The sequence below is a fragment of the Shinella sp. NM-101 genome (assembly GCF_021401195.1).
Lineage (GTDB): Bacteria > Pseudomonadota > Alphaproteobacteria > Rhizobiales > Rhizobiaceae > Shinella.
In genome coordinates this window covers 110,890-222,767 of the sequence record NZ_JACBFT010000009.1, presented here as the reverse complement: position 1 = coordinate 222,767, position 111,878 = coordinate 110,890, and the positions used below count along the sequence as shown (strand labels likewise).

Below are 111,878 nucleotides of genomic sequence, written 5' to 3'. Positions count from 1 at the left end.
CATTTCGAGGTGGTCAAGCCCGTCGGCACGCTGGAGAAGAAGATCCGCGCCGTGACGGTCATTCCCGGCGCGACGGAGCATGGCTACGATCCGCAGCTCGTCACCGAGCGCTTCGCCGCCGGCTCAGCCCGCCACCTCAACCGCAACATGGTGCTCGCCGCGACCGACTGGCACGCGGCGATCAACGACCTGCAGAGCCTCTGCCCGAACCTCGAACGCGTCGCGCTCGTCGTCTCCTGGTTCGGCACCGACCTTCGGGCAGGCCAGTGCAAGATGGTGCCGGGCGTCGAGGTGCGCACGCGCGGCACGGAGACGCGGGCCTGGCGCGTGGCGGGCGTTTCGCGCGCGGGCGCCTATCTCGTCAGCCGCAACGGCGGTTCGGCGGCCTATGGAGGCACGCCCTCGGATGCGAGCGTCATCGCGGCGATCCGCGACCTCAAGGCGCGCGGGCTGGAGGTCTATCTCTATCCCTTCCTGATGATGGACATACCGGAGGGTAACGCCCTGCCGGACCCCTATGGCGGAACCGGGCAGGCGGCCTATCCCTGGCGCGGGCGCATCACCTGCCATCCGCCCTCGGCCGACCGCACGGGCGCGGCGCGCACGCAGGTCGCCGCCTTCCTCGGCAATGCCCAGCGGGCGCATTTCTCCGTCTCGGGCGGAAACATCGTCGCGCCTTCCGCCGACCAGGGCTTCCGGCGGATGATCCTGCATCATGCGCTGCTGGCGGAAGCGGCGGGCGGCGTCGATGGCTTTCTGATCGGCACGGAGATGCGCGGCCTCACCTGCCTGCGCGACGGGGACGGACGCTTTCCCTTCGTCGAGGGGCTCTGCACCCTTGCGGCCGACGTGCGCACGATCGTGCGCGCCGGCACGAAGATCACCTATGCGGCGGACTGGAGCGAATATTTCGGCTACCAGCCGGCCGATGGCAGCGGCGAGGTGCGCTATCATCTCGACACGCTCTGGGCGCATCCGGCGATCGACGCCGTGGGCATCGACAACTACATGCCGCTGGCCGACTGGCAGGACGGCGACACGCTCGCCGGCAACCCGGACGGTTTCCGCCATGGCGAGGACATGGCTGGCATGGCCGGCATGATCGCCGGCGGCGAGGGCTTCGACTGGTATTATGCCGATGATGCCGACCGCAAGGCGCGCATCCGCCGGCCGATCAGCGACGGGGCGGCGGGAAAGCCCTGGACCTTCCGCTACAAGGACATCGCGGGCTGGTGGGCGAACCCGCACTACGAGCGCGGGCCGGGCGGGGCGGAACTGCCGACGCCGACCGCCTGGGTGCCGCGCGGCAAGCCCGTCTGGTTCACCGAGCTCGGCTGCCCGGCCATCGACAAGGGCGCCAACCAGCCGCAGACCTTCCTCGACCCTAAGAGCGTCGAGAACACGCTGCCGCACCATTCGGGCGGGGCGCGCAGCGATTCCATGCAGCGCCGCTTCCTCGACGCCCATCACGACTGGTGGCAGGGCGCGGGGCCGGAAGCGGGCATGGTCGATCCCGGCCGCATGTTCCTGTGGACCTGGGACGCGCGACCCTATCCGGCCTTTCCGGAAAACACCGCGCTCTGGACCGACGGCATTAACTGGCAGCGCGGGCACTGGCTGAACGGCCGGCTCGGCGCGGGCACCGTCGCCGACGTCATCGCCGCCATCCTGACCGACAACGGCTTTGCCGATTTCGACGTTTCGGGCGTGGTGGGCGACCTGCCGGGCCTCGTGCAGGGCGAGCAGGCCTCGGCGCGCGGGCTGATCGAGCCGCTGATGGAAGCCTTCCAGATCGACGCGCTGGAGGCGAACGGCAGGCTCACCTTCCGCTCGCGGCTGAAATCCGCCCTGCCGGCGACCCGGCTTAACGTGCTGGCCGAACGGCCGGACGAGGCGCTTTTCGAGGAGACGCGCGGCCATATCAGCGATCTGGCCGGCGAGGCGATCCTCGACCATTTCGACGAGACGAGCGCCCATCCGCGCGTCACCACGCGCTCTCGGCGCATGGCGGGCGATACGGACCGGGTGCTGCGCATCTCGCTGCCGGCCGTGCTGCATGCGGGGGCGGCGACGACGAGCGTGGAAACCGCGCTGCGCGACCATCGCTCCGGCCAGCGCCGCGTCACCTTCCGCCTGCCGCCCACGGCGCTCGGCTTCACGCCCGGCGACGTGGTGCGGCTCGCCGAGGGGCCTTCCGGGCGCTTCCTCATCACCGGCATCACCGACGGCCTCGTGCGCGAGGTGGAGGCGCGGGGGCTGGCGGCGGGGGAGAGCGCGGCGCCGCTGGTGGTCGGCGGCGGCAGCAAGCCGGTCAACGGGGCGGGACCGGCGGATGCCTTCTCGCCCGTCATCGCCTTTCTCGACCTGCCGGTCCTCGGCTCGGGCGAGGCGCAGGATTTCGCCTCCATCGCCGCCTATGCGCGGCCGTGGCGCTCCATGGTCGTCTCCAGCTCGGAAACCAGCGAGGGCTACCGCATCCGCGTCCGCCTCGACCGGCCGGCGCGGATCGGCGAGCTGGCCGAGCCGCTGGCGGCGGGCGTCGTTGGGCGTTTCGACCCGGACCGGGCGATCCTTCTCGACCTGCCCACGGGCGGGCTCTCCTCCGTGGACACGGTGAGCGTGCTGAACGGCGGCAACCGCCTCGCCGTCGAGGGCGCAAACGGCGCGTGGGAGATCGTCGCCTTCCGCACGGCGAGCGAGATCGCGCCGGGCCGCTGGCGGCTGACGGGGCTGCTGCGCGCGCTTTGCGGCACGGAGGACGCCATGGTGTCCGGCCATGCCGAAGGGGCGCAGGTCGTTGTGCTCGACGATGCCGTGCGCCCGCTCGGCCTCGACGTGGAGGAGATCGGGCGGCTCTCGAACTGGATCGTCGATGCTGTCGGCGTTTCCGAAGGGCAGGTCGGGCCGTTCGCCTTTGCCGGTGGACAGCGGGCCTTGACGCCGCTTTCGCCCGTGCACCTTCGCGGCCGGCGCGGGCTCGACGGGGTGGCGCGCTTCTCATGGATACGGCGCGGGCGGATCGATTCGGATAGCTGGCTCGCCGCCGAAATCCCGCTCGACGAGCCGGCCGAGGCCTACCGGCTCGACATTCTCTCGGGCGGAACGGTGCTGCGCAGCGTCGAGACCCCGGTCCCCGCCTACACCTATCCGGCCGCCGACGAACTGGCCGATTTCGGCGCGCCGCAGGGCGCGCTCACCATCCGCGTGCGCCAGCTCGGCCGCGCGGTGCCGCTCGGCCTGCCGGCCGCGGCGACCTTGACCCTCTAGCGAAGGAGAACACCATGAACGACGTGAAAGCCTGGTATCAGTCCCGCACCGTGTGGGGCGCCCTGATCGCGATCCTCGCCTCGCTGGCCCATGCGATCGGCGTCGAGGTGACGGCCGGCGACCAGGCCGAGCTCGCCGATCTCCTCGTCGCGGCGGTGGGCGCGGCCGGCGGCCTCATGGCCCTGGTCGGCCGCATTTCGGCGAGCCGGCGCGTGAAGTAAGACGGCGCTGCGTGCCGTCCGGCATTCATTTGCCATTCAGCGTGGATCGTTTATTGCTTGCATCACAATGATCCGCATCTGAAAGTATGTTCATGGCTTCGCCACTTCTCATATCCGCGCTTGCGGCCAGCCTGATGCTCCCGGCGCCCGTCGAAACGGGCGGGGTGCGGGGCCTCGTCGAGGTGGGCGGCGACTGCAGCAATGCGGCCGCGCAGGTGGTGGCCCAGACCGGCGGCGAGCTTCTGTCCGCCAAGCCGGATGGCGATAGCTGCGTGGTGACCGTGCTGGTGCCCGGCAATGGCAATGCCCGCCCGCGCAAGGTGACGGTGCGCGTGCCGATGTAAGGGCCGCCGGGCCGCCCGGCCCGGCGATGGAATGGAGACGGGGACGACGCGATGCGCATTCTGGTGGTCGAGGACGACGTCAACCTGAGCCGGCAGCTCAGCGAGGCGCTGAAGGAATCGGGCTACGTGGTGGACCAGGCCTTCGACGGCGAGGAAGGCCACTATCTCGGCGATACCGAGCCCTATGACGCCATCATCCTCGACATCGGCCTGCCGGAGATGGACGGCATCACCGTCCTCGAAAAATGGCGTGCGGACGGCAAGTCCATGCCCGTCCTCCTCCTGACGGCCCGCGACCGCTGGAGCGACAAGGTCGCCGGCATCGACGCCGGGGCCGACGACTACGTGGCAAAACCCTTCCATGTCGAGGAGGTGCTGGCGCGCATCCGCGCCCTCATCCGCCGCGCGGCCGGCCACGCCAGCCCCGACATCGTCTGCGGCCCCGTCCGTCTCGATACCAAGGGCTCCAAGGCGACCGTCAACGGCGAGACGCTCAAGCTCACCTCGCACGAATATCGCCTGCTCTCCTACCTCATGCATCACATGGGCGAGGTCGTCTCGCGCACCGAGCTGGTCGAACACATGTACGATCAGGATTTCGACCGCGATTCCAACACGATCGAAGTGTTCGTCGGGCGCCTGCGCAAGAAGATCGGCGTCGACCTGATCGAGACCGTGCGCGGCCTCGGCTACCGGATGCAAGCCCCCGCCAATGGCAAATAACGCCAGGCGCTCCCGCTCGCTCACCTTCCGCGTCCTCTTCCTCGCCTCCCTCTGGGCCGCGGTGGCGCTCGTCGTCATCGCCGTCGTCATCTCCACGCTCTACAGGCAGAGCGCGGAGAAGAGTTTTCGCGATCTCCTGCGCGCCCAGCTCTACAACGTCATCAATTCGGTTTCGGCGAGCGAGAACACCCGGCTTGCCGGCACGCCGCAGCTCGGGGACCTGCGCTTCTTCCAGCCGAAGTCCGGCTGGTACTGGATCGTCGAGCCGATCGGCGGCTCGCTGGAGGGCGAGGCGCTGACCTCTTCCTCGCTCGGCACCGGCAGCATTCCGATTCCCGATACGGACAGCATTCCCTTCGATACGCGCTACGAGCGCTTCTACACCACGGTCGATTCCTTCGGGAACGAGGTGGAGGTGGGCGAGACGGAGGTGGTGCTCGACGACGAGGGGCGGACGGCCCGCTTCCGCGTGGTGGGCAACCGCGACGTGCTGGAAGACGACATCACCGAATTCTCCTCCAGCCTCTACCTGGCGCTCGCCGGCTTCGGCGTCGGCAGCCTCCTGCTCAACGCGGCGGCGATCCTGATCGGCCTCAAGCCGCTCGACCGGGCGCGCAAGGCGCTGGAAAAGATCCGCGCCGGCGAAAGCGAACAGCTCGACGGCGAATTTCCCCGGGAGATCCTGCCTTTGGCGAGCGAGGTGAATGCGCTGATCGACAGCAACCGGCGCATCGTCGAGCGCGCCCGCATGCAGGTCGGCAACCTTGCGCATTCGCTGAAGACGCCGATCGCCGTGCTGCTCAACGAGGCCCGCCTGCTCGCCGCCCCCCAGGGCGACCTCGTGCGCACCCAGGCCGAGGCCATGCAGGACCAGGTGCAATCCTACCTCAACCGCGCCCGCATCGCCGCCCAGCGCGAATCGGTGCTGGCGCGCACCGAGACGCAGCCCGTCATGGAACGGCTGGTGCGCGTGATGCGGCGGCTGAACGCCGACATGCAGTTTCCGCTGACGGTCGATCCGCCGGGGCTCGTCCTGGCGATGGAACAGCAGGACGTCGAGGAAACCGTCGGCAACCTCTTGGAAAACGCCGCGCGGTACGCCCGCACGTCGGTCGCCGTTCGCGTCACCCCGGCGCCGCCCGACATGCGCGGCACCGACGACGCGCGCAAGAGCTGGATCCTGATCGAGGTCGAGGACGACGGGCCGGGCCTCGAGCCGGATCAGATCCGCGAGGCGATGAAGCGGGGAAAGCGTCTCGACGAAAGCAAGCCGGGCACCGGCCTCGGCCTTTCCATCGTCAGCGAGATCACCTCGGAATACCAGGGGACCTTCGGGCTTTCGCGCGGGCCGGGCGGCGGGCTTCTGGCACGTCTCGTCCTGCCGGCGGTCACAAAGGATGTTGCCTGAGGCGGCGGACAATGCAACAAGGGAAGGGCTCGCGATAATGAGGATCGCGGATGCGGATGGTTATGGCGCGGCTTGCCGCCCCTTGCGTTTAGAGAGACGGTCCCAGCGGATGAAGACGGGTTTGCGCGGCGCCTTTTTCCCCCTGCTTCTGGCAACAGCGACGGTTTCGGGATGCACGACCACATCGGGCGGCAAGGGCATGGCCGGCGGCGTGCTGCCGTCCGGCTCGCGTGCGGCCGTCTACATAACGGCGCTGCAGGGCGGCCTCGTGAGCCGCAATACGGCGGCGCAGCTTTCCAGGGCGGACATGCAGCGGGCGCTGGAAGCCGAATATCGCGCGCTGGAAGCCGCGCCCGGCGGCCAGCCGGTCGTCTGGCAGGGCAAGGGCGTCACCGGATCGGTCGTCGCGGCCGCGCCCTACCAGGTCGGCTCGCAGAATTGCCGGCAGTACAGCCACACGCTGACGGTCGAGGGACGCGACACCACGACCCGCGGTGCCGCCTGCCGCAACGCGGACGGCGCCTGGGCGCCGCTTTCCTGACGAAACAGCCCACACTTGCGGCGAAACGCCTCAATTTTGCGTCATCGCGCCAAGGGGAATTGGAAACGGCGGGACGTTCCAGTATTTGAACGGTCATGTTCTTCTGGATTCTCGTCGCCATACTGACGGCCGCCGTCGCCGTCGTCCTGCTCCTTCCGCTGCTGCGGCGCCCTCCTGCGGCCGCGGGCGACACCGGCCACGATGTGGAGGTCTACCGCGACCAGCTCGAGGAGCTGAAGCGCGACGAGGCGTCGGGCCTCATCGGCACCAATGAGGCCGAGCTTGCCCGCGCGGAAGTCGCGCGCCGGCTGATCGCCGCCAGCAATGCCGAAAAGAACGAGCGCGCAAGCCCGGCGAGCCGTCGCAACCGGCTGGCGCAGGCCTTCGTGATCGTGCTCCCGCCCGCCATCGGGCTCTGTCTTTATCTTGCGACCGGCCGGCCGGATCTTCCGGCCCAGCCGCTCGCCGAGCGCCTTGCCAATCCCGGAACCGACATCAGCATCCTCATCGCGCGGGCGGAGAACCACCTGGCGCAGAATCCGGACGACGGGGAGGGCTGGGATCTTCTCGCGCCGATCTACTATCGCAACGGCCGGATGGAGGATGCGGCGAACGCCTACGCCCAGGCCATCCGCATTCTCGGCCCGACCACGGACCGTCTCGACGGCCAGGCGGAAACGCAGATCGCTCTGGCGAACGGCATCATCACCGCGGATGCCCGAAAGCTCCTGGAACAGTCCCTCGCACTACAGCCGGGCAATCCGCGCGCCGGCTACTATCTGGCGCTGGCTTTGGAGCAGGAAGGCAAGCCGGAGGAGGCCCGGGCAGCCTTCGAGGCGCTGGTTCAGAAAGCGCCGGCCGATGCCCCCTGGCTGCCGCTCGTCAAGGAGCACATCGCAGCCCTTTCGCAAGGGCAGGGCAGCGTTGCGCAAGGGCAGGGCAGCGTTGCGGCGGGCCAGCTCGGCAATCCGACGGCGGACGACGTGGCGGCCGCCCAGGACATGTCGGCCGGCGACCGCCGGCAGATGATCGGCGGCATGGTCGAGAGCCTTGCGGAAAAGCTTGCGGAAAATCCCGACAATTTCGAAGGGTGGATGCGCATCATCCGCTCCTATGTTGTGCTGGATCAAAGGCCGAAGGCCGAAGCGGCGCTAAAGACGGCCCTGGAAACCTTCCCGGCCGGCAGCGAGAACGGAAAGCAGCTTCTGGCGCTGGCACGGGATCTGTCGATTTCGGTTGAGGACAGCGGACAATGACACGCAAGCAGAAACGTCTGGCAGTGATCGGCGGCGGCATCGCCTTTCTCGTGGCGGCAGTGCTGCTCGTCATGTTTGCCTTCAGCCAGTCGATCGCCTATTTCTATGTGCCGACGGACCTTGCCAAGGCCAATGTCGAGCCGGGCACGCGCATCCGCCTCGGCGGACTGGTCGAGGCCGGCACCGTCAAGCGCGGCGAGGGGTCGACCGTGACCTTCACCGTGACCGACACGCTCGCCACGGTGCCGGTGACCTATACGGGCATCCTGCCTGACCTCTTCCGCGAGGGGCAGGGGGTGGTGGCCGAGGGCGCTTTCGGCTCGAATGGCCTCTTCGTCGCCGATACGGTGCTCGCCAAGCATGACGAGACCTACATGCCCAAGGACGTGGCGGACCGGCTGCAGGCGCAGGGCGTCGAACTCTCCGGCAAGGAAACGATCAAATGATCATCGAGCTTGGCCATTATGCCCTCGTCCTGGCGCTGGCGACCGTCATCGTCCAGTTCGTCCTGCCGCTGGTCGGCACGATCCGGGGCGACCGCGCGCTGATGGCCGTGGCTCCCGCCGCGGCCCTCGCCGGTTTCATGCTCGTGCTCTTCTCCTTCTCGGTGCTGACCTTCGCCTATGTCGTCTCCGACTTCTCGGTCGTCAACGTCGTGGAGAATTCGCACTCGCTGAAGCCGATGATCTACAAGATCTCGGGCGTGTGGGGGAACCACGAGGGCTCGATGATGCTCTGGCTCCTCATCCTCGTCTTCTTCAGCGCGCTCGTCGCGACCTTCGGCGTCAATCTCCCCGAGCGGCTGCGCGCGAACGTGCTGGCTGTGCAGGGCCTCATTTCGGTGGCCTTCGCGCTCTTCATCCTGCTGACATCCAATCCGTTCCTGCGCCTTTCGCCGGCGCCGGCCGAGGGGCGCGACCTCAATCCGGTGCTGCAGGACATCGGCCTCGCCATCCATCCGCCGCTGCTCTATCTCGGCTATGTCGGCTTCTCCGTCTGTTTCTCCTTTGCCATCGCGGCGCTGATCGACGGGCGGATCGACGCCGCCTGGGCGCGCTGGGTGCGGCCCTGGGCGCTCGCCGCCTGGGCCTTCCTCACCGCCGGCATCGCCATGGGCTCCTACTGGGCCTATTACGAGCTCGGCTGGGGCGGCTGGTGGTTCTGGGATCCGGTGGAGAACGCCTCCTTCATCCCGTGGCTCGCCGGCACGGCGCTGCTGCATTCCGCCATCGTCATGGAAAAGCGCGAGGCGCTGAAGATCTGGACCGTGCTGCTGGCGATCCTCACCTTCTCCATGTCGCTGCTCGGCACCTTCCTGGTGCGCTCGGGCGTGCTGACCTCGGTGCATGCCTTCGCGACCGACCCGACGCGCGGCGTCTTCATCCTCGGCATCCTCGTCTTCTTCATCGGCGGCGCGCTGTCGCTCTTCGCCTTCCGCGCCGCGACGCTCAAGGCCGGCGGCCTCTTCGCGCCGATCTCGCGCGAGGGGGCGCTCGTCCTCAACAACCTCATCCTGACGACGGCCGCCGCGACGGTGCTGACGGGCACCCTCTATCCGCTGGTGCTGGAGGCATTGACGGGCGAGAAGATCTCGGTCGGCCCTCCCTTCTTCAACCTCACCTTCGGCCTCCTGATGCTGCCGCTGCTGCTGGCCGTGCCCTTCGGGCCGCTGCTCGCCTGGAAGCGGGGCGATGTTCTCGCCGCCGGCCAGCGCCTCTTCGCGGCGGTCGGCGTCGGCCTCGTGATAGCGGCGGTCGTGGTCTACCTGCACGGCGGCGGGCCGCTGCTTGCCTATTTCGGCATCGCCATCGGCTTCTACATGATCGCCGGCGCGATCACCGATCTCTGGCTGCGCGCCGGCATCGGCAAGGTGGCGGGCAATGTCGCCTTCCGCCGCTTCGTCGGCCTGCCGGGCTCGGCCTTCGGCACGGCGCTCGCCCATATCGGCATCGGCGTCACGGTCATCGGCATCATCGCGGTCACGGCCTTCGAGACCGAGCACGTCGTGGAAATGAAGCCCGGCATGCAGGTCGAGGCGGGCGGCTACACCCTGACCTTCGACGGCATGCGCCGCGGACAGGGGCCGAACTATTCCGAGGAATCCGGCCACTTCACCGTGGCGCGGGGCGGCGTGATCGTCGACGAGGTCTGGTCGTCGAAGCGGCTCTATAGCGCGCGCCGCATGCCGACGACAGAGGCGGGCATCCGCACCTTCGGCCTCAGCCAGCTCTATGTCTCGCTCGGTGATCCGATGGCCGGCGGCGGGATCGTCGTGCGCGTCTGGTGGAAGCCGATGATCCTGTGCATCTGGATCGGCGCGCTGATCATGATGGCGGGCGGGGCCGTCTCCCTGTTCGACCGGCGCCTGCGCGTCGGGGCGCCGCAGAAGCTGCGCAGGGCAAAGCCCGTTCTGGAGGCGGCGGAATGATGCGCCGCCTGCTTCTCGCCGTCGCCTTCCTCCTGGCCGCCATCCCGGCCTTCGCCGTCAACCCGGACGAAGTGCTCTCCGATCCGGCCCTTGAAGCGCGCGCACGCGCGCTTTCGGCGCAGTTGCGCTGCATGGTCTGCCAGAATCAGTCGATCGACGATTCCAATGCCGAGCTTGCCCGCGACCTGCGCCTGCTCGTGCGCGAGCGGCTGAAGAACGGCGACAGCGACGAAGCGGTGATCGACTACGTGGTGTCCCGCTACGGCGAATTCGTGCTGCTGAACCCGCGCGTGCGCGGCGAAACGCTGCTTTTGTGGGGTGCGCCGCTGGTGCTTTTCCTCGCCGGCGCCTCGGCGATGATCCTCTTCGTGCGCAAGCGCGGCGGCAGGCCGACGGGCACGCCGCTTTCCGAGGCGGAGAAGGCGGAGCTGGAGCGCGCCCTGAAGCGCGACTAGCGCTTGCCGCCGGGAATTTTCCAACATTACGAAAAATTCATGCGGCGGATAGTGCCTTGTAATGTGCGCCGGCCTATCTCTTTCCCATCGGCTGCCGAACGCGGCCATGAGAGCAGAGAAAAAAGGTGCTAAGAATGTCCAAGATTCCCGCATTCCGTCCGGGCCTCAAGACCGTCCTGAAGACGACCACCGTCGCCGGGCTTGCGGCCGTCATGCTTGCGACCGGCATTCCCGCGCGCGTTACCGAGAGCTTTGCCGAAGCCGTTACCGTCCAGGCGCCGCAGGTTGCGAGCTTCGCCGACGTCGTCGCGGCCGTCTCCCCGGCGGTCGTTTCCGTGCGCGTCCAGTCAGATGCCAAGCCGGCGAACGACGAGAGCAACTTCAGCTTCAACTTCGGCGGCCGCGGCTTCGACGAGCTCCCCGACGATCACCCGCTGAAGCGCTTCTTCCGCGAATTCGGCGGCCAGGACCAGTTCCGCGGCGACCGCGGTCCCGAGCGCCGCTTCGGCGACCGTCGCGGCCCGAACCGCAAGCCGCATCTGCGCCCGACCGCACAGGGCTCCGGCTTCTTCATCTCCGAAGACGGCTACATCGTCACCAACAACCACGTCGTCAGCGACGGCTCGGCCTTCACGGTCGTCATGAACGACGGCACGGAGCTCAACGCGACGCTCGTCGGCAAGGACAGCCGCACGGACCTCGCCGTGCTGAAGGTCGACGAGAAGGACAAGCGCAAGTTCACCTATGTCAGCTTCGCCGATGACAACCAGATCCGCGTCGGCGACTGGGTGGTCGCCGTCGGCAACCCGTTCGGCCTCGGCGGCACGGTGACAGCCGGCATCATCTCGGCCCGCGGCCGCGACATCGGCTCCGGCCCCTACGACGACTACCTCCAGGTGGACGCCGCCGTGAACCGCGGCAATTCGGGCGGCCCGACCTTCAACCTTTCCGGTCAGGTCGTCGGCATCAACACCGCGATCTTCTCGCCCTCGGGCGGCAATGTCGGCATCGCCTTCGCCATTCCCGCCTCCGTCGCCAAGGGCGTCGTCGCCAACCTGATGAAGGACGGCAAGGTCGATCGCGGCTGGCTCGGCGTGCAGATCCAGCCGGTGAGCCGTGACATCGCCGACTCGCTCGGCCTTGCCGATGCGGCGGGCGCCCTCGTCGTCGAGCCGCAGGCCGACTCGCCCGGTGCCAAGGCCGGCATCAAGAAGGGCGACGTGATCACCGCGCTCGACGGCGAACCCGTCAAGGACCCGCGTGACCTCGCCCGCCGCGTCGCCGACATCGCGCCCGGCAAGAAGATCGACGTGACGATCTGGCGTGACGGCAAGTCGCAGACCGTCCCCGTCGAGATCGGCACGCTTGCCGGCGAGCAGATCAAGGCTTCGGCAACCCCGGACGAGGCGGCTCCGGCCGAGGAGAACAGCGCGCAGGCGCTCGCCGATCTCGGCATCTCGGTGACGCCGGGCGATGACGGCCTGACCGTCTCCGCCGTCGATCCGGACTCCGACGCCAGCGACCGCGGCCTCAAGGAAGGCGACCGCATCACTTCCGTCAACAACCAGACCGTCAAGTCGGCCGACGAAGTGATGAAGGTGATCGAGGGCGCCCGCAAGGACGGCCGCACCAAGGCGCTGTTCCAGGTCGAGACCAAGGACGGCAGCCGCTTCCTCGCGCTGCCGATCGACCAGGGCTGACCGGCTCCGTCGTTCCCTGCCCACGGCGCCGCGAGATCGAAAGGTTTCGCGGCGCTGCCGTATAAGGCAGCCCTTCATCCGGCCTGCCGGCCAGCTTCTTTCCGCAGGCCGGGAGAAGGCGGCTCGCGGCATGCGGTTCTTCTCTCTTGCGGGGCTGCGGGAAACCGGCGCGCCCAGCGCTCCTCGCCCCGTTTACGGGGAGGGGATGCCGGCAGGCAGGTGAAGGGCGTTCCACGCCGCACGAAAATCGCGAGATGACGTTCCGACTCGCGGGACCATGCGCTAGGGTTGAAGCCATGAAGATATTGATTGTTGAAGACGATCTGGAGGCGGCGGCCTATCTCTCGAAGGCCTTTCGCGAGGCGGGCATCGTGCTCGATCATGCCAGCGACGGCGAAAGCGGGCTCTTCCTTGCCACCGAGAACACCTATGACGTCCTCGTCATCGACCGCATGCTGCCGCGCCGTGACGGCCTGTCGCTGATCTCGGAACTGCGCCGCCGCAATATCCATACGCCGGTTCTCATTCTCTCGGCCCTCGGCCAGGTCGACGACCGCGTAACCGGCCTTCGCGCCGGCGGCGACGATTACCTTCCCAAGCCCTATGCTTTCAGCGAGCTTCTGGCGCGCATCGAGGTGCTCGGCCGCCGCAAGGGCACGCCCGAGCAGGACATGGTCTACCGCGTCGGCGACCTAGAGCTCGACCGGCTCTCCCACACCGTCAAGCGCGCCGGCAGGGAAATCCTCCTCCAGCCGCGCGAGTTCCGCCTGCTCGAATATCTCATGAAGAATGCCGGGCAGGTGGTGACGCGCACCATGCTGCTCGAAAACGTCTGGGACTATCATTTCGACCCGCAGACCAACGTCATCGACGTCCACGTCTCGCGGCTGCGCTCTAAGATCGAGAAGGATTTCGACCAGCCGCTGCTGCGCACGGTGCGCGGCGCCGGATACATGATGAAGGACGAGGCGGCGGGCTGACCCCATGAACCGGATGCTCGGCAGGCTGACCGCCCTCTATCGCACCACCGCCGTGCGCCTTTCGGCGGTCTATCTCCTGCTTTTCGCCGCCTGCGCGGCCTTCCTCGTCTTCTACGTCTCCTCCATGTCGGAAGGGCTGCTCCAGCAGCAGATGCGCGAAGCGGTGGCGCAGGAGGCCGACCAGATCGAACGCATCTTCGACAACAGCGGCATGAACGGCCTGTTGCGCACGCTGGAGCGCCGCTCCCGCCAGCCCGGCGCGAACCTCTACATCATCGCCAGCCCCACCGGCGAGGTGCTGGCCGGCAATGTCGCCGCCCTCCAGCCCGGCGTGCTCGACACGGAAGGCTGGACGGAGATGCCGTTCCGCTACCAGCGCTACCAGGAGGAGGCGCGCGGCAACAGCCGGCCGATGGCCTATGCGCAGGTGATCGTGCTGTCCAACGGCCTGCGCGTGCTGGTCGGCCGCGACCTCGGCGAGCCGGAGAATTTCCGCATGCTGGTGCGCCAGGCGCTGATGGTGGCGCTCGGCGTCATGGGCGTCGGCGCGCTGGCCATCTGGTATCTGATCGGCCGCAACGCACTGAGGCGCATGGACCGCATGTCGGACGCCAGCCAGCGCATCATGGCCGGAGACCTTTCGCAGCGCCTGCCGACCAGCGGCTCCGGCGACGAATTCGACCGCCTGTCGGAATCGCTGAACACCATGCTGGGACGCATCGAGAAGCTGAACGAGGGGCTGAAGCAGGTCTCCGACAACATCGCGCATGACTTGAAGACGCCGCTGACGCGCCTGCGCAACAAGGCCGAGGCGGCGCTTGCGGCGGGCGATGCGGCCGAGCACCGCACGGCGCTGGAGGAGATGATCGGCGAATCCGACCAGCTCATCCGCACCTTCAACGCGCTGCTGATGATCTCCCGCGTCGAGGCCGGGCAGGCGCCGGCGGAGATGAGCGCGCTCGACATCAGCGGGATCGCCCATGACAGCGCCGAACTCTACGAGCCTGTCGCCGAGGATTGCGGCCTGAAGCTCGTCACCGACGTCGCCGAAGGCATCGAGATCAAGGGCAACCGCGAGCTTGTCGGCCAGGCGCTCGGCAATCTCATCGACAATGCCATCAAGTATGCCGAGGGCAGCGGCGGCGAGCCGGAGATCCGCGTCTCGCTCGCGCGGCGCGACGGCGACGTGGTGCTGTCGGTCGCCGACAGCGGCCCCGGCGTGCCGGACGACAAGCGCGAGGAGGTGGTGAAACGCTTCTTCCGCCTTGACGCGAGCCGTACCAAGCCGGGCACCGGCCTCGGCCTCTCGCTCGTCGGCGCCGTCATGGAGATGCATCACGGACGGCTCGAGCTGGATGCGACCCACCCCGGGCGGGAAAACAATCGGGGGCTGACGGTGAGAATGGTTTTCCCCAACCGCCCGGACTGATACACCTCGTCAAAAAGGCGAGGAGACATCATGAGCGTGACGGAAGCGACGCGGTTTTCCGATCTTTCGGCATCCCCCATCCGGCCCCTGAGCCAGGCGGAAGTCAAATCGGTCCTGTCCGACCTCAAGGACTGGGGCAGGGAACACGCCGCCATCGCAAGGCTCCTCGGCGAGGACGGCCCGCTCAAGGACTTCGTCGTCGCCGCCTTCACGCTCTCGCCCTATCTGCGCGATACCGCCCGCATCGATCCCGGCCTGCTCGCCCGCGCGCTGGCCGAACCGATCCTGCCGGCCATCAAGGCTGCCATCGCCCGCGCCCGCGCGGCCTGGAGGCCCGATGACGGCGAAGTGACGGAGGCCGTGCTGATGACCCGGCTGCGCCTCGCCAAGCGCGAGGTCGCCTTCCTGACCGCGCTCGCCGATCTTGCCCGCATCTTCGACGCCCGCAGGACGACGGCGTTGCTTACGGCGCTCGCGGAGGCGGCGACATCCGCCGCCATCGACCACCTCCTCCTTTCGGCGCACGAGAGCGGCAAGCTGAAACTGCCCGATCCCGCCCGCCCGAGCGAAAAATCCGGCCTCATCGTGCTCGGCATGGGTAAGCTCGGTGCGGCCGAGCTCAACTATTCCTCCGACATCGACCTCGTCGTCTTCTTCGATCCCATGGCGGATGTCGCCGTCGATCCGAGCGAGGCGGTCGAGACGTTCTCGCGCCTCGTGCGCCGGCTGATCCGCATCATGCAGGAGCGCACGGCGGACGGCTACGTCTTCCGCACGGACCTGCGCCTCAGGCCCGACCCCGGCGCGACGCCGCTCGCCATCTCCTTCGATTCGGCCATGCTCTACTACGAGGGCAGGGGCCAGAACTGGGAGCGCGCCGCCTTCATCAAGGCCAGGCCCGTCGCCGGTGACCTCAAGGCCGGCGAAGCCTTCCTCAAGGGTCTCGTGCCCTTCGTCTTCCGCAAGTATCTCGACTATGCGGCGATCGCCGACATTCATTCGATCAAGCGGCAGATCCATGTGCACAAGGGCCACGGCGAGATCGCCGTTAAGGGCCACAACGTCAAGCTCGGCCGCGGCGGCATCCGCGAGATAGAGTTCTTCGTGCAGACCCAGCAGCTCATCGCGGGCGGCCGCGTGCCGGCGCTGCGCCTGCGCGCCACCGAGCCCATGCTGGCCGAGCTTGCGAAAGCCAGCTGGATCGACGAGGCGACGGCGCGGGAGCTGACGGACGCCTACTGGTTCCTGCGCGACGTCGAGCACCGGGTGCAGATGGTGTGCGACGAGCAGAGCCATACCCTGCCCGAAACCGAGGCGGAACTGAAACGCATCGCCTTCATGCTCGGTTTTGCCGACACCGCCGCCTTCTCCGCAAAGCTGGTCGAAGTGCTGAAGACCGTCGAGCGACGCTATGCGGCGCTCTTCGAGCAGGAGGCGAAGCTTTCCTCCGAGACGGGCAACCTCGTCTTCACCGGCCAGAAGGACGATCCCGACACGCTGGAGACGCTGAAGCGCCTCGGCTTCGAGCGCCCGGCCGACATTTCCCGCACCATCCGCACCTGGCACTACGGCCGCTACCGCGCCACGCAATCCGTCGAGGCGCGCGAGCGGCTGACGGAGCTGACGCCGCAGCTCCTGCGCGTCTTCGGCGAGAGCAAGCGGGCGGACGAGGCGCTGCTTCGCTTCGACAACTTCATCTCCGGCCTGCCGGCGGGCATCCAGCTTTTCTCGCTGCTCGGCAACAACCCGGCGCTGCTCTCCCTCATCGTCAACATCATGTCGTCCGCGCCGAAGCTGGCCGAGGTGATCGCGGCCAAGCCCCACGTCTTCGACGGCATGCTGGATCCCGGCCTCCTCGCCGAACTCCCGACCCGCGCCTACCTTTCCGAACGCATCGAGGGCTTCGTCTCCGGCGCACGGCACTACGAGGAAATCCTCGATCGCCTGCGCATCATCGCCGCCGAGCAGCGCTTCCTCATCGGCATCCGCCTGCTGACCGGAGCGATCACCGGCAAGCAGGCCGCCCGCGCCTTCACCCATGTCGCCGACCTCATCGTCGCGGCGGCGCTGAATGCGGTGCTCGACGAGATCGAGGCGGCGCACGGCAAGTTCCCCGGCGGGCGCGTTGCACTGGTCGGCATGGGCAAGCTCGGCAGCTTCGAGCTGACGGCCGGCTCCGACATCGACCTGATCCTGCTCTACGACCACGACGGCGACGCCTTCGAGTCGGACGGCGCCAAGCCCCTCGACAATATCAAATACTTCACCCGCATCACCCAGCGGCTGATCGCGGCGCTCTCCGCGCCCACGGCCGAAGGCGTGCTCTACGAGGTCGACATGCGCCTGCGCCCCTCCGGCAACAAGGGGCCGGTCGCGACGCGCATCACCTCGTTTGCCAAGTACCAGGCCGAGGAAGCCTGGACCTGGGAGCACATGGCGCTCACCCGCGCCCGGTTGCTCTGCGGCGACGAAAGCCTGATGGGGGAGGCGGAGGACATCTTCCGCGCCGTGCTCGCCCGCAAGCGCGACACGGCGAAGATCGCCAAGGACGTCGCGGAGATGCGCGACCTGATCGACCAGGAAAAGCCGCCGAAGGACATCTGGGACCTGAAGCTCATCGCGGGCGGGCTGATCGACATCGAGTTCATCGCCCAGTTCCTGGCGCTGGTCGCGCCGGCGCGCGGCGCCCCGCAGCCGGAAGAGGTCATGCCGACCGCCGATGCGCTGGCCGTCCTCGGCGCCGGCATGATGGACCCCAACGATCTCGACACGGTACAGAAGGCGCTGTCGCTCTATACGGAGATCTCGCAGATCGTGCGCCTCTGCGTGGATGGCGGCTTCGATCCCAAGGAAGCGCCCGCCGGCCTCGTCGACCTCGTCTGCCGGGCCGGCGACTGCCCGGACCTGCGCACGCTGGAGGCGGAGATCCGCCGCATATCGAAGGCGGTGCGGAAGATTTTCCAGGCGACGGTCAGGGCCTGAGCCGGCCCTTCATCCGCAAGCCGTCGCGCATGTTGAGCGCAAGAAGCGTGATGTTTACGGCGCCGGCCACGAGTTCCAGCGCCTGCACCCCGTAGAAGGCGGTGTCGAACTGCCCGGCTTCGGCCTTGAAGGCAAGGAAAAACGCGGCCGGCACAAGGACCACCATGCCGTTTGCGGCGATCAGCGGCATGCGCCGGATCTTGATGCCCGCCAGTCCGGTCCGGCGCCCCCTCGACAGGGCGAATCCCGATCCGCCCGCTGCCATCAAAGCTGGAATGAGAAGGAGGAATCCCCAGGGAATGGCGGTCTTGACCGCGATGACAACCGCTTGCGAGGCGAAGAACTCCGACAGAGCCGTCGCCAGCCAGAAAACGGCGATCGTGATCATCGCGACGATGCCGGCGACAGGATGAAGGATCTTGAGCAGGTGTGGCGCGTGCTTGGCGGCGGATCGCTGCCCGCGCGCGGATTTTGCCTCCGCCATATGGTGGTTCCTCCAATTTGTCTTCATGATGTCATATCGACATGAACGATACATAGTAAAATGACATCATGATGTCAATATGAATGGATTATGACGAATGAGCGAAGCCGCGACGATTTCACCGGGCGATGCCCTGACGGAGCTGATCCTGGTCATGTTCAGGGTGAACAACCTGACGCTCACCTGGGGAGACAGGCTTGTCGCTCCCTTCGGGTTGACCAGTGCACGCTGGCAGATTCTCGGAGCGATCGTCTTTTCCGAGCGCCCGCAGCCGGTCGCCTGGCTCGCGCGCGATCTCGGCGCAAACCGCCAGAACGTCCAGCGCATCGTCAACGACCTGCATGGCGATGGGCTGGTCGCTTTCGAACCCAATCCGCATCACCGCCGGGCCAATCTCGTCGTGCTGACGGAAAAGGGCCGGCAGGCCTACGACGCCGCCATCCGCGCCTATGAACCGCGGGCGAATGCGCTGGCCGAGGGGCTCGATCTCAAGGACATAAGGGCTGCATATCGTGTGATGGTCGCGCTGAGAAAAGGGCTCGAGGCCGAAGACGGCAGCCCCTGACGGGCCTGCCCCGTGTTTACGCCGCCGCCAGGTGCAGCGCCGCCAGCCGCTCCCGGTCGGGGATGCGCACGGAGATGATCGTTCCCCTGCCTTCGACCGAATGGATGCGCATGCCGCCGCCGTGGAGGTGGGCGAGGGAGCGGGAGATGGCAAGGCCGAGGCCCGAGCCGCCCTTGCTCTTGGCGTACTGGCTTTGCACCTGCTCGAAGGGCTGGCCGATCTTCTGCAGGGCGGATTTCGGGATGCCGATGCCGGTATCGGCGATGGTCAGCGTGATCGCGCCGCGGACCTTGCGCGCCCGCACCTCCACCTTGCCACCCTCGTTGGTGAACTTCATGGCGTTCGACAGCAGGTTCAGCAGGATCTGCTTCATGGCGCGGCGGTCCGCGACGGCGAGGAGATTGTCCGGGCAGGTCTGCCGCACGGCGATGTTCTTCTTTTCCGCCTGCAGCATGGTAAGCCGCATGGTCTCCTCGATCAGCGGCGCAAGATCGACCGTCTCGCAGCTGATGCGCATGTGGCCGGCCTCGATCTTCGACATGTCGAGGATGTCGCTGATGACGTTGAGCAGGTGCTTGCCGCTCTCGTGGATGTCGCGCGAATATTCGCGGTACTTGTCCGAGCCGATCGGGCCGAACATCTGGTTCTGCAGGATTTCCGAGAAGCCGAGGATGGCGTTGAGCGGCGTGCGCAGCTCGTGCGACATGTTGGCGAGGAATTCCGACTTGGCGCGGTTGGCCGCCTCGGCGCGATCCTTCTCCGCCTGGTAATTGGCATTGGCGAGCGAAAGCTCCGACTTCTGCCGCTCCAGCTTGGCGCGGGAGGCCGAGAGGTCGCCGATGGTTGCCATCAGCCGGCGCTCGGATTCGCGCAGACGCACCTGATGCCGCTTCATCATGGTGATGTCGGTGCCGACGGAGACGCAGCCGCCGTCGCGTGTGCGGCGCTCGTTGATCTGCAGCCAGCGCTCGTCGGCAAGCTGCACCTCGCTGGTCTGCGAGGCCCCCGTGCCATCGGCATCGGCGATGCGCCGCTCGATGACCGGGCGGGCCGCCGCGGCATGCACCGTCGCACGTTCCGTGCCGGGCACCAGCACGTCGTCGGGAAGGCCGTAGGCCTGCTGGTAATGCGCGTTGCACATGACGAGCCGGTCGTGCTTGTCCCACAGGACGAAGGCCTCCGAGGTGCATTCGATGGCGTCGGCAAGCCGCTGGTCGGCCTCCTGGTAGCGCTGGGCGAGCCGGTGCTGCTCGGTCACGTCCATGGCGATGCCGATCATGTGCAGGCGGCCGGAGGCCATGCGGATGAGCTGGGCGCGGGCGCGCAGCCAGACGTAGTGCCCTTCCGCATGGCGCATGCGGAACACCTGGTCCACCTGCTTGGCCTCGCTGCGGGCGACGGCGCGCGCCACCTGGTAGATGCCGTCGTCGTCGGGATGCATCAGGCGGGCCGCGTCGCCGAAGGAGAGCACGCTGTCGCGCGCCGGCATGCCGAGCATTTCGTACATGGAGCGCGACCAGAACAGCCGGCGGCTCGAAAGGTCGAAGTCCCAGAGGCCGCTGCGGCCGCGCGCAAGCGCCGTCTCCACGCGCAGGTTGGATTCCGCGAAGATCGCGTCGGCATCGCGCGCGCGCTTGGCCTGGATGTAATAGGCGTAGAGGATGACCAGCAGGATCGCCGAGATGCCGGCGAACAGCGTGACGTTCAGCGCCACCTCGTCGCGCCAGAAGAGGGCGAGATGGCCGAGCGGATTGGCGACGACGATCAGGCCGCCGTTCTTCGGCATCTGCACCAGCGAGGCGTAGTATTCCTCCCCGCCGATATGCGTGCGGAAGACGCCGCCCGTCTCGCCGAAATACTGGGTCGCGGCAAGCTCGGGCGAGAAGCGCGCGAGCGACTGGCCGACATAGCGCGCCGCCGCCAGCGACGTGCCGAACACGCGGCCGTTCTCCTCCACGAAGAGGACGAGGCCGCCGGGCTGCATACGGTCCTGTGGCAGGTTGAGCGAGAGTGCCGCCTCGGCCGCCATCCGGTCGGATTTCGCCACGCTCGCGGCCATCTGGCCGGAGAAGACGGCGCCGACGGCCAGTGCCGTCAGCGAGGTCGTGTCGCGCACGCCGGTGTCCATCCGGTCATGCTCGACGATGATGCCGACCATGCGCGAGATGCCGACCACGAACAGGAAGGCGATGATCAGGATCGGTATCGACCGCTTCAGCACGGGCTCGGCCCGTGTCAGATGCCGCGCGGCAGGCCCGGCGAAGATCTTCGCCTGTCCCGTCGCCTCGTCTTCCCAGGCCGCCATTCCCGGGAATCTGAGACGAGTCCACCCGCCGGCTGCGCGTCCTCGTTGCGCGTCCGCCATAGTCATAAAACCTTGTAACCCTCTCGTGATTCGGCGCGCCGCTCGCCCGAATCTGCCCTAATGAATCAATTGTGATTCGGCTTGTCCATAGAAAAAGGTAAAAGTTTTTTAACCATTTCTCATGGTTGGGAAATTGCATTTGCCGGGCGGCCCTTACGCCCGCCGCGGCCCCGCTTCCGTCTCCCGCCATTCCTTCAGCATCGCCGCGCGCCGGCGGGGAAAACGCTCCTCCAGAAGCGCGATCGCCGCCATGCGCTCCGTGCGGAAATGCCGGTAGCCCTGCCGCCATTCGCACCAGGCGACCAGCATGCGCGTCTCCTCGAAATAGCCCAGCGCGACCGGCCAGACCACGCGCTCGCTGCGCACGCCCGCCGCGTCGCAATAGGACAGCCGGAGCTTGCGCTCCCGGCGGATCGCCGCGCGGATAACGGCGAGATCGACGATCTCGCCGTCGACGATCCTGCGCGGTCCGACCAGCAGCGCCGTGTTCTCCAGTTCCGCCGCAAGCTCGGCCGGCAGCACGGCGGAAATCTTGGCGAGCGCATCCGTCGCCGCCTTGGTCACGGGCGCATCGGCGAATTTCTGCACCCAGCGGAAGCCGAGCACCAGCGCCTCCAGCTCGCCCTGCGAGAACATCAGCGGCGGCAGCATGAAGCCGGGGCGCAGCACATAGCCGACGCCCGGCTCGCCCTCGATATCGGCGCCCTGCGCCTGCAGCGAGGCGATGTCGCGGTAGAGCGTGCGGATGCTGACGCCGAGTTCGCCGGCAAGCGTTGCGCCGCTCACCGGATGGCGGTGGCGGCGCAGAAGCTGGAGGAGGGCGAGCAGTCGTTCGGATCGGGCCATGCGACGATACTGCCATTTTTTGGCAGTGGTGTCGCCTAGGATCGCCCCGTCAAAGCAACGAAAGGACGATCCCCATGATCTCTCCCAATCTCCTGATCCTCTATGTCGAGAACCCTGCGGCAAGCGGCCGCTTCTACGAGCAGCTTTTCGGCCGCGCGCCGGTGGCGCAGTCGCCCGGCTTCGTCGCCTTCCGGTTCGACAACGGTCTGGGTCTCGGCCTGTGGTCGACAAGCGCAAGCGACTTCGTTTCCGGCGGCTCCGGCAACCGCTCCGAAATCGCCATCGTCGTCGAGGAAGACGCCGAGATCGATGCATTGCATGACAGGTGGAAGGCGCAGGGCGTCGCCATCGAGCAGCCGCCGTTCACGGCCGTCTTCGGCCGCACCTTCGTCGCGCAGGACCCGGATGGCCACCGGATCCGCGTCTGCCCGCCGGACAAGTGAGCCGGCGGCTCAGCCCTTCAGCATGCGCTCCACGATGTCGGAAACATCGGAGGAGAGTTTTTCGCCCGCGGCGATGGTGCGCAGCGCGTTGCGGGCGTGGTCGGAGCGAACCTCCTCCAGTGCCCGCCAGGAGCGCATGGACGTGAGGATGCGCGCGGCGAGCTGCGGGTTTTTCGGGTCGATCTCCAGGATCTGCTCGGCGAGGAACCGGTAGCCCGCGCCGTCCGCCCGGTTGAAGCCGGTCGGGTTGGAGAAGGCGAAGGTGCCGACGAGCGCGCGCACGCGGTTCGGGTTCGCCTTGTTGAAAAGCGGGCTCGTCATCAGCGCCTTGACGCGTTCCAGCGCGCCGTCGCCCGGAATGGTCGACTGGATGGAGAACCACTTGTCGATGACCAGCGCGTTGTCGGCAAAGCGCGCGCGGAAGGCCTCCAGCGCTGCCGCCGTCTCCGGCGCGTCGGGGAAGCGGTGGGCGAGCACGGTGAGGGCCGCGCTGAGATCCGTCATGTTGTCCGCGCTCGCGAAGGCCTGTGCCGCGCGGGCGGGCGTGCCGTCGGAAACGGCGAGATAGGCAAGCGCCGCGTTGCGCAGCGCGCGCTGGCCGGCGCTCGCCGCGTCCGGCGTGAAGGCGCCTTCGGTGCGGTTGGCGTCGAACAGCCTTGCGAAGGCCGCGGGATCGCGCTTCGCGACGAAGGCCAGCACGGCCTCGCGTCCGGCGCGGATGGCGTCCGGGTCGTTGTTGCTGCCGAGCTCGCGGGCGATGTCGGATTCCGACGGCAGGGCCAGTGCCTGCGCGCGGAAGGCCGGCTCCAGCGCCTCGTCGCCGGCAATGGCGATCAGCGTGTCGGCGAGAACCGCATTGGTTTCCACCGGCTCGCCCGCCCGCGCCTTGCGCGCTGCTTCCACGAGGTTCGGCAGGGCAAGATCGTTCAGCGCCTGCCAGCGGGAGAAGAGGTCGCTATCGTGGCGGGCGATATGGGCGAGATCGGCCGGAGCCGGCTCGAAATGCAGGTTGATCGGCGCGGAGAAGCTGCGGTTGAGCGAGACGACCGGGCGCGAGGCGATGCCCGAGAAGGTGACGGTCTGGCGGCGCTGCTTGAGGTGCAGCACGTCGCCGGTCACATCCGCGCCGCTGACGGCGCCCGGCGTGGCTTCCGACCCGTCAGCAAGAAGCAGGCCGAAGCGCAGCGGAATATGCATCGGCTCCTTCGTCGCCTGGCCGGGCGTCGGCGGGATCATCTGCTCCAGTGACAACGTGAACTCGCCCCTGGCGAGATCGTAGCTCGACGAGACGCTGACAAGCGGCGTGCCGGCCTGGCTGTACCACAGCGAGAACTGGCCAAGATCGGCGCCGTTCGCATCCTCGAAGCACTTGACGAAATCCTCGATCGTCGCGGCATCGCCGTCATGCCGCTCGAAATAGAGGTCCATGCCCTTCTTGAAGCCGTCCCGGCCGAGGGTGGTCGCGATCATGCGCGTGACCTCGGAGCCCTTCTCGTAGACGGTCGTCGTGTAGAAGTTGTTGATCTCGCGATATGTCGTCGGGCGGACCGGATGGGCGAGGGGGCCGGCGTCCTCCGGGAACTGCTCCGACTTGAGGTGCCGCACCTCGGCGATGCGCTTGACCGCGCGCGAACGCTGGTCGGCGGAGAATTCGTGGTCGCGATAGACCGTCAGGCCTTCCTTCAGGCAGAGCTGGAACCAGTCGCGGCAGGTGACGCGGTTGCCGGTCCAGTTGTGGAAATATTCGTGGGCGATGATCGCCTCGATATTCGCATAGTCCTGGTCGGTCGCGGTTTCCGGGTCGGCCAGCACGTATTTGTCGTTGAAGACGTTGAGCCCCTTGTTCTCCATGGCACCCATGTTGAAGTCGGAGACGGCGACGATCATGAAGATGTCGAGGTCGTATTCGCAGCCGAACACCTCCTCGTCCCATTTCATCGAGCGCTTCAGCGCATCCATCGCATAGGCCGCGCGCGGCTCCTTGCCGTGCTCGACATAAATCTTCAGCGTCACCTCGCGGCCGGACATCGTCGTGAACGTGTCCTCGACCACGCCGAGGTCGCCGGCGACGAGCGCGAAGAGATAGGAGGGTTTCGGATGCGGGTCGAACCAGGCGGCGAAATGCTTGCCTTCGCCGTAGCCCGCGCCGCCCAGGAAATTGCCGTTGGACAGCAGCAGCGGGCAGCTCGCCTTGTCGGCGATGATGTTGACCGTGTAGACGGCGAGCACATCCGGCCGGTCGGGGAAATAGGTGATGCGGCGGAAGCCCTCGGCCTCGCACTGCGTGCAGTAGACGCCGTTCGTGCGGTAGAGGCCCATGAGCTGGGTATTGGCCTCGGGATTGATCATCGTGGTGATCGTGATCTCGAAGGGCTCGCTCGCCGGCAGGTCGCGGATCGTCAGGCTGTCTGGCGTCGCGTCGTAGCGGGCGGCGTCCAGTTCCGTCTGGTCGAAGAGGAGGCCGGTCATGACCAGCTCGTCGCCGTCGAGGACGAGCGGCGCGGCAGGATCGGCGCCCTCGCGGCGGTGGAAGATGAGGCGCGCCTCGACCTTGGTTTCCGTGGGATCCAGTTCGAAGGTCAGATCGACGCGCTCGAGAACGAAGTCAGTCTGGCGATAGTCTGCCAGATGGATGATCCGGCCGTTCTCTGTCCGCATGGAAATGTCCTGCCTTTTGCCGCCCGGCATCCCATGTCCCTGTGCATGGCGGATGGAGTGCGGGGCGGTCTGTCCCCAGTTCAACGAATTGATATGCGTAGTGGCTTAACATCTCATTTCCATGGAAAAGCCGAAATCACAAAATCGTGCCGTCGCGGCACAGTATTTCCGCAATGCCCGTCCGATCAAAATTATCCGGGACGCATCACGAGAATTCATCCCACCGGGCGGGCATTACGGCTAGACTTGCGGCTTCCTGAATCGGTTCGCCGATCGTCCTCAACGCCCGAGGTCATGGCCCGCCGGCCGTGACGAGTTCCCGCATGGACATGCCCGCCAATCCCATGAAGGGGATTTCCCTCAAGGTCGCCTCGGTCGTGGTCTTCCTCTGCATGTCCACCCTCATCAAGGCGGCCGGCAAGGACATTCCGGCGGGGCAGATCACGTTCCTCCGCTCCGCCTTCGCCATGGTGCCGATCCTCGCCTTCCTCGCCATGCACGGCCAGTTGCGCGATGCATTCCGCACCAACGACATCTTCGGCCATTTCAAGCGCGGCTTCGTCGGCATCCTGTCCATGGGCTTCGGCTTCTACGGCCTCGTGCACCTGCCGCTGCCGGAATCGATCGCGCTCGGCTACGCGCTGCCGCTGATGGCGGTCGTGGTCGCTGCCATCGTCCTCAAGGAGCGCGTGGGCGTCTACCGCTGGACGGCCGTCCTTGTCGGGCTCCTGGGGGTGGCGGTCATAAGCTGGCCGCGCCTCACGCTCTTCCGCAGCGGCGGCCTCGGCTCGGCGGAGGCGATGGGCGTGCTCGCCATGCTGGCCTTCGGCGTGCTCGGTTCCTGCGCCATGGTGCTGGTGCGCAAGCTGGTGCACACGGAGCGCACCTCGACCATCGTGCTCTACTTCTCCCTCTTCGCGTCGATCTTCTCGCTCGGCACGCTTCCGTTCGGCTGGGCTGCGCTGGGCTGGCAGGCGCTCTGTCTGATGGCGCTGGCCGGCTTCTGCGGCGGCGTCGCCCAGTTGCTGCTGACGTCGAGCTACCGCTATGCGGACGTCTCGACCATCGCGCCCTTCGAATACATCTCGATCGTGCTCGGCCTCATCGTCGGTTATTTCCTCTTCGGCGACATTCCGACGGGCCCCATGCTCGTCGGAACCGCCATCGTCGTCAGCGCCGGCATCTTCGTGATTTTCCGCGAGCATCGCCTCGACCTGAAACGCCGCGCCGAACTCGCGCTCCAGCCGCCTCAGGGCTGACGCCATTCCGGCGTGGTCGTGTCCTCGACGAGTTCTTCCGGCATCGCATCCGGCTGAAGTGCCGCTGCCGCCGCGTCCGCCCCGAGCGGCTGCGCGGTCATGGCCTGGAAGTCCGTCTTGCTGACGAGGCCTTCATTCTCCTCGCGGCGGCTGATGCGCCAGGCGGCATAGGTGCCGTAGAGCAGGAAGTAGACGGCGAGCACCACGAAGAGCGAACCGGGGCCGAAGCGGTCCATGATCGGGCCCACCATGATGGGGCCGGAGATCGTGCCGAAGCCGTAGACGATCATCATGCCGGAAGAGACCTCGACATACTCGTCCGGCTGCGCCCGGTCGTTGGCATGGGCGACGTTCAGCGCATAGATCGGGAAGATCACCGAGCCGACGAAGGCGGCGGCGACGTAAAGCAGCACCGGCGGGCCGCCCGCGACGAGGGCCATGGCGAGGCAGGAGAGCGTGCCGATGGCGCCGCAGGCGACCATCACGAGGCGGCGGTCCATCCGGTCGGAAGCCCGGCCGATCGGGATCTGCGAAAGGGAGCTGCCGAGCAGCACGCATGCAAGCAGCGTCGCGCCCTCGGCGGTCGTCAGCCCCGTGCGCTGGGTGAACACGCCGCCGAGATTGAGCCAGGCCCCGGAGAGGGCGCCCGCGAGGAACGCCCCGACGACGGCGACGGGCGAGCGGCGGTAGAGCTTCGGCACGTTGAAGCGTGCCTGCGTCGGCGGTGCCGGCAGCGGCGAGGAGGTGAGGGCCGTCGGCAGCAGCGCGACGGAGAAGATGATGCCGCAGAGAATGAACAGCGCGGTGCCGGAGGGATCGCCGAGCGGAACGAGATATTGCCCGCCGATCGTCCCGACCATCGTCGTGATCAGGTAGATGGAGAAGACGGAGCCGCGGTTCTCGTTCGTCACCTTCTCGTTCAGCCAGCTTTCGATGATGAGATAGCTGCCGGAAATGGCAAAGCCGGAGATGGCGCGGAACAGCATCCAGGCCCGCCAGTCGACGACGAGCGCGCAGAGCAGGATGGCGATGGCGAGCAGCGTGATGAGCGCGACGAAGACGCGCACATGGCCGACGAGCAGCACGAATTTCGGCGTGACGATGCACGAGAGCGTGAAGCCGATCGTATAGCCCGTCGCGATCATGGAGATCGTCTGCGTCGACCAGCCTTCCGCGACCGCCCGCACCGGCACGACATAACTCTGCAACCCGAAGGCCACCATCATCAGCAGCGTGGACAGCATCAGGCTGAGAATGGAGACAAGGCTCGCCAGCATGGGGGCTCCGGGAATGGCGCGAGGGCGCGTTCGTTTTGCGACTGTCGCTCTATTGCGCCGCCCGCGCGCTGTCCACTGCGACAACGACTGGCGTAAAGAGATTGCATGAAATGGAGAGGCCGCAGCTTCCCGGACGGGTTGGGCGAATGCCCGGCAAAACGGAAGAAGGCGAGACGTTTGAAAATCCGGCTTGCGCCGGCCGTCAGGTTCAGGACGGCTCGTCCTGACGGTCGGCTAAGAAACGCGGACCGGGTTTCGGCGTGGTTTCCACCGGAGGAAAGGCGTCTCGCCTCCTCACGATGGCGATGTGTCGCGGTCCGGCGTCGCTTTGGAAGGGCCTTAGTTCGGCAGGAAGGCCTTCAGCGGATCGCGGCGCTGCACGGCGTCGCGCGGCAGCGAGGCGAGCACCGAATATTCGCGGGCGGCGTTCACGGCCGTTCGAATATCGGCAATGTCGGACATCAGCTTGCGAAACGTGGCCATGGTGTGCTCCTGGATTCGTCTGGACGAGGGCCTGCCCTCGCATTTGCTCAGCGCGTGATGAATTCGCAGAAAAGCTGGCCGGGGCGGTTGATGCGGGCAAAGCCGGCGGCCGTGAGCTGCTCGTTGGCCGGGGCAGCGATGCCGCCGAAGCCGCGGCCGGCGCGAAGACCGGAATGGCGGAGCGTCTCGAAGCTCGAATGGATAGGCCGAAAACGGGCGGTCATGGGTCGATTCCTTAAATCCTGTTCCTCCCGTCTGCTCATATTGCACTGCAACATCGATTCCGCAATGCGACATTCTGCCCGGCAGATATGTGCAATTCGCATGGCTGTTGAAACAATTTGTTCATGCTTGCGGCAGATTCGTGGAGGAACCGGAATCGCCTTGGCAGGCTATCAGCCTAAGTCATTGAAAAGGCTATGTTGCCTTAGGCGCTTCAGCGCGTGAGCCCTGCGCGAAACGCGAGCAGGTCCTGCCAGGCGAGCCGCTTGCTGATCGACGCGGTCATCAGATCCTGAGGGTGCAGGGTGGCAAAGGCCGGAAAGGTCCGGCCGGAAACCTCGATTTCCCGCCATTGCCCGCGCAACTGGTGGATCGTCTCGTTGGAGCGCAGCAGGAATCGCGCGGCGAAATTGCCGAGAATCAGCAGGTGGTTCGGCTCGGCAAGCGCGATCTGCCGCTCGATGAAGGGCCGGCAGATATCGGCCTCGCGCTGCGACGGCGGGCGGTTGCCGGGCGGGCGCCACGGCACGACATTGGTCAGGAGCAGGTCGGCGCGGGCAAGCCCGATGCCGGCGAGCATGCGGTCGAGCATCGCGCCCTGCCGGCCGGAGAAGGGCTGGCCGTCGCGGTCGTCCTCGGCATTCGGCATGGCGCCGATCACCATGACGGAGGGTTTCGCATTGCCCTCGGCGAAGACGAGGCAGCGGGCGCTGGCCTTGAGGTTGCAGCCGTTGAAGGCGGTCATGGCCGCGCGCAGTTCCTCCAGCGAGCGGGCGCTGCCGGCGGCGAACTCCGCCTCCGCCACCGCCTGGCTGTCCGGGATCGAAACGTTCGGCATCGGGGCCGGGGCGGCCGGACGGGCCTGCTCCTGCCGCGCCGGGGCCGGGCGGGCCGGCGCCTGAACGGCGGGCGCGGCCTCGCGCTGGGCCGGCGCGCCGCGTGCCGCGCGCATCGCCTCGAATTCCGCGATGCGGTCGACCGCCTCTTCCTCCAGCAGCCATTCCACGCCGGCATCCGCATAGAAATGCAGGAGCGAGCGAAGCTGTTGGGGATCGAGGTCTCTGGCAGCGTTCATGCGGCGCACCTTAGCGAAGCGATGGGCGGGAGGAAAGCGCCCGCGTCACGCCGCCCACTGCGCGACGTCCTCGCTTTCGCCGATCAGCGCAAGGCCGTGGGCGATGGAGAGCAGCTCGCCGCCCGTCTCGATCTTGCCCGCATCGAAGCGGCGGGTGAAGATGCCCCGCACGGCCGGCACGAAGGATGTGCCGCCGGTGAGGAACACCTTGTCGATCTCCGCCGGCGCGGTCCCGGTCTTCTCCAGCACCTCGTCCAGCGCGCCCTCGATGCGGGCGAGGTCCGGCGCGATCCAGCTTTCGAAATCGGCGCGCTTCACCACCTTGCGGCCGGCGGCGCCGAGCGGGGCGAAATCGAATTCCGCCTCGTCGGAAGAAGAGAGCGCCATCTTGGTCGCCGAGATCGCCTGGTAGAGCGGATAGCCCTCGTCATGCTCGACGAGGTCGATGAAGAGCTCCAGCTTTTCCGGCTCCAGCGCCGAGCGCACCAGCGACCTGAGGTCGGTGAATTCCCGCGTCGTCTTGAAGATCGAAAGCTGGTTCCAGCGCGCGAAGTTGGCATAGTAGCCGCTCGGCACCTCCAGCACCTTGTCGAAGCTCTTGAAATGGCTGCCCTTGCCGATTTCCGGCGCCACGAGACGGTCGATCATGCGCGCGTCGAAATGGTCGCCCGCGATGCCGACGCCCGAATGGCCGATGGGCCTTGCCGCCAGCCGGCCCGCCTGCCGCTCGAAGCGGATCAGCGAATAGTCCGTCGTGCCCCCGCCGAAGTCGGCGACCAGCACCGTCGCGTCGCTCTTCAGCGTCTGCGCGAAGTAGTACGCCGCCGCGACGGGCTCGAAGACATAGTGGATTTCCGGAAAGCCGAGCCGCGTCAGCGCGGCGTTGTAGCGCTCCAGCGCAAGGCGCGGGTCCGGGCTCGCCCCGGCGAACTGCACCGGCCGTCCCGCGATCACCCGCGAGACATCCGCCGGCCATTCGTCGCCGGCATAGGCCTTGAGGCGGCGCAGGAAGATTTCCATCAGGTCGTCGAAGGCGTGCCGGCGGGCGAAGATCAGCGTGCCCTGGAAGAGAGAACTTGCAGCAAAGGTCTTGATCGATTGCAGGAAGCGGCAATCGCCGGGATTGTCGATGAACTGGCGGATCGCCGCCTGGCCGGCCTCGACCTTCAGCGCCTGCGCGCCGACCACCGGATCCTTCATGAAGGAAAGCGCCGTGCGCATCGTGTCGGTGACGCCGACGCTGCTTTCGAAATGCATCGACCGCGTCTCGCTGCCGCCCGTCGCAAGCGCCAGAACCGTGTTGGTCGTGCCGAAATCGAGCCCGAGTGCCCGTGCCATCGCCGTGCCCCTTTGTCCGCTGGTATGGGTTGAACCGGAGCGAAGGGCTCCGCGCGCGAAAGGGTGCGTCAGGCGCGCCCCGCAATTTGAGAGCGCGCCAGATGGCACAGGCCGCAGCGGATGGCAAGGGCGGAGGCTGCCCTCAGACCGAATGCGCCGCCCCGCCGTCGCAGCGGACGAGGCTGCCGGTCACGTAGCTCGCCGGCGTGCTGCAAAGAAAGGCGGCGGTCGCGGCGAATTCCTCGACGGTGCCGTAGCGGCGGGCGGGGATCGCCTTTTCCGAGGCCGCGCGCACGTCTTCGACGCTCCTGCCGCTGCGTTCTGCCGCGGCGGTATCGAGGCTCTTCAGCCGGTCGGTCATGATGCTTCCCGGCAGCAGCAGGTTGCTGGTGATGCCGTATTGCGCGACCTCGCCCGCCAGCGTCTTCGACCAGCCGGCCAGCGCCGGCCGCAGCGTGTTGGAGAGTGCAAGGCCGGGGATCGGCTCGATCACGCCCGAGGAGGCGACGGTGAGGATGCGGCCCCAGCCGCGCTCCTTCATGCCCGGCAGCAGGCGGTTGGTGAGCGTGATGATGCGCAGCACCATGGAATTGAAATAGGCGGCGAGCTTTTCCTCGCTCATGTCCTCGGTCGTGCCGGGCGTCGGCCCGCCGGAATTGTTGACGAGGATATCGACGCCGCCGAGCTTTTCCGAAACCGCCTGCACCAGCGTCTCGACGAAGCTTTCGTCGCCAAGGTCGGCCTGGACCCAGTCCGCCCGGCCGGGGCCTTCCGCGTTGATGGCCTTGCAATTGGCCTCCAGCACCTCTGCGCTGCGGCCGCACAGGAGCACATGCGCGCCCTCGCGGGCGAGCGCGACGGCAATCCCCTTGCCGAGGCCGCGGGAGGAGGCGAGGATGAGGGCGCGTTTGCCCGCGATGGCGAGATCCATGGTGAGGTCCTTCCTTTCGGGTTCAATCGGCGCGGTAGGGCACTTTGCCAGGATTGAACAGGGTCTTCGGGTCGAGCGTGGCCTTGATCGCCAGCGCCAGGGCGTGGCGAGCCGGATTGCGTACGTAAGGCGGGCGCGGCGCTTCTCCATGCCTGCCCGCCGACAAGGTGAAGGTCGTCGCCAAATTTGTCGAAGTCGCCTTGGAGGGAGTGGATAGTCTCGGACGTGAACGGTGGGACCTCCGCGGCGGCTGGCGAAATGCCTAGCCCGGGCGGGAACCGGAATCAAGCGGGCGCCATCCGCATGCGCCGGCAAAAGATTGACGTTTACGTGAAAGTAAATAAAATCCATGCTGACGGCATGAGATCATGCGCAAAAGCGGGGAAAGTCTGTCGCAGAACGGCTCGACAAGGTTTCCCGTATTTGTCATGACAGGCCTAACGAGGGACTTTCCGCGGCTTTTGACGGGGCGCGGGGTGGAGAGACGAATGAGCGAAGAAATGGAACTCCCCGAACGCGAAAGCATGGAATTCGACGTCGTGATCGTCGGCGCGGGACCTGCGGGCCTTTCCGCGGCGATCCGGCTGAAGCAGGTCAATCCGGATCTCACGGTCGTCGTGCTCGAAAAGGGCTCGGAAGTCGGCGCGCATATCCTCTCCGGCGCGGTCGTCGATCCCATCGGTATCGACCGCCTGTTGCCCGACTGGCGCGAGGATGCCGACCATCCCTTCAAGACCGCGGTGACGGACGACCATTTCCTCTTCCTCGGCCCGGCCGGCTCCGTTCGCCTGCCGAACGCCTTCATGCCGCCCCTGATGAACAACCACGGCAACTACATCGTCTCGCTCGGCAATGTCTGTCGCTGGCTGGCGACCAAGGCGGAAGAGCTCGGCGTCGAGATCTATCCCGGCTTTGCCGCGACCGAAGTGCTCTACAATGACGAGGGCGCGGTGATCGGCGTCGCCACCGGCGACATGGGCATTGAGCGCAACGGCGAGCCCGGCCCGAACTATACCCGCGGCATGGAGCTGCTCGGCAAGTACACGCTGATCTCGGAAGGCGTGCGCGGCTCGCTCGCCAAGCAGCTCATCCAGAAATTCGATCTGTCGAAGGATCGCGAGCCGCAAAAATTCGGCATCGGCCTCAAGGAACTCTGGCAGGTCAAGCCGGAGCACCACAAGCCCGGCCTGGTGCAGCACTCCTTCGGCTGGCCGCTCGGCATGAAGACCGGCGGCGGTTCGTTCCTCTATCACCTCGAAGACAACATGGTCGCCGTCGGCTTCGTGGTGCACCTCAACTACAAGAACCCCTATCTCTATCCCTTCGAGGAATTCCAGCGCTTCAAGACCCATCCGGCGATCCGCGGCACCTTCGAGGGCGGCAAGCGCCTCTCCTATGGCGCGCGCGCCATCACCGAGGGCGGTTACCAGTCGGTGCCGAAGCTGTCCTTCCCCGGCGGCGCGCTGATCGGCTGCTCGGCCGGTCTCGTCAACGTGCCGCGCATCAAGGGCAGTCACAATGCGGTGCTCTCGGGCATGCTCGCCGCCGAAAAGCTGGCGGATGCCATCGCCAACGGCCGCGCCAATGACGAGCCGATCGAGATCGAGCAGGGCTGGCGCGACAGCGCCATTGGCTCGGATTTGAGGAAGGTGCGCAACGTCAAGCCGCTCTGGTCGAAGTTCGGCACGGCGGTGGGCGTGGCGCTCGGCGGCCTCGACATGTGGACGAACACGCTGTTCGGCTTCTCCTTCTTCGGCACGCTGAAGCACGGCAAGACGGATGCGCAGAGCCTGGAGCCCGCGGCAAAGCACAGCCGCATCGACTATCCGAAACCCGATGGTGTCCTCACCTTCGACCGCCTCTCCTCGGTGTTCCTGTCGAACACCAACCACGAGGAGGACCAGCCGATCCACCTCCAGCTCAAGAACCCGGAACTGCAGAAGACCTCGGAGCTCGACGTCTATGCCGGCCCGTCGACGCGCTACTGTCCTGCCGGCGTCTACGAATGGGTGGAGAAGGACGGCAAGGACGTCTACGTCATCAACGCGCAGAACTGCGTGCACTGCAAGACCTGTGACATCAAGGACCCCAACCAGAACATCAACTGGGTGCCGCCGCAGGGCGGCGAGGGGCCGGTCTATCCCAACATGTAACGCCGGGCAGGCCGGTCCGCGCGCGCTCCCGTTTCCGGAAGTGGGGTGAGGACCGGTCCCATCTATGTCGCGCTAGCAGGCGATCATTACCTCGGACGTCATCCTCGGCCTTGCGCCCGAGATATGCTGAAATGAAAAAATCGCGACATGCAGAGCTGCCGGACGGCCGCGCGACGGAAGAAGCGGATCGGGCGCGGCCGGCGCTGCGGCGGCCCCTTTCCGGCCTGATTTCTTAACACGTCGTGCAACCCCCGCGCGCCGTTTAACCCTCGATTAACCATAGTTGCCTAATTTTCCGCCCTGAGGACGAGATGTTCAAGGGGTATTTACCATGTCGATTTCCCGCCGCGGCTTCCTGCTCGGCGCGTCTGCATTGCTCGCAGGCTGCGCGACGAACGGTACCGGTGACCGTGCCAACTATGGCGACCGCCTGGACGAGAAGCACCCGCTGAGGGCGATGCCGCTCGACAAGATCAAGCCGGAGCTCCGCCGCCAGGAAGTCGCCTACGACACCGGCCATGCGGCTGGCACCGTCGTCGTCGATACGCCGGCCCGCCGGCTCTACTACGTGCTCGGCAACGGCCGCGCGATGCGCTACGGCATCGGCGTCGGCCGCCAGGGCTATTCGCTGGCGGGCAACGCCTATATCGGCCGCAAGGCCGAGTGGCCGAGCTGGACGCCGACGCCCAACATGATCCGCCGCGATCCGAAGAAGAACCTCAAATATGCCGGCGGCGTGCCCGGGGGGCTCAACAACCCGCTTGGCGCCCGCGCGATCTATCTCTACCAGAACGGCAACGACACCATGTTCCGCATCCACGGCACAAACCAGCCGTGGTCGATCGGCCAGGCCATGTCGAGCGGCTGCGTGCGTATGCTCAACCATGACGTGATCGATCTCTACGAGCGCGTGCAGGTGAGCGGGCGTGTCCACGTCATCCAGGGCCGCCGCGAGGCCTGATTTCCGGGCGTCCGCATCGATGTCGCAATGAGACAAGGCCGGCCTCGCGCCGGCCTTTTGTTTGCGGTTTGAAAAAGCTGAATTCTATCATACCATTGCCCGGCGGCCTCCGCGCGCTGGAAAAGCGGGGGCGGTTCATGCAGATTTGACGGCTCCATGACGCATAGGGGTCAATTGCAGACGCATTCGTACCGGCATTCGACCCTGTAGCTGCAAAAGTCGAGGATGCGGTATCGCGGAACACGAGAGGCCTTTCCCGGCCTGCTCGCGATCGATCCGCGGAGGATCACGGGCCCGGCGGCGGCGGTGCGGCAGGACCCGGATAGTACAACGACACCGCCGCACAATGAGGGAACGGATATGAAACATCTTCTTGCTTCCACCTGCATCGTCGTCGGCTTCCTGGCCATGACGGGAGCCGCGCGTGCCGAATGCGGCGACCTGACCATCGCCAGCATGAACTGGCAGAGCGCCGAGGTTCTGGCCGCGCTCGACAAGTTCATCCTGAACGAAGGCTATGGCTGCAATGCCGAAGTCATCGTCGGCGACACGGTCCCGACCATCACCTCGATGATCGAGAAGGGCGCGCCGGATCTCGCGCCGGAAGGCTGGGTGGACCTGCTGCCCGACGTCGTCAAGCGCGGCATCGACGAGGGCAAGCTGGTCGGCGCGGCCGTCGCGCTGTCCGACGGCGCCGTCCAGGGCTGGTGGATCCCGAAATACATCGCCGACGCCAATCCGGACATCAAGACGATCGACGACGTGCTGAAGCATCCCGAGCTCTTCCCGGATCCGGAAGACAAGAGCAAGGGCGCTGTGCACAACGGCCCGCAGGGCTGGGGCGGCACGGTCGTGACCGGCCAGCTCTACAAGGCCTATGGCGGGGAAGCCGCGAACTTCACGCTGGTCGACACCGGTTCGGCTGCCGGCCTCGACGGCTCGATCGCCAAGGCCTACGAGCGCAAGGAAGGCTGGGTCGGCTACTACTGGGCCCCGACCGCGCTGCTCGGCAAGTACGACATGGTCAAGCTCGAGCATGGCGTGCCCTATGACGCGGCCGAGTGGAAGCGCTGCAACACGGTCGCCGATTGCCCGGATCCGAAGAAGAACGACTGGCCGAAGGACACCGTCCAGACGCTCGTCACCAAGTCCTTCTCCGAGCGCGCCGGCGACGACGTGATGGGCTACCTCAACAAGCGCGCCTGGACGAACGACACGGTCAACAAGCTGATGGCCTGGATGACCGACAACCAGGCGAGCGGCGACGACGGCGCCAAGCACTTCCTGGAAGAGCAGGAAGCCCTCTGGAAGGATTGGGTCTCCCCGGAAGCCGCGGAAAAGATCAAGGCCGCTCTCTGACCGGCTGATCGGAACGGGCGGCGCGCCATCGGCGCGCCGCCTCCTTCTTCGTTTTAATACATGCCGTTGGCGCAAATCGCCACGCGCTTTGTCCCGGGATGTTTCAGGGTTTGGTTCGAAAACCGGCGCAAGACCGGACCGGGCCGGAAGGGGATCGACATGGAATGGTTAACGAAATTTCCGACGATGGACGCGAATTCGCTGCGCGACCTCAAGAAGGCGATCGATGAGGGCTTTCGCGCCTTCACGCGCGCCTATGGCGACGGTATCGAATCCCTTTTCGAGCCGCTGCAGCATTTTCTCATCTGGTCAGAACGCTTCATGACGAAGACGCCCTGGCCGATCATCCTCGTGCTCATCGCGGTCGTCGCCTGGTTCGCCAGCCGCAACTGGAAGATCGTCGCCGGCGCCGTGGTGACGCTCCTCCTGATCGGCTATTTCGACATGTGGGACGACACGATGAAGACGGTCTCCATGATCTTCGTCTGTACGATCCTGTCCATCGTCATCGGCATACCGATCGGCATCCTCATGTCGCGCTCCGACAGGGTGCAGAACGCCATCAACCCGATCCTCGACGTCATGCAGACGATGCCGAGCTTCGTCTACCTCATTCCCGTGGTGATGCTGCTCGGCATCGGCAAGGTTCCCGGCCTCATCGCCGTGGTGATCTACGCCATCCCGCCGATGATCCGCCTCACCAATCTCGGCATCCGCCTCGTCGACAAGGACGTGCTGGAAGCGGCCGACGCCTTCGGTTCGTCGAGCTGGCAGAAATTGAAGAACGTCCAGATGCCGCTGGCCCTGCCCACCATCATGGCCGGCATCAACCAGACGATCATGATGGCCCTCGCCATGGTGGTCATCGCCTCGATGATCGGCGTGCAGGGCCTCGGCCAGCCGGTGCTGAAGGCCATCTCCAACCAGTACTTCACGCTCGGCATCTTCAACGGCCTCGCCATCGTCGGCATCGCGATCATCTTCGACCGCGTCAGCCAGGCCTTCGGCAAGCGCCTGCAGAAGCATCGCGAGATCGTCCACGGCTGATCCGCACGGACGCAAAGGAAAAGGGCGCCCCGGCGAAAGCCGCGGGCGCCCTCATTTGTTTGGGAAACCCGTTCCCACCCGCCGACGTCGTCCTCGGCCTCGAGCCGAGGATCCAGCCCCGTATCGAAAAACCGGACGACGCGGATGCTCGGGTCAGGCCCGAGCCTGACGATCAGGGAGGGTTGCGGCCTTTGCCGGCGGGTGCCCCTTGGTTTCTGCGCCGGCCGTTTATTCCGCCGGGCAGGCGGTGGCCGCCTCGCGGTCCATCCGCTCCATCGCCGCCGACAGCAGGAACACGCCGAAGCCCACCACGGCCGTCGCCGCGCCGACGAAGCCCATCGAGCCGTAGCCGTAGCCCGCGCTGATCGACAGGCCGCCGAACAGCGCGCCGAGTGCATTGGCGACGTTGAAGGCGGAGTGGTTGAGCGCGGCGGCGAGCGTCTGCGCATTGCCGGCGACGTCCATCAGGCGCGTCTGGAGGGCAGGGCCGACGACGAAGCTGCAGCCGATCAGGAAGCAGCAGAGGCCGAGCAGGACCGGGTTGTGCGCCGTCAGCGACAGGCTGACGAGCACGAAGAAGTAGAGCACCAGCGACCAGCCGATCGTGCGCATCAGCGAGAGGTCGGCGAGCTTCGCCCCGAAGATGTTGCCGACGATCATGCCGCCGCCGAAGATCGCCATGAAGACCGGCACCATGCCGACATTGAGGCCGGCGACGTCGGTGACGATGGGCGAGATGTAGGTGAAGACGGCGAACATGCCGCAGAAGCCGGTGGCGGCAATGCCGAGCGTCAGCCAGACCTGCTTGCGCCTGAGGGCGGAAAGCTCCGTCAGCGCGTTGATGCCTTTCGGCGCCGCGTCGCGCGGCAGGAAGATCGCGATCAGCGCGACCGTCAGGAGCCCGGTGATGCCGACCGCGACGAACATGTACTGCCAGTCGAGGAGCTGGCCGAAGAAGGTGGCGAGCGGCGTGCCGATCAGGGTCGCGACGGTCAGGCCCAGCATGACCTTGCCGACCGCCTGCGTGCGCTTGTTGACCGGCACCATGGAGGCGGCGACCAGCGCGGCGACGCCGAAATAGGCGCCGTGCGGCAGGCCGGAGAGGAAGCGGAACAGCATGAAGCTCTGGAAGCCCGGCGCCGCGGCGCTGGCAAGGTTGCCCGCGGCGAAGACGCCCATCAGCACCAGAAGCAGGTCGCGGCGGCGATAGCGCGCGCCGATGACGGCGATCACGGGCGCACCGACCACCACGCCGAGCGCATAGGCGCTGATGACGTAGCCGGCCTGGGCGGTCGTCACGCCGAAGGTGCCTGCGACATCGGGCAGGAGGCCCATGATGGCGAATTCGCCGGTGCCGATGCCGAAGCTGCCGACGGCGAGCGCCAGGATGATGAGGGCGACGGTGAGCGCGGGAAGCGGCTGCTGCCCGGAGGAGGGGGCGGCGTTCGGCAGGATATGGTCGGACACGGGTCGGCTCCGCAGGATGGCCCACGCGGCAAACCGGCGACGAACCCTCACAAGGGCGGCCACTCCTCCTGGCTGCTGTTGCGATATGATCCGGCCGGACGGCCACGATGGGAAGGTAAGATCCGGCCGACAGGCGTACTCCCGACGCATGCGACCGGCCTGCACTATATCAAACCACGGCAGGCTGCCTACTGCGATTTTTATCCCATTGCGCATTTGGCCGAAGGGCCGCTCCTCACGATTTATTGCATTGTATTGCGCGCCCGCCTGTGAATCGCCGCTTTCTCGACTATCTAATGAGGGCGGTCACCCTTGAGGCGTTCTCGGCCGTCACGCGGAGCATGCGAATGAGAGTACAGGCGATCTTCAACAGGGACGGGGGGACGTTCCGCACCACCGACATGGAGGCCTATGCGCGTCATGCGGAAAAGGTCTTCTCGGCGGCGGGGCACCATCTCGACTGCGACATCGTCGAGGGCGCCGATATAGGCTTGGCGCTGCGGCGCTGTTCGGACCGCACCGATCTCGACGCGATGCTGGCCGGCGGCGGCGACGGCACGGTATCGGCCGCGGCGGGCCTTGCCTGGCAGAGCGGCATGCCGCTCGGCATCATCCCGGCCGGCACGATGAACCTCTTCGCCAGGTCGCTGAAGATTCCGCTCGACATCTGGCAGGCGATCGACGCGCTGGCCGATGGCGACATCGCCGCCGCCGACATCGGCACGGCCGACGACCGCGCCTTCGTGCACCAGTTCTCCGCCGGCCTTCACGCCCGCATGGTGCGGCTGCGCAACGCAATGAGCTACCGCTCCAGGCTCGGCAAGATCGCGGCCAACACGCGCGCCGCCATCGGCGTCATCCTCGATCCGCCGGAATTCGAGGTGGAGTTCGACGTCGACGGCGTCGAGGAGCACCGCAAGGTCTCGGCCATCAACATCTCGAACAACCGCTTCGGCGAGAACGGCCTGCTCTATGCCGACGACCTCACAGGCGGCCATCTCGGCCTTTACACGACCAAGCCGCTGAAGCCGGCCGGCGTCGCGCGGCTCGCCTTCGACATCCTGCGCGGCAAGCTGCGCGAGAATGCCGACGTCACGGAAATGACCGGCACAGCGGTGGAGCTGCATTTTCCCAATGTCGAGCGGTCGATCAATTGCGTGATCGACGGCGAGCTCCTGCCGATGGATCGCGACGTCTCCATCCGCCTGCATCCGGGCGAACTGAAGGTCATGGTGCCGAAGGTCCAGGCGGAGAACATGCCGACGACCGAGCCGGCTGCCGCCTGAGGCAGCGCGAAGGCTTGCCCCTCAGCCCACAAGCTGGGAGAGGGAATGTGCCCACGAGCCCGCAATAGTTGAGGAAAACGCCGCGGCCTTTCCCCTTCTCCCCTCGGGGAGAAGGTGCCGGCAGGCGGATGAGGGGGATGCCGAAGGCAGAAGAAAAAGACTCTCTGTGCCGCGCCCCCTCATCCGACCCTTCGGGCCACCTTCTCCCCGAGGGGAGAAGGGAAGAGGGGCGATGTCGAATTTTGTATGTGACCGCGCCCCCTTCGGAAAGAGGACCTGCACCACAAGCCGGCCAGGCTTTGGTAAGCCGGCGCGACATATCCCTTCTTCCCGCCTGCGGGGAGAAGGTGGCAGGCAGGCGGGATGAGGGGCACCCGCCCCCGATCGTCAAATCCGCGGCAGATAGGTCTGGTAGTCGAAATCCGAGACCGTGCGCAGGTAGGTGATCGCCTCCTTGCGCTTGGTGTCGCCGTAGAGCTTCTGGTAGGCCGGCCCGAACGCATCGGCGATGAAGGGCGAGGCGGAAAATTCCTCCACGGCCGTCAGGAAGTCGTGCGTCAGGCGCCTTGCGTCCGGCGCGTCCTTGCCCGGCTCCGTCACCGGGCCGGGGTCGAGCGGATTGTCGAGCCCGAGCAGGATGCCGCCGAGGATCGCCGTCAGCAACAGGTAGGGATTGACGTCCGCCCCCGCCACGCGGTGCTCGACGCGCGCCGCCGGGCCGTCCTTGTCCGGAATGCGGATCGCGGTGCCGCGATGGCCGAAGCCCCAGGTGAGGTCCACGGGCGCGAAGGAACCGGGCTGGAAGCGGCGGTAGGAATTGGCGAAAGGCGCGAAGACGAGCTGCGCGTCGCGCATCGTCTGCAGCATGCCGGCGCAGACCGATTTCAGCTTGGTCGGCTCGCCGCCCTTTGCGTCGAGGACGTTCCGGCCGTCCCTGTCGATAACGCTGCAATGGACATGCAGGCCGGAGCCCGCCTGGTCCGCATAGGGCTTGGCCATGCAGGTGGATTTCAGGCCGAATCGGCGCGCGGCCTGCTCGGCGATGCGCTTGAGGTAGATGCAGTCGTCGGCGGCGGCGAGCGCATCCGGCCGGTGCAGCAGGTTGATCTCGAACTGGCCGGGGCCGAATTCCGCCGTGGTCGCGTCCGCCGGCAGGTCCATGGCCTTCGCCCAGGCCCGAACGGTCTGGAGGTAATCGTCGAGCGCATCCGTCGCGCGCATGTCGTAGAGCTGGAAGCCGTTCGGCTGGTCGCGATACATGAGGGCGGCCGGCGGGCGCGGCTTGCCCGTCTCGCGCCAGTCGTCCTCCACCACGTAGAATTCGAGTTCCGTGGCGACGACCGGCGTCAGCCCCCTGTCCTCGAACCGCTTCAGCATGCGCGCGAGGATGGCGCGCGGGTCCATGAAGGAGGGCGAGCCGTCGAATTCGTGCATGGTCGCCAGCACCTGCCGCGATCCCTCGGGCGCCCAGGGCATGGCCGCCAGCGAGCGGCGGTCGGGAATGCACACGCCGTCCGGGTCGCCGACGGACAGGGAAAGGCCGGTGATGTCGTCGTTGTCGTCGCCCCAGATGTCGAGCGACTGGGTGGAGGAGGGCAGGCGCACCGAACCGTCCCAGATCTTCTTCTCGCCCTCCGGCGGCACCTGCTTGCCGCGCAGGTCCCCGTTCATGCCGACGAGGAGGATTTCGATACGGGCTTGGGCATTGCTAAGGGCATTGGCGGGCGGCGAACCGGCTGCCGTCTTGTCGTTTGTCATGGTGCCTGCTTTTGGTTTGGCGGGAAGCATGGACAGGAAATTTTGCGTGCGCTCGATCTCTTGCCAAATGCCTGTTGTATGGGCATTTTCGTAACGCATTCTGTCCCGGCGTTCAATAAGGCGGGACCTACCCCCAAGGAAGTCGTCAAATGTCGAAGACCAGCGCAGCAGCCGTTTCCAACCTCGGTGCCCTCGATGCCGCCCACCATCTTCATCCCTTCTCGGACATGAAGAAGCTGAACGCGGCGGGCACGCGCATCATCGAACGCGGCGAAGGCTGCTACATCTTCGACAACCACGGCAAGCGCTATCTCGACGGCTTCGCGGGCCTCTGGTGCGTCAATATCGGCTATGGCCGCAAGGAGATCGCCGATGCGGTCATGCGCCAGATGAACGAGCTGCCCTACTACAACACCTTCTTCGGCACCACGACGCCGCCGGCCGTGCTGCTCGCCCAGAAGATCACCTCCCATGCCGGCCCGAACATCAACCGCGTCTTCTTCACCGGCTCGGGCTCCGAGGCCAACGACACCTGGTTCCGCATGGCCCGCGTCTATTGGGGCGCCATGGGCAAGCCGACCAAGAAGGCGGTCATCGCCCGCAAGAACGGCTATCACGGCTCCACCGTCGCCGGCGCCTCGCTCGGCGGCATGAAGTGGATGCACGAGCAGGGCGACCTGCCGATCGCCGGCGTCCATCACATCGACCAGCCCTTCTGGTACGGCGAGGGCGGCGACCTTTCGTCCGACGAGTTCGGCCTGAAGATGGCCCGCCAGCTCGAAGAGAAGATCGACGAACTCGGCGAGGACAATGTCGCCGCCTTCGTCGCCGAGCCGATCCAGGGCGCGGGCGGCGTCATCGTGCCGCCGGCCACCTACTGGCCGGAAATCGCGCGCATCTGCAAGGCGCGCAACATCCTGCTGGTGACGGACGAGGTGATCTGCGGTTTCGGCCGCACCGGCCACTGGTTCGGCCACCAGCATTTCGGCGTCGAGCCGGACCTCGCCCCCATCGCCAAGGGCCTTTCCTCCGGCTATCTGCCCATCGGCGGCGTCATGGTCTCCGACCGCGTCGGCAATGTGCTGGTCGAGGAAGTCGGCGATTTCAACCACGGCTTCACCTATTCCGGCCACCCGGTCTGCGCCGCCGCCGCGCTCGAAAACCTGCGCATCATCGAGGATGAAAAGCTCGTCGAGCGCGTCCACGACGACATCGGCCCCTATCTCGCCGCCGGCCTCAAGTCGCTGGAAGACCTGCCGATCGTCGGCGAAGTCCAGCAGGTCGGCCTGATGGCCGCCGTCCAGCTCGCCGAGGACAAGACGACCCGCAGGCGCTTCGAGGACAAGGAAAAGGCCGGCGTCACCGTCCGCAACCATTGCCTCGAAAACGGCCTGGTCCTGCGCGCCACCGGCGACCGCATGCTCTTCTCCCCGCCGCTCGTCATCACCCACGCCGAGGTCGACCAGATGGTCGACATCACGCGCAAGGGGCTGGAACATGCATGGAAGGTGCTGACGGCCTGAGAAGCAAAGCCTCCGGCTTCAGGTCTGGTGGTAGAGGATTTCTGCCTCCGCGGCGCGGCTTTGCGGTGAATGGCCGGGGCATTGGCTCCGGTCATCGGCACGCCCCGGATGCACCATCACAAGGGTATCGTCCGCCCGCGCACGCAAGAGCCGGGGCAGCCAGCGTGCGACGGCCTCCGGCCTGTCCAGCGGCAGAAAGCCGGAGAAATCCTTGTTCGTCGCCCAACCTGCCTTGCGGAAGGTCCTTCCGGCGAAGAGCGCCAACGTCATGATCAGGGTCACCTTCGGGCCGCCTGAACGCAGGTTAAGCCAAAGGCCGCCAAGCGTCCGGGGCAGGGGAACGCGCATCCAGGTGCCGTTCTCGCGCGGCAGGGTTGCCGCGAGCCGGCTTAGACCGGGAAAACAGTGGCAATGCTGGTGGCCGTCATAGTAATCGGGCAGAAAGCCGAAGGCGGTGCGGAACGCCTCCGCCTGCCTGTGGAACTCGCTCTTTGCCTGCTGCGGAAGGCGCCCGGTGAGGCAAAGCCCGAGCAATTCCCCGAGCGGCCGATGAAAGTTTCGCCCGGAAAAACCATGCGTGAGATTGAGGTGAAGGCCAACGGCCGCCCCTTGTTCGCGCACACGGCGCAGGCGCTGCATATCCTGCGGATCGATGTCGCCGTCGATCATGACCGAGGTTCCGTCGATCCGCCGGTTTTCGAGGAGATCGAGGATGACTTTGTCATGCCCGCGGCCAAGGCCGAAGTCGTCTGCGATCAACATTTTTGCCTGCCCCTGCCGTTACCTGGGCCAGACATAGACCACCGCCGTTTCGAACGGTACTTCGCGGGGAAAGCGCAAGCCCGAGCGCTTGACCGTGAAGGTCGCGTCTTCCGATTGCAGGCCATTGGCCGCGGCCCAGGCGTGCGCCGCCTGCACACATTCGGCGTCGCCTTCACCCGGAACATGCAAGGGGCAGGCGATCATGCCGGCTTCGGCCTTCCAGTTCGCGCGCGGCGGATAGTAAGACGGCAGGGCGTCCGGCAGAGCCGGCAATGCCTCGATGGGCGAAGGGGAGAAGAACGAGATCGCAGCGGCAGAGTTGCCGCTGGCGACCCACGCCAGCGGTTCTTCATGGCGCGCCTGCCAGTGCTCGATGGCCGCGATTGCCTGTTCCTGGTCCGGCCTGTAGGCGTTCGTGTTGGCCTTGTAGCCGTCGAAGGCTGCCGCAGCGAGGCCGCCGACCAGCATGAGCGGCCAGATGAAACGGAACGCGGTGATGAGCTTCGGGCCGTTCGCCTCCAGACGGGCCGGCTCGGCATTGGCGGTGAGGTAGAGCATGAAGGCAAAGCCGATCGGTATCGCCCAGGGCGTCGACAGTTCGGCAAGGCCGACGACGGCGAAGAAGAGCGCTACCAGCCAGGGACCAAGCGCTAGTACGCCGAGCACGGGGCGATCCTGGGGCCATCGCAGCAGGCGCGCATAACGGGACGCAACGGAACCGCCGACGAGAAGAAGTCCGGCCAGCACCAGCGGGATCGGCCAGTAGAAGAGCGGTGCGACCACGAACTTTGCGATATAGTAGACGGCGTTGCCCATGTCGTCGCCCGCCCCCTGTTCGCTCGCATAGGCAAGGGCGTCCCGATGGTCGAGCAGCCAGAGAAGGTGCGGCATGGTCACCGCGAGAAACACGACGATCGCGACCCATGGCGCTGCCGTCCGCCACAGCCAGCGCTGGCGCGGCAGGAAGGTAAAGGCGAAAAGCGGCAATATGAGCACGATCGAATAGTATTTGCTGAGCATGGACAGCCCGGCAAACAGGCCGAAGAGCGCTGCGTGAAGCAGCCGCTTTCCGTCCTGCTCCGACGTCGCCTTCACGAAAGCCCAGGCCGTCCACGGCCAGGTGGAGAGGCAGATCGCATTCATGTTGAGCTTGTCGGCGAGGGTGAGATACGGGAAGGCGAGCGCCCCGAGCGCGAGCGCGACGAGCACCTGCATGTCGCTGAGCTTGAGCGCGCGGCCGAGCGCCAGGATGCCGAGCATCGCGACGGCGAGATTGACGGCCGACAGCAGGTAGAACGAGGCGACGCTCTTGGGGGCCACCAGGAACCAGATCTTGGCCATCCAAGGCAGGAACTGCGGATGCTTGCTGGAGCCGGCCAGCCAGTGTTGCGCCCAGGCGTAGACTTCGACCATGTCGCCGTAGCGGTCGAGGTTCGGCTTGGCGATGATGATCATCGCCCACCACACCACGCAGTGGATCAGGACGAACAGCGTCGGCTTGGAGGAAAGGCTCTTGAACATTCAGAATGGGGTCTCGGTTCTTGCGGATGGCACGGTGTCAGTGACGGGCGATACCACGCGCCTTTCGGCCAGTATATAAGGCGGGCGCCGCTTCGCCTCGAGCACGGTCTTGCCGATATATTCCCCGAGAAGGCCGAGGAAGATCATCTGGATCCCGCCGAAGAAGGAGATCAGGGCCAGAACGGAGGCGATGCCGATGCCGTTGGAGGTGAAGAAAAGCCGTTCCAGAATGATATAGATGCCATAGAGCGCGCTGATGCAGGCGATGAAGAGACCGGCCAGCGCCATCAGGCGCAGGGGGGCGGTGGTGAAGCTGGTCATCGCGTCGAACGACATGGCAAGGAGCCGGGCGCCGTTGAAGCTCGAGACGCCGCGCTCGCGTGGTGGTGGGGTAAGCGGCAGGCCGCGCTGGGCAAAGCCCACCCAGCCATAAAGCCCCTTCATGAAACGCTGGCTTTCCGGCAAAAGGCGCAGGGCATTGGCATAGCGCCGGCTGATCAGCCGGAAATCGCCGGCATTCTCGGTGATGGAAAAGCGCGCGCCCCGGTTCATGATCCAGTAGAAACCGCTCGTCAGCCTGGCCTTGAGGAAGCCCTCCGAGGTCCGGCGGTCCTCCTTGTAGGTGAAGACGCTGTCGACCTCCTCCGTCTTCCACACACGCACGAGGTCGAGGAGGAGCTCGGGAGGGTGTTGGAGATCGGCATCCATCATGATGATGGCATCGGCGTCCGCGGCCGCATCAATGCCGGCCGAAAGGGCGGCTTCCTTGCCGAAATTCCTGGAAAACTGCAGGAGCGTGGCGGTGTGCCCGGCAAAGTCGAGCTTGCCGAGAATGCCGAAGCTTCCGTCAGAACTGCCGTCGTCGATAAAGACATAGTGGACGGCGGCAACGTCATGCTCGCGGCAGATGCGTTCGGAGACCGCATTCAGCCTGTCGACCAGATGCGGAAGGTTCTCCGCCTCGTTGAAGATCGGAACGACGATGGAAAGGTTTTGACCGGCGGTCATTTGCTTCCTTTCATGAAGACGAGCATCGATGAGGCAGCGAAATTGGCGACGGAAACGATGCCGATGGCCAGCGCGACGGCGATGAAGACGGGAAGTCCCGCGGCGATGAACAATTCCAGGACGACGACCCGGAGGGCAAGGATGATCGCCGTCAGCATCATGAACTTGACGTAGCGTTTCACCCATCCGGTACCGGATGTGCGGAAGGTGATCCTGTCGTGATAGAGGAAAACGATCGATCCGCTTGCCACCATCGAGGCCGCTAACGCCAGAGAGGGAGGCGTGCCGAGTAGGCCGTTGGCGCCGAGCGTGACGACATAGTCGATGATCGCGCCGACAACCGACCCGCCGCTAAAGACCAGGAAATTCTTCAGGATGGAACAGATTTTCGGAAGATTGGGCATGGACGGACGGTAGCTCGACGAAAGCATGCAGAAAGGCGCTCAAAACGGAATTCTCAGCGCAAAAACGTGCCGGGATGTCACGAAACATCCCGGCACGTTCAAGCTATAGGGTGACTAGACCTTCCAGGCCGGCCTGTCCACCTTCGCCTCTACTGGAACGCCGTCTCGAAGAAGCTTCTCAGCTTGCGCGAATGCAGCTTCTCCGTCGGCATGCCGGCGAGTTTTTCCAGCGCCCGGATGCCGATCCTCAGGTGCTGGTTGACCTGGGTGCGGTAGAAGGCCGTGGCCATGCCGGGCAGTTTCAGTTCGCCGTGCAGCGGCTTGTCGGACACGCACAGCAGCGTGCCGTAGGGCACGCGGAAGCGGAAGCCGTTGGCGGCGATGGTGGCCGATTCCATGTCGAGCGCGATGGCGCGCGACTGGGAGAGGCGCTTGACCGGCCCGCGCTGGTCGCGCAGTTCCCAGTTGCGGTTGTCGATCGTGGCGACGGTGCCGGTGCGCATGATGCGCTTCAGGTCGTAGCCTTCGAGGCCCGTGACCTCCTCCACCGCGCTCTCCAGCGCCACCTGCACCTCGGCAAGCGCCGGGATCGGCACCCAGACCGGCAGGTCGTCGTCAAGGACGTGGTCCTCGCGCACATAGGCATGGGCGAGCACATAGTCGCCGAGCTTCTGGCTGTTGCGCAGGCCCGCGCAATGGCCGAGCATCAGCCAGGCATGCGGGCGCAGCACGGCGATATGGTCGGTGATCGTCTTGGCGTTGGAGGGGCCGACGCCGATATTGACGAGCGTGATGCCGCCATGGCCCCTCTTCTTGATGTGGTAGGCCGGCATTTGCGGCAGGCGGCCGGGCGTGATGTTCGGTTCCGGCCGGTCGGCACCTGCATGGGTGATGATATTGCCGGGCTCGACGAAGGCCGTATAGCCGTTGCCGCCCTCCGCCATCTGCTGGCGGGCCCATTCGCAGAACTCGTCGACATAGAACTGGTAGTTCGTGAAGAGCACGAAATTCTGGAAGTGGGTGGCGCTCGTGGCGGTGTAGTGGCTGAGCCGCGCGAGTGAATAGTCGATGCGCTGCGCGGTGAAGGGCGCGAGCGGCGAGGGCTCGCCGGGGCCGGGCTCGTAGGCGCCGTTGGCGATCTCGTCGTCGGTATTGGTCAGGTCCGGCGCGTCGAAGAGGTCGCGCAGCGGAAGCTCGATGCCTTCGGCGACGTGCGCCTCCACATGCGCGCCTTCCCCGAAGGCGAAATGCAGCGGGATGGGCGTCGTCGATTCCGAGACGATGACGCGCACGCCATGGTTACGCATCAGCAGACCGAGCTGCTCCTTGAGATAATGCCGGAAGAGCTTGGGCCGCGTGATGGTCGTCGTATAGACGCCCGGCGAGGCGACATAGCCGTAGGAAAGGCGCGAATCGACATGGCCGAAGCTCGTCGTCTCGATGCTGACCTGCGGGTAGCAGGCGCGAAAGCGGGTGTCGGGCGTACCGTTCTTGCCGAGCGACACGAAGGCATCCGTCAGGAAGGTCGTGTTGCGGTGGTAGAGGTCTTCGAGCGCGTCGACGGCGGCGACCGGATCGTCGAAGGACCGGGCCTCGAAGGGCTCCGGCGTGGCGAAGGAAAGCGGTTTCGGCGAAAAGACTGGCTTGCTCATGAATCACTATAGTTGTTGTTATTTGACAAGCAAACGACAAGTTCGGCGTGCCCGCAAGCCCTATCGCGGAGCAGCGAGGATGATGCCCGCGCCGGCGAGAGCCAGCGCCGCACCGGCAATATCGAAGCGGTCTGGGCGCAGGCCCTCGGCAAACCACAGCCAGAGCAGGGAGGCGGCGATATAGACGCCGCCATAGGCTGCGTAGGCGCGCCCCGCGAAGGCGCTGTCGGCCTGCGTCAGCAGCCAGCCGAAGAGGGCGAGGGACGCCATGCCGGGAAGAAGCCAGAGAACCGACTTGTCGAGCCGCCACCAGGCCCAGAAGGCGAAGCAGCCGGCGATCTCGGCAAGCGCGGCAATGGAAAAGACGAGGAGGGATTTCATCCGATGCTCCGGGCTGATGGCGCAAGGCCGGCCCGGTTTAGCATGGATCGGGGAAAGGCGGAGTCTCTTCTCAGCTCATCGACTGACGCTGGAGGGTGACGAAAAGCACGAGGCCCGCCCCCTTTTTCCCGATGCCGAGGCTGCCCGCATTGCTCCAGGCGAGGGCGCCGACCGGGGCGATCGTCATCGCCGAGAGGGCGAGGATGCGCAGGAAGGTGGCGGAGGTGCGGGCGAGGGCGGCGGTCATGGAAGGCATCCAGCGGTGGGCGGTGTCAGAGGGCGGCGCGGCACATGTGCGGCGTGGAGCACGCGACGAGCTTGCCGGAATTGTTGGGCGCGCTGCGGCGGTAGTCCGTCTCGACGGCGGCGGCCAGCATGATCGCGAAGACGGCCATCAGCAGGGTGATGATCGTGAGGCGGCGTGCGAGGATGTCCATGATTTTGTCCCTCATGCGAAATGTTTCGGTGTACCCGTTGTCGCACTTCGGGACTGAACGATCCCTGATGGCTCCATTCATCTCCCGTTCAGGAAAGGTGTGATTCGCCCGACGAGGGTGTGGCGCCGGTCCCGCGGACCGAAAAAGCCGGCGCGGTGCGCCGGCTTTGGAAGCGTGGGAGGCTGGCGCGGGCCGGCCGTGTGCTCCGGTCAGAGCCGCGACCAGGTCTGTGTCTTGCAGAGCACCGCGAGCACGCAGCCCTTCATGCGCAGCGAGCTGCCGCTGACCGCGCCCGACCCGCTGTAGGTCTTGTCGGTTTCCGGGTCGGTGATCGAGCCGGTATAGTCGGCGCCGGAACCGTCCAGCTTGCCGATGCGCTTGCCGGCGTGCTTGCCCGTCTTCAACGTGATGCAGAAACTGCCGCCGCATTTGGCGATGACGGCGGTCGCTCCGCTCGCCGTCTTCCAGTTGCCTTCGATCGGTTCGGCCGCCAGCGCGATGCCGGGCGCGGTAAGAAGGGCGGCGACGATCCATGTCCTCGGTTTCATTCTCTTCCTCCTCCAGAATGAGAGCCGGAATGTATCTTACGCACACGTAAAGGTAAATATGCGCATGACGGGATTTCCGGGGAAGTGCGGGGGGCTCCAGACGGGCAAGAATGTCTGCCGTGAAAAGGCGGTCGTTTTCCGTGGTTAGCGAAGGGTTGAAATCGCCGGTTGAACAATCGGTAAATTTTTAGCCGAATGCCGCTGTTTCCAAGGGGTGCGATGTTTAACGAAAATCCAATTTTACCAAGCGTTTGGATTTTGTTCGTCGCAAATTAAGCATGCATTTTAAGCGCATTTTGAAAGGCGGGCGGCATAGTGGAGCCATAAGACGAGCACGGAAAACCGGGCCGCAAAACTCCGAAGGAAGACCGGGCCGCAGAAGACGGCAGGCGCCCGAGGAGGCCCCAAAAGGGCAAAAAAAACAGGGCAATACGGCAGTAAACCAAAGAAGACAGGGACAATCGAAATGGCACGCTTTGACTTTCAGACCATCGAAACGGCCGCCATGATGGGCGGCGAGAACCGCGCCGAAATCTTCTGTGACATGGGCCTCATGTATGCCACGGGCCGTGGCTGCGACATCGACCTCGTTCAGGCGCACAAGTGGCTGAACATCGCCGCTATCAAGGGTTGCGAACGCGCCGCCGAGCTGCGCGCCGACCTTGCGGCGACGATGGCGAAGGCCGACCTCGCCAAGGCGCTGCGCGCCGCCCGCGAGTGGATGACGGTTCACTGAGAACCGGCCGGCAAGGCATCGGCGGCAGGCGGGCGATAAACGGCAAGAGAACCGGATCCGCCCGACTGTCTCCACATGCCCGGCCGGTCAGCCGAGGCCCTTCAGGACCTTCGGCAGGGCTTCCTCCAGCAGCGCCATGTCGGCTTGCGGCCCGACGCTGATGCGGATGCATCGGTTGAGGGGGGCGATGCCCGGCATGCGGATGAAGACGCCATGCTCCATCAGGCCGTCGACGATGGCCTTGGCGTGGGTGCCGTCCCGGCCGCAGTCGACGGTGACGAAATTGGTGGCGGAAGCGAGGGGGAGGAGGCCGTTCACCCGTGCGATTCCCGCGATGTGCTCGCGGGCCGCGGCGATGCGGCCGATGACGTCGGCCAGGTACGCCTGGTCCTTCAGCGCGGCGAGCGCCGCCTGGATCGACACGCGGGCCATGCCGAAATGATTGCGGATCTTGTCGAAGGCCTGCGCATTGCCGAGCGTGCCGATCGCATAGCCGATACGCGCGCCGGCAAGCCCGTAGGCCTTCGAGAAGGTGCGCATGCGCAGCACGTTCGGCTGGCCGATCAGCGCCGCGACCGGCGGGATCGTACCGGCCGGCGCCGTCTCGCCATAGGCTTCGTCGAGAATGAGCAGCGTCGTTTCCGGCAGCGCCCGCGCGAAGGAGACGACGCTTTCGGCGTCCCACCAGCTTCCCATCGGATTGTCCGGATTGGCGAAGTAGACGAGCGGCGCGTTTTCGCGGCGCACGGCCTCGGCAAGGCCTTCAAGGTCCTCCCGGTCGCCGGCATAGGGCACGGTGACGAGCCGCCCGCCGAAACCGTTCACATGGTAGTTGAAGGTCGGGTAACCGCCGAGCGAGGTTACGACCGGCGTGCCCGGCTCGACGACGAGCCGCGCGATCTCGCCGAGCAGCCCGTCGATGCCGCCGCCGATGGCGATATTGTCGCGCGAAACGCCATGGTGGAGGGCGAGCGCCTCGCGCAACTCGAAATTCTCCGGATCGCTGTACATCCAGGTCGTTCCGGCCGTAGCGCGCATGGCCTCCAGCACGGAGGGGGCCGGGCCGAAACCGCTTTCGTTGGCGCCGATGCGCGCCCTGACGGCAAGGCCGCGGTTGCGCTCGATGGCCTCCGGCCCCACGAAGGGCACGGTGGAGGGCAGGGTCTGGGCGAGGGCGGTGAAACGGGAAAATGCGGACATGAAAAGCGCCTGGAGAACGGTGGAACGGTGGGAAGGCACCGGCCGCCGCCACGAGGCGCCCGCCGGAATCGCTCTTCCGACGGCACCCTAAAGCATGTCGCGCAAAAGTGCGCAGCGGTTTTGCCGCGACGGCATGCGAAAAAGCAAGACGCGCCCGCAGAGGCGACGTGTCAGGTGATGGCGGAGCCCACGCCGCCTCTTTCCACGCCGGCCATGTAGCGGCGCTCCTCCTTCTTCGGACGACCCTGGCCGGCGCCGGTGAAATAGTCGGAGCGCACGATGGAGTGCAGCAGTTCCTCGTCGATTTCCTTGATGAACTGCACCCCGACGCGGCTGTCGGTGCGGTAGACCTCCGCGCAGCCGATGCGCGAGGTGACGCCGACGATGGAGAGGTAGTAGTGGAGCGGCAGGCCGATCGTCGTGGTGACGGTGAAGCTGGCACCGCCTCGCGAGATGTCGATGAGCTTGCAGCTCCGCAGCTTCGGCGCCGCAAGGTCAAGGCCGACGGTCATCAGCATGCCCTGCCGGTTGACCGCGAAACGATCCCACTTACGCTCGTAAAGTCCCGCGGCGGACCGCGGATCGGCACCCAGGCTCATTGGCACACTCCCGATGGGGACATCATGTCCGGCTGATGGGGGCAGTGTTGCAGGCGACCGTTTTGTTTCGTTGAAACAAATGCTTAAAAGTTTAATCGCCTTGATTTTTGACGGTGCCTGCCGACGCGTCCTGCGTCGCGGCCGGCCGTCCGAGCACGAGATTGAGGAAATCGACGTCGAGGTGCATGTTGAAGCGCACCGTCATCTCCTCGCCGTCACGCTTGAATTCCGTGCAGGGAATCTCGTCGCGGATGCCGTGGATCTCCAGATAGAAGTTCTCGGGCAATGTCAGCGTCTTGTTGATCGAGATCACCGCCCCGGCGCTCGAAATGCTGCGGATGAGGCAGGTGTAGCGCATCGCCGTGCTGAGATGGTGGCCGATCGGCGTGATGTAGCCCGGTTTGTCGAGGCGATACTGGACGAAGCTGCGCTTGGGGTTGCGCAGGTGGACCTGGTCGTGGACGGTTTCGAGGGGCACGGTTCCCTCCCGCTTCTGTTGCCTGGATTCCACTGTATCGAAACGGGATGGACAAAAAGTGAAGGCGGCCGCCCGCATTTTAGCGAACGGCCGCCGGAGATGTCGCCGGTGCCAGGCCGCCTTACTGGAAGGCCTGGAGCCCCGTCTGCGCGCGGCCGAGGATCAGCGCGTGGATGTCGTGCGTGCCCTCGTAGGTGTTGACGGCTTCAAGGTTCATGACGTGGCGGATGACGCCGTATTCGTCCGAGACGCCGTTGCCGCCGTGCATGTCGCGGGAAACGCGGGCGATGTCGAGCGCCTTGCCGCAATTGTTGCGCTTCATCAGCGAGATCAGCTCGGCAGGGGCGCGGTGCTCGTCGAAGAGACGGCCGAGGCGCAGCGCGCCCTGCAGGCCGAGCGCGATCTCGGTCTCCATGTCGGCCAGCTTCTTTTGGATGAGCTGGGTGGCGGCGAGCGGCTTGCCGAACTGCTTGCGGTCGAGCGTGTACTGGCGCGCGGCGTGCCAGCAGAATTCGGCGGCGCCCATCGCGCCCCAGGCGATGCCGTAGCGGGCGCGGTTGAGGCAGCCGAACGGGCCGGCGAGACCGGCGACTTCCGGCAGCAGGTTCTCGTCGGGAACGAAGACGTCCTGCATCATGATCATGCCGGTGACGGAGGCGCGCAGCGAGAATTTGCCCTCGATCTTCGGCGTCTCGAAGCCCTTCATGCCGCGTTCCAGCACGAAGCCCTTGATCTTGCCGTCATGCGCGTCGGACTTGGCCCAGACGACCGCGACATCGGCGATCGGCGAATTGGTGATCCAGTTCTTGGCGCCCGAGACGAGATAGCCGCCGTCGACCTTCTTGGCGCGGGTGATCATGGAGGAGGGGTCCGAGCCATGGTCCGGCTCGGTGAGGCCGAAGCAGCCGACCCATTCGCCGGAGGCGAGCTTGGGGAGATACTTCCTGCGCGTCTCTTCCGTGCCGTAGGCGAAGATCGGGTGCATGACGAGGGAGGACTGCACGGACATGGCCGAGCGGTAGCCGGAATCGACGCGCTCGACTTCGCGGGCGACGAGGCCGTAGGAAACGTAGTTGGCGCCGACGCCACCATATTCCTCGGGGATCGTCGGGCCGAGCAGGCCGAGTTCACCCATCTCGCTCATGATCTCGCGGTGGAAGATTTCGTGACGGTTCGCCTCGGTGACGCGGGAGGCCAGCTTGTCCTGGCAATAGGCGCGGGCCGTGTCGCGGATCATGCGCTCTTCGTCGGTCAGCTGGTCCTCGAGGAGGAAGGGGTCGGCCCAGTCGAAGGGCGCCATCTTGGCGCGGGCCTGTTCCGGAGTGACGCCGTGGTGCTCGCTCATTGCTTCCATCCTGTCGCGGTTTTGTCGTTGCAGAAGTGCTACATCAGCTTGCCTTCATCCGAAAGGGCGGGAACGAAAGCGAGGGGCGAACGCTTTGGCTATTTATGAATGCCCTCATGAGTTCGCAGAATGAGCCATCCCCCTTAAATTCGCCCCTTCTGCCTTGATCCTGTCCTTCACGAGGCGCATGTAGCCTGACGATGAGCAATTCCACGAAAGAGAGGCCGGGCATGCGAGACCGCTTCAAGAGGTCGGTCGAGCGGCTGGTGCCGACCGAGGCGCGGCTGGGCGACCTGCTCTGGCCCTTCCACCGTACACCCGAGCGCAAGACGCCCGCCACTCGCCGCCGTCCGGCAGGCGGCTCGCCGCTTGTAGAGGTCACGGATTTCGGCAGCAATCCCGGCTGTCTGCGCATGTTCGCGCATATTCCCGAAGGCCTGCCCGCCGGGCGGCCGCTCGTACTGGTGCTGCACGGCTGCCAGCAGGATGCCGAAAGCTACGACCGCGCCGCCGGCTGGGCGTCGCTTGCAGACGAGCGCGGCTTTGCCGTCGTCTATGCCCAGCAGCGCGAGGCGAACAATCCGCGGCTCTGCTTCACCTGGTTCCGCCCGAGCGAGGTCACGCGCGACCGCGGCGAGCTGATGTCGATCCGCCAGATGGTGGCGCATGCCGCCGAACAGGCGGGCAGCGACCCGCAGCGCATCTTCATCACCGGCCTTTCCGCCGGCGGGGCGATGACGGCCGCGATGCTGGCGAACTATCCCGAGCTTTTCGCCGGCGGTGCAGTCATCGCAGGCCTTCCCTTCGGCGCGGCGCGCGACGCCACCCGCGCCTTCGACGCGATGAAGGAGGCTCCCGAGCGCACCGCCCGCGAATGGTCCGACCTCGTCCGCAACGTCTCGCCGACCATCCCCCGCAAGCCGGCCATCTCGATCTGGCACGGCACGGCGGACGATACTGTCTCCCTCTCCAACGGCCTCGCCCTCGTCGAGCAATGGCGCGACCTCTACCGCCTGCCGAAGGACGCCTTCGTGGAAAAGCGCATGAAGGGCCGCCGCACGCGCATCTGGCCCGACAAGGATGGCAAGGCCCTCGTCACCTTCCACGAAATCGACGGCATGGGCCACGGTACGCCGGTAATGACCGGCGAGGGCGGCGGCCATGCGGTATCCGCCGAGCCGTTCATGCTGGAGGCGGGGTTTTCGTCGACACTGGAGATTGCCAGGGCATGGGGTTTGACGCGGAAGTGGAAGCGGTAGGCGCTGCGCCATTCTTTTCCGTTCGCCCCTCACCCTAACCCTTGTGACTTGGACTTTGCTTCCCGGACTGGCCGGTTCGAGGGGATTGGCGATCAAGCCCGATAACCCTGAGAACTTGAAGTTCGTGGGAGAGCAAGGGACACTCGCCAGGATTTCCCAAGCCCGTACAGTCGCTTGGGCCAAGCTCCGGCCGGGGACCAAGCCCGCTATGCGCAAGGACGGGACACTGAAATTCTCAACAAGCTCCTCATTCCCAAGCCCTTTCTTGGCCTGCAGCTCAAGACAGTCGCTCTCCCCGCAAGCGGGGAGAGGGGGCTTGCCCCACGCAACGTTGGAGGGTCGGGAAAAACGGCGCGGCATATCCCTTCTCCCCGCCTGCGGGGAGAACGTGCCGGCAGGCGGATGAGGGGCAACCGGCATGGGCGGCGTGATGTGTTGAACTATCGGGCCGCCCCGTTCGAAGGGAGGCGGTCAGGCAACGGCCTCGCCAGGGCTCACCCCAGCAGCCACTCATGCTCCTTGGCGTTGTGGAACTTCCACACCCGCTTCGGCCCCGCCATCACGTTGAGATAGTAGAGATCGTAGCCGTGGATGGTGGCGCAGGGGTGGTAGCCCTTCGGCACCAGCGTCACGTCGCCGTCCTCCACCGCCATGGCTTCATCGAGCGAGCGGTCGTCGGTGTAGACGCGCTGGAAGGCGAAGCCCTGCGGCGGGTTGATGCGGTGGTAGTAGGTCTCTTCCAGCAGGCTTTCGTTCGGCAGGTCGTCCCGGTCGTGCTTGTGCGAGGGATAGGACGAGGTGTTGCCGCTCGGGGTGATGACCTCGACCACGAGCAGCGAATGGGCCGAATTATCGTCTTCCGGCATGATGTTGTAGACGTGGCGGACATTCGAGCCCTTGCCACGCGAAAGCTTCGGATGGGTGCCCGGCGGAATGGCCTTCGCCTCATGGTCGCCGCCGCCGGGTGCCGAGCAGACGGCGAGCTCCAGGTCGGTTTCCGCCGTCACCGACCAGTTGGAATCGGCGGGGATGTAGAGCGCATGCGGCGCACCCTCGAAGGGGTTCATGCGCTCGCCGAGGACGCCGAAATCCTTGCCGCCCGCCGTCGCCTTGCCCTTGCCGGAAATCCACACGAGGCAGACCTCGCGGCTTCCCGTTTCCGCCGCGACGATCTCGCCCGGCTTCATGCGGTGCAGGTCGAAGCCGACATAGGTCCAGCCGGCGCTTTCGGGCGTCACATGGCTGACGCGGCCATGGGTGCCGTTCGGTTTTACGAGGAGGTTCGGCATGGGCATGTTCCTTTCATTCGGCGTCCGGGACGGTCAGCCCTTCGGGAAACCTTCCGTCTCCACGATATAACCCGCGGCGGTCATGACGCGCATCAGTTCTGCGTGGCCGATCTCGGCCATTTTCTGCGGCGGCGCCTTGCGCGGGTCCTGCTCGGCTTCCACCACGAACCAGCCTTCATAGCCGTAATCGGCCAGCTTCTGCACGATGGCTTCGAAATCGAGCGAGCCGTCGCCCGGCGCGGTGAAGGCGCCGAGCGCCACCGCGTCGAGGAAGGACTGCCGGCTGCGGTCGAGGCCGTCGACCACGGAACGGCGGATATCCTTCACATGGACATGGTTGATGCGGGTATGGTGGTTGTCGATGGCGCGCAAAACGTCGCCGCCGGCAAAGGCGAGGTGCCCGGCGTCGAGCAGCAGCGGAATGCCTTCGCCGGAGGCCTTCATGAAGGCGTCGAGTTCCGGCTCGGTCTCCACGACGGCCGCCATGTGGTGATGGTAGGAGAGCGGCATGCCCTGTTCCGTGCACCATTCGCCGAATTCCGTCAGCTTGCGGCCATAGGCCTTCATCTCGTCGTCGGAAAGGCGCGGCTTGGTGGCGAGCGGCTTCGAGCGGTCGCCCTGGATGGAGCGGCCGACCTCGCCATAGACGATGCAGGGCGCATTGACGGCCTTGAACAGCTCGATCATCGGCGCGATACGGTCCTTGTTGGCGGCGAGCTCCTCGTCGACCAGCGTGCCGGAGAACCAGCCGCCGCAAAGCGTCACGTCGGCCGCGCGCAGGATCGGCAGCATTTCCTCGGGGGTGCCGGGGAAGCGGCGGCCCTGCTCCATGCCGGTAAAGCCGGCGCTGCGCGACTGGCGAAGGCACTCCTCAAGCGAGACGTCGTCGCTGAGTTCAGGAAGGTCGTCGTTCCACCAGGCGATGGGCGACATGCCGAGTTTGGCTTTCATCTGGGTCTCCTTGGGGAAGGCAAACGGCCTTCCGGTATCATTATCTCTCCCTGCCTCTCCTCCGTCATCCTCGGGCTTGACCCGAGGATCCATGCCCCGAACTGTTTGTCTGCTGCGTCGGTAGATCCTCGGGTCAAGCCCGAGGATGACGGAGAGGAGGAGAGGGGGCGTTGTCCGTCCTAACCGAGGCTCTGCGCCGCGCGGGCCTTCACATAGGCCTCGCGCGCCTTGTTGACCTCGGCCCGGGGGCTCACCTCCGGCACGGCGACGTCCCACCAGTGCCCGCCTTCCTGCGTCGTGATCAGCGGGTCGGTGTCGATGACGATGACCGAGGTGCGCTCGTTCGCCTTGCTCTCCTCAATGGCCGCTTCGAGATCGGCGATGGAGGAGACCTTGACGGCGACGGCTCCCATGCTCTCGGCATGGGCGCGGAAGTCGATATCCGGCATGGTCTCGATCATCGCGTCCTTGAGCAGGTTGTTGAAGTTGGCGCCGCCGGTGCCCATCTGCAGGCGGTTGATGCAGCCGTAGCCGCGGTTGTCGAGTACGACGACGGTCAGCTTCCTGCCGAGCATGATCGAGGTGGAAAGCTCGGAATTCATCATCATGTAGGAGCCGTCGCCGACCATGACGACGACATCCGCCTCCGGCCGGGCCAGCTTGACGCCGAGCGCCCCGGCGATCTCGTAGCCCATGCAGGAAAAGCCGTATTCCATGTGGTAGCCGCCGGGCTTCACCGCCTGCCAGAGCTTGTGCAGCTCGCCCGGAAGCCCGCCCGCCGCGCAGACCAGCACGGAATTCTCCCCGCCGATGGTACGCTGCACCGCGCCGATGACCTGCGCGTCGGAAGGAAGGTCGGCATTGGTCGGCGCGGTCGCCCGGTTCGCCGCCGTCATCCATTCGTCCTTGCGGGCCTTGGCCGAAGCTTCCACCGAGGCCGGGGCCTTCCAGCCGCCGAGCGCTTCCGAAAGCAGCGTCAGCCCCTCGCGCGCGTCGGAAACGAGCGGCTGGCTGTCATGCTTGGTAGCATCGAAGGCGACGGTGTTGAGGCCGATCATCTTCAGCTTCTCATTCTTGAAGAGTGCCCAGGAGCCGGTCGTGAAGTCCTGCATGCGCGTGCCGACGGCGAGGATGACGTCCGCCTCCTCGGCAAAGGCATTGGCGGCGGAGGTGCCGGTGACGCCGATGGAGCCCATGCAGAGCGGATGGTCGTCCGGGATCGCCGACTTGCCCGCCTGGGTGACGGCGACCGGAATGCCGTGCATGCCGGCGAAGGCTCTGAGTTCGGCGGTCGCCTGCGAATAGAGCACGCCGCCGCCGGCAAGGATCAGCGGCTTTTCCGCCTTGCGCAGCGTCGAGATGGCGGCGGCAAGCTCGTCGCTGTCCGGCCGCGGGCGGCGCTGCGTCCAGACCTTCTCTTCGAAGAGGCTCGCCGGATAGTCGTAGGCCTCGGCCTGCACGTCCTGGCAGAGCGAGAGCGTCACCGGGCCGCAATCGACGGGGTCGGTCAGCACCTGCATGGTGCGCTTCAGCGCCGGGATGATCTGTTCGGGGCGGGTGATGCGGTCGAAATAGCGCGAGACGCAGCGGAAGGCGTCGTTGACGGAGACGGTGCCGTCGCCGAAATCCTCGATCTGCTGGAGCACCGGATCGGGAATGCGGTTGGCGAAGACGTCGCCGGGCAGGAACAGGACGGGCAGGCGATTGACATGCGCGACGCCGGCGGCCGTCACCATGTTGAGCGCGCCGGGGCCGATGGAGGTCGTGCAGGCCATGAAGCGCTGGCGGAAGCTCGCCTTGGCGAAGGCGACGGCGGCATGCGCCATGCCCTGCTCGTTATGGGCGCGCAGCGTCGGCAGTTCCTCGCGCACCTGGTAGAGCGCCTCGCCCATGCCCGCGACGTTGCCATGGCCGAAAATGGCCCAGACACCGGCGAAGATCGGCACCTTCCTACCGTCCACGACGGTCATCTGCGCCTTCAGGAAATGCGCGACGGCCTGCGCCATCGTCAGCCGGATCGTCTTTGCCATGGTATTCCTCCCGCTCGTCTCGTCCATGTCGTTTTTCCCCTCCCCAACCCCTCCCCACAAGGGGGAGGGGCTAACCTGCCGAACCGCTTTTCCAGAACACACCCCTGCTTCAAGCAGCAGCGGGGCATGGAAATGAAGGTGGCGCGGCATCGCAAGCCCCTCGCCTTGTGGGGAGGGGTTGGGGAAGGGTCTTCCTATTTCAATCCGCGCGTCCCGAGCCACGCATCGGTCAGCGCACGGAACCGGCCGGCCATATCGGCGATGGCCGCCTCGTCGTCCATCCTGCCAGCCATCCAGGCGCGCGCCGCATCGGCGAAGATCGTGCGGCCGACGGCAAAGCCCTTGACGGCCGGCGCCACCTTCGTTGCCTCGAAGGCCTTGACCAGGTCCTCCGTCGGCGCCTCCAGCCCGAGCAGCACGATGCCACGGCACCAGGCGTCGTTCCGGGCGATCACCGCCTCGATGTTCCGCCATGCCTCCGGGGAGGCCTGCGGCTCCAGCTTCCACCAGTCCGGCTTGATGCCGAGATCGTAGAGCTCCTGCAGCGCCGTGGAGATCGTATCGTCCTTGAGCGGCCCGTTCTTGCCGGCGATGATCTCGACCAGCAGCTCGCGCCCGACGCGGCGCGCGGCCTCGAAGAGCGTGCGCAGCTTCTCCTGCTGCTCCTGCTTGAGCGCGGCCGGATCGTCGGGATGGTAGAAGCACAGGCATTTGATGCAGTGGTCGAGCGGCCATTCCACGAGCTGCGAGCCGATGTCCTGGCTGAATTCGAAGCGCAGCGGCTTGGAACCCGGCAGCTCGACCGGCCGGCCGAGCCACGAGAAATCCTTGGTGGCGGCGTCGAAGAAGGCGTCGCGCCCGAAGCGTTCGTCGATCAGCATGCCGTAGCCCGGCCGCCCCCCGGCGACCCGCGCGGCGGCTTCCACGGTGAGGCGCTTGAATTCGGAGATCTTCTCGTGCGGCACGCCGAGTTCGTCGGCGACGTCGACGAGCTGCATGCGATGGTCGCAGGCGAGCGCCATGAGGAGCGGAATGTCGCCCTGCTTGCGGTTCGTCGCCCAGTGGATGTGGTTGATCGCCTCGTCCCTGCGCAGCGCCCGGTGCTTGCTGCCGTTCTTCAGGAAGAATTCCAGCTCCTCCCAGCTCGGATATTCCGGGGAGCAGAGCAGGCGCGAGACGGCAAACGCGCCGCAGGCATTGGCCCAGGTCGCGCAGGTCGCGTGGTCCTCGCCCTTGAGCCAGCCGCGCAGGAAGCCCGACATGAAGGCATCGCCCGCGCCGAGCACGTTATAGACCTCGATAGGAAAGCCCTGGCCGACCACGCCGTCTTCCAGGTCGTCGGAGATCGGGCCGTCATAGACGATGCAGCCCATCGCGCCGCGTTTCAGGACGATGGTGGCGGCGGAGATCGCGCGGATCGCCTTCAGCGAGGAAAGCACGTCGTCCGCGCCCGAGGCGATCATGATCTCCTCCTCGGTGCCGACGATGAGGTCGCAATCCGGCAGCACGGATTTCATGATGGCCGAGACGCGGTCGGACTTCACATAGCGCTCGAAACCCTCGGCATGGCCGGCAAGGCCCCAAAGGTTCGGGCGGTAGTCGATGTCGAAGACGACCTTGCCGCCGCTCTCCTTGGCGATGCGGATCGCCTTGCGCTGCGCGGCCTCGGTGTTGGGACGGGAAAAGTGCGTGCCGGAAACCAGCACGGCGCGCGAGGAGCGCACGAAGGCTTCGTCCACGTCGCCCTCGTCGAGCGCCATGTCGGCGCAGTCGGTGCGCACGAAGATCATCGGCGAAACGCCCTCGGATTCGATGGCGAGCAGCACCAGCGCCGTCAGCCGCTCCTTGTCGGTCCTGATGCCCTCGACATTGACGCCCTCGCGGGCGGATTGCTCGCGGATGAAGCGGCCCATCTGCTCGTCGCCGACGCGGGTGATGAGCGCGGACTTGAGGCCGAGGCGGGCGGTGCCGATGGCGATATTGGCGGGGCAGCCGCCGACGGATTTCGCGAAGGAGGCCGTGTCTTCCAGGCGCGTGCCGAGCTGCTGGCCATAAAGATCGACGGACGAGCGGCCGATCGTGATGACGTCGAGCGTCTTCGTCTGGTCCGTATGGGGCATGTCTTCCTCCCGGTCTTGCGGCGCCGTCGTGGATGCGCGGCGGACGTCGGGAAAATGAAACATGAATTCCATTATTCTGTCAATTCGGAATATACATTCCGTTTCTATTCCACAGCATTCCCTTTGGGCGAACGCTTGAGGCTGCGCCGCCGCTCGGCGATGGCGACCGGCAGCGCCATGGCGAGCGCGATGGAGGCGGAAAGCGAGCGGAAGCCGGCATAGTCGGCCTCCGACACCTCAAACCAGTGGGTGGCGGAGGCGGCGAGGGGGGAGAAGACGGAATCGGTGATGGCGACGATGGGCACGCCCCGGGCGGCGAGCTCCTGCGCCTGCGTCAGGCTTTCGGCGGCATAGGGCGCGAAGCTTGCGGCGATCACCGCGTCCCGGGTCGTTGCGAACTGCGTCATTTCGGGGTCGATGCCGTTCGGCGATGCGATGATCTGGTGGCGGATGCCGAGCTTGCCGAAGGCATAGGCGATATGCGCCGTCAGCGGATAGGAGCGCCGCTTGGCGACGAGATAGATGGTTTCCGCCCGGGCGAGCAGGTCGACGGCCTTGGAGAAGGTCTCGCCGTCGATGGTGCCGGCGAGCCGCGCCACCGACTGGCTCGCCGCCGTCAGGAAGCCGGAGAGCAGTTCCGCGTCGCTGTTGGCGGCCGGCCCCGCCTCCAGCGAGAGCATGCGCTCCTCGTAGGAAAGCGTGCGGTCGCGCAGCCGCGCGCGAAAGACGTTCTGGAGGTCGGAAAAGCCTTCGTAGCCGAGGTGATGGGCAAGGCGCACCAGCGTCGAAGGCTGCACGTCGGCCGCCGTCGCGATGCTCGCCGCGGTGCCGAAGGCCATGTCGTCCGGGTTGGAAAGCGCATAGGCCGCCACCTGCGCCAGCCGCTTCGGCATGGTCGCCTTGCGCTCGATGATGACGCTGCGCAGGCTGTCGAAATCGCGGGGCACGCGCGTGAGGGCCGCTTCGCTGCTGTTCATGGATCTGTCCTCCTCGGGCGGCCATTCTGCGACAAATGAAATAAATATTCCATATCGTCGGAAAAGATAGTTTTCGTTCCAAATCTTTCCCGCTATGGATGGCGCAAGGCGCGCCCTCAGCGCGAGGTATATCAACTCTTGCAAAACTGCGTAGCGGTTTTGCGAGGGCCGGAGACGATGGAGGATTGTCATGAAGGCCTTGGGTATCGGACTGATCGGCACGGGTTACATGGGCAAGTGCCATGCGCTCGCCTGGAACAATGTCAGCACCGTCTTCGGCGATGTCGAGCGCCCGCGCCTCGTGCATCTCGCCGAGGCCAATACCGGGCTCGCGGCAAGCCGCGCCCGCGAATTCGGCTTCGCAAGATCCACCGCCGACTGGCGCGACCTCCTGTCCGATCCCGAGATCGACGTCATTTCCGTCACCACGCCGAACCAGTTCCATGCCGAGATGGCGATTGCCGCGCTCGAGGCCGGCAAGCATGTCTGGTGCGAGAAGCCGATGGCGCCGGCCTTCGCCGATGCCGAGCGCATGCTCGCCGCCCAGCGCGCGTCGGGCAAGGTCGCCGTGATGGGCTACAATTACATCCAGAATCCGGTGATGCGGCACATCCGCCTGCTGCTCGACGAGGGCCGCATCGGTACGGTCAACCATGTCCGCATCGAGATGGACGAGGACTTCATGGCCGATCCGGACGCACCCTTCTACTGGAAGAGCGAGGCATCCTCCGGCTACGGCGCGCTCGACGACTTCGCCGTGCACCCGCTTTCGCTGCTCTGGAGCCTCTTCGGCCATGTCGAGGCCGTCATCGCCTCGCTGGCCAAACCCTATGCCGAGCGCCCGCTTAAGGAGGGCGGTCGCCGCGCCGTCGAGAACCACGATATCGCCAGTGTCCTGATGCGCCTTCCCGGCGGCATTTCCGGCGTGCTGATGGCCAACCGCTCCGCCTGGGGCCGCAAGGGCCGCATCGCCCTGCAGATCTACGGCTCGAAGGGCTCGATCCTCTACGACCAGGAGCGCATGAACGAGTTCCAGCTCTACACGACCGAAGGCCGCGCCACCGAACAGGGCTTTTCCACAGTCCTGACCGCGCCGCACCACAGGCCTTACGACCGCTTCATCCCGGCGCCCGGCCACGGCCTCGGCTTCAACGATCTCAAGGTCATCGAATGCCGCGAGCTGATCGCCGCAATCGCCGGCATGGCCTCGCATTCCATTGATTTCAATCACGGCCTGCGCATCGAGCAATCCGTGCACGCCATGGCGCGGTCGTTCCGCGAGGGATGCTGGGTGGAGATTGCCTCCGTATGAGTCGAGCGCCCGAATCGGGCCTCACATCCCGGCATGCATGTCGCGGAACAGTCTCGGCGCAACGCCGAACCGCCGTTCGAAAGCGTCCGAAAGGCGCGTTGCCGGAAACAGGCCGACCTGTGCGGCGACCGATTTGAGCGAAAGACCGCGCGAAAGCAGCATCCGCGCGGCATCGAGCCTGGCCGTTTCGACAAAACGGGCCGGCGTCTGCCCGGTCGCCACCACGAACCTGCGATGGAATGTGCGCTCGCTGAGCCCGGCGCGGCTGGCGAGGGACGGCACGTCGAGCGGCGCGTCGAGATTGGCCTCGATCCAGCCGATCAGCTCGGCAAAGGGGCTCTCGCCCCTGACCTGCGCCTGCAGGACCGGGCTGAACTGCGACTGGTAGCCGGGGCGACGCGCATAAAGGATCAGCCTCTTGGCGACCTCTCCGGCAATGGCCGCGTCGAGATCCCTGGCAATCATGGCCAGTGCCATGTCGATGCCGGTGGTGACGCCCGCCGATGTCCAGAGCCGGCCGTCGACGACGTAGAGCGCATCCGGATCGACGGTGACCGCCGGAAAAGCCTTGGCGAGCGGCGCACAGGAGTCCCAGTGGGTGGCGACGCGACGGCCATCGAGCAGGCCCAGTGCGGCAAGCATGAACCCGCCCGAGCAGACCGAACCGAACCGCTCGGCCCTGGCGGTGAGACCGGGAAGCGCCGCCCGCAGGACCGGGTCCGCCACGGCAGCGAGCAGTGGCTCGCGCTCCGCGCCCGCCACGAGCATCGTCTGGACTTCGCCGGATCGCACCTCGGTGACCGGCCGCGTTTCGACGGCGATGCCGCTGCTGCTTTCGACGGTTCCGCCCGCTGCCGATACCAGCACAACCGCGTAGACCGCCGGCCGGCCGTGTTGGCCAAGCGCGCGGTTGGCGCCGGTGAAGACCGCGGCCGGACCCGATACGTCGAGCAGTTCGAAGCCCGGATAGACGAGGAAGGCGACACGATGCATTGGCGGAAAATGCCATGAATTTGTCATTCCTGCCATAGGCGCGATTTGCTAGTTTTCCGAAAAGCCGGGAGGGGGCCGACGCATCGGCACCCCCGCTCCAACCGCCAGGGAGGCGACCATGTGGAAATCCATGCTCCTTTGGGTCGCCGTTTCCGTCGTTGTTGTCGGCCTGCTGGGTTTTGGCGGCTGGATATTCAGCCTGCCGCCCGCGACCGCCACGGCCGAAGCGCCGCCGGTGCCGCGCGGCGAGATGGATGCCATGCTCTCGGCACTCCGCCACGAAGGAGGAAACCGCCCCCTCGTTGCCATCGTCGGGTTGAACGAGGCCACCGAGACCACCGACTATCTGATGCCGGCGGGAATCCTCCGGCGTGCCGATGTCGCCGATGTGCTGATGCTGGCGACCGGGCCGGGGCCGGTCCGACTCTATCCCGCGCTGCGCGTGGAAGCGGATGCGACCATCGCCGAATTCGACGCCGGCCATCCCGAGGGCGCCGATTACGTCATCGTGCCCGCCATGAGCCGCGACGATGACCCCGCCGTGCTCGCCTGGCTGCGGGATCAGTCGCGCAAGGGCGCGCGGATCATCGGCATCTGCGCCGGCGCGAAGGTGCTCGGCGCGGCCGGCCTGATCGATGGACGGCGGGCCACGACCCACTGGTATTATCGGGACGAGATGCTCGAACGCAGTCCGGGCATCGACTATGTCGCGGACCGCCGAATGGTGGCGGACGGAAACGTCGTGACCACGACGGGCATCTCCGCCTCCATGCCGATGATGCTGGCGCTGATCGAGGCGGTTGCAGGGCGCGCGAAAGCGCAGGCCATTGCCGACGATCTCGGCGTCGAAACCTGGGATATGCGCCATGCGAGCGCCGCCTTTTCGCTGACGCGGCCGTTCGTGACCACGGTGCTCGCCAATCGCCTGGCCTTCTGGAATCGCGATGCGCGGGGCATCGAGCTTCGGCCCGGCATGGATGAAGTGTCGCTCGTCCTGGTCGCCGATGCCTGGTCGCGGACCTACCGCTCCAGCGCCCTCACATTCGCGGAAACGGCCGGGGCGGTCGAGACGCGCAACGGTATCCGCGTCATCCCCGATCGGGTCGCGATGGATTGGCCGCCGGAAGATCGCGCTTCGCTCTATCCCGGTCAGCGGCCGGCCGACGCCCTGGACGATACCCTTCAGGCTATCGCCGACACATACGGCGCGCGCACGATGCATGTCGTCGCCTTGCAGCTCGAATATCCGCGCCGGGACTGACGCGCCGCCCGGCGCGAAAGAATTCCGCCGGAAGTGTCGGAAAGCGCGCCGGCCGCGCGTCGTACGTAAAGACCATGCGGCCGGACGCTTCCGTCGGGCCTGCGAAGAAGCCTCGCGATCCCCGCGAGCCCAAAGCGCAACGAGGTGAAAGATGAAGACCGACAGCGAACGTACCCGTGAAATCATCAACCGTTTTCATCGTGTGTTCGAGGAGCACCGCCCCGGGGATCTCGATGACCTGATCGGAGAGGGCTGCATCCTGGAGAATACCGCGCCCGCGCCGGATGGCGCGCGCTACGAAGGGCGCCAGGCCTGCCTCGATTTCTGGAAGGGGATCGCGTCCTCAGCGAGGCTTGTCTTCGAAGCGGAGGAGATCTGGGCCAGCGAGGATCGCGGGATCATTCGATGGCGGCTCCGCTGGGGCGAGGGCGGTGCAGACCGCGTGCGCGGCGTCAACATCATGCGGGTCCGCGACGGCCGGATCGTCGAAGCCGCCGGCTATGTAAAGGGCGCCTGAAATTCCCATCCCGAACCGGCGATCCTCGCGGGTCGCCAAACCGGACCACGCAGGCCGGCATCTCGCCGGAGAGCACCTGGCCGAAGGAGGAACACCATGATCATCATCGCCGGCTATACCCGCGTCGACCCCGGCAAACGGGACAGCGCCGTGGAAGCCTTCAAGGGCATGGTCGAACGCGCACGGGCGTTTGACGGTTGCCTCGACTTCTCGATAAGCACGGACGCCGTCGATCCGGAGCGCGTCAATCTCTTCGAATGCTGGCGTGACGAGGCCACGCTGAATGCCTGGCGCAAGGTCGCAAGGGGAGGGCCGCGGGGCAAGCCCCGGGAGGTGGCGGTCAGCCTCTACCGCACCGACAAGGCCGAAAAGCCGTTCTAGAAAAGAGACGCCGCCTCCGGCCCAAGCCTCGTCAGACGGGCGGAACAGCAGTTTACGAAGCCGAGCCGATCGGCGTTGCCGGTTGTGCTGAAATGGCGGAGAAGAAGGGATTCGAACCCTCGATACCGTTTCCGGTATACTCCCTTAGCAGGGGAGCGCCTTCGACCACTCGGCCACCTCTCCGCTCGCGGTTTCACTATGCGGCATGGACTGGGATTGCAAGGCTTTTTTCGGTTTTGAAAACAATATTCTGATTTCTCTTGCCGCGGTTCGAGACACGAACAGACGCTCGCATCCCTGCCATTCCCACAAGCTTGTAGAGAGGTCTGCTCCCGAACCGCCACGGTGGGAAAATTGAAAGCCAGCCTACGCGCCAATCGCCAGATGGACGGAGTGGCCAGCTTTACATATTGCCGCCATTCGTCCGATTCCAACCTGCCCTCAGCCTGGCCATCTCATGCACCGGCTATGGAACCATATCGCCCACGCGTTGCCCGCGGGATGCGCCGGATGCCGCTCGAAAGCGGCATCCATCCGCCCGCAGACCGGAGGCTCGAAGGGCGCTCAAGGTCGATTCCTGTGTCGACACCGGCGCCAAAAGAGCGGCGGCTGCCTCGCTATGCCGCCCCGTTGCGGGCGGCGCGTTCGAGGATCGCCACGCAGATATCGAGATCTCCGGATGCCAGGTGCGCGTAGCGCATTGTCATCTGGAGCGTCTGGTGGCCGAGCCATGTCTGGACGCGGCGGATGTCGATCCCGCCCTGGACGAGGCGGGAGGCGCAGGTGTGGCGAAGGATGTGCGGAACGACGTCCGGCTCCGATCCGAGCCCCACCTCCTGCTTCGCCTCGTTCCACGCCGCCCGGAACTTGGCCTGCACGATGCCCGTGAACGGTCCGCGCCGCGTCCTTTCGGATGCCTGGATCGCTGCTACCGCCCGCTCGGTGAGCGGGACGGAGCGGCTCTTGCCGCTTTTCGTCAGCCAGAACGTCGCGCGGTCGCGGTGGATGTCCTGCCATTGCAGTCCGATCCCCTCGCCGAGGCGTGCACCGGTATCGATCAGGAAGGTGCAGAAACGGCCGTAAAGCTCCGACTTGCCGGAAATGGCCTCGAAGAGCCGCGTTTCCTCATCCGGCTCGAGAAACCGGATACGCCCGGCCCTTTCCTTGAGCCGCTTGAATTCCGGCACCCCCTGGATGTCGTCCATCTTGTGGGCTTTGCGCAGAAGCTTGCTGAGCGCTGCCATCTTCCGGTTGATCGTGGCGTTGCTGTTGCCCCGCTTGCGCAGCGCGGCGACAAGCGTATCGAGCATTTCGTCGGTAAACTCTGAAAATTCGGCGCCGAACAGAATCTCGTCGAGTTCCCCCACGAACGACGAGACATTGTACTTATGGGAGCCAGGCTCCCACAGCACGTCGACATAGCGACTGAGCAGCGCCCGAAGGCTGGATGGTAAGGGTCGCGACCCGCTGGATGCTCCCCAGAATTGATAGTCCAGACGGTACGAGCCGCCGATATTTGAATGTTGTTGCATGCTAAACCCCTGCTACGCCTCCCATGCGGCGCATTGGTTGCACAAGAATGATGACAGTTTTGTTGTGGGCCCTCAAAAAAAACGGAATCAGGAAAACCCGGCCCGAAGGCCGGGTTCCCCTCTGTCGGAAAAAATCGAAGCGACTTAGAACGAACGCTGCAGGCGAAGGAAGCCTTCGACCGAGTCGTCTTGCTTGTCGATGTCGATGTAGTTGACGGTTGCCTTGAGCTTGAGGTTCTCGACGATCGTGTAGTCGACCGTCAGGCCGGCCTTCCACGCGTCGATGCCCTTCACGAGTTCGTAGTCACCGAAGTACTGGGCGCCGGGGGTGATCGTCAGCTTGTCGGTCGCCTTGAACGAGTAGTCGGCAGCAACGCTCCACTTGGCGGCGTTGAAGTAGACGTTGTCGCCGCTGGCGTAGTAGCCCATCAGTTCGAACGTGCCGGGACCGACGTCAGCCGAGAGCCAGGCGCGAAGCGCACCTTCTTCGGTGTAGGTGTCGTATGCGCCGAGCAGTTCGAAGTTCACGCCGCCGAGCGTCGTGCCGATCATGCCCGAGACGCCGACTTCGTTACCCGAGCTGGGGAGCGCGACAAGGTAGTCGTCCGTGTTGATTTCGTCGACACTGATACCGGCGCGGAACGTGCCGCCGTCATAGACGTAGCGAGCCGAGGTGAAACGGGTGACGTTGGAAGACACGTCGGTTTCGCCGATCAGATCGTCATCCCACCAGTTCAGGAAGGTACCGACGCGGAAGCCGCCGAGTTCGATATAGGCTTCATCGACCTTGAAGCCGCTCGTGCCGCCGCCGCTTTCTTTCTTGCTGGCCTCGCCGTGAATGGCGATGAAGCTCGTCAGCGTGCCAAGTTCCGTGTCGGACTTCGCATCGAAGGTTACGCGCGCGCGGGTCCAGGAATCCCAGTCGGACGTGCCGAGCTGGTCACGACCGAAGTCGGTCTGGAAACGGACATAGCCGCCGATCTTGAGGCAGGTTTCGGTGCCGGGGATGTAGAAGAAGCCGGTGCCGAAGGCGTCGCAGACGCGAACGTATTCCATGGGTTCCGGTTCGGCAGCGACGATGGCGTCGGCGGCCTGTGCGCCGGAAACTGCTGCGAGAGCCGCAGCGGAGCCGATGAGAAGGCTCTTGATGTTCATTTCTGACCTCCAGTCAAAAAGGCCGCGACGTGCGTCCCGTCGGCAGAGATCAACTTCTGGAAGGCCGTGCATATAGAATAGAGAGCGTCAGGAGGGCGCAGTTCCGTTGCCAAGCGCGCCGCTTTGCGAGCGCTACCATTGCTCGGTACTTTCGAGAGCGGGGAAGGACCATGGTAGGCGGTGCTCAACCGGTCTCGAATCGTCGGCAGGATTCCGCGACGAATCGAACCGGCAAAACAGGCAAACGATTCTCGTTCTCCGCCGCGCCTGGGGCAGCCCTGAAACTGAACTCCTGCGCGAAAAATGCTCGATCGCCACCTTGAGGCGCCGGATTTGCCTTGTTCCTGCCGGGACTATGGCAGGCCCGCCGACCATGTGGGAATGGCTAAGTACCCGCTTCATAAGGCGTTTTGTTAAGAATCCATAAACTTTTAGCGTTCTGCTCCGCCATTTTGTGTCCTTTGCGCAACAGCGCGGGGCGAAGGCTGACACAAACCCCGCCCTGTTTCAGTTTGGTGATTGCTTACGGAAGCGCGTCTTGTATTTTCAGCGTCGGAAGCAGGGGCGGTTGATCGTCCGCTTCCTGAACTTGGGGATGGGGCAGGGAACGCTGTCCTTCAGCAAAAAACCCAGACCCGTTTGAAACTTTTTGACTGGAGGTCAGAAATGAACATCAAGAGCCTTCTCATCGGCTCCGCTGCGGCTCTCGCAGCAGTTTCCGGCGCACAGGCCGCCGACGCCATCGTCGCTGCCGAACCGGAACCCATGGAATACGTTCGCGTCTGCGACGCCTTCGGCACCGGCTTCTTCTACATCCCCGGCACCGAAACCTGCCTCAAGATCGGCGGCTTCGTTCGCTTCCAGACCTCGTTTGGTTCGGATAACTACGGTGTTGGCGTTGGCTCCAGCCAGAGCTACTTGAAGAGCGCCAATAATTCTGACTGGGATGCTCACACCCTCGTTGACGTCAACTTTGACGCCCGCACGGACACCGAACTCGGAACGCTGCGCAGCTACATCAATTTCGAAGGTCTGGCTGGGGGCGCTGGCGCTGAAAGCGACTTCTATGTTGATGAAGCCTTCATCGAGCTCGGTGGCTTCAAGGCCGGTTGGTTCTACAGCTGGTGGGATAGCGGCATCAACGGTGAAGTTGATTCGCTTGGCAGCACGACTGAATTCAACTCGATCGCTTACACTTATGACGGTGGTACTTGGCGTGCAGGCCTCTCGCTCGATGAGCTCGATGGTGGTGCGAACGGTGCGCTCGTTTGGAATGGCACCACATACGTTCCTGCTACGGACCGTCACCATGACATCGGTGTTGCTGCTACGATCGGCTTCTCGCTCGGTGGCGTAAACCTCGACATCCTCGGCGGTTACGACAACGCTGCTGAAGAAGGCGCAATCCGCGCCATCCTGTCGGCCGAACTCGGCGCGGGCACCCTGCAGGTTGCCGGCATCTGGGCTTCCGACTCGAACGTATACTGGACGGCTTCCGAGTGGACCGTTGCTGCTTCCTACGCCTTCAAGGCGACGGAAAAGCTGACGATCACCCCGGCTTTCCAGTACTTCAACAACATCGGCTTCGGTCCTGACGATCAGTGGCGCGTTGGTGCAACGGTCGGCTACGAAGTCGTCAGCGGCCTGAACGTCCTCGCTACGGCTGACTACAACACGATCAACCACGGCGGCGACGACTTCGTTCGCGGCTTCCTCCGCCTGCAGCGCAACTTCTAATCTGAAGTTGAGCTAAAGATTGACCCGCAGCCTCTACGAGGCTGCGGGTTTTTCGTTTTGCGGCCTGGTCGAAGAATATGCCGTGACCGATATTGGACGCGTCGATGACCGGAGCCGATTCTGGAGCGACGGAAACTTACTGACGGTCCAGGAAAGCCTTCACCTGCGGGAAGAGGCTGGCGTGGTGCAGCAGCGGGGCGTGGCCCTGGCCTTCGGCGGTCGCGGTTTCGATGCCGGGAGCGCGCATTTTCATGCGGTCCAGGGCTTCTGCCGAAAACAGCCGTGAATGGTCTCCCCGCACGACGAGCAGGGGCTTTTGCGCCAGAAGGTCGAACTGCGGCCAGAGGGTCGGCAGCGGCTTGCTGAAATCGATCGCCTGCAGTTGATCGGCGAGCGCCGGGTCATGGTCGGGGATGAGGTGGCCGTCGCCCGTCTTCGTGTAGATGGCGTCGGCCATATCCAGCCAGTCGGTTCTCCCTAAGGCGGGGAATGACGGTCCGTGGAGGCGTTCGAGCGCGTCGGCGGCCGCCTCGATCGTTGCCGGGAAGGCGCGGTTGGAAAGATAGTCGCGGATTTCCTTGAGGCCTTCCGCCTCGATTTCGGGGCCGATGTCGTTGAGGACGGTCGCGGCGATCAGCTCAGGCTGGACCGCCGCCATGATATGCAGGATGAGTCCGCCGCGGGACGTGCCGACGAAGACGGCGCGGGAAATGCCGAGCGCTGCGCAGATGGCGATCACATCGCGGCATTCGGTGGCGACATTGTAGTTCGCCGGGTTCTCGTCACGGGCGGACAGCCCGCGCCCGCGGTAGTCGAGGGCGATGACCCGCCGGGGCGATACGGCATCCTGCGAGAGGAGCAGGGCGAACGGGTGGAAGTCCCGTGCATTGCGACTGAGGCCGGGCAGGCAGACGATGGGAAGGCGCGCTGCTGCGCCGGGTGCGTAGTCCCGTGCATGCAGCCGCAATCCATCGGGTGCCGGAAGGAATCGGCTGGTGAAGTTCGTCATGCCCTGGCGCCTGCATTCATGTCCGCCGCAGCCTAAAGCATGTTGCGCAAAAGTGTGCAGCGATTTCGCGATGAGGACATGTGAAAATCAGGTTTCCCGAAGCGCAGGTCGCGAATCTGAACGATCGCGTTACGCCCGAAACAGGCAGCCCCCGGCGCAAGGAGAGGCTTCCGGCCTCAAAAGGCTGGCGCCGCGTAGGCTGGCGCCCTCTGTCCGATGAGAGAGTCTCGTTATCGCCCTGCGCTCAGGTCGTGCACGATGTCGGCCTTCTGGCCGAGGCGGGTCTTGTAGACCTGGTAGTTCTCCATGACGCGCTGCACGTAGCCGCGGGTCTCGGAGAAGGGGATGCGCTCGATCCAGTCCACCACGTCGTCGATCGGCTTGCCGCGCGGGTCGCCATAGCGGGCGATCCATTGCGGCACGCGGCGCGGGCCGGCATTGTAGGCGATGAAGGTAAGGACGTAGGAGCCGCCGAATTCGCTGATCTGCTCGCCGAGATAGTGCGCGCCGAGCGTGGCGTTGTAGGCGGCGTCGCGCGTCAGGCGTTCCTTGGAGTATGCAAGGCCGTAGCGCCTGGCGACGCCCTCGGCGGTGCCCGGCATCAGTTGCAGAAGCCCCTGAGCATTGGCGGCGGAGACGGCGGCCGGGTTGAAGGCGCTTTCCTGACGGGCGATGGCATAGGCGAGCGCCTTGCCGGAGCCGGAAATGTTGGCTCCGTCAGGGATCACGCCGATGGGAAAGGCGAGGGCGGCCACGTCGATGCCGCGGCCAAAGGCGATCTTGCCGATCTGCAGGGAAAGCTGGTGATTGCCGCCCTTTTCCGCATCGGCGGCAAGCAGGGCGAGTTCGCCCGGGCTCATCAATTCCCCGGCAAGCGCCCGGTAGAGACTGTCGGCCCGCCAGCCATGGCCGGCGGCCTGCAGGCGGGCGATGGCCTGCACGGCCTCGCGCTCGCGGAAGCGCGCGCGCTCCTCGGCGGAGGGCTTGGGATAGGCGACGTTCAGCGCCGTCTGGCCGAGCCGCGCACCGGCGAGCTGGCCGTAGAAGGTGCCGGGGAAGTTCGCCGCCTTGGCGAAATAGTCCTTCGCCGCGCCCGGCCCGCCCTTTTCCGCGGCGCGCCCGAGCCAGTACCAGGCTCTAGAGACGGAGAGGGGGCGGTCCGAGACCTGAAGGATGCGCTGGAAGTGCTTTGCCGCGGTCTTCGGCTCGCCGAGGTCGCGCAGCGCATACCAGCCGGCGTGGAATTCCGCTTCCACGATGTCCGTCGGATCGTCCGCGCCATGGCGTGCGGCGACACGATAGGCGTCGCGATAATCGCCGAGATCGGCAAGGCCGCGGCTGACGATGCGCTGCTCGTTCCACCATGCCCCTGGATTGACGAGCCTTGCCGGCTCCTCCGGCATGGCGGCGAAAAGCGTCGCGGCCGCGCGGTAGTCCTCCTTGTTCCGCAGGTGGCGGATGCGCAGATACGTATAGGCCGGCTCCTTCTGCCAGCGCGCGTCCACGGCCTTGATCAAAGCGTCCGCAGTCCGGCTCTTGGCGATAACGGCTGCCCAGGCGCGGAAAAGGGATTGCGCCTTGCCGAGATCGCCGAACCGCTGCGCCTGGTCTGCGCGGTCGCGGTAGAGCAGCATTTCCATGCGCGCCTTGTTGTCCGCAACGGAAAGGAGCGGGCCAAACTCGTCGAGGATCCGGCTTTCGATATCCTTCGAGAGCGCGTCCTTCCGCCAGAAGGATCGCAGGATCTCCGTCGCGCGCGCCGTGTCGCCGGAGGCGATGAGGGCGCGGCTGAGCACGATGGCCCCTTCCGCCGTTTCCGGCCGCGTCGTGCCGAAGGCGGCAAGCACGTCTGCTGTCGTCGGGTTCTCGCGGGCCAGCGCCCGTTCGGAATGGGCGCGCAGCGCCTTGAGGCCCGGCCAGCCCTTGAGTTCGCGCTGTGCGCCGGCGATTTCCCAGGAGGGGACGCCCTGCTGGCCGGAAACGGCGATCGCCCAGGTCAGGATATGACGGTCGAGGCTGCCCGCGGGAAGGCGGTCGCGCGCGGTTATCGCGGATATCGGATCACGGTTTGAAAGCGCATCGAGGCCGGCGCGCAGGTCCGCGCTCGCAGGCTGTGCGGGCTCGGCGCGTGGAATGGCATTGGTGATCACGTCGCGGGAGGGCATGTCGGCGGCAAAGCCGAGCGGCTTGATCGCCGGCGCAGCGCCGTTCTCCGCCTCGACGGGCGAGGAGAGGAGCGCAAGGCCGGCCACGCCGGCAAGCAGCAAGGTGCAAAGGGCAAAACCGTTCTTCGAGATCATGCTACGTCCCGGATGCCTGGCAGGCGGTGCATCTGACCCTCATCTGCCGCCTGCTCTTCGACAATCATTAACCCTTCGCTGCCTTAACGAAACCTTAACCGCGCTTCTCACTAAGCCGTGAAGGTCGCCACCTTTCACACGACGGGTCACGATGCCCCGCTATTCGCGCGCGCATGCGGATTTCCGCCTTGATCGTGCACGAAAAACGCCTGCCTCGCCGCTTGCCGCATGACAGTCACATGATTATTGTGCGGCAGCTTTTAACCACGGAATACGGCCAAAGCATGTAAGCCTGCGGGCGGCTCTGGTCTCAGGAGTTCTCGATGTTCAAGGGATCCATTCCCGCTCTCGTCACACCGTTCACGGCGGCCGGCGCCGTCGATGAGGATGCCTTTGCCGCGCATGTGGAATGGCAGATCGGCGAAGGCAGCCACGGCCTCGTGCCGGTCGGCACCACGGGCGAATCGCCGACGCTGTCGCATGACGAGCACAAACGGGTGGTGGAACTCTGCATCAAGGTGGCCGCGGGCCGCGTTCCGGTAATCGCCGGCGCGGGCTCCAACAACACCAGGGAAGCCATCGATCTCGCCCAGCACGCCGAGAAGGCGGGGGCGGATGCGATCCTCGTCGTCACGCCCTATTACAACAAGCCGACGCAGAAGGGCCTCTTCGCGCATTTCTCGGCCATCGCCGAAGCCGTGAAGCTGCCGATCGTCATCTACAACATTCCGGGCCGCTCGGTGGTCGACATGACGCCGGAGACGATGGGCGCGCTGCACAAGGCGCATCCCTCGATCGTCGGCGTCAAGGATGCGACGGGCAAGATCGAGCGCGTCTCCGAGCAGCGCATCGCCTGCGGCAGGGATTTCGTCCAGCTCTCGGGCGAGGATGCCACGGCGCTCGGCTTCAACGCCCATGGCGGCGTCGGCTGCATCTCTGTCACGGCCAATGTCGCCCCGCGGCTGTGCGCCGAGTTCCAGAAGGCGACGCTTGCCGGCGATTATGCCAAGGCGCTGGAATACCAGGACAGGCTGATGCCGCTGCACAAGGCGATCTTCCTGGAGCCGGGCGTGTGCGGCGCGAAATACGGCCTTTCCCGCGTGCGCGGGATGAGCCGCGCGGTTCGCTCCCCGCTCATGTCCGCGCTGGAGCCGGCGACGGAGGCGGCGATCGACGCGGCGCTCCGCCACGCCGGCCTGCTGAACTGACATGGTGACGAAAGCGCGTCCGACAACGGTCAAGAAGATTGTCGCGGAGAACCGGAAGGCCCGCTACAACTACGAGATCCTGGATACCTACGAGGCCGGTCTGGTGCTGACCGGCACGGAGGTCAAGTCGCTGCGCGAGGGCAAGGCGAATATCGCCGAATCCTATGCCTCCGACGAGGATGGCGAACTCTGGCTGATCAATTCCTACCTGCCGGAATACCTGCAGGCGAACCGCTTCAACCACGAGACGCGCCGGCGGCGCAAGCTCCTGCTGTCGCGCCGCGAGATCCATCGCCTGCGCGTCGCGATCAACCGCGAAGGCATGACCCTCGTGCCGTTGAAGATCTATTTCAACGATAGAGGCCGGGCCAAGCTCGAACTCGCCCTTGCCAAGGGCAAGAAGCTGCACGACAAGCGCGAGACGGAGAAGGAACGCGACTGGAACCGCCAGAAGGGCCGCCTGCTGCGCGAGCGCGGCTAGGCGATTCTGCAAGGGAAGGCGAGGGCGTTTCCGCCAGGGGAACGCTTCCTGCCGGCCTTCGGCTTCTTCCTCAGAACTGGTTGTAGAGCTGGGCGATCACCGACTGGCGGGCGATGCGCGAAAGCTGTTCGTTTCCGGCTTCCGCCGGCACGTCCGGCGAGGGCGCTGGGTTGGCGCTCGGCGTGCGCGCGGTCAGGAACGACGACATCAGCATATTGAGGTCCGTGCTCTCGATGGCGAGCCGGGCGGTCGGGTTGCGCTCGGCGGCGACGCGCGCATCGGTCGTCGCCTGCGAGGGCGGCACGGCATGGGCGGGCAGGGCGGCAACGCCCGGCTGCCCGTTCGGCGCGTAGAGGAAGCCGAGGTCGCCGATCTCCTCGGCCGCGTCGGACGGCGCGGAAACCCGGGTGACCGGCTGCGGCCGGGCAAGCGCGGCGAGCGCCTGCGCCGCCGGACGGCTCTCGCCAGACGGGACCGCCGGGCGCAATTCGAGCGCGCTCGATGCTGCCCGGTAGCTGTTGCCCGAAAGCGAGACTGCGTCGACCATGTTCACGGATGTCCTGATGCGAAGTGACTGTAGGCTTCCGGGAATATCAGCAAAAACTTGCAGAAGGTTAATGGGCCGCCGATCGATTTGATGCGATGTTTAACGAAACGTTGAAACCGTTGGATTTCCGCGCTTTACGAGCTGATGAGCGGCCCATGGGCCGCCCGGAGCAAGGCGAAGCGCACACCGCCGCGCCATACTGCCCGCCTCACTCGGCGACGGTTTCCACCGGCTCCGCCGTGCGCTGCGGGCGCTCGGACGGGTCGCGGCCGATCTCGGCCCTCAGTGAGGCGAGGTCGATGAAATAATCCGCCTGGCGGCGCAGGTCGTCGGCGATCATCGGCGGCTGCGTCTGCATGGTGGAGACGACGGAAACCTTGCGGCCCCGGCGCTGCAGGGCCTCGACGAGCGTCGTGAAATCGCCGTCGCCGGAGAAGATGACGAGGTGGTCGACCGTCTCGGACTGCTCCATCGCGTCGATGGCGAGCTCGATGTCCATGTTGCCCTTGATCTTGCGGCGGCCGAGCGAGTCGGTGAATTCCTTGGCGGGCTTGGTGACGACCTTGTAGCCGTTGTAATCGAGCCAGTCGATCAGCGGGCGGATGGAGGAATATTCCTGGTCCTCGATGAGTGCCGTGTAATAGTAGGCGCGCAGGAGATAGCCGCGCTTCTGGAAGGCTTTCAGAAGCTTCCTGTAATCGATGTCGAAGCCGAGTGTCCTTGATGCCGCATAGAGATTTGCACCGTCGATGAAGAGGGCGATTTTCTCGCGGGGGTCGAACATGTCGCGCAATCCTTTAAATAGAAGTTGAGGAAAAAGGTTGGGTTTCAGCCAATCGTCATGTCACCGGATGCACTATCCGGTTGAATTAACTCTCTTTCATATAGCATTCATTTAGGGCAGCGCTCCGCGCTTTCCAAGCAAATCTAGGTTGCGGAGGCGATTTTTTCGGCGGCGACGTTTCAGCAAATTCAAAGACTTCGGAATTGGAGAATAGTTCCCGCGCCTTATCCCATTTGTCCGACCTTTCGCCGCCGCGCTTTCCGTAACGGGAGGCCTCAATCGGGGGTTACATGGGCTGCCGTACCGCCCCGCCCACCGGGGCGAAAGCAAGGAAAAACTTGAATTTGCCTTCCTTTGCCTGTATCGGGCATGCAAACTCCTGAAATTCTCGATCACAAAGGACAGGCAATGGCCCGTGTCACCGTTGAAGATTGCATTGACAAGGTAGACAACCGCTTCGAGCTGGTTCTTCTGGCAAGCCATCGCGCCCGCCTCATCTCGCAGGGCGCCGCCATCACCATCGACCGCGACAACGACAAGAACCCGGTCGTCGCGCTGCGCGAGATCGCCGACGAGACGCTTTCGCCCGATGACCTCAAGGAAGACCTGATCCACTCGCTGCAGAAGCATGTGGAAGTGGACGAGCCCGAGCCCGATCCGGCAAGCCTGCTGGCCGAAGACGCCGTCACCGCCACCGTCGAAGAGGACGAGGACCAGCCGGAAACGATCGCCTTCGACCGCATGTCGGAAGAAGAGCTGCTCGCCGGCATCGAAGGTCTCGTTCCGCCGGAAAAGAGCGACGATTACTGATTTCGGTTGCTTTACCGAAACCTTGATATTGCGAATGTCGGTGCGCCCCTGCATGGTCGGGGCGCACTTTTTCTTTGCCCCGCTAGGCGGGGAGGAGCCGACCGAGGATGATGCGTCAATATGAACTCGTCGAGCGGGTTCAGAAATACAAGCCCGATGCCAACGAAGCCTTGCTGAACAAGGCCTATGTCTATGCCATGCAGAAGCATGGGCAGCAGAAGCGGGCGAGCGGCGATCCCTACATCTCGCATCCCCTCGAAGTCGCCGCCATCCTGACGGACATGCGCCTCGACGAATCGACCATTGCCGTCGCCCTCCTGCACGATACCATCGAGGACACCAGCGCCACGCGCGCCGAGATCGACGAACTGTTCGGCGAGGATATCGGCGCCCTGGTCGAGGGCCTCACCAAGATCAAGAAGCTCGACCTCGTCTCCAAGAAGGCCAAGCAGGCGGAAAACCTGCGCAAGCTGCTGCTCGCCATTTCCGACGACGTGCGCGTGCTGCTGGTCAAGCTCGCCGACCGGCTGCACAACATGCGCACGCTCGACCACATGTCGCCGGAAAAGCGCGCCCGCATCTCCGAGGAGACGATGGACATCTATGCGCCGCTCGCCGGCCGCATGGGCATGCAGGACATGCGCGAGGAGCTCGAGGACCTGTCCTTCCGCTACATCAACCCCGAAGCCTACGAGACCGTCAGCCGCAAGCTGGAGGAGCTTTCCCAGCGCAACGAGGGCCTGATCCGCAAGATTGAGGAGGAACTGCGCGAGCTGCTGGTGGTCAATGGCCTGCCCGACGCCCTCGTCAAGGGACGGCAGAAGAAGCCCTATTCGGTCTTCCGCAAGATGCAGTCGAAGTCGCTGTCCTTCGAACAGCTCTCCGATGTCTACGCCTTCCGCATCCTCGTCGGCGACATTCCCGGCTGCTATGCGGCGCTCGGCATCGTGCACACGCGCTGGCGCGTCGTGCCGGGCCGCTTCAAGGACTATATCTCGACGCCGAAGCAGAACGACTACCAGTCGATCCATACGACCATCGTCGGCCCGTCGCGCCAGCGCATCGAGCTGCAGATCCGCACCCGGCGCATGCACGAGATCGCCGAGTACGGCATCGCCGCCCATTCGCTCTACAAGGACAAGGAGGCGGTGAACGGCGAGGCCGTGCAGTCGCCGCGCTCCAACGCCTATGCCATGCTGCGCCGGACCATCGAGTCGCTGGCCGAAGGCGACAACCCCGAGGAGTTCCTGGAGCATACCAAGCTCGAGCTCTTCCAGGACCAGGTCTTCACCTTCACGCCGAAGGGTCAGCTCATCACGCTGCCGCGCGGTGCCACCCCCATCGATTTTGCCTATGCGGTGCACACGAATATCGGCGATACCTGCGTCGGCGCCAAGATCAACGGCCGCATCATGCCGCTCGTCACCCGCCTCAACAACGGCGACGAGGTGGAGATCATCCGCTCCGGCATCCAGGTGCCGCCGCCGGCCTGGGAGGAGATCGTCGTCACCGGCAAGGCGCGCGCCGCCATCCGCCGCGCGACGCGCGCGGCGGTGCGCAAGCAGTATTCCGGCCTCGGCTACCGCATTCTGGAGCGCACCTTCGACCGCGCCGGCAAGGCGTTCTCGCGCGACGGACTGAAGCCCGTCCTGCACCGCCTCGGCCAGAAGGAGGTGGAGGACGCCATCGCGGCGGTCGGCCGCGGCGAGCTCTCCTCGCTCGACGTCCTGCGCGCCGTCTTCCCGGATTATCAGGACGAGCGCGTCACGGTGAAGCCGAGCTCGGACGACGGCTGGTTCAACATGCGCAGCGCCGCCGGCATGGTCTTCAAGCTGCCGGGCAAGACCAAGGCGGCGCTGGAGCGCGGCGAAGGGGAGGCGGGCCCCGAGGCGCTGCCGATCCGCGGGCTTTCCGGCAATGCCGAGGTGCATTTCTCCGCCGGCGGCGCCGTGCCCGGCGACCGCATCGTCGGCATCATGGAGAAGGACAAGGGCATCACCATCTACCCGATCCAGTCGCCGGCTTTGCAGAAGTTCGACGACGAGCCGGAACGCTGGATCGACGTGCGCTGGGACCTCGACGAGGCGAACAACACCCGCTTCATGGCCCGCATCGTCGTCAATGCGCTGAACGAGCCGGGCACGCTCGCCGAAGTCACCCAGACCATCGCCACCAGCGACGTCAACATCCGCTCGATGTCGATGACGCGGGTGGCGGCCGATTTCACCGAAGTGCATATCGACCTGGAGGTCTGGGACCTGCGCCAGCTCAACCAGCTCATCGGCCAGTTGAAGGAGCTGCAGTGCGTTTCGACCATCAACCGCGTCTTCGCCTGAGGCTTCTATGCAAATTTGCGGCAACGTGCCTCAATTGAGGCACGTTTGCCCATGATTTAACCAGCCGTTATGCGCGCTTCGCATGGCTGTATTGGGATAGTGTCGCTGGTGTGAAACCGCGGCCGGACCTATCTTCTGCATCGGGAGGTAACCGAACGAGGTTTACCAATGTTGAAGCAGATCAGGAATTTCACCCGCGCCCTGCGCATCCCGACCGCCGCCGACCGCGAGCTCGCCTACCTGAACGGCGCCGTCGACCGCATCGACCTGGAATACCGCCAGCGTCAGATCGACCGCGGCCTCTTCCGCAAGTCCTACTGAGACGACCGGTTCCGTGTGGCGCACGCCGTTGCGCCACGGCAACCGCCGTGCATGGCGCCGTGAGGGCGCCATTGAAATGCCACCAACGGATCGGCTATGTCTGGGCCATGTTGTTCAGACGTCGAAAGAAGGCCTCCTGGCCCGACCGGTTGCGCGAATTCTTCTGGCCGCGCAAGGGGTTCACGCGTCCGGCGCGTTACCTTGCCAAGCGAATCCTGCGCCTTTCCGCCTCTCCTCATGCGATTGCGGCGGGCGTCGCGGCCGGCATCTTCTCCGCCTTCACGCCGCTTCTCGGCTTTCACGTCATCCTGGCGCTCGCGCTTGCCTACCTGACGGCCGGCAACCTTCTGGCCGCGGCCTTGGCGACGACCGTTGCAAACCCGCTCACCATCCCGCTCATCGCGGTCGCGACCTTCCGGATCGGCGAGGTCGTTCTCGGCATCCACTCCGCCGAGGCGGTGACCGCGGGCGAGCTTTTCCACATGCTGGAGCACCTTGAACTGTCAGAACTCTGGCATCCCGTGCTCAAGCCGATGCTGTTCGGCGCGTCGATCCTCGGCGCCGCGGCGGCCTTTCTTGCCTATGGCGCGACCCTTCTGGCCCTGCGCTCCTTCAAGGCGCGGCGCCATGCCCGCCTCATGCAGCGCGCCGGCCTGGCGCCGGCCGTCCTTTCCCGCGGAGACAACACCCCATGATCATCGGCATCGGCAGCGACCTCATCGACATCCGCCGGGTGGAGAAGTCGCTGGAGCGTTTCGGCGAGCGCTTCACGGAGCGCTGCTTCACCGAGATCGAGCGGGCGAAATCCGACGGGCGCAGGAACCGCGCGGCCTCCTATGCCAAGCGCTTCGCCGCCAAGGAGGCCTGTTCCAAGGCGCTCGGCACGGGCCTGGCGCAGGGCGTGTTCTGGAAGGACATGGGCGTCGTCAACCTGCCGGGCGGCAAGCCGACCATGCAGCTCACCGGCGGGGCGCTCGAAAAGCTCAGGCAGCTTTTGCCGGAAGGGCACGAGGCGCGCATCCACATCACCATCACGGACGATTTTCCGCTCGCGCAGGCTTTCGTGATCATCGAGGCGCTTCCGGCCGGAATGCCCGGATAACCGGCGCCCCCCGTGTCTTTTTGACCGACATGATTTCCAACGGTCAACCTTTCCTCTATAGAGGGCCCCATGTTCGCAAATAAGGAAAAGTCCGGCGTGGCAGAGAAGACTGAGAAGGCCCAGAGCGGCCTGTGGGAAAACGTCAAGGTCATCATCCAGGCGCTGCTGCTCGCCGTCGTGATCCGCACCGTGCTGTTCCAGCCCTTCACGATTCCCTCGGGCTCGATGATGCCGACGCTGCTGGTGGGCGATTACCTCTTCGTCAACAAGTTCTCCTACGGCTATTCGAAATATTCGCTGCCGTTCTCGCCGAACCTGTTTTCCGGCCGCATCTTCGCCAGCGAGCCCAAGCGCGGCGACATCGTCGTCTTCCGCTTCCCGCCCAATCCCGACATCGACTACATCAAGCGCCTCGTCGGCCTGCCGGGCGACCGGGTGCAGGTCAGGGACAGCGTGCTCTACATCAACGGCGTGGCCGTTCCGCGCGAGCATGACGGCTTCTTCCGCGCCGACGACCAGTACGACACCGGCGAGAACGTGCCGGTCTTCCGCGAAACGTTCGACAACGGCGTCTCCTTCGACACGCTCGACACCCGTCCGGGCACGGTGGGCGACAACACGCGCGAGTTCATCGTCCCGGAAGGCCATTATTTCATGATGGGCGACAACCGCGACAACTCGGCCGACAGCCGCTTCGACGTCGGCTTCGTCCCCGCTGAAAACCTCATCGGCCGCGCCAGCCTGATCTTCTTCTCGCTCGGCCACGATACGTCCTTCAGCGAGGTCTGGAAGTGGCCGGCGAACCTTCGCTGGGACCGTCTCTTCAAGGTCGTTGAATGAAGGGCGCGATACCGCTGAACGACGCGAACCGGAAGGCCCTCGAAGAGCTGATCGGCTACGTCTTCACCGACAAGGACCGCCTCGACCGGGCGATCACCCATGCCAGCGCCCGGCCCGGCAAGGGCAGCAATTACGAGCGGCTGGAATTCCTCGGCGACCGGGTCCTCGGGCTCTGCGTCGCCGAGATGCTGTTCCGCACCTTCCGCGAGGCGAAGGAGGGCGAGCTTTCCGTCCGCCTCAACCAGCTCGTCAGCGCCGAAAGCTGTGCGGCGGTCTCCGACGACCTCGGCCTTCACCGCTTCATCCGCACCGGCGCGGACGTCAAGAAGCTCACCGGAAAAGCCATGCTGAACGTGCGCGCCGATGTGATAGAGTCGCTGATCGCCGCGATCTATCTCGACGGCGGGCTGGAGGCGGCGCGCGGCTTCATCCTCGCCAACTGGCAGGGCAGGGCCGCCCGGGCCGAAGGCGCGCGGCGCGATGCCAAGACCGAATTGCAGGAATGGGCGCATGCCCGGTTCGGCGTGACGCCGAACTATAAGGTGGACGAGCGCTCGGGACCGGACCACGACCCGCGCTTCACCGTGACGGTGGAGATCAGGGGCGTGAAACCGGAGACCGGCGTCGACCGCTCCAAGAGGGCCGCCGAGCAGGCGGCCGCGACGAAGATTCTGGAACGCGAAGGCGTCTGGCCAAAGGGCGGCGCCTGAGGCAATGCCGGCGAAGCCCCGGATTGCCTGAACACACGAGATTGACGGACACCATGACCGAAGAAAACCAGACCCCCGCCGAGACCGGCACGACCGGCGAGCGCGCGACCCACTCGGGTTTCGTCGCGCTGATCGGCGCGACCAATGCCGGCAAGTCGACCCTCGTCAACCGCCTCGTCGGCGCCAAGGTGTCGATCGTCAGCCACAAGGTGCAGACGACGCGCGCCATCGTGCGCGGCATCGCGATCCACGACAACGCCCAGATCGTCTTCATGGACACGCCCGGCATCTTCAAGCCGCGCCGCCGGCTCGACCGCGCCATGGTCACGACCGCCTGGGGCGGGGCGAAGGATGCCGATGTCATCATGTTCCTGATCGACAGCGAGCGCGGCCTCAAGGGCGATGCCGAGACGATCCTGGAGGGCCTGAAAGAGGTCCGCCAGCCGAAGATCCTCGTCCTCAACAAGGTCGACCGGGTCAAGCCGGAGGATCTCCTCAAGCTTGCCGCCGCCGCCAACGAGGTCGTCACGTTCGAGCGCACCTTCATGATCTCGGCCCTCAACGGCTCGGGCTGCGAGGACGTCATGAACTACCTCGCCGCCGTGCTGCCCGAGGGACCCTGGTACTATCCGGAAGACCAGATCTCCGACCTGCCCATGCGCCAGCTCGCCGCCGAGATCACGCGCGAAAAACTGTTCCTGCGCCTGCACCAGGAGCTTCCCTATTCCTCGCATGTCGAGACGGAGAAGTGGGAGGAGCGCAAGGACGGCTCCGTGCGCATCGAGCAGGTCATCTATGTCGAGCGCGACAGCCAGAAGAAGATCGCCCTCGGCAAGAACGGCGATGCGATCAAGGCCATCTCCATGGCCTCGCGCAAGGAACTGTCCGAGATCCTCGAACAGCCCGTGCACCTCTTCCTCTTCGTGAAGGTGCGCGAGAACTGGGGCGACGATCCCGCCCGCTTCCGCGAGATGGGCCTCGACTTCCCGACGTCGTAATCGCAGCGCATATCGCGGGTTTGCCCCTCACCCCAACCTTCTCCCCGCTTGCGGGAAGAAGGTCCCGGCAGGGGCATGAGAGGCAGCCTGGCCCCACACGCGTCATTTTCCAGGAGACTTCAAGCCCGCACCCGCCGCTCCGGCTTCTGCGCATCATCGCGGGCCTTTTCCAGCAGCCGCTGCATCGCCCATACGCCAAGCTCTTCGAGAGCGAGCGGGCGGCTGATGAGATAGCCCTGGTAGAGGTCGCAGCCGGCGGCGGCGAGCAGCGCCATCTTCTCCGTGGTGTCGACCCCTTCCGCGATCACCGACATGTCCTGCGCATGACAGAGCGCGACGAGGGCGCGCAGCGTCGGCAGCGCGGCCGAGCGGGTGAGGCTTTCGACGAGCTCGCGGTCGAGCTTGATGGTCTCGGCGGGGTATTCGATGATCTGCTGCACGGAGGTGTAGCCGGCGCCGAAATCGTCGATCGAGATGCGGAAGCCGCGGCTGCGCAGGATCTCGATGTTGCGGCGCGACTGTTCGCCGAGCTTGACGGCGAAGGTTTCCGTCAGCTCGATCTCGATCATGCGCGGCTCGACCGCGTGGCGTTCGGCGCAGTCGCAGAAATGGTCGCTGATCGACTTGGTGTAGAGTTCCGCCGACGAGATGTTGATGCAGAGGATCGTTTCCGCACCGAAGAGCTTGCGGATCTGGCCATATTCCGCCATCGCCCGGTCGATCACCCACCAGTCGATCTTGCTGAAGAGGCCCGTCGTCTCGGCGATGGGGATGAATTCATCCGGCGTCACGCGGCCGAGGACCGGGGAATTCCAGCGCAGCAGCGCCTCGCAGCCCGTGACGCGGCCGTGGCCGTCGACGATGGGCATGTAGACGAGGTGGAATTCGTCGTCGGGCTCCAGGACGCGCAGTTCCTCCTCGATGCGGCGCTGGCGGTTGCGCTTCTCGTGCAGCGAGCGTGAATAGCGGGCCGAACCGTTCTTGCCCTGGGACTTCGCCTGGTACATGGCGGCGTCCGCGTTCGCGATCAGCTCCGGCAGCGTGCCGGCGTCTTCCGGGTAGACGGCGATGCCGATGCTGGCGGTGACCGGATAGGCCTTGTCCAGGACCTCGAAGCCCTCCGCGAAGAGCGACAGGATCTCGCTGGACATTTCCGTGATCGCGCCGCCGCCGGGCTGGCAGCGCAGCATGATGGCGAATTCGTCGCCGGAAAGCCGCGCGAAGAGGCCGTCCGGCAGGCCGCGCTCGCCGACGACGCGGCCGACGATGGCCGAGATGCGGTCGGCGAGGGTCTTGAGCAGCTCGTCGCCGATCTTGTGCCCGTGCTTGTCGTTGACGAACTTGAAGTTGTCGACGTCGATGAAGAGCAGGGTGCAGCCGATGTCCTCGGCCTCCGCCTCGGCGAGGATCTGCGTGGAGCGGATGTTGAAATATTCGCGGTTGGAGATGCCGGTCAGCGTATCCGTCCAGGAGGCGTTCTGCACGAGGTCGAAGGACTGCTTGGAATGGTCGTGCAGCCGCTTGACGTTCGCCGAAAGGCGGCCGATCTCGCCGGCCTCGTTCATTTCGGGCAGTACGCTGCGGCTGCCGGTCATCACGTCGGTGAGCTGCCGGTCGAGGCGGGCGATGGGATTGGTGATGTAGCGGCGCACGAGCAGCAGCACGAGGGCGATGGTGCACAGGCTGAGCGCGATGGCGCCGAACGCCAGCAGGCTCTTCAGCGCCCACAGCCGGTTTTCCAGGAAGGTCGTGTCGGGCGTCAGCCGGGCGAAGAGCGAGGGGCCGAGCGTTGCGGTTGCCGAAAGCGCGCCCTGCGCCAGGAACTGGTGCTGCCCGATCTCGATCGTTCTGCCATATTCCTTCTCCAGCGTCCGCTTCATGTCGAGGAAGGCTTTCGGCCGCACGGCGGTCTGCACGAGGATCGCGTTGCGCTTGGCGCTGGCGACCGGGCGGTTGAAGGTCAGCGGGTCGATGAATTCCGAATGCACGATCAGCGGCTCCATGCCGGCCGTGTCGAGATAGGCCCAGGTGGAAAGGCGCGGGCTGTCGATCACCTGGCGGGCATGGGCGAGCTGCTGGGGCGTGATCTCCGCGAACGGGTCTTCGCTGTCCTCGTAGTAGTAGTCGACCGTCAGCGGCGGGCGGATGATCGCGACCGAGATGAACTTCTTGCGGTCGTCGGAGAGCGAGGTGATGCTCTGCTGCAGCCGCACGCCGAGCGCGGTGCTGCGGTAGCCGGCATCGGGCTCGTCGACGAACAGGCGAACGGTGTCGCCGGCGACGAGCGAATAGATGAGGCTGCGGTTCTGCGTCACCTCGTTCTGGAAGAGGGCGGTGAGCAGGCCCATCTGCTGCCAGAGGCGCGCGCGCTCCAGCCCGAGGATCGAGGAGCCCTGCACGAAATAGATGAGGGAGGCTGCGAGCACGTAGCCAGCCAGCACGACGGGGAAGATGAGGGAAAGGGCGCGTTTACCGAGCGTCACTGAGCTGAGCCAGACTGCTGATGATGCGGCGTCGGGCCTGGACCGATTGGACGGTCAGTTCCTCCTGAAGCTGGCTCTTGGCCAGGATTTCCGGTGCGGCATAGATTTCGGGGTCGGATCGCACGTCTTCCGGAAGCAGCGCCAGCGCGGCGGTGCTTGCGGTCGGCATGTTGAGCTTGATGGCGTTGCGCGCGCCGTTCCTGGCGTTGCTGATGTAGTCGACGAGCTTCAGCGCGAGGTCCCTGTTCTGCGAGCGATCGCTGACGGTGATGCAATCGAGCCAGGAGAGCGTGCCCTCCTTCGGCACGACGTAGCGCCAGAGGCCCGGCGCGCCGACCTTGCCGTTCAGCGTGTACTGGTCGCCGCTGTAGCCGAGCGCCATGTAGATCTTCGGCCCCTTGTCCGCGCTCTGGATCGAGGTGACGACATAGTCGTAGGTGAGAACGTAGGGCCGCTGCGCCTTCATGAGCTCGAAGGCGGCCTTCAGCGTCTCGTTGTCGTTGGCGTTCACCGACTTGCCGAGAAGGACGAGCGGCGCGACGAAGGCCTCGGCATGGTCGTCATACATGGCGATGTGGCCGCGCAGGCTTTCCGCCGGCTTCATGATGTCCGCCCAGGAGGACGGGGGCGTCGTGATCGCGTCGGAACGGTAGAGGATGCCCATCGTGCCCCAGAGATAGGGCACGCCATAGCCGCCGCAGCGCTTCGTCCAGCTTTCCGCATAGTCCGCCAGCGCCGGCACGTTCTTTCGGTCGAGCGCCATGATGATGCCGCGGTTGCCGTAGAGCTTCGCGCCGTTCTCGTTGGTCACGACCACGTCGACATTGCTGTTGGGGTCGGAGAGGATCTCGTCGCGCGCATCGCCGCTGTCGTAGAATGTCTGGCGCACCTCGATCCCGGTCTCGCCCGTGAAATCGGCGAGGATCTCTTCGTTGATATAGGCTTCCCAGATGAGAAGGTTCAACGTCGCCGCGCTCGCGGGAGCGGCCGCGGCGAGGGCCGTCAGAGAGACTGCTGCAAGAATCGCGCCGCGCATGCCGATGCCCCGTTGCCTTTACGCCGGCAGGATAGTCGGCAAGACATTTATGAAGGGTTACAACCGTCAAGCATGGATTGGCCTGCGTTCAACCTTGGCACGGCGCTCCGCATGCCGGCCGACGATATATTGTGGACGTGAACGACGCTATCGCCGCGCGCAATTGGCTTGCGGCCGGGCGCTGACTATGAGCAGTTCAGCCGGCGCGCCGCTCCTTCGCCGCCGCCGCGCCATACAAAGGAGTTCGACATGGCCCCGACACCGCTCAAGATCGCGAACCTGATCGCCGCCGAGATCAAGGCGACCGCCGCGCAGGTTTCCGCTGCCGTCGGGCTGATCGACGAAGGGGCGACGGTGCCCTTCATCGCCCGCTATCGCAAGGAGGTGACGGGCGGCCTCGACGACACGCAGCTCCGCATGCTTTCCGAGCGGCTGACTTACCTGCGCGAGCTGGAAGCCCGCCGTGCCTCCATCCTCGACTCCATCGCCGGGCAGGGCAAGCTGACGGACGAACTGGCCGGCAGGATCGCCGCCGTCACGACCAAGGCCGAGCTGGAGGACATCTATCTTCCCTACAAGCCGAAGCGCCGCACCAAGGCGGAGATCGCCCGCGAACGCGGCCTCGGCCCGCTGGCCGAGCAAATCCTTGCCGACCGCGCGCTGGTGCCGGCCGAGCTTGCCGCAAACTTCCTCTCGGCCGAGGTTCCGGACGTGAAGGCCGCGCTGGAAGGCGCGCGCGACATCGTCGCCGAGCAACTGACGGAAAACGCCGATCTTCTCAAGCGCCTGCGCGATTACATGAAGGAGAACGCCTTCCTGCGCTCGCGCGTCGTGGAGGGCAAGCAGGAGGCCGGCGCCAAGTTCTCCGACTATTTCGACCACACCGAGCGCTGGGCGACGGTGCCCGGCCACCGGGCGCTCGCCATGCTGCGCGGCTGGAACGAGGAATTCCTTTCGGTCGACATCGTCGTCGACCAGGACAATACCGAGCCGGTGAAGCCCGTCGAGCGCATCATCGCTTCGTTTTACGCGGTCGGCACGAAGCCGGGCGACAAGTGGCTTGCCGAAGTGATCGGCTGGACCTGGCGCGTGAAGCTCTCCATGTCGCTTTCGCTCGACCTGATGCGCGAGATGCGCGAGCGCTCGGAAGAGGAGGCGATCCGCGTCTTCGCCCGCAATCTCAAGGACCTGCTGCTCGCCGCGCCCGCCGGCACGCGCGCCACGATGGGCCTCGATCCGGGCATCCGCACGGGCGTCAAGGTCGCTGTCGTCGACAATACCGGCAAGGTGGTCGAGACGACGACGGTCTATCCCTTCCCGCCCAGGAACGACCTGCGCGGCACGCAGGCCGAACTCGCCGCGCTGATCCGCAAGCACAAGGTGGAGCTCATCGCCATCGGCAACGGCACGGGCAGCCGCGAGACGGAAAAGCTCGTCGCCGACATGCTGGAGCAGCTTCCCGCGCCAAGGCCCACCAAGGTCATCGTCTCGGAGGCGGGCGCCTCGGTCTATTCCGCCTCGGAAACGGCCGCCGCCGAATTCCCCGACCTCGACGTGTCGCTGCGCGGCGCCGTCTCCATCGCCCGCCGCCTGCAGGATCCGCTGGCCGAGCTGGTGAAGATCGAGCCGAAGTCTATCGGCGTCGGCCAGTACCAGCACGACGTCGACCAGGGCAAGCTGTCCCGCTCGCTGGATGCGGTGGTGGAGGATGCGGTGAATGCCGTCGGCGTCGACCTCAACACGGCCTCCGCGCCGCTGCTCGCCCGCGTCTCCGGCCTCGGCAAGTCGTCGGCGGAGGCCATCGTCGCGCATCGCGATGCCAACGGCCCCTTCGAAAGCCGCAAGGAGCTGATGAAGGTCGCCCGCCTCGGCGCGCGCACCTTCGAGCAATGCGCCGGCTTCCTGCGCATCCCGAACGGCAGGGAGCCGCTCGACGCCTCGTCGGTCCACCCGGAAGCCTATGGCGTCGCCAAGAAGATCGTCGCCGCCTGCGGCCGCGACGTGCGCGCCCTGATGGGCGACAGCGCGGCACTGAAGAGGCTGGACCCGCACGTCTTTGTCGACGAGCGCTTCGGCCTGCCGACCGTCAGGGACATCCTCGCCGAGTTGGAAAAGCCCGGCCGCGACCCGCGCCCGGAATTCAGGACCGCGACCTTCGCCGAGGGCGTCGACGACATCAAGGACCTCAAGGTCGGCATGATGCTGGAAGGCACGGTCACCAACGTCGCCGCCTTCGGTGCCTTCGTCGACATCGGCGTGCACCAGGACGGTCTCGTCCACGTTTCCCAGCTTGCCGACCGCTTCGTCAAGGATCCGCACGAGGTGGTGAAGGCCGGCGACGTGGTGAAGGTGCGCGTGACGGAGGTGGACGTGCCGCGCAAGCGCATCGGCCTCACCATGCGCAAGGACGGCGGCGCGCCGGCCGCGCGCGACAACGCGGCCCCGCGGGGCGAGCGCAATACCGGCATGAAGCCGAAGTTCAGCCAGGCCGCGCCGAAGCAGCAGGCGCCTTCGCAAGGGGCGCTGGGCGCGGCGCTCGCCGAGGCGATGAAGCGGAAATAGCCGGAAGGCTCAATCGCGCCCGAAGACGATGGCCAGCAGGCGGTTCTCGTCGACGCCGCTCGCCTGTGCGAGTTCGCCGATGGACTGGCCTTCCCTTGCCGCAATCCCCTGCGCGGCAAGGCGCTGCACCACATCCCCTGCCGGCGTGCGGGCGACGCCGGCGAGGGCGGAAAGCGGGGCATCGACGAGCGCCTGTTCGATCGGGCGCTTGATCTGCGGGCCGGTGATCATGCCCCAGGAAAAGACGGAGGCCGCGAGGAGAGCGGCGAAAACGGCGACGCTGGCCTTGCCCCACCGCGACCTCAGATGAGATTTGAGCGGCCGCAGGTTGACCGCGATATGGCCGGCCGCGCCGATCACCAGAAACCAGGAGAGCCATTGATGCGCGACGGTCATCAATCCGCGTTCCCATTCGAAGAACATCAGGATTCCCGTCACCGAGATCAGCAGAAACGAACCGATGGTGAGCGGCGTCGCCCAACTGCGCATCGTTATCCCGGCCATGCCGTTCTTCCTTCTTCTGATTTTGCGTGTATTATGCACATAAATGGAGTTGTCGATGACGTCAACGAAAAGCGTGCATAATGCACACATATCGCAAAAGCTGCGGCTGCTGCACGGCGCGCTGCTGGATATCCTCAGCACGATGAACCGTCCGGAGCGCGACGAGGACATGATCCGCGCCGCCGGCATTCAGCTCGACCGGGCGCTTTTCCCCTTGCTGGTCGGCATCGGGCGCTTCGGCCCGATCGGCGTCGTCGACCTTGCGGACCGTGCCGGCCGCGACCACACGACGGTCAGCCGGCAGGTGGCCAAGCTCGCCGCCCTCGGCCTCGTGGAGCGGGGGGAAGGCGCGGGGGACCGCCGGGTCCGCGAAGCGGTGGTCACGCAGAAGGGCAGGGCGATGACCGGCATGATCGATGCCGCGCGTGAGAAGATGGGCCGCGCCATATTCGAAAGCTGGGAGGAGCGGGATATCGATGACCTGGTCCGCCTGCTGTGCAGGTTTGCAGCCGCGGTGAGGGATGCGCCGCCCCGGGAATAGGCCGGCCGGTGCGCCATGCCCAATTTTTTCTAATGGCTCTTCCCGGAAATCGTCGTTTGCCCTGATCCGGCGCGCCCATGCATAGTCGCGTCGTGGGCGGGCTCAAACGGCCCGGCGGCGCGGGGCGCCCCGGTGTTCGACAGACAGGAAAATGCACCATGCCGATGACGATTTCACGCCGGCAGGCGATGGCCGGCGTCTTTCTCGCCGTTCCCGCGGTCTCCGCGCTCACCGGCACGGCCATGGCCGCCGGACGCGAGGCGCTGGAAGGGCGGCTTGCAAAGCTGGAGGGGCGCCACAAGGGGCGTATCGGTGTTGCCATACATAATCTCGCAACGGGCGCGCGGCTCGGCCATCGCGCCAACGAGCGCTTCCTGATGTGCAGCACCTTCAAGGCGCTGCTCGCCGGCCATGTCCTCGCGCGCGTCGACCGCAAGGAGGAGGCGCTCGACCGGCGCATCGTGGTGAAGAAGGCCGACCTGCTCGACTGGTCGCCCGTGGTGGAAAAGCATGTCGGCAAGGCGGGCATCTCCGTCGCCCGGCTCTGCGAGGCGACGATCACGCTCAGCGACAATGCCGCCGCCAACCTGCTGCTCGCCGGCTCCGGCGGGCCGGAGGCGGTCACCCGGTTCCTGCGCGGCCTCGGCGACGCGGTGACGCGTCTCGACCGTACCGAGCCGGCGCTCAACTATCGCGAGACGGCGGATGACGAGCGCGACACCACGACGCCGATCGCCATGGCCGAGACGCTGCGCCGGCTGGTCTTCTCGGACGTGCTTTCGCCGTCCTCCAGGGCGCAGCTCGCCGCCTGGCTGGTGATGAACAAGACCGGCGACACGCGGCTGCGCGCCGGCTTCCCGGCCGGCTGGATCACCGGCGACAAGACCGGCACGAACGGCGACAAGCACGGCAACGCCAATGACGTGGCCGTCGCCTGGTCGCCGGACCGCGGCGCGCTCGTCGTCACCGCCTTCTGCGAAATCCCCGGCATTTCAGGCGACGCGCGCAATGCCGTCATCGCCGAGATCGGCCGCATCGCCGCCGAGGTCTGATCGTGCGGGGCGCTGCCCGGCAGGCGGCGCCTCAGCCTTCGAGTTCGCCCTTGAGCGCCGAGAGCACGCTGACGGCGTGGCCGGCATACCGGCTGATCCAGCGATCGTGGATCGCCTGGATCGGCAGGGCGTTGAGATGGTTCCAGCGCTCACGGCCCTCCCGGCGGGGAATGATCAGCTCCGCCTCTTCCAGCACCTTGAGGTGCTGCATCACCGTGCAGCGGTCCATTTCCGCGAACCTTTCGCACAGCGCACCGGTCGTCAGCGGCGCGTCCCTGATGGCGTCCAGCATCTGCCGCCGTTTTCCGTTGGCGAGCGCCTTGAAGATGGCGTCCTCTTTCGATTCGCTTGACATGTTATTTTTTTATAACATATTCTCGCCGGGTACAAGCGAACGCGGGCGGGTTTCGCCCGAAGGAGGACGGCATGACGCTGGAATTTCGCGTGAACGGGCGGATCGGCAGGCCGGTCGCCGAGGTCTTCGATGCGGTGATCAATCCGCAGAAGCTGAGCGGCTATTTCACGACCATCGGCGGCGCGAGTGCGCCGCTCGTCGAGGGCACGACGGTGACGTGGTGGGGCATGGCCCCGGTCATCGTTGACAGGGTGGAGGAGAATACGCTCATCGTCTTCCGCTGGGATGCGATGGTCGAGGAAGGGGAGGAGCCCTACAAGACGCGCGTCGAGATGCGCTTCAAGCCGCTCGATGATGGCGGCACGATGGTGACCATCGCCGAGACCGGCTGGCGCGACAACGCCCGCGGCCAGAAATCCTCCTACATGAACTGCGAGGGCTGGTCGCAGATGCTCGCCTGCATGAAGGCCTATGTCGAATACGGCATCAACCTGCGCGAGGGCTATTACCCGAGCGAGATGAAGGGCGTCGTCACCGCCGAGCAGCAGGACTTCACATGAGGAGGACGCCATGACCGCAAGGTTTGAGGGCGGCATCAACATCGCCATGAAAGTGCCGACCCATCAATATGCGGCGACCGTCGCCTTCTACCGCGATGTCGTCGGCCTTCCGCCGTTCGAGGACAAGGCCCCGGCCACGGGCTTCATGCTCGGCCCGAACCGGCTGTGGATCGACGAAGCGCCGAACTACAGCCAGGCGGAGGTCTGGCTCGAACTCTTCACGCCGGACCACCGGATCGCGCTCGGCCACCTGGAGACGAACGGTGTCGTGCGCTGCGACGCCGTGGAGGATCTCGGCGAGGGGTTTCGCGGCGGCTGGGTCATGAACCCCGCCAACATCGTGCACATGGTGCGCGAGCCGGACGCCTGGTAGCGATCAGATCGCGGCCGGCGGCACGAGCCCGTCGGCCGCCGCCATCGGCATCGCCTCATCGGCCGGTGCCTGGTGCTGCAGCACCACGACGCGGGTGCCGTTCGGCACGCGGCCGTAAAGGTCGATGATGTCCTGGTTGAACAGGCGGATGCAGCCGCTCGACACGGCCTTGCCGATCGACCACGGCTCCGACGTGCCGTGGATGCGGAAGAGCGTGTCCCTGCCGTCCTTGTAGAGATAGAGCGCGCGCGGGCCGAGCGGATTGGTAAGGCCCGGCTCCATGCCGCCGGCCCATTGCAGGTTCCGCTCCGGCTCGCGCTTGATCATGCTCGGCGTCGGCGTCCAGCGCGGCCATTCCGCCTTGCGGCCGATGCGCGCCCCACCCTCGAATTCCAGCCCCGCCTTGCCGACGCCGATGCCGTAGCGCATCGCCATGCCCTCGCCCTGCACGAGGTAGAGGAAGCGGTTCTGCGTGTCGATGACGATCGTGCCGGCCGGCTCCATCGTCTGGTAGGCCACCTGCTGGCGGAAATATTTCGGGTCCACCCGGCTGATGTCCATCCCCGGCAGCGGGAAGCGCTCCTCCGGATGCGGTCCGTACATGGCGACATGCATCGGGTCCGGCCCCTTCCTCACCGGCTTTGCGGTGGTGACGCAGCCTGCAAGCGTCGCGGCGAGGGCAAGGAGGGCGAGGGAGCGAAGGACCGCAGAGGCGCGGGCGCGGGACACACACATGGAAGGGGCACCTGTCATTGCAATTCAAAAATCCGGCTGGAAGCCTTGCGCCGGTTCATTGAGGGCGAACGGGGCGCGGGCAGGGCGAGAAGAAAGCGAAACTGTGGCAGGCGGCCGGGTGTGGCCGACAGGCCACGCTCCCGCCCTGTGGCTTGCGGCGCGCCCGGCGAGAGCGTAAGGCTTTGCCATGCAATGGAGTGACGAAGCCATCGTTCTGGGCGTGCGGCGCCACGGCGAGACGTCGGTGATCGCCGAGGTGATGACGCGCGGGCGCGGGCGCCATCTCGGCATGGTGCGCGGCGGCCGCTCGCGCAGCATGCAGCCGGTGCTCCAGCTGGGCAATTCCGTCGATGTGACCTGGCGCGCCCGGCTCGACGAGCATCTCGGCGAGTTCCGTGTCGAGCCGCTGGAGCTTCGCGCCGGGCGCCTCATGGAAACGGCGACCGCCGTCTACGGCGTGCAGGCCATGGCCGCGCTGCTGCGCTTCCTGCCGGAGCGCGATCCGCACCCTCATCTCTACGAGGCGCTCTCCGTCATCCTCGACAACCTGCACGAACCGGCCGATGCCGGCGAACTCTTCATCCGTTTCGAGCTCGCCGTGCTGAACGACCTCGGCTTCGGCCTCGATCTCCTCGAATGCGCCGCCACGGGCGCGCGCGAGGATCTGTGTTATGTCTCGCCGAAATCCGGCCGCGCCGTCTCGCGGCAGGCGGGCGGGCCCTGGGCGGACAAGATGCTGGCGCTCCCCGGCTTCCTCGGCGACGAGAGCCGGCATGCGGCCGATGCCGCCGCCCTTGCCGACGGCTTCCGCCTGACCGCCTTCTTCCTCAACCGCCATGTCTGCGAACCGCGCGGCCTGGAACTCGCCAGCGCCCGCGACGGCTTCGTGCAGGCCGCGCTGAAGGCGCTCGCAGGGCAGGGCGGGCCGGCGAGAGAGGCACGCGCGTAACGGCGGCCGTCTTCCCATGAAATCCGGCGTAACGCACGGCGAGGAGAAATCTGGCCGCGTTTGGCGTTTGGCAAAAACCGGGTAGTGTTGCGCCCGGACAATGCCCTTCTGGAGTCGCAATGCTCGATATTCTTTCCCTGGTCGCCCTTGGCCTGGCGCTCTACACCCTCAATGCCTCGCGCAACAACGCGCAGAAACTCGGCGAGGAGGTGATGCGCCTCAGGCAGGACGTCGAGGCGCTGAAGGCCAGGCATGCCGTGGTGCCGGCGGAGGCCGTCGCGGCCGGAACGGCGGAGGAGGCCTTGCCCGAGCCGCCGGAGCCGGAAAGCTTCGCCGGCCCCTGGGCGGCACCGGTCGGCGTGTCCGAAAAGGACGAAGCGATCGCAGGGGGTGAGACGCCCGTGGCTGCCGCCGCGAGCGAAGCCGCCGCGCCGGAAGCGATCGCCGCTCCCGCCGCCGCGCCGGCACGGCCGAGGGAAAGCTTCGAAAGCCGCATCGGTGCGCGCTGGGCCGTCTGGGTCGGCGGTATCGCGCTCGCGCTCGGCGGTATCTTCATGGTGAAATACTCCATCGAGGCGGGTCTTCTGAGCCCCGCCGTCCGCCTCTCGCTCGCGGCGGCCTTCGGCCTCGTGCTGATGGTCGCCGGCGAGTTCGTGCGCCGCGGCACCCAGCCGCTCATCGCCAATGCCTTCCGCAACGCCATGATCCCCGGCGTGCTGACGGCCGCCGGCGCCATCACGCTCTTCGCCGTCACCTTTGTCGCCTACGAGTTCTATGGCTATCTCGGCGCGCCGGCCGCCTTCGCGCTGCTTGCCGCGGTGTCCTTCGTGACCATCGGCCTCTCCCTGCTGCACGGGCAGGCGCTCGCCGGCCTCGGCCTTCTCGCATCGATGATGACGCCCGCGCTGGTCTCCACCAGCGAGCCGAGCCCCTGGAGCCTCTTCGGCTTCCTCGCCATCGCCTGGCTTGCCACCTTCGCCGCATCCCGCATCCGCCGCTGGCAGGCCGTTCCGGCGCTCGCCAATGCCGGCATGGCGCTGTGGGCGCTGCTCTATCTTTCGCAGGCCGGCAACATCGAAGTGCTGCCGTTGCTCCTCGCCATGCTGGTGCTGGCGCTCGGCCACGGCCTCATCTGGCCGGGCGGCATCGCGGCGCAGGATGGTCCCGCGCGGGAGGCCTCCGCCGGGCCGCTCGACCGCCTCTTCGCCCCGCCCGCGGTCGCGGTGTCGCTGTCGGGCGCGCTGGCCATGCTCTTTGCCGCGCTGGTGCTGGCAGGCAGCGTCCCCTCCGTCTCCGCCGCCGCCACCGGTTTCGCCGTCATCGTCATCGCGCTGGCGCTGCTCGGCGCGCTGCGCGGCTGGGCGGTCTATCCGGCCGTCTTCTCCGCCATCGGCGCGGTTGCCGGGACGGTCGCGATGGCGGCCCTGCCGGCCGGCGTTTTCGCCGATACGTTCACCGCGCCCGCTGCGCCGATGCCGGCGGGGGCCGCGCCGGTCAATCTCCTGCTGCTGCTCGCCGCCGCCTATGCCGCCGTCGGCCTAGCGGCGGTGCGCCTGCGCCAGGCCACGTCCGGCGCCTTCGCCGCGCTCTGGAGCCTGCTGGCAACGGCCGTGCCCTTCGCGATCCTCTCCGTCAGCTTCCTCAGCTTCGCAAACCTCTCCTTCGACCCGAAGCACGGCCTCCTCGCCATCGTCTTCGGTCTCGTCTTCCTTGCGGCGGCGGAGGTCTTTTCCCGCGGGCGGGCGGAGGAGGAGGGGATATTCATCCCGCAATGGGCATTCGCCGCCGGCGGTTTCGCCTTCCTCGTGCTGGCGCTGCACGCGCTGACGGACGGCCTTGCCACCACGCTCGGCATCGCGCTTTGCGGCACCGCCGCCGTCTTCGCGACGCGCCTTTGCCGCTGGCCGGTGCTGCCCTGGCTGATGGCTGGCGCGGCCGCCGTCGTCGCCGGCCGCATCGCCTTCGAGCCGACCATCGTCGGCGCCGCGAACCTGTCGAAGACCCCGGTCTTCAACCAGCTTCTCGCCGGCTACGGCATCCCGGCGGCGCTGCTCGCCCTTTCGGCCTTCGAACTGCGCCGCTGGCCGGACGTACGCATCCGCAGCCTCCTTCAGGCGCTCGCCAGCCTGTTCCTGCTTCTGACCGCCGCGATCCTCGTGCGCCACGGCATGAACGGCGGCGTGCTCGACAGTTCCGTCCCGACGCTGGGCGAGCAGGCGACCTACACGCTGCTGGTCATCGGCGCCTCGGCGACCATGATGTCGCTCGACCTCAAGTCGCCGAGCCCCGTCTTCCGCTACGGTTCCATGGCGGTCGGCGGGCTCTCCGTCCTCTCGGTGCTGAGCGCCCATTTCGTCGCGCTCAATCCCTATGTCACCGGCGAATTGCTCGGCCGTTGGCCGGTCCTCGACCTGCTGCTGGTCGGCTACCTCATTCCCGGCATCGCCTATGGCGGGCTTGCCTGGTATGCGCGCGGCCGCCGGCCGATGCCCTATGTGATCATGCTGGCGCTGACCGGCGTCGCGCTGGTCTTCGCCTGGGTTACGCTGTCCGTGCGCCGCTACTGGCACGGCGAAGGCATCGCCGGCTGGAAGGGCTTCCTCCAGCCGGAGACCTATACCTATTCCGTCGTCTGGCTGCTGCTCGGCGTCCTGCTGCTCGCCGTCGGCTCGAAGGCCGACTCGAAGAGCATCCGCCTTGCCTCCGCCGGCCTCGTGCTGATCGCCGTCGTCAAGGTCTTCCTCATCGACATGTCGAACCTCGAAGGCATCCTGCGCGCGCTCTCCTTCATCGGCCTCGGCGCGGTGCTGATCGGCATCGGGCTCTTCTACCAGAAGATCCTGTCGGGAAAGTCCGGGACGGGCGAAAAGGCGGAATTGAACGCGCCGTCGTGACGGGATAGGTCTCGCGCAGTCTTTTTCGGGTAGTCCATGTCCTTCACCTGCCTCGCCGCCGCCTTTTCACCCCTCGGGGACCTTGCAGGCCGCCTGCTGCCGCAGGCCTTTGCCGCCGACGACGGCTCGCACGACGCCGCCCATCTCATCCGCGTGTGGAAGAGCGCCCGGCGCATCCGGGCGGAGGAGGGCGGCGACCTGCGCCTCCTCGCCGCCGCCGTGCTGCTGCACGATTGCGTCGCGGTGGAGAAGAATTCCCCGCTGCGCAAGGAAGCCTCCCGCCTTGCCGCCGAAAAGGCCGCAAGCCTCCTTTCCGCCGAAGGCTGGAGCAAGGCCGATGTGGCGGCTGTCGCAGACGCCATCCTCACGCACAGCTTCTCGGCGAACCTGCCGCCGCAGACGCTGGAGGCGAGGATCCTGCAGGATGCTGACCGGCTGGACGCCATCGGCATGGTCGGCGCGGCGCGCTGCTTCTATATTGCCGGACGCATGGGCAGCGGCCTCTACGATCCGCTGGACCCGCTCGCCGAACGGCGCCCGCTTGACGACAAGGCCTTCGCCATCGACCATTTCGAGGTGAAGCTCTTCCGGCTGGCCGATGGTTTCCAGACGGCGGCCGGCGCGCGGATGGCGAAGGAGCGCACGGAGCGCCTGCGCGCGATCCGCGACATGCTGCTGGATGAAATCTGAGCGAAAACATGCTTTTGTGCCGCCGGCATGAATCGATCCGGCAAGGCGTTGAATCGAAGTTTCAGGAAAGGTCGCCCGCATGAAGGTCGAGGCTCTCAACATCTACCCGCTGAAGAGCGGCCGGGCCGTTCCCGTCGACACCGCGACGGTCCGCCTCGACGGCCTTTCCGGCGACCGGCGCTTCATGGTCGTCGAGCCGGACGGCCGCTTCATCACCCAGCGCGAATTGCAGGCGCTCGCCCGCATCGAGGCGACGGCGGTCGGCGAGAGCCTGCATCTCGAGATGGAAGGCCGCCAGCTCTTCGCCAGCTTCGAGCCGGAAGACCGCCTCGACGTCACGATCTGGGACTGCCCCGTCAACGCCGCGGTGGCCGACGAGGCGGTGAACGACGTGCTCTCGGACTGGCTCGCCCGCCCGGTGAAGCTGGTGCACATGGATGCCGCGGCCTATCGTGCCGAGGGCGAGGAATGGGCCGGCAGCCCGGCGCCCGTCGGCTTTGCGGACGGCTTTCCGGTTCTTGTCACGACGACGGGCTCGCTGGCGGACCTGAACCGGACGCTCGTCGCCAAGGGGCAGGAGCCCGTCGGCATGGACCGCTTCCGCACCAATATCCTCGTTTCCTGCGAGGAGCCCTGGGAGGAGGACTTCTGGCAGGCGATCGAGGTGGGCGGCGTCGCCTTCGACCTCGTCAAGCCCTGCGCGCGCTGCATCATGACCACGCAGGACCAGACGACCGGCGAGCGCATCGGCGGCAACCCAATCCAGGGCCTCGCCGAAAAGCGCATGTCCGCCGACCGCCGCGTGCCCGGCGTGCTCTTCGGCTGGAACGCCGTGCCCCGCGGCGAGGGCGAAATCCGCCTCGGCGACGCGGTGCGCGTGACGGGCACGCGCACCGAGCGCTGGCCGATGAAGGTGCGGGCTTGAAGACACCCTCAACGGCGGCTCACACCCAGCCGCGCCGCCGGAAATAGAGGAACGGCACGAGGGCGGACAGGACCATCAGGGCGACGGCCCAGGGGTAGCCGAGGTGCCATTGCAGCTCGGGCATCAGCTCGAAGTTCATGCCGTAGACCGAGGCGACGAGCGTCGGCGGCAGGAAGACGACCGAGGCGACCGTGAAGATCTTGATGATCTGGTTCTGTTCGAGGTTGATGAGGCCGAGCGTCGCGTCGAGCAGGAAGTTGATCTTGCCCGACAGGAACGCGGCGTGGTCGCCGAGCGAGGAGGCGTCCCGCTGCACGAGCTTGACGAGCTGGCGGATTTCCTTGGAGGGTCGGCGGGTGTGGTTTTCCACCGCCGCGTGATAGGCGACGAGGCGCGAGATGCTGACGAGGCTTTCGCGCACGCCGCTGAGGAAATCTCCCTTGCGGCCGAGGTGCTCGATCAGCCCTTCGAGGTTGCGCGTGTGCTTGCCGGAGGCGGCCGACTTGCTGCGGAAGATTTCGCGCGAGATGACGTCGATCTCGTTGCCGAGCCGTTCCAGCACGTCCGCCATGCGGTCGATGATCGCCTCGATGAGGCCGATCATGACATCCTCGCCGGTCTCGTAGGAATGCCCGTTGCCGCGCAGCGCCCGGTTGCAGAAGGTCACGAAGGGCCTGGCATCGGCATGGCGCACGGTCACCAGCGTCGCCCCGCGCAGGATGAAGGTGATCGGCATCTTGGTCGGCTCGTCGCTGTCGAGATTGGCGAGCGCCGTCATGGTCATGAAGGCCGCGCCGCCCTCCTGGTAGAGGCGGGCGGAGAGCTCGATGTCCTCCATCTCCTCCCGGCTTGGGATGGAAACGTGCAGCGCGGCTTCCACCTCGCTCACTTCCTCCGGCGTGGGGCCGAGAAGGTCGTACCAGAGGGCAGGGGTAATGGCCTGCTCGATGGCCGGGTTGGAAATTTCGCGCAGGCAAAAGCGGTCAGCCTTGCGGGCATAGATCTGCAGCATGCTTCACTCCTCTGAGGGCGTTCTCGCCATCCGGAGCGAAGCCAGGGGCCTCTTACCGGACAGGTCGCTCGATTGCTCTCGATGATCGACTGTCGGGGTCCATTGATCTTATCCGGGTTAAAGGCGCCGCCATGTGACGCCTGAGGGGGAGATGCGCCCAAAATCGTTCCGCGTCAAGCACATCCGCAGTCCCGTTGAATCGGATTGTCCCATCAGCGTGGTTGATCGCTCGCTCAATTAAATTCGCTTTTGTTAATCGATGGCCGGGCGTAGGTTCCGGGGCCATATTCGGGAGACGCCTATGTCCGCCACCACCTATGCGGCCCCCGCCGCGCGCCGGTCCATGCCCTGGCCCGTCATCGTCGCCGGCTCGCTGATCGCCGTGCTCACCTTCGGCCCGCGCTCGGCGATGGGCTTCTTCCAGCTTCCGATGCTGCAGGATACCGGCTGGGACCGCACGACCTTCGGCCTCGCCATGGCCTTGCAGAATCTCGCCTGGGGCGTCAGCCAGCCCTTCTTCGGCGCCATCGCCGACAAGTTCGGCACCTGGCGCGTGCTGCTCGTCTCGGGTCTCGTCTATGCGCTCGGCCTCTTCCTGATGTCGCTCGGCACCTCGCCGCTCTGGCTGCATGTCGGCGGCGGCGTGCTGGTCGGGCTCGGCGTCGGGGCCGGTTCCTTCGGCATCCTCCTGTCCGCCTTCGCGCGCAACGTGACGCCCGAGCAGCGCTCCATGGCCTTCGGCATCTGCACGGCGGCGGGATCGGCCGGCATGTTCCTCTTCGCGCCGCTCTCGCAGGGGCTGATCAGCGCCTTCGGCTGGTCGGACAGCCTCGTCTATCTCGGCGTCCTCATGCTCCTCGTGCCGCTTCTCGGCATTCCGCTGCGCGGCAATTCCTCCTCCGGCATCACCGCCGCCAGCGAATACAAGCAGACGATCGGCGAGGCGCTGCGCGAGGCGCTCGGCCACCGCAGCTACCTGCTGCTCGTCGCCGGCTTCTTCGTCTGCGGCTACCAGGTCGCCTTCATCACCGCGCATTTCCCCGCCTATCTCGGCGACATCGGCATCGACGCGCGCTACGCGGTGATCGCGCTGGCGCTGATCGGCTTCTTCAACATCATCGGCTCGCTTGCCGCCGGCGTCATCGGCCAACGTTACTCGAAGCCCTATTTCCTCGCCTACATCTACCTTGCCCGCTCGGTTGCGGTCTCGGCCTTCATCCTCCTGCCGAAGTCGCCTGCCTCCGTCATCATTTTTGCTGTGGTGATGGGCCTGCTCTGGCTCTCCACCGTGCCGCCGACCAACGGCCTCGTCGCCATCATGTTCGGTACCAAGCATCTCGGCCTGCTCGGCGGCATCGTCTTCCTGTCGCACCAGGTCGGCTCGTTCCTCGGCGTATGGATGGGCGGCTACCTCTACGACCATTTCGGCACCTACGATCCGGTCTGGTGGCTCGGCGTGGCGCTCGGCGTCTTCGCGGCGGTCGTGCACTGGCCGATCGAGGAAAAGAGCGTCGCCCGCCCGGTCGCCGCCTGACCGCGCCAAAGCTTGCGCCGCGCGAAGGAATTCGGGCGGCGCTTCTTGCAAACCGTCGCAAAAGTTTCTAAATCTGAACCACCGGCCAATGCCGGTTTTGTTTTACGGCCATTATGCTCAATTTGAGCAAAATGGCGAGGCCGCCCGAAACCGGCGGCAGAGGAGGGTTCCATGACCGTTCTGGCCCAGCATGCGGCAGGAGCCGAGGCCGCACGTCCGCTCACCGCGGCGGAGCGCTTCGGCGTCGTCGAGAAACCGGACCTCACCTTCACGCCCGACATCGCCCGCGAGACCGAGCATCTCTACGAGCGGGTCAAGCAGTTCATCCCCGCCTTCGAATGGCCGGTCTACGCGCCCTATGTCGCCGCGATCAACCGGCTGAAGAAGGAGCGCGGCGCCGTCATCCTCGCGCACAATTACCAGACGCCGGAAATCTTCCACTGCGTCGCCGACATCGTCGGCGATTCGCTGCAGCTCGCCCGCGACGCCACCAAGGTCGATGCCGAGATCATCATCCAGTGCGGCGTGCACTTCATGGCCGAGACCTCCAAGCTGCTGAACCCGGAAAAGACCGTCCTCATCCCCGATGCGAAGGCCGGCTGCTCGCTGTCCGATTCGATCACCGGCGCCGACGTGCGCCTGCTCAAGCAGCGCTATCCCGGCGTGCCTGTTGTCACCTATGTCAACACGTCCGCGGACGTGAAGGCGGAGACGGACATCTGCTGCACGTCCTCCAACGTGCTCGCCGTCATCGAGAGCCTGGAGAGCGACACGGTGCTCTGCATCCCGGACGAATATCTGGCGATGAACGTCGCCAAGCAGACCAACAAGAAGATCCTCACCTGGAAGGGCCATTGCGAGGTGCATGAGCGCTTCACCCCGCAGGAACTGCTCTCCTACAAGGAGGCCCATCCCGGCATCGAGATCATCGGCCACCCGGAATGCCACCCGGATGTCATCGCCGTCTGCGATTTTGCCGGTTCGACCTCGGGCATGATAAACTATGTGAAGGATCATCGCCCTTCGCGCGTGCTGCTCGTGACCGAATGCTCCATGGCCTCCAACATCCAGGCCGAACTGCCGGGCGTCGATTTCGTGAAGCCCTGCAACCTCTGTCCGCATATGAAGCGCATCACGCTGCCGAAGATCCTCGACAGCCTGGTGAACATGACGGAGGAGGTCGTGGTCGACCCGGCGATCGCCGATCGCGCCCGCCTCGCCGTCGAGCGGATGGTGAACCTGAAGCAGTAATCGGGACGTATGGCCCGCGCCATGCCGCCCCTCATCCCCTTGCCGGGACCTTTCCCTTGGCTTCGGAGAGAAGCAGGAAAACGGTGAGCCCGGCGCTCCTCGCCCCGCTTGCGGGAAGAGGATGCCGGCAGGCAGGCGGGGGGCGGACGGCAGGCCGCATCGTCGGAGGAAAGACAAATGCCCATGGAAAGTTTCCGCCCGCAATCGTGGAACGGCATCGATGACATCGTCATCGTCGGCGGCGGCCTTGCCGGCCTGTTCTGCGCGCTGAAGCTCGCGCCGCGTCCCGTCACGATCCTCGCTGCCGCCCCCATCGGGCAGGGCGCGTCCTCGGCCTGGGCGCAGGGCGGCATCGCCGCGGCCATGAGCCCGGGCGACACGTTCGACAAGCACGTCGCCGACACGCTGGAGGCGGGCGCCGGCATCGTCGACGAGAAGATGGCGCGCTTCATGGTCTCCGAAGGCCCGGCGCGCATCCACGACCTCCTCGAATACGGCGTGCCCTTCGACCGCGACCTCGAAGGCCAGCTCCTGCTTTCCCGCGAGGCCGCCCATTCCGAGCGCCGCATCGTGCGCGTGAAGGGCGACATGGCCGGCAAGGCCATCATGGAGGCGCTGATCGCGGCCGTGCGCAACACGCCGTCGATCCGCGTGCTGGAAGGCTACGTCGTCGAGGAGCTGGTGCGCGAAGGCCGCTTCATCTCCGGCGTCGTCGCCCGGCCGGATGCCGGCCAGTCGAAGAACCGCGTGCATTTCCCCGCCCGCGCCGTCGTGCTCTGCTCGGGCGGCGTCGGTCATCTCTTCGCCGTCACCACCAATCCGTGGGAGGCCTGCGGCCAGGGCGTCGGCATGGCGGCCCGCGCAGGCGCCATCATCGCCGACCCGGAATTCGTCCAGTTCCACCCGACCGCCATCAATATCGGCCGCGATCCTGCCCCGCTCGCCACCGAGGCGCTGCGCGGCGACGGGGCGCATCTCGTCAATTCCGCCGGCCACCGCTTCATGCTTGATATCCACGAGGACGGCGAGCTCGCCCCGCGCGACATCGTCTCGCGCGGCGTCTTCGCCGAGGTGCAGGCCGGCCGCGGCGCCTTCCTCGATTGCACCAAGGCCGTCGGCGCGCATTTCCCGGACATGTTCCCGACCGTCTACGCCTCCTGCATCGCCGCCGGCATCGATCCGGTGACCCAGCCGATCCCCGTCGTGCCGGCCGTGCACTACCACATGGGCGGCGTGCTCACGGATGCCGAGGGCCGCACCTCCATCGACGGCCTGTGGGCCGCCGGCGAGGTCACGTCCACCGGCGTGCATGGCGCCAACCGCCTTGCCTCCAACTCGCTGCTCGAAGCCGTCGTCTTCGCCGCCCGCATCGCGGAGAACATCAAGGGCATCCTGCCCGAGCCGAAGATCAACGACTGGGGCAAGAATGCCGGCGAGAGCGACGACCTCGTCACCATCGAGGACAGCCCGGCGCTCACCCGCCTGCGCCGCATCATGAGCGACAAGGCCGGCGTCATCCGCAGCCGGGAGGGCCTTGCGGCCGCCATCCGCGAGATCGCCGTGCTGGAGCGCGAGAACAGCCGCATGCGCTTCCACAACATCGTCACCACCGCCAAGCTCATCACCGTCGGCGCGTGGCTGCGCGAGGAAAGCCGCGGCGGCCATTTCCGCTCCGATTTCCCCGAGCAGAAGGCCGCCTGGAAGCACCGCACCTTCCTCACGCTGGCCGACGCCGAGGCGGTCGTCGCCGAACTTTCGCAGACGGCGGCGGCCTGACGCCGCCGCTCCAGTCGCAACCAACCGGGACAAGCAGCCATGACCACCCCCTTTCTCCCCGTCCTCTCGCCGCTGATGGTGGAGGAGCAGGTGCGCGCGGCGCTTGGCGAGGACCTCGGCCGGGCCGGCGACATCACCAGCCAGGCGACCATCGCGCCCGACATGACGGCGACCGCCGGGTTGAACAGCCGCGAGGACGGCGTCGTCGCCGGCCTCGATCTCGCCCGCGCCGCCTTCCGCCTGATGGACCCGGCCATCCGCTTCGAAGCCTTCGTGAAGGACGGCGACACGCTTTCGCCGGGCACGGTGATCGCGACGGTGTCCGGGCCGGCGCGCGCGGTGCTATCGGCCGAGCGCGTGGCGCTCAACTTCCTCATGCATCTGAGCGGCGTCGCCTCCTACACGGCGCGCTTTTCCCGCGAGATCGCCCATACGCACGCCAGGGTCTGCTGCACGCGCAAGACCATTCCCGGCCTGCGCGCGCTGGAGAAATACGCCGTGCGCATGGGCGGAGGCTCCTCGCACCGCTACGGGCTGGACGACGCGATCCTCATCAAGGACAACCATATCGCGGTTGCCGGCGGCGTCGCGGGCGCCATCCGCGCCGCCCGCGCCTTCGCGGGCCATCTCGTCAAGGTCGAGGTCGAGGTGACGACGCTCGAAGAGCTCGAAGAGGCGCTGGAAGCGCAGCCGGATGTCGTGCTGCTCGACAATATGGGGCCGGAACTCCTGCGCCGCGCCGTCGAGATCAACCGCGACTGTGCCGGCCTTGCCGACGCGGCCTATGCCGCGGACCCGCGCCGGGTGAAGCTCGAAGCCTCCGGCAATGTGAACCTTTCGACGATCCGCGCCATCGCCGAGACCGGTGTCGACTATATCTCGACGTCGAAGATCACCATGGCCGCGCCGACGCTCGACATCGGCCTCGACGTCGTCGTGGGCTGACGGCGGGGAACACCCGGCGAGAGGATGCGTTGCGCTTCCATGGGAAACCAACCGGAAGGACGCATCATGACGAAGATCGTTGCGCTCGCCATCGCGGCGGGCACCCTCGCGGCGCTCGGCTCTCCAGCCCTCGCGCAGCAGACGAAGAACACGGCGGAGGCCAATTTCGTCGACCGTTCCGGCACGGAGAACGGCCGCGCGCACCTGACCGCCGCAAACGACGGCGTGCTTTTCGAGGTGGAGGTCTCGGGCCTGACGCCGCGCAAATGGGTGGCGCTGCACATCCACGAAACCGGCACCTGCGATCCCGGCGGCGGCCACGAATCGGCCGGCGGCCACTTCAATCCCGACGGGAAGAAGCATGGCTTCGTCGCCGCCGACGGGCCGCATGCCGGCGACCTGCCGAACCAGTATGTCGCCGAGGACGGCGTCCTGCGCGCGCAGATCTATTCGACCATGGTGCGCCTCGACGATGCGGAGCGCGGCATCCGCGGCCGCGCGCTCATCGTCCATGCCGGCTCGGACGACTACCGCACCGATCCGGCCGGTGGCGCGGGCGACCGGCTTGCCTGCGCGGTGATCAAGTAGGCCCCGGACGGGCCTATCGCATCCCCACCTTCAGGCCCGGCGCCGGGCGCTCCTCGAAGATGCGGCGACGGAAGCGGAAGAGTGCGGCGGGCCGCCCCCCGGTGGCCGAGGTGGAGATGCCGGTCGGTTCCACCAGTTCGGCGCCTTCGACGAGCCGGCGGAAATTCTGCTTGTGCAGATGGCGGCCGGAAATCGCCTCGACGGTCGCCTGCAATTCGGTGAGCGTGAACTCCGGCGCCATCAGCTCGAAGATGACAGGGCGGTATTTGAGCTTGCCGCGCAGCCGCGCCATGGCGGTCGCCAGGATGCGGCGATGGTCATGGCGCATCGCCGTGCCTGCCGAAGGCTGGCCGGGCCGGGCGCGTCCGTCGGTCACGGCCTCCTCTGCGATGCCGGCTTCGTAGAGCAGTTCGTACCGCTCCAGCACGCGCTCCTCGTCCCACGGGAAGTCGTCGAGGCCGAAGGCGAGGCGCATGCGGGTGCGCGGGGCGGGCATGGCGCTGGCGCGCTCCTGGCCGACGACGTCCGCGGCCCAGGATTTCAGCGCCGGCAGGATCACCTGGTCGATCACCTGGGGACGCCCCTGCCGCCAGTCTTCCCACGGAAGGTAGCTGTACCAGTCGCGCCACGCCGCTCCCGCCTCCGCAAGCCGTTCGTTCGCCTCGGCGTCGGTGCGCGTCAGCGCGAGATAGCCGACCGAGACCATGTGCGTGCCGGCCTCGTCGGGCGCCTTCTGCCGGCCGCGGTCGCCGAAGGTGTAGAGTTGCTCGATATAGCCGAGCTTGAGCGCGGTCTGCGCCTCCACGCTGGCGCGCAGGCTCGTCTCGAAGGTGCGGTGCTGGTGCGGGTCGAAGGGGCCGAAGGGCAGGGCGTCGCGTGCGTTGGCGCCGTCGCCGCCGATTGCGAGAATGCAAGGGGTGCGGCCGGAAATCGCGACGACCGCCGCGTTGAGGCCGATTTCGACCGGGGGGCGGGCGCCAGTTTGCGTCATGGCTGCGCAGCCTCGGGAACGGCGGAGAAGGCGAAGGGACTGTCGCCGACATAATCCGCCCCGCGCCCGATGGCCTTGACGGCGGCGGCGAGCCGGCCGCCCCGCCCGAGCACATGGTCGCCGATCTCGACCAGCCGCGCATTGGGGGTCGCCTGCACCGAGGCACGGCGCAGGCGCTGCGCGAGAGCGTGGTCGTCTTGGTCCGGCTCCACCGCGAGCGCGGCGATGAGCGCGGCGGCCGGCGAGCGGGAAACGCCCATCATGCAATGGACGAGCAGCGGCGCCTGCCGGTCCCAGCCGCGGGCAAAGCCGATGATCGCCGCCACGTGCTCCTCGCCGGGCGCGACGAGGTTGCCGGTGCCGGCGAAGGCGATGTCGTTGACCCCGACGATCATGTGCCGCCCGGCGGAAATCACCGCGGGCCGGTGAAAATCCTGCTTCGGGGCGACGAGGCTCAGCATCTCGCGGCAGCGGTGGCGCACGGCGAGCTCCGCGATCCTGCCGAGCGGGGCGACGACGATCGTGCCCATGCTCACACCGCCGCGGCGAGGGGACCGCGCTCGCGCTCCAGCGCCTCGAAGCGTTCGGCAAAGCGCTTCTGCGCCTCGACGGCCGGCAGCGGCGCGATGTCCAGCATGGCGAGCGTGATGCCGCGCGGCGCGCCGAAGAACTTCGTGGCCTCCGCATGGGAGAAGCCGGCAAGCTCGGTCGCCTCGAAGAAGGCGGCGACCTGGTCGGCCTTCTTGATCCTGGCCTTCAGCGCGGCAGGCGTGGAGGAGGGCAGGCCGAAGCGCAGGTGCACGGCCGCCTCCAGCCGCTTTTCCACCACCTTGTAGCCGCCGCCGACCACCGCCTTGAAGGGCGAGATCATGTCGCCGATCACATATTCCGGCGCGTCGTGCAGCAGCGCCATCAGGCAGTCGTCCGCGCCGCAGCGGTTCTGGTGGCGGAAGATCGTCTCGACGACCAGCGAATGCTGCGCCACCGAAAAGGCATGGTCGCCGCCCGTCTGGCCGTTCCAGCGCGCGACGCGGGCAAGGCCATGGGCGATGTCGGAAAGCTCGATGTCGAGCGGCGACGGGTTCAGGAGATCGAGGCGGCGGCCGGACAGCATGCGCTGCCAGGCGCGGGGCTGCGTCTTCGCTCGTGCGGCACCGTTCATTGCGCCGGCACCTCGGACGCGTCATCCGGGAAGGCAAGGCCGGTCCACCCCGGAAGCTCGACGGTGACGGGGGCGCCGTCCGCGGTGATCGGCGTGCCGCTGCGGATCGCATCGCCGGCGCGGTCGATGCGCACGATGGCAAGGCCGAGCGCGCCGGAGACGCTGCCGAGCGTCCCTATCGGCTTGCCGCCGGCCAGAAGCTCGATGCCCGTCGCGGGCAACGCGACCTCGCCCTTGACGACGACCGGGCGGCGACGCGCGGTGCCGCGATGATGCATGCGGGAAACGACCTCCTGCCCGACATAGCATCCCGTGCGGAAGGAAACACCGCCGCTGAGGTCGAGCAGCACGTCGTGCGGGAAGGCGTCGGAAAGGGCATAGTCGCGGCCGGCTTCGGGAAGGCCGGCGGTGATGCGCAATACGTCGTAGAGCGTCGCGTCGTCCGCGCCGCCGCCGCCCGCGCGGCGGGAGACGTCGAGGCCCGCCTTGGCAAAGCGTATGTCGCGCGGCGCCCCGTCCTCCGCCCCGTCCCAGGCGACCGTCACCTCGCTGCCCTCGACGACCGCAAGATCGACCGCGGCGCGCAGCTTGTACATGGTCAGCCGCTTGAGGAGCGCGTCGCGCTGGTCCTGCGTCGTCTCCAGCAGGAAGGCCTGCGCACCGTCGCGGCCGATCAGGAAATCGAAGAGGATCTTGCCCTGCGGCGTCAAAAGCGCGCCGGGGCGGATTTCGTCCGCCTGCAGGTCGGGCAGGTTGGTCGTGATGAGCGATTGCAGGAATGTTTCGGCATCCTTGCCGGAAATGCGGAGAAAGGCGCGGCCGGAAAGCGTGACGGAAGGCATGTTTCGATCCAGGTTTCTTGCGCGCCGGCAAGGCCCGGCGCAGGCGGTGCACCATCGCACCCGTTGAAACAGAAGTAGAACGGCCGGGCCGCTTTCGCAAGGTCATGCGCTCTTGCCCGATGGCGCCGGGCCGCTATGAAGGGCCTCCACCGAGACGAGGCTGAAAGACCATGGATACTCCCCCGCCGCTTCCCCATGACGCATGGTCCGCCTGGCATCCGCGCGAACTTGCGCGCCGGCTCGCGGGCGTCCCGCAGCCATGGTGCGTCGTCGGCGGCTGGGCGCTCGATCTCTGGCACGGCGTCGAGACAAGGCCGCACGAGGACCTCGAATTCACCATCCTGCGCGCGGATTTCCCGGCGTTCCGCGCGGTGCTTCCCGACCTGCGCCTCCACGCGGCCGATGACGGCAAGGTGTGGCCGCTTGGGGAAAACGAGACGCCGCCGGCCGGCGTGGCGCAGGTCTGGTGCGCGGATGTGGCGGCGCGCTGCTGGCGTGTGGACATGATGCTGGAGGACGGAACGCCCGAAACCTGGGTCTACAAGCGCGACCCGTCGATCCGCCGCCCGCGCGGCGAGATGGTCCGTCTGACGGAGGAGGGCATTGCCTATCTCGCGCCGGAGGCGATCCTGCTTTTCAAGGCGAAGTACCGGCGCGACAAGGACGAGGCCGATTTCGCCCGCGCGCTGCCGAAGCTGAATGAAGCGGCGCGCGGCTGGCTGCGGGCGGGCATCGCCAGGGCCTGTCCCGACCATGCCTGGCTGGACGTGCTTCCGGTCACTCGCCGGTGACGAAGAACTTCCACTGGCCGTCGGGCGTGATGCCGACGCGGTAGAAATTGTAGCTGCCGAAT

General features: G+C 66.1%; 104 protein-coding genes and 1 tRNA gene (2 of these 105 only partly in view). 55 read left to right on the top strand and 50 right to left on the bottom strand.

The features are described 5' to 3' along the window. The 14 genes from L0976_RS18110 to L0976_RS18045 all read left to right on the top strand — a co-directional run. On the top strand, window positions 1–3,267 hold the 3' portion of the coding sequence (locus tag L0976_RS18110; protein ID WP_234188661.1) for a glycoside hydrolase/phage tail family protein. It extends 573 nt beyond the left edge of the window; the window shows 3,267 of its 3,840 coding nt (coding positions 574–3,840); the start codon falls outside the window, past its left edge; it ends in the stop codon at window positions 3,265–3,267. Between the two features lie 14 nt (window positions 3,268–3,281). Beyond that, window positions 3,282–3,488 (top strand): hypothetical protein, encoded by a 207-nt coding sequence (locus tag L0976_RS18105; RefSeq protein WP_203318282.1) that lies wholly within the window; start codon window positions 3,282–3,284, stop codon window positions 3,486–3,488. A gap of 92 nt (window positions 3,489–3,580) precedes the next feature. Next, window positions 3,581–3,832, top strand: coding sequence for a hypothetical protein (locus L0976_RS18100; protein WP_234188660.1), 252 nt, complete (start codon window positions 3,581–3,583; stop codon window positions 3,830–3,832). Window positions 3,833–3,883: 51 nt separating this feature from the next. Further along, on the top strand, window positions 3,884–4,555 hold the full coding sequence (locus L0976_RS18095; RefSeq protein ID WP_234188659.1) for a response regulator transcription factor: 672 nt from the start codon (window positions 3,884–3,886) through the stop codon (window positions 4,553–4,555). Then, window positions 4,545–5,963, top strand: coding sequence for a HAMP domain-containing sensor histidine kinase (locus tag L0976_RS18090; protein ID WP_234188658.1), 1,419 nt, complete (start codon window positions 4,545–4,547; stop codon window positions 5,961–5,963). The genes L0976_RS18095 and L0976_RS18090 overlap by 11 nt, the downstream gene beginning before the upstream one ends. 109 nt (window positions 5,964–6,072) lie before the next feature. Continuing rightward, window positions 6,073–6,504 carry a hypothetical protein gene (locus L0976_RS18085; protein ID WP_203318285.1) on the top strand — a complete coding sequence of 144 codons (432 nt, stop codon included), beginning with the start codon at window positions 6,073–6,075 and terminating at the stop codon, window positions 6,502–6,504. A 95-nt stretch (window positions 6,505–6,599) separates the two neighbouring features. Further along, window positions 6,600–7,760 carry a c-type cytochrome biogenesis protein CcmI gene (gene ccmI, locus L0976_RS18080; RefSeq protein WP_234188657.1) on the top strand — a complete coding sequence of 387 codons (1,161 nt, stop codon included), beginning with the start codon at window positions 6,600–6,602 and terminating at the stop codon, window positions 7,758–7,760. Continuing rightward, a complete protein-coding gene (gene ccmE, locus L0976_RS18075) occupies window positions 7,757–8,206 on the top strand; it encodes a cytochrome c maturation protein CcmE (RefSeq protein WP_203318287.1) in 450 nt (149 codons plus the stop codon). Before ccmI ends, ccmE begins: the two co-directional genes overlap by 4 nt. After that, entirely contained in the window at window positions 8,203–10,188 is a 1,986-nt protein-coding gene (locus L0976_RS18070) for a heme lyase CcmF/NrfE family subunit (protein ID WP_203318288.1), read from the top strand. Before ccmE ends, L0976_RS18070 begins: the two co-directional genes overlap by 4 nt. After that, complete coding sequence (locus L0976_RS18065; RefSeq protein ID WP_234188655.1) at window positions 10,185–10,643, top strand: cytochrome c-type biogenesis protein; 459 nt, start codon at window positions 10,185–10,187, stop codon at window positions 10,641–10,643. The genes L0976_RS18070 and L0976_RS18065 overlap by 4 nt, the downstream gene beginning before the upstream one ends. A gap of 134 nt (window positions 10,644–10,777) precedes the next feature. Continuing rightward, entirely contained in the window at window positions 10,778–12,343 is a 1,566-nt protein-coding gene (locus L0976_RS18060; RefSeq protein ID WP_234188654.1) for a Do family serine endopeptidase, read from the top strand. A gap of 254 nt (window positions 12,344–12,597) precedes the next feature. Beyond that, window positions 12,598–13,323: a response regulator transcription factor gene (locus L0976_RS18055; RefSeq protein WP_370577015.1), complete on the top strand. Its 726-nt coding sequence runs from the start codon at window positions 12,598–12,600 to the stop codon at window positions 13,321–13,323. A 13-nt stretch (window positions 13,324–13,336) separates the two neighbouring features. Then, window positions 13,337–14,752: a HAMP domain-containing sensor histidine kinase gene (locus L0976_RS18050; RefSeq protein ID WP_234188705.1), complete on the top strand. Its 1,416-nt coding sequence runs from the start codon at window positions 13,337–13,339 to the stop codon at window positions 14,750–14,752. Window positions 14,753–14,782: 30 nt separating this feature from the next. Beyond that, window positions 14,783–17,734, top strand: coding sequence for a bifunctional [glutamine synthetase] adenylyltransferase/[glutamine synthetase]-adenylyl-L-tyrosine phosphorylase (locus L0976_RS18045; protein WP_234188652.1), 2,952 nt, complete (start codon window positions 14,783–14,785; stop codon window positions 17,732–17,734). On the opposite strand, the gene L0976_RS18040 is transcribed toward L0976_RS18045, so the two are convergent. Then, on the bottom strand, window positions 17,724–18,161 hold the full coding sequence (locus L0976_RS18040; RefSeq protein WP_234188704.1) for a hypothetical protein: 438 nt from the start codon (window positions 18,159–18,161) through the stop codon (window positions 17,724–17,726). The two genes, L0976_RS18045 and L0976_RS18040, sit on opposite strands and share 11 nt — an antisense overlap. A gap of 154 nt (window positions 18,162–18,315) precedes the next feature. Between L0976_RS18040 and L0976_RS18035 the strand changes: the two genes are divergently transcribed. Then, entirely contained in the window at window positions 18,316–18,783 is a 468-nt protein-coding gene (locus tag L0976_RS18035; RefSeq protein WP_234188650.1) for a MarR family winged helix-turn-helix transcriptional regulator, read from the top strand. A 16-nt stretch (window positions 18,784–18,799) separates the two neighbouring features. Here the strand turns inward: L0976_RS18035 and L0976_RS18030 are convergent, their stop codons facing one another. Together L0976_RS18030 and L0976_RS18025 are read right to left on the bottom strand one after the other, a co-directional pair. Then, the gene (locus L0976_RS18030; protein WP_234188648.1) at window positions 18,800–21,148 is read right to left on the bottom strand and encodes a PAS domain-containing sensor histidine kinase; all 2,349 of its coding nucleotides are present in this window, start codon (window positions 21,146–21,148) and stop codon (window positions 18,800–18,802) included. Window positions 21,149–21,301: 153 nt separating this feature from the next. Further along, entirely contained in the window at window positions 21,302–21,994 is a 693-nt protein-coding gene (locus L0976_RS18025; RefSeq protein ID WP_234188646.1) for a YafY family protein, read from the bottom strand. A 74-nt stretch (window positions 21,995–22,068) separates the two neighbouring features. Between L0976_RS18025 and L0976_RS18020 the strand changes: the two genes are divergently transcribed. Beyond that, on the top strand, window positions 22,069–22,437 hold the full coding sequence (locus L0976_RS18020) for a VOC family protein (protein WP_234188644.1): 369 nt from the start codon (window positions 22,069–22,071) through the stop codon (window positions 22,435–22,437). A gap of 9 nt (window positions 22,438–22,446) precedes the next feature. Here L0976_RS18020 and pepN read toward each other — a convergent pair whose 3' ends face one another. Then, on the bottom strand, window positions 22,447–25,095 hold the full coding sequence (pepN, locus tag L0976_RS18015) for an aminopeptidase N (RefSeq protein ID WP_234188642.1): 2,649 nt from the start codon (window positions 25,093–25,095) through the stop codon (window positions 22,447–22,449). A 323-nt stretch (window positions 25,096–25,418) separates the two neighbouring features. Between pepN and L0976_RS18010 the strand changes: the two genes are divergently transcribed. Next, window positions 25,419–26,354 (top strand): DMT family transporter, encoded by a 936-nt coding sequence (locus L0976_RS18010; RefSeq protein WP_370643707.1) that lies wholly within the window; start codon window positions 25,419–25,421, stop codon window positions 26,352–26,354. On the opposite strand, the gene L0976_RS18005 is transcribed toward L0976_RS18010, so the two are convergent. The 7 genes from L0976_RS18005 to L0976_RS17975 form a co-directional block, all read right to left on the bottom strand. Continuing rightward, on the bottom strand, window positions 26,345–27,631 hold the full coding sequence (locus tag L0976_RS18005; protein WP_203318298.1) for an MFS transporter: 1,287 nt from the start codon (window positions 27,629–27,631) through the stop codon (window positions 26,345–26,347). The two genes, L0976_RS18010 and L0976_RS18005, sit on opposite strands and share 10 nt — an antisense overlap. A 339-nt stretch (window positions 27,632–27,970) precedes the next feature. After that, window positions 27,971–28,114 (bottom strand): hypothetical protein, encoded by a 144-nt coding sequence (locus tag L0976_RS18000; RefSeq protein ID WP_234188640.1) that lies wholly within the window; start codon window positions 28,112–28,114, stop codon window positions 27,971–27,973. A gap of 47 nt (window positions 28,115–28,161) precedes the next feature. Continuing rightward, entirely contained in the window at window positions 28,162–28,338 is a 177-nt protein-coding gene (locus L0976_RS17995) for a hypothetical protein (protein ID WP_203318300.1), read from the bottom strand. A 212-nt stretch (window positions 28,339–28,550) separates the two neighbouring features. Further along, window positions 28,551–29,411: a uracil-DNA glycosylase family protein gene (locus L0976_RS17990; protein ID WP_234188638.1), complete on the bottom strand. Its 861-nt coding sequence runs from the start codon at window positions 29,409–29,411 to the stop codon at window positions 28,551–28,553. 45 nt (window positions 29,412–29,456) lie between these two features. After that, window positions 29,457–30,749, bottom strand: coding sequence for an Hsp70 family protein (locus L0976_RS17985; RefSeq protein WP_234188636.1), 1,293 nt, complete (start codon window positions 30,747–30,749; stop codon window positions 29,457–29,459). A 142-nt stretch (window positions 30,750–30,891) separates the two neighbouring features. Beyond that, window positions 30,892–31,680, bottom strand: coding sequence for an SDR family oxidoreductase (locus tag L0976_RS17980; RefSeq protein WP_234188633.1), 789 nt, complete (start codon window positions 31,678–31,680; stop codon window positions 30,892–30,894). A gap of 22 nt (window positions 31,681–31,702) precedes the next feature. Continuing rightward, entirely contained in the window at window positions 31,703–31,864 is a 162-nt protein-coding gene (locus tag L0976_RS17975) for an FAD-linked oxidase C-terminal domain-containing protein (protein ID WP_234188631.1), read from the bottom strand. A gap of 304 nt (window positions 31,865–32,168) precedes the next feature. Between L0976_RS17975 and L0976_RS17970 the strand changes: the two genes are divergently transcribed. The 4 genes from L0976_RS17970 to L0976_RS17955 all read left to right on the top strand — a co-directional run bounded on the left by L0976_RS17970 (window position 32,169) and on the right by L0976_RS17955 (window position 37,200). Next, window positions 32,169–33,833, top strand: coding sequence for an electron transfer flavoprotein-ubiquinone oxidoreductase (locus L0976_RS17970; protein WP_234188629.1), 1,665 nt, complete (start codon window positions 32,169–32,171; stop codon window positions 33,831–33,833). A 331-nt stretch (window positions 33,834–34,164) separates the two neighbouring features. Then, entirely contained in the window at window positions 34,165–34,794 is a 630-nt protein-coding gene (locus L0976_RS17965; RefSeq protein WP_203318306.1) for a L,D-transpeptidase, read from the top strand. A 360-nt stretch (window positions 34,795–35,154) separates the two neighbouring features. Beyond that, a complete protein-coding gene (locus L0976_RS17960) occupies window positions 35,155–36,153 on the top strand; it encodes an ABC transporter substrate-binding protein (RefSeq protein WP_203318307.1) in 999 nt (332 codons plus the stop codon). A gap of 159 nt (window positions 36,154–36,312) precedes the next feature. Next, a complete protein-coding gene (locus tag L0976_RS17955) occupies window positions 36,313–37,200 on the top strand; it encodes a proline/glycine betaine ABC transporter permease (protein ID WP_203318308.1) in 888 nt (295 codons plus the stop codon). A gap of 228 nt (window positions 37,201–37,428) precedes the next feature. Here the strand turns inward: L0976_RS17955 and L0976_RS17950 are convergent, their stop codons facing one another. Next, complete coding sequence (locus L0976_RS17950; protein WP_234188627.1) at window positions 37,429–38,667, bottom strand: MFS transporter; 1,239 nt, start codon at window positions 38,665–38,667, stop codon at window positions 37,429–37,431. A gap of 347 nt (window positions 38,668–39,014) precedes the next feature. Here L0976_RS17950 and L0976_RS17945 point away from each other — a divergent pair, with 347 nt between their 5' ends. Further along, complete coding sequence (locus tag L0976_RS17945) at window positions 39,015–39,953, top strand: diacylglycerol kinase family protein (RefSeq protein WP_203318310.1); 939 nt, start codon at window positions 39,015–39,017, stop codon at window positions 39,951–39,953. A gap of 387 nt (window positions 39,954–40,340) precedes the next feature. On the opposite strand, the gene L0976_RS17940 is transcribed toward L0976_RS17945, so the two are convergent. Continuing rightward, window positions 40,341–41,711: a glutamine synthetase family protein gene (locus L0976_RS17940; protein WP_203318311.1), complete on the bottom strand. Its 1,371-nt coding sequence runs from the start codon at window positions 41,709–41,711 to the stop codon at window positions 40,341–40,343. Window positions 41,712–41,860: 149 nt separating this feature from the next. Here L0976_RS17940 and L0976_RS17935 point away from each other — a divergent pair, with 149 nt between their 5' ends. After that, complete coding sequence (locus L0976_RS17935; protein ID WP_234188626.1) at window positions 41,861–43,234, top strand: aspartate aminotransferase family protein; 1,374 nt, start codon at window positions 41,861–41,863, stop codon at window positions 43,232–43,234. An 18-nt stretch (window positions 43,235–43,252) separates the two neighbouring features. Here L0976_RS17935 and L0976_RS17930 read toward each other — a convergent pair whose 3' ends face one another. From L0976_RS17930 to L0976_RS17890, 9 genes are all read right to left on the bottom strand, one after another. Next, window positions 43,253–43,996, bottom strand: a complete 744-nt coding sequence (locus L0976_RS17930; RefSeq protein WP_234188625.1) for a ChbG/HpnK family deacetylase — start codon at window positions 43,994–43,996, stop codon at window positions 43,253–43,255. An 18-nt stretch (window positions 43,997–44,014) separates the two neighbouring features. Then, the gene (locus tag L0976_RS17925; protein WP_234188624.1) at window positions 44,015–45,517 is read right to left on the bottom strand and encodes a glycosyltransferase family 39 protein; all 1,503 of its coding nucleotides are present in this window, start codon (window positions 45,515–45,517) and stop codon (window positions 44,015–44,017) included. After that, window positions 45,518–46,525 carry a glycosyltransferase family 2 protein gene (locus tag L0976_RS17920; RefSeq protein ID WP_234188623.1) on the bottom strand — a complete coding sequence of 336 codons (1,008 nt, stop codon included), beginning with the start codon at window positions 46,523–46,525 and terminating at the stop codon, window positions 45,518–45,520. Continuing rightward, window positions 46,522–46,929: a GtrA family protein gene (locus tag L0976_RS17915; RefSeq protein WP_234188622.1), complete on the bottom strand. Its 408-nt coding sequence runs from the start codon at window positions 46,927–46,929 to the stop codon at window positions 46,522–46,524. Before L0976_RS17915 ends, L0976_RS17920 begins: the two co-directional genes overlap by 4 nt. 149 nt (window positions 46,930–47,078) lie before the next feature. Continuing rightward, complete coding sequence (locus L0976_RS17910) at window positions 47,079–48,581, bottom strand: AMP nucleosidase (RefSeq protein ID WP_203318317.1); 1,503 nt, start codon at window positions 48,579–48,581, stop codon at window positions 47,079–47,081. Between the two features lie 60 nt (window positions 48,582–48,641). Continuing rightward, window positions 48,642–48,962 (bottom strand): YnfA family protein, encoded by a 321-nt coding sequence (locus L0976_RS17905; protein ID WP_203318318.1) that lies wholly within the window; start codon window positions 48,960–48,962, stop codon window positions 48,642–48,644. Between the two features lie 70 nt (window positions 48,963–49,032). Further along, the gene (locus L0976_RS17900; protein ID WP_234188621.1) at window positions 49,033–49,209 is read right to left on the bottom strand and encodes a hypothetical protein; all 177 of its coding nucleotides are present in this window, start codon (window positions 49,207–49,209) and stop codon (window positions 49,033–49,035) included. Between the two features lie 25 nt (window positions 49,210–49,234). Continuing rightward, window positions 49,235–49,399, bottom strand: coding sequence for a hypothetical protein (locus tag L0976_RS17895; protein ID WP_203319927.1), 165 nt, complete (start codon window positions 49,397–49,399; stop codon window positions 49,235–49,237). 209 nt (window positions 49,400–49,608) lie between these two features. Then, the gene (locus tag L0976_RS17890) at window positions 49,609–49,947 is read right to left on the bottom strand and encodes a DUF2147 domain-containing protein (protein WP_234188619.1); all 339 of its coding nucleotides are present in this window, start codon (window positions 49,945–49,947) and stop codon (window positions 49,609–49,611) included. A 466-nt stretch (window positions 49,948–50,413) separates the two neighbouring features. On the opposite strand from L0976_RS17890, the gene L0976_RS17885 reads away from it, so the two are divergent. Beyond that, complete coding sequence (locus tag L0976_RS17885; RefSeq protein ID WP_203318321.1) at window positions 50,414–50,683, top strand: sel1 repeat family protein; 270 nt, start codon at window positions 50,414–50,416, stop codon at window positions 50,681–50,683. An 87-nt stretch (window positions 50,684–50,770) separates the two neighbouring features. Here L0976_RS17885 and L0976_RS17880 read toward each other — a convergent pair whose 3' ends face one another. The 4 genes from L0976_RS17880 to L0976_RS17865 form a co-directional block, all read right to left on the bottom strand. Next, window positions 50,771–51,883, bottom strand: a complete 1,113-nt coding sequence (locus tag L0976_RS17880) for a pyridoxal phosphate-dependent aminotransferase (protein ID WP_234188618.1) — start codon at window positions 51,881–51,883, stop codon at window positions 50,771–50,773. A 170-nt stretch (window positions 51,884–52,053) separates the two neighbouring features. Then, on the bottom strand, window positions 52,054–52,482 hold the full coding sequence (locus L0976_RS17875) for a PilZ domain-containing protein (protein ID WP_234188617.1): 429 nt from the start codon (window positions 52,480–52,482) through the stop codon (window positions 52,054–52,056). 91 nt (window positions 52,483–52,573) lie between these two features. After that, a complete protein-coding gene (locus tag L0976_RS17870) occupies window positions 52,574–52,960 on the bottom strand; it encodes a hypothetical protein (protein ID WP_234188616.1) in 387 nt (128 codons plus the stop codon). Window positions 52,961–53,081: 121 nt separating this feature from the next. Next, entirely contained in the window at window positions 53,082–54,305 is a 1,224-nt protein-coding gene (locus L0976_RS17865) for an acyl-CoA dehydrogenase (protein WP_203318325.1), read from the bottom strand. Between the two features lie 230 nt (window positions 54,306–54,535). Here L0976_RS17865 and L0976_RS17860 point away from each other — a divergent pair, with 230 nt between their 5' ends. Further along, window positions 54,536–55,564, top strand: coding sequence for a PHB depolymerase family esterase (locus L0976_RS17860; RefSeq protein WP_234188615.1), 1,029 nt, complete (start codon window positions 54,536–54,538; stop codon window positions 55,562–55,564). Window positions 55,565–56,058: 494 nt separating this feature from the next. Here L0976_RS17860 and iolB read toward each other — a convergent pair whose 3' ends face one another. From iolB to L0976_RS17835, 5 genes are all read right to left on the bottom strand, one after another. Further along, window positions 56,059–56,853, bottom strand: coding sequence for a 5-deoxy-glucuronate isomerase (gene iolB / locus L0976_RS17855; protein WP_234188614.1), 795 nt, complete (start codon window positions 56,851–56,853; stop codon window positions 56,059–56,061). A gap of 33 nt (window positions 56,854–56,886) precedes the next feature. Beyond that, window positions 56,887–57,804 carry a myo-inosose-2 dehydratase gene (gene iolE / locus L0976_RS17850; RefSeq protein WP_234188613.1) on the bottom strand — a complete coding sequence of 306 codons (918 nt, stop codon included), beginning with the start codon at window positions 57,802–57,804 and terminating at the stop codon, window positions 56,887–56,889. A gap of 179 nt (window positions 57,805–57,983) precedes the next feature. Continuing rightward, entirely contained in the window at window positions 57,984–59,834 is a 1,851-nt protein-coding gene (gene iolD / locus L0976_RS17845; RefSeq protein WP_234188612.1) for a 3D-(3,5/4)-trihydroxycyclohexane-1,2-dione acylhydrolase (decyclizing), read from the bottom strand. A gap of 194 nt (window positions 59,835–60,028) precedes the next feature. After that, window positions 60,029–61,954: a 5-dehydro-2-deoxygluconokinase gene (iolC, locus tag L0976_RS17840; RefSeq protein WP_234188609.1), complete on the bottom strand. Its 1,926-nt coding sequence runs from the start codon at window positions 61,952–61,954 to the stop codon at window positions 60,029–60,031. A 104-nt stretch (window positions 61,955–62,058) separates the two neighbouring features. After that, window positions 62,059–62,931 carry a MurR/RpiR family transcriptional regulator gene (locus L0976_RS17835; RefSeq protein ID WP_119258855.1) on the bottom strand — a complete coding sequence of 291 codons (873 nt, stop codon included), beginning with the start codon at window positions 62,929–62,931 and terminating at the stop codon, window positions 62,059–62,061. Window positions 62,932–63,121: 190 nt separating this feature from the next. On the opposite strand from L0976_RS17835, the gene L0976_RS17830 reads away from it, so the two are divergent. Beyond that, the gene (locus tag L0976_RS17830; protein ID WP_234188607.1) at window positions 63,122–64,243 is read left to right on the top strand and encodes a Gfo/Idh/MocA family protein; all 1,122 of its coding nucleotides are present in this window, start codon (window positions 63,122–63,124) and stop codon (window positions 64,241–64,243) included. 21 nt (window positions 64,244–64,264) lie between these two features. On the opposite strand, the gene L0976_RS17825 is transcribed toward L0976_RS17830, so the two are convergent. Next, window positions 64,265–65,236 carry a GlxA family transcriptional regulator gene (locus L0976_RS17825; RefSeq protein WP_234188605.1) on the bottom strand — a complete coding sequence of 324 codons (972 nt, stop codon included), beginning with the start codon at window positions 65,234–65,236 and terminating at the stop codon, window positions 64,265–64,267. 118 nt (window positions 65,237–65,354) lie between these two features. Here L0976_RS17825 and L0976_RS17820 point away from each other — a divergent pair, with 118 nt between their 5' ends. From L0976_RS17820 to L0976_RS17810, 3 genes are all read left to right on the top strand, one after another. Then, the gene (locus tag L0976_RS17820) at window positions 65,355–66,497 is read left to right on the top strand and encodes a DJ-1/PfpI family protein (protein ID WP_234188603.1); all 1,143 of its coding nucleotides are present in this window, start codon (window positions 65,355–65,357) and stop codon (window positions 66,495–66,497) included. A 151-nt stretch (window positions 66,498–66,648) separates the two neighbouring features. Beyond that, on the top strand, window positions 66,649–67,014 hold the full coding sequence (locus tag L0976_RS17815) for a nuclear transport factor 2 family protein (protein WP_234188601.1): 366 nt from the start codon (window positions 66,649–66,651) through the stop codon (window positions 67,012–67,014). A gap of 96 nt (window positions 67,015–67,110) precedes the next feature. Beyond that, entirely contained in the window at window positions 67,111–67,395 is a 285-nt protein-coding gene (locus L0976_RS17810) for a putative quinol monooxygenase (RefSeq protein ID WP_234188599.1), read from the top strand. 93 nt (window positions 67,396–67,488) lie between these two features. On the opposite strand, the gene L0976_RS17805 is transcribed toward L0976_RS17810, so the two are convergent. The 3 genes from L0976_RS17805 to L0976_RS17795 all read right to left on the bottom strand — a co-directional run bounded on the left by L0976_RS17805 (window position 67,489) and on the right by L0976_RS17795 (window position 70,082). After that, window positions 67,489–67,578 (bottom strand) — tRNA-Ser (locus L0976_RS17805). Between the two features lie 434 nt (window positions 67,579–68,012). Continuing rightward, complete coding sequence (locus L0976_RS17800) at window positions 68,013–68,927, bottom strand: site-specific integrase (protein ID WP_203318442.1); 915 nt, start codon at window positions 68,925–68,927, stop codon at window positions 68,013–68,015. Between the two features lie 144 nt (window positions 68,928–69,071). Then, a complete protein-coding gene (locus L0976_RS17795; RefSeq protein WP_234188597.1) occupies window positions 69,072–70,082 on the bottom strand; it encodes a porin in 1,011 nt (336 codons plus the stop codon). A 666-nt stretch (window positions 70,083–70,748) separates the two neighbouring features. On the opposite strand from L0976_RS17795, the gene L0976_RS17790 reads away from it, so the two are divergent. Further along, the gene (locus L0976_RS17790) at window positions 70,749–71,819 is read left to right on the top strand and encodes a porin (protein WP_234188595.1); all 1,071 of its coding nucleotides are present in this window, start codon (window positions 70,749–70,751) and stop codon (window positions 71,817–71,819) included. Window positions 71,820–71,955: 136 nt separating this feature from the next. Here L0976_RS17790 and L0976_RS17785 read toward each other — a convergent pair whose 3' ends face one another. Both L0976_RS17785 and L0976_RS17780 read right to left on the bottom strand, forming a co-directional pair. Next, window positions 71,956–72,828: an alpha/beta fold hydrolase gene (locus tag L0976_RS17785; protein WP_234188593.1), complete on the bottom strand. Its 873-nt coding sequence runs from the start codon at window positions 72,826–72,828 to the stop codon at window positions 71,956–71,958. A gap of 230 nt (window positions 72,829–73,058) precedes the next feature. Next, window positions 73,059–75,128, bottom strand: a complete 2,070-nt coding sequence (locus L0976_RS17780) for a lytic transglycosylase domain-containing protein (protein WP_234188591.1) — start codon at window positions 75,126–75,128, stop codon at window positions 73,059–73,061. A gap of 323 nt (window positions 75,129–75,451) precedes the next feature. Here L0976_RS17780 and dapA point away from each other — a divergent pair, with 323 nt between their 5' ends. Continuing rightward, window positions 75,452–76,336 (top strand): 4-hydroxy-tetrahydrodipicolinate synthase, encoded by an 885-nt coding sequence (gene dapA, locus L0976_RS17775; protein WP_234188589.1) that lies wholly within the window; start codon window positions 75,452–75,454, stop codon window positions 76,334–76,336. 1 nt (window position 76,337) lies between these two features. Continuing rightward, complete coding sequence (gene smpB, locus L0976_RS17770) at window positions 76,338–76,817, top strand: SsrA-binding protein SmpB (protein WP_203318448.1); 480 nt, start codon at window positions 76,338–76,340, stop codon at window positions 76,815–76,817. 70 nt (window positions 76,818–76,887) lie between these two features. Here the strand turns inward: smpB and L0976_RS17765 are convergent, their stop codons facing one another. Next, a complete protein-coding gene (locus L0976_RS17765; protein ID WP_234188587.1) occupies window positions 76,888–77,364 on the bottom strand; it encodes a hypothetical protein in 477 nt (158 codons plus the stop codon). A gap of 208 nt (window positions 77,365–77,572) precedes the next feature. Further along, entirely contained in the window at window positions 77,573–78,148 is a 576-nt protein-coding gene (locus tag L0976_RS17760) for an NYN domain-containing protein (protein WP_203318450.1), read from the bottom strand. A gap of 408 nt (window positions 78,149–78,556) precedes the next feature. Between L0976_RS17760 and rpoZ the strand changes: the two genes are divergently transcribed. The 8 genes from rpoZ to era all read left to right on the top strand — a co-directional run bounded on the left by rpoZ (window position 78,557) and on the right by era (window position 85,265). Further along, the gene (rpoZ, locus tag L0976_RS17755; RefSeq protein WP_203318451.1) at window positions 78,557–78,958 is read left to right on the top strand and encodes a DNA-directed RNA polymerase subunit omega; all 402 of its coding nucleotides are present in this window, start codon (window positions 78,557–78,559) and stop codon (window positions 78,956–78,958) included. Window positions 78,959–79,065: 107 nt separating this feature from the next. Beyond that, window positions 79,066–81,294 carry a bifunctional (p)ppGpp synthetase/guanosine-3',5'-bis(diphosphate) 3'-pyrophosphohydrolase gene (locus L0976_RS17750; protein ID WP_203318452.1) on the top strand — a complete coding sequence of 743 codons (2,229 nt, stop codon included), beginning with the start codon at window positions 79,066–79,068 and terminating at the stop codon, window positions 81,292–81,294. Window positions 81,295–81,462: 168 nt separating this feature from the next. Then, complete coding sequence (locus L0976_RS17745; protein WP_203318453.1) at window positions 81,463–81,615, top strand: DUF3563 family protein; 153 nt, start codon at window positions 81,463–81,465, stop codon at window positions 81,613–81,615. A 107-nt stretch (window positions 81,616–81,722) separates the two neighbouring features. Next, the gene (locus tag L0976_RS17740) at window positions 81,723–82,310 is read left to right on the top strand and encodes a DUF2062 domain-containing protein (protein WP_203318454.1); all 588 of its coding nucleotides are present in this window, start codon (window positions 81,723–81,725) and stop codon (window positions 82,308–82,310) included. Then, complete coding sequence (acpS, locus tag L0976_RS17735; RefSeq protein WP_203318455.1) at window positions 82,307–82,717, top strand: holo-ACP synthase; 411 nt, start codon at window positions 82,307–82,309, stop codon at window positions 82,715–82,717. The genes L0976_RS17740 and acpS overlap by 4 nt, the downstream gene beginning before the upstream one ends. A 96-nt stretch (window positions 82,718–82,813) precedes the next feature. Continuing rightward, window positions 82,814–83,557 (top strand): signal peptidase I, encoded by a 744-nt coding sequence (gene lepB, locus L0976_RS17730; protein ID WP_203318456.1) that lies wholly within the window; start codon window positions 82,814–82,816, stop codon window positions 83,555–83,557. After that, window positions 83,554–84,267: a ribonuclease III gene (rnc, locus tag L0976_RS17725; RefSeq protein WP_234188585.1), complete on the top strand. Its 714-nt coding sequence runs from the start codon at window positions 83,554–83,556 to the stop codon at window positions 84,265–84,267. The genes lepB and rnc overlap by 4 nt, the downstream gene beginning before the upstream one ends. 53 nt (window positions 84,268–84,320) lie before the next feature. Beyond that, entirely contained in the window at window positions 84,321–85,265 is a 945-nt protein-coding gene (gene era, locus L0976_RS17720; protein ID WP_234188582.1) for a GTPase Era, read from the top strand. Window positions 85,266–85,384: 119 nt separating this feature from the next. On the opposite strand, the gene L0976_RS17715 is transcribed toward era, so the two are convergent. Then, entirely contained in the window at window positions 85,385–87,748 is a 2,364-nt protein-coding gene (locus L0976_RS17715) for a bifunctional diguanylate cyclase/phosphodiesterase (RefSeq protein ID WP_203318459.1), read from the bottom strand. Beyond that, window positions 87,735–88,784 carry a spermidine/putrescine ABC transporter substrate-binding protein gene (locus L0976_RS17710; protein WP_234188580.1) on the bottom strand — a complete coding sequence of 350 codons (1,050 nt, stop codon included), beginning with the start codon at window positions 88,782–88,784 and terminating at the stop codon, window positions 87,735–87,737. The genes L0976_RS17715 and L0976_RS17710 overlap by 14 nt, the downstream gene beginning before the upstream one ends. Window positions 88,785–89,033: 249 nt before the next feature. Here L0976_RS17710 and L0976_RS17705 point away from each other — a divergent pair, with 249 nt between their 5' ends. Further along, entirely contained in the window at window positions 89,034–91,346 is a 2,313-nt protein-coding gene (locus L0976_RS17705; protein ID WP_234188578.1) for a Tex family protein, read from the top strand. A gap of 9 nt (window positions 91,347–91,355) precedes the next feature. Here L0976_RS17705 and L0976_RS17700 read toward each other — a convergent pair whose 3' ends face one another. Then, the gene (locus L0976_RS17700) at window positions 91,356–91,850 is read right to left on the bottom strand and encodes a hypothetical protein (RefSeq protein WP_234188576.1); all 495 of its coding nucleotides are present in this window, start codon (window positions 91,848–91,850) and stop codon (window positions 91,356–91,358) included. Window positions 91,851–91,905: 55 nt separating this feature from the next. Here L0976_RS17700 and L0976_RS17695 point away from each other — a divergent pair, with 55 nt between their 5' ends. Both L0976_RS17695 and bla read left to right on the top strand, forming a co-directional pair. Continuing rightward, the gene (locus tag L0976_RS17695; protein ID WP_234188574.1) at window positions 91,906–92,391 is read left to right on the top strand and encodes a MarR family winged helix-turn-helix transcriptional regulator; all 486 of its coding nucleotides are present in this window, start codon (window positions 91,906–91,908) and stop codon (window positions 92,389–92,391) included. A gap of 164 nt (window positions 92,392–92,555) precedes the next feature. After that, window positions 92,556–93,443 (top strand): BKC/GPC family carbapenem-hydrolyzing class A beta-lactamase, encoded by an 888-nt coding sequence (gene bla / locus L0976_RS17690; protein WP_370643710.1) that lies wholly within the window; start codon window positions 92,556–92,558, stop codon window positions 93,441–93,443. Between the two features lie 31 nt (window positions 93,444–93,474). Here bla and L0976_RS17685 read toward each other — a convergent pair whose 3' ends face one another. Beyond that, window positions 93,475–93,798 (bottom strand): helix-turn-helix transcriptional regulator, encoded by a 324-nt coding sequence (locus L0976_RS17685; protein ID WP_234188571.1) that lies wholly within the window; start codon window positions 93,796–93,798, stop codon window positions 93,475–93,477. Window positions 93,799–93,869: 71 nt separating this feature from the next. On the opposite strand from L0976_RS17685, the gene L0976_RS17680 reads away from it, so the two are divergent. Together L0976_RS17680 and L0976_RS17675 are read left to right on the top strand one after the other, a co-directional pair. Then, complete coding sequence (locus L0976_RS17680) at window positions 93,870–94,358, top strand: SRPBCC domain-containing protein (protein WP_234188568.1); 489 nt, start codon at window positions 93,870–93,872, stop codon at window positions 94,356–94,358. 10 nt (window positions 94,359–94,368) lie between these two features. After that, window positions 94,369–94,731, top strand: a complete 363-nt coding sequence (locus L0976_RS17675; RefSeq protein ID WP_234188566.1) for a hypothetical protein — start codon at window positions 94,369–94,371, stop codon at window positions 94,729–94,731. Window positions 94,732–94,734: 3 nt separating this feature from the next. Here the strand turns inward: L0976_RS17675 and L0976_RS17670 are convergent, their stop codons facing one another. Beyond that, the gene (locus tag L0976_RS17670; RefSeq protein WP_234188565.1) at window positions 94,735–95,466 is read right to left on the bottom strand and encodes a L,D-transpeptidase; all 732 of its coding nucleotides are present in this window, start codon (window positions 95,464–95,466) and stop codon (window positions 94,735–94,737) included. A gap of 187 nt (window positions 95,467–95,653) precedes the next feature. On the opposite strand from L0976_RS17670, the gene recO reads away from it, so the two are divergent. The 4 genes from recO to L0976_RS17650 all read left to right on the top strand — a co-directional run bounded on the left by recO (window position 95,654) and on the right by L0976_RS17650 (window position 100,924). Then, window positions 95,654–96,415 (top strand): DNA repair protein RecO, encoded by a 762-nt coding sequence (gene recO, locus L0976_RS17665; protein WP_234188564.1) that lies wholly within the window; start codon window positions 95,654–95,656, stop codon window positions 96,413–96,415. Between the two features lie 119 nt (window positions 96,416–96,534). After that, entirely contained in the window at window positions 96,535–99,309 is a 2,775-nt protein-coding gene (locus tag L0976_RS17660) for a DUF2339 domain-containing protein (protein ID WP_234188563.1), read from the top strand. 36 nt (window positions 99,310–99,345) lie between these two features. Beyond that, window positions 99,346–99,999 (top strand): HD domain-containing protein, encoded by a 654-nt coding sequence (locus L0976_RS17655; RefSeq protein ID WP_234188562.1) that lies wholly within the window; start codon window positions 99,346–99,348, stop codon window positions 99,997–99,999. A gap of 79 nt (window positions 100,000–100,078) precedes the next feature. Next, window positions 100,079–100,924: an MOSC domain-containing protein gene (locus L0976_RS17650; protein ID WP_234188561.1), complete on the top strand. Its 846-nt coding sequence runs from the start codon at window positions 100,079–100,081 to the stop codon at window positions 100,922–100,924. Between the two features lie 19 nt (window positions 100,925–100,943). On the opposite strand, the gene L0976_RS17645 is transcribed toward L0976_RS17650, so the two are convergent. Further along, the gene (locus L0976_RS17645) at window positions 100,944–101,936 is read right to left on the bottom strand and encodes a magnesium transporter CorA family protein (RefSeq protein WP_234188560.1); all 993 of its coding nucleotides are present in this window, start codon (window positions 101,934–101,936) and stop codon (window positions 100,944–100,946) included. 301 nt (window positions 101,937–102,237) lie between these two features. Here L0976_RS17645 and L0976_RS17640 point away from each other — a divergent pair, with 301 nt between their 5' ends. The 5 genes from L0976_RS17640 to L0976_RS17620 all read left to right on the top strand — a co-directional run bounded on the left by L0976_RS17640 (window position 102,238) and on the right by L0976_RS17620 (window position 108,030). Then, entirely contained in the window at window positions 102,238–103,470 is a 1,233-nt protein-coding gene (locus L0976_RS17640) for an MFS transporter (RefSeq protein WP_234188559.1), read from the top strand. 171 nt (window positions 103,471–103,641) lie between these two features. Continuing rightward, on the top strand, window positions 103,642–104,721 hold the full coding sequence (nadA, locus tag L0976_RS17635; protein WP_234188557.1) for a quinolinate synthase NadA: 1,080 nt from the start codon (window positions 103,642–103,644) through the stop codon (window positions 104,719–104,721). 177 nt (window positions 104,722–104,898) lie between these two features. Then, the gene (locus tag L0976_RS17630) at window positions 104,899–106,497 is read left to right on the top strand and encodes an L-aspartate oxidase (protein ID WP_234188555.1); all 1,599 of its coding nucleotides are present in this window, start codon (window positions 104,899–104,901) and stop codon (window positions 106,495–106,497) included. Window positions 106,498–106,536: 39 nt separating this feature from the next. Further along, window positions 106,537–107,442 carry a carboxylating nicotinate-nucleotide diphosphorylase gene (gene nadC, locus L0976_RS17625; RefSeq protein ID WP_234188553.1) on the top strand — a complete coding sequence of 302 codons (906 nt, stop codon included), beginning with the start codon at window positions 106,537–106,539 and terminating at the stop codon, window positions 107,440–107,442. A 66-nt stretch (window positions 107,443–107,508) separates the two neighbouring features. Beyond that, window positions 107,509–108,030 (top strand): superoxide dismutase family protein, encoded by a 522-nt coding sequence (locus L0976_RS17620; RefSeq protein ID WP_234188551.1) that lies wholly within the window; start codon window positions 107,509–107,511, stop codon window positions 108,028–108,030. A 13-nt stretch (window positions 108,031–108,043) separates the two neighbouring features. Here the strand turns inward: L0976_RS17620 and L0976_RS17615 are convergent, their stop codons facing one another. The 4 genes from L0976_RS17615 to L0976_RS17600 are packed head-to-tail and all read right to left on the bottom strand — an operon-like array spanning window position 108,044 to window position 111,025. Then, complete coding sequence (locus L0976_RS17615) at window positions 108,044–109,021, bottom strand: NAD regulator (protein WP_234188549.1); 978 nt, start codon at window positions 109,019–109,021, stop codon at window positions 108,044–108,046. Then, the gene (locus L0976_RS17610) at window positions 109,018–109,551 is read right to left on the bottom strand and encodes a tyrosine phosphatase family protein (RefSeq protein WP_203318480.1); all 534 of its coding nucleotides are present in this window, start codon (window positions 109,549–109,551) and stop codon (window positions 109,018–109,020) included. The genes L0976_RS17615 and L0976_RS17610 overlap by 4 nt, the downstream gene beginning before the upstream one ends. A gap of 2 nt (window positions 109,552–109,553) precedes the next feature. After that, a complete protein-coding gene (locus tag L0976_RS17605; protein WP_234188546.1) occupies window positions 109,554–110,183 on the bottom strand; it encodes an HD family hydrolase in 630 nt (209 codons plus the stop codon). Then, a complete protein-coding gene (locus tag L0976_RS17600) occupies window positions 110,180–111,025 on the bottom strand; it encodes a folate-binding protein YgfZ (RefSeq protein WP_234188544.1) in 846 nt (281 codons plus the stop codon). Before L0976_RS17600 ends, L0976_RS17605 begins: the two co-directional genes overlap by 4 nt. A gap of 170 nt (window positions 111,026–111,195) precedes the next feature. On the opposite strand from L0976_RS17600, the gene L0976_RS17595 reads away from it, so the two are divergent. Further along, the gene (locus L0976_RS17595) at window positions 111,196–111,816 is read left to right on the top strand and encodes an amino acid transporter (protein WP_234188542.1); all 621 of its coding nucleotides are present in this window, start codon (window positions 111,196–111,198) and stop codon (window positions 111,814–111,816) included. Here L0976_RS17595 and L0976_RS17590 read toward each other — a convergent pair. Then, window positions 111,803–111,878, bottom strand: the 3' end of a protein-coding gene (locus L0976_RS17590) for a hypothetical protein (protein ID WP_234188540.1). The gene runs 692 nt beyond the window's last position; the window shows 76 of its 768 coding nt (coding positions 693–768); the start codon falls outside the window, past its right edge; it ends in the stop codon at window positions 111,803–111,805. The genes L0976_RS17595 and L0976_RS17590 overlap by 14 nt on opposite strands.

Bases quoted from the DNA above. Each gene is read 5' to 3' on its own strand.
- L0976_RS18105 (WP_203318282.1), top strand. From the start codon at position 3,282: ATGAACGACGTGAAAGCCTGGTATCAGTCCCGCACCGTGTGGGGCGCC.
- L0976_RS18100 (WP_234188660.1), top strand. From the start codon at position 3,581: ATGGCTTCGCCACTTCTCATATCCGCGCTTGCGGCCAGCCTGATGCTC.
- L0976_RS18095 (WP_234188659.1), top strand. From the start codon at position 3,884: ATGCGCATTCTGGTGGTCGAGGACGACGTCAACCTGAGCCGGCAGCTC.
- L0976_RS18090 (WP_234188658.1), top strand. From the start codon at position 4,545: ATGGCAAATAACGCCAGGCGCTCCCGCTCGCTCACCTTCCGCGTCCTC.
- L0976_RS18085 (WP_203318285.1), top strand. From the start codon at position 6,073: ATGAAGACGGGTTTGCGCGGCGCCTTTTTCCCCCTGCTTCTGGCAACA.
- ccmI (WP_234188657.1), top strand. From the start codon at position 6,600: ATGTTCTTCTGGATTCTCGTCGCCATACTGACGGCCGCCGTCGCCGTC.
- ccmE (WP_203318287.1), top strand. From the start codon at position 7,757: ATGACACGCAAGCAGAAACGTCTGGCAGTGATCGGCGGCGGCATCGCC.
- L0976_RS18070 (WP_203318288.1), top strand. From the start codon at position 8,203: ATGATCATCGAGCTTGGCCATTATGCCCTCGTCCTGGCGCTGGCGACC.
- L0976_RS18065 (WP_234188655.1), top strand. From the start codon at position 10,185: ATGATGCGCCGCCTGCTTCTCGCCGTCGCCTTCCTCCTGGCCGCCATC.
- L0976_RS18060 (WP_234188654.1), top strand. From the start codon at position 10,778: ATGTCCAAGATTCCCGCATTCCGTCCGGGCCTCAAGACCGTCCTGAAG.
- L0976_RS18055 (WP_370577015.1), top strand. From the start codon at position 12,598: ATGACGTTCCGACTCGCGGGACCATGCGCTAGGGTTGAAGCCATGAAG.
- L0976_RS18050 (WP_234188705.1), top strand. From the start codon at position 13,337: ATGCTCGGCAGGCTGACCGCCCTCTATCGCACCACCGCCGTGCGCCTT.
- L0976_RS18045 (WP_234188652.1), top strand. From the start codon at position 14,783: ATGAGCGTGACGGAAGCGACGCGGTTTTCCGATCTTTCGGCATCCCCC.
- L0976_RS18035 (WP_234188650.1), top strand. From the start codon at position 18,316: ATGAGCGAAGCCGCGACGATTTCACCGGGCGATGCCCTGACGGAGCTG.
- L0976_RS18030 (WP_234188648.1), bottom strand. From the start codon at position 21,148: ATGGCGGACGCGCAACGAGGACGCGCAGCCGGCGGGTGGACTCGTCTC.
- L0976_RS18025 (WP_234188646.1), bottom strand. From the start codon at position 21,994: ATGGCCCGATCCGAACGACTGCTCGCCCTCCTCCAGCTTCTGCGCCGC.
- L0976_RS18020 (WP_234188644.1), top strand. From the start codon at position 22,069: ATGATCTCTCCCAATCTCCTGATCCTCTATGTCGAGAACCCTGCGGCA.
- pepN (WP_234188642.1), bottom strand. From the start codon at position 25,095: ATGCGGACAGAGAACGGCCGGATCATCCATCTGGCAGACTATCGCCAG.
- L0976_RS18010 (WP_370643707.1), top strand. From the start codon at position 25,419: ATGGACATGCCCGCCAATCCCATGAAGGGGATTTCCCTCAAGGTCGCC.
- L0976_RS18005 (WP_203318298.1), bottom strand. From the start codon at position 27,631: ATGCTGGCGAGCCTTGTCTCCATTCTCAGCCTGATGCTGTCCACGCTG.
- L0976_RS18000 (WP_234188640.1), bottom strand. From the start codon at position 28,114: ATGGCCACGTTTCGCAAGCTGATGTCCGACATTGCCGATATTCGAACG.
- L0976_RS17995 (WP_203318300.1), bottom strand. From the start codon at position 28,338: ATGACCGCCCGTTTTCGGCCTATCCATTCGAGCTTCGAGACGCTCCGC.
- L0976_RS17990 (WP_234188638.1), bottom strand. From the start codon at position 29,411: ATGAACGCTGCCAGAGACCTCGATCCCCAACAGCTTCGCTCGCTCCTG.
- L0976_RS17985 (WP_234188636.1), bottom strand. From the start codon at position 30,749: ATGGCACGGGCACTCGGGCTCGATTTCGGCACGACCAACACGGTTCTG.
- L0976_RS17980 (WP_234188633.1), bottom strand. From the start codon at position 31,680: ATGGATCTCGCCATCGCGGGCAAACGCGCCCTCATCCTCGCCTCCTCC.
- L0976_RS17970 (WP_234188629.1), top strand. From the start codon at position 32,169: ATGAGCGAAGAAATGGAACTCCCCGAACGCGAAAGCATGGAATTCGAC.
- L0976_RS17965 (WP_203318306.1), top strand. From the start codon at position 34,165: ATGTCGATTTCCCGCCGCGGCTTCCTGCTCGGCGCGTCTGCATTGCTC.
- L0976_RS17960 (WP_203318307.1), top strand. From the start codon at position 35,155: ATGAAACATCTTCTTGCTTCCACCTGCATCGTCGTCGGCTTCCTGGCC.
- L0976_RS17955 (WP_203318308.1), top strand. From the start codon at position 36,313: ATGGAATGGTTAACGAAATTTCCGACGATGGACGCGAATTCGCTGCGC.
- L0976_RS17945 (WP_203318310.1), top strand. From the start codon at position 39,015: ATGAGAGTACAGGCGATCTTCAACAGGGACGGGGGGACGTTCCGCACC.
- L0976_RS17940 (WP_203318311.1), bottom strand. From the start codon at position 41,711: ATGACAAACGACAAGACGGCAGCCGGTTCGCCGCCCGCCAATGCCCTT.
- L0976_RS17935 (WP_234188626.1), top strand. From the start codon at position 41,861: ATGTCGAAGACCAGCGCAGCAGCCGTTTCCAACCTCGGTGCCCTCGAT.
- L0976_RS17930 (WP_234188625.1), bottom strand. From the start codon at position 43,996: ATGTTGATCGCAGACGACTTCGGCCTTGGCCGCGGGCATGACAAAGTC.
- L0976_RS17925 (WP_234188624.1), bottom strand. From the start codon at position 45,517: ATGTTCAAGAGCCTTTCCTCCAAGCCGACGCTGTTCGTCCTGATCCAC.
- L0976_RS17920 (WP_234188623.1), bottom strand. From the start codon at position 46,525: ATGACCGCCGGTCAAAACCTTTCCATCGTCGTTCCGATCTTCAACGAG.
- L0976_RS17915 (WP_234188622.1), bottom strand. From the start codon at position 46,929: ATGCCCAATCTTCCGAAAATCTGTTCCATCCTGAAGAATTTCCTGGTC.
- L0976_RS17910 (WP_203318317.1), bottom strand. From the start codon at position 48,581: ATGAGCAAGCCAGTCTTTTCGCCGAAACCGCTTTCCTTCGCCACGCCG.
- L0976_RS17905 (WP_203318318.1), bottom strand. From the start codon at position 48,962: ATGAAATCCCTCCTCGTCTTTTCCATTGCCGCGCTTGCCGAGATCGCC.
- L0976_RS17900 (WP_234188621.1), bottom strand. From the start codon at position 49,209: ATGACCGCCGCCCTCGCCCGCACCTCCGCCACCTTCCTGCGCATCCTC.
- L0976_RS17895 (WP_203319927.1), bottom strand. From the start codon at position 49,399: ATGGACATCCTCGCACGCCGCCTCACGATCATCACCCTGCTGATGGCC.
- L0976_RS17890 (WP_234188619.1), bottom strand. From the start codon at position 49,947: ATGAAACCGAGGACATGGATCGTCGCCGCCCTTCTTACCGCGCCCGGC.
- L0976_RS17885 (WP_203318321.1), top strand. From the start codon at position 50,414: ATGGCACGCTTTGACTTTCAGACCATCGAAACGGCCGCCATGATGGGC.
- L0976_RS17880 (WP_234188618.1), bottom strand. From the start codon at position 51,883: ATGTCCGCATTTTCCCGTTTCACCGCCCTCGCCCAGACCCTGCCCTCC.
- L0976_RS17875 (WP_234188617.1), bottom strand. From the start codon at position 52,482: ATGAGCCTGGGTGCCGATCCGCGGTCCGCCGCGGGACTTTACGAGCGT.
- L0976_RS17865 (WP_203318325.1), bottom strand. From the start codon at position 54,305: ATGAGCGAGCACCACGGCGTCACTCCGGAACAGGCCCGCGCCAAGATG.
- L0976_RS17860 (WP_234188615.1), top strand. From the start codon at position 54,536: ATGCGAGACCGCTTCAAGAGGTCGGTCGAGCGGCTGGTGCCGACCGAG.
- iolB (WP_234188614.1), bottom strand. From the start codon at position 56,853: ATGCCGAACCTCCTCGTAAAACCGAACGGCACCCATGGCCGCGTCAGC.
- iolE (WP_234188613.1), bottom strand. From the start codon at position 57,804: ATGAAAGCCAAACTCGGCATGTCGCCCATCGCCTGGTGGAACGACGAC.
- iolD (WP_234188612.1), bottom strand. From the start codon at position 59,834: ATGGCAAAGACGATCCGGCTGACGATGGCGCAGGCCGTCGCGCATTTC.
- iolC (WP_234188609.1), bottom strand. From the start codon at position 61,954: ATGCCCCATACGGACCAGACGAAGACGCTCGACGTCATCACGATCGGC.
- L0976_RS17835 (WP_119258855.1), bottom strand. From the start codon at position 62,931: ATGAACAGCAGCGAAGCGGCCCTCACGCGCGTGCCCCGCGATTTCGAC.
- L0976_RS17830 (WP_234188607.1), top strand. From the start codon at position 63,122: ATGAAGGCCTTGGGTATCGGACTGATCGGCACGGGTTACATGGGCAAG.
- L0976_RS17825 (WP_234188605.1), bottom strand. From the start codon at position 65,236: ATGCATCGTGTCGCCTTCCTCGTCTATCCGGGCTTCGAACTGCTCGAC.
- L0976_RS17820 (WP_234188603.1), top strand. From the start codon at position 65,355: ATGTGGAAATCCATGCTCCTTTGGGTCGCCGTTTCCGTCGTTGTTGTC.
- L0976_RS17815 (WP_234188601.1), top strand. From the start codon at position 66,649: ATGAAGACCGACAGCGAACGTACCCGTGAAATCATCAACCGTTTTCAT.
- L0976_RS17810 (WP_234188599.1), top strand. From the start codon at position 67,111: ATGATCATCATCGCCGGCTATACCCGCGTCGACCCCGGCAAACGGGAC.
- L0976_RS17800 (WP_203318442.1), bottom strand. From the start codon at position 68,927: ATGCAACAACATTCAAATATCGGCGGCTCGTACCGTCTGGACTATCAA.
- L0976_RS17795 (WP_234188597.1), bottom strand. From the start codon at position 70,082: ATGAACATCAAGAGCCTTCTCATCGGCTCCGCTGCGGCTCTCGCAGCA.
- L0976_RS17790 (WP_234188595.1), top strand. From the start codon at position 70,749: ATGAACATCAAGAGCCTTCTCATCGGCTCCGCTGCGGCTCTCGCAGCA.
- L0976_RS17785 (WP_234188593.1), bottom strand. From the start codon at position 72,828: ATGACGAACTTCACCAGCCGATTCCTTCCGGCACCCGATGGATTGCGG.
- L0976_RS17780 (WP_234188591.1), bottom strand. From the start codon at position 75,128: ATGATCTCGAAGAACGGTTTTGCCCTTTGCACCTTGCTGCTTGCCGGC.
- dapA (WP_234188589.1), top strand. From the start codon at position 75,452: ATGTTCAAGGGATCCATTCCCGCTCTCGTCACACCGTTCACGGCGGCC.
- smpB (WP_203318448.1), top strand. From the start codon at position 76,338: ATGGTGACGAAAGCGCGTCCGACAACGGTCAAGAAGATTGTCGCGGAG.
- L0976_RS17765 (WP_234188587.1), bottom strand. From the start codon at position 77,364: ATGGTCGACGCAGTCTCGCTTTCGGGCAACAGCTACCGGGCAGCATCG.
- L0976_RS17760 (WP_203318450.1), bottom strand. From the start codon at position 78,148: ATGTTCGACCCCCGCGAGAAAATCGCCCTCTTCATCGACGGTGCAAAT.
- rpoZ (WP_203318451.1), top strand. From the start codon at position 78,557: ATGGCCCGTGTCACCGTTGAAGATTGCATTGACAAGGTAGACAACCGC.
- L0976_RS17750 (WP_203318452.1), top strand. From the start codon at position 79,066: ATGATGCGTCAATATGAACTCGTCGAGCGGGTTCAGAAATACAAGCCC.
- L0976_RS17745 (WP_203318453.1), top strand. From the start codon at position 81,463: ATGTTGAAGCAGATCAGGAATTTCACCCGCGCCCTGCGCATCCCGACC.
- L0976_RS17740 (WP_203318454.1), top strand. From the start codon at position 81,723: ATGTTGTTCAGACGTCGAAAGAAGGCCTCCTGGCCCGACCGGTTGCGC.
- acpS (WP_203318455.1), top strand. From the start codon at position 82,307: ATGATCATCGGCATCGGCAGCGACCTCATCGACATCCGCCGGGTGGAG.
- rnc (WP_234188585.1), top strand. From the start codon at position 83,554: ATGAAGGGCGCGATACCGCTGAACGACGCGAACCGGAAGGCCCTCGAA.
- era (WP_234188582.1), top strand. From the start codon at position 84,321: ATGACCGAAGAAAACCAGACCCCCGCCGAGACCGGCACGACCGGCGAG.
- L0976_RS17710 (WP_234188580.1), bottom strand. From the start codon at position 88,784: ATGCGCGGCGCGATTCTTGCAGCAGTCTCTCTGACGGCCCTCGCCGCG.
- L0976_RS17705 (WP_234188578.1), top strand. From the start codon at position 89,034: ATGGCCCCGACACCGCTCAAGATCGCGAACCTGATCGCCGCCGAGATC.
- L0976_RS17700 (WP_234188576.1), bottom strand. From the start codon at position 91,850: ATGGCCGGGATAACGATGCGCAGTTGGGCGACGCCGCTCACCATCGGT.
- L0976_RS17695 (WP_234188574.1), top strand. From the start codon at position 91,906: ATGACGTCAACGAAAAGCGTGCATAATGCACACATATCGCAAAAGCTG.
- bla (WP_370643710.1), top strand. From the start codon at position 92,556: ATGACGATTTCACGCCGGCAGGCGATGGCCGGCGTCTTTCTCGCCGTT.
- L0976_RS17685 (WP_234188571.1), bottom strand. From the start codon at position 93,798: ATGTCAAGCGAATCGAAAGAGGACGCCATCTTCAAGGCGCTCGCCAAC.
- L0976_RS17680 (WP_234188568.1), top strand. From the start codon at position 93,870: ATGACGCTGGAATTTCGCGTGAACGGGCGGATCGGCAGGCCGGTCGCC.
- L0976_RS17675 (WP_234188566.1), top strand. From the start codon at position 94,369: ATGACCGCAAGGTTTGAGGGCGGCATCAACATCGCCATGAAAGTGCCG.
- L0976_RS17670 (WP_234188565.1), bottom strand. From the start codon at position 95,466: ATGTGTGTGTCCCGCGCCCGCGCCTCTGCGGTCCTTCGCTCCCTCGCC.
- recO (WP_234188564.1), top strand. From the start codon at position 95,654: ATGCAATGGAGTGACGAAGCCATCGTTCTGGGCGTGCGGCGCCACGGC.
- L0976_RS17660 (WP_234188563.1), top strand. From the start codon at position 96,535: ATGCTCGATATTCTTTCCCTGGTCGCCCTTGGCCTGGCGCTCTACACC.
- L0976_RS17655 (WP_234188562.1), top strand. From the start codon at position 99,346: ATGTCCTTCACCTGCCTCGCCGCCGCCTTTTCACCCCTCGGGGACCTT.
- L0976_RS17650 (WP_234188561.1), top strand. From the start codon at position 100,079: ATGAAGGTCGAGGCTCTCAACATCTACCCGCTGAAGAGCGGCCGGGCC.
- L0976_RS17645 (WP_234188560.1), bottom strand. From the start codon at position 101,936: ATGCTGCAGATCTATGCCCGCAAGGCTGACCGCTTTTGCCTGCGCGAA.
- L0976_RS17640 (WP_234188559.1), top strand. From the start codon at position 102,238: ATGTCCGCCACCACCTATGCGGCCCCCGCCGCGCGCCGGTCCATGCCC.
- nadA (WP_234188557.1), top strand. From the start codon at position 103,642: ATGACCGTTCTGGCCCAGCATGCGGCAGGAGCCGAGGCCGCACGTCCG.
- L0976_RS17630 (WP_234188555.1), top strand. From the start codon at position 104,899: ATGCCCATGGAAAGTTTCCGCCCGCAATCGTGGAACGGCATCGATGAC.
- nadC (WP_234188553.1), top strand. From the start codon at position 106,537: ATGACCACCCCCTTTCTCCCCGTCCTCTCGCCGCTGATGGTGGAGGAG.
- L0976_RS17620 (WP_234188551.1), top strand. From the start codon at position 107,509: ATGACGAAGATCGTTGCGCTCGCCATCGCGGCGGGCACCCTCGCGGCG.
- L0976_RS17615 (WP_234188549.1), bottom strand. From the start codon at position 109,021: ATGACGCAAACTGGCGCCCGCCCCCCGGTCGAAATCGGCCTCAACGCG.
- L0976_RS17610 (WP_203318480.1), bottom strand. From the start codon at position 109,551: ATGGGCACGATCGTCGTCGCCCCGCTCGGCAGGATCGCGGAGCTCGCC.
- L0976_RS17605 (WP_234188546.1), bottom strand. From the start codon at position 110,183: ATGAACGGTGCCGCACGAGCGAAGACGCAGCCCCGCGCCTGGCAGCGC.
- L0976_RS17600 (WP_234188544.1), bottom strand. From the start codon at position 111,025: ATGCCTTCCGTCACGCTTTCCGGCCGCGCCTTTCTCCGCATTTCCGGC.
- L0976_RS17595 (WP_234188542.1), top strand. From the start codon at position 111,196: ATGGATACTCCCCCGCCGCTTCCCCATGACGCATGGTCCGCCTGGCAT.